Genomic DNA, 110,857 nt, shown 5'->3' with positions numbered 1-110,857 from the left:
CGAAACCTTTCGCAGACGTATCGCTGCGTTTAAACCAAGTCATTCAACGCTCCAGCCAGTAATTACTAGCGCCGCCAGGCAACACGGACACCGAAGAACGGAGGCCGCGCGCGGTCCAAGCGGCGCACATTGCGCCGAAGTATCAACAAGCGAATGTGAAAACTTCGTGAGTTGCCGGAGGTAGCGGACATATGGCGTGTCGGAAGCAGTGCAACGCTGCTTCCGATTCTGGCGAGGAGGTCAGGCGTGAGGAGCCCGCTGGGTGACGGGCAAGGGCTGTTGCCCCTGGATCAGCAAGCGCAGTTGCGCCAGCTCCTGTTTCAACTGGTCGCGCTCGTCTTTCAACTGACGCAATTCATCGCGACGGATAGTGACGTAAAGGGTTTGTGCTGGCAGTGCGGTGTGTACTGTGCCCATTGCTCACCTCGCAAATGGCGTGTCTCAACTGTAGGTTGGCCGCCGAAATCGGTGGCTGATCTACTATCGGCGCCAATTTTGATTTCTTTTGCCCCCGAAGGGAACTTTTTTATTTTTCATGGTCGTTGTGTCTTCGGCACGATTCCCGACGTTATCCATCAGGATCGGGCACAATGCCCGGAAACTTCATGCCAACGCTCTGGACTAACCTCATGAGTCGCGTTGGGCTATACCTTTGACACACTTTTATTTGTAGTAGGGAGCATCAGCACATGCAACTCGGGATTATTGGACTGGGCCGCATGGGCGGCAATATTGCGCGGCGCCTGATGCTCAACGGACATACCACCGTTGTGTACGACCGCAATACCATTTTCGTCGATACCTTGAGCATCGATGGCGCCACAGGCGTCGCCGATCTGCCGGCCCTGGTCGCTGGCCTGGCCAAACCACGAGCGGTGTGGGTCATGCTGCCAGCAGGCGCACCGACCGAAGACACCATCGATACCTTGAGCACCTTGCTCGAAGCCGGCGATACCATCATCGACGGCGGCAACACCTTCTATAAGGACGACATCCGCCGGGCCAAGACCCTCTCGGAAAAAGGCCTGCACTACATCGACGTCGGCACCTCCGGCGGCGTCTGGGGCCTGGAGCGCGGCTATTGCATGATGATCGGCGGCGATACCGAGACCGTAAAGCGTCTTGATCCGCTGTTCAAGACCCTGGCGCCGGGCATGGGTGACATTCCGCGCACCAAGGGCCGCAAGTCCGATGACGATCGTGCCGAGCATGGCTACATCCACGCCGGTCCGGCCGGTGCCGGGCATTTCGTCAAGATGATCCACAACGGTATCGAGTACGGAATGATGCAGGCCTTTGCCGAAGGCTTCGACATCCTGAAAACCAAGTCCAGCGAGATCCTGCCGCCAGACCAGCGCTTCGACCTGAACGTCGCTGACATCGCCGAAGTCTGGCGTCGTGGCAGCGTGGTGTCGTCCTGGCTGCTGGACTTGACGGCCGACGCCCTGGCCAGCGATCCGAAACTCGACGGATACTCTGGTTCGGTGGCGGACAGCGGGGAGGGTCGCTGGACCGTCGAAGCGGCCATGGAACAAGCAGTACCGGCAACCGTGCTGACGACCGCACTGTTCTCTCGCTACCGTTCCCGCGGGCAAGGCACCTTTGGCGACAAGATTCTCTCGGCCCAGCGCTTCGGCTTCGGCGGCCACGTGGAGACTGCGAAAAAATGACCCATGGGATCCGCAGGAAATCCAAGACTGAACCCGCGCCACCCACCACGCTGTTCCTGTTCGGCGCCCACGGTGATCTGGTCAAGCGCCTGCTGATGCCGGCGCTGTACAACCTCAAGCGCGACGGTTTACTCGGGGATGGCCTGCGGATCATCGGCGTTGACCACAACGCCATCAGCGATGAAGGCTTCGCGAAGAAGCTCGAAGACTTCATTCGCAGCGAGGTGGCCGCCAAGGTCGGCAAGGGCGATCAGGCCCTTGATCCGGCTGTGTGGGCCAAGCTCGCCAAAAACATCAGCTACGTCCAGGGCGACTTCCTGGACGACAGCACTTATCAAGCGCTGGCGGCAAAAATTGCCGCCAGCGGCACTGGCAACGCGGTGTTCTACCTGGCCACCGCGCCACGCTTTTTCAGTGAAGTGGTGCGCCGTCTCGGCGCGTCCGGCTTGCTGGAAGAAAACCCCGAGGCGTTCCGCAGGGTGGTGATCGAAAAGCCCTTCGGTTCCGACCTGCAAACCGCCGAAGCCTTGAACGCCTGCTTGCTCAAGGTCATGACGGAAAAGCAGATCTACCGGATCGACCACTATCTGGGCAAGGAGACCGTGCAGAACATCCTGGTCAGCCGGTTCTCCAACAGCCTGTTCGAAGCCTTCTGGAACAACCATTACATCGACCACGTGCAAATCACCGCCGCCGAAACCGTCGGTGTGGAAACCCGTGGCAGTTTTTACGAACACACCGGTGCCCTGCGGGACATGGTGCCCAATCACCTGTTTCAGTTGTTGGCGATGGTGGCCATGGAGCCACCGGCCGCGTTTGGCGCCGATGCGGTTCGCGGTGAGAAAGCCAAGGTGGTCGGGGCGATTCGTCCCTGGTCGGTGGAGGAGGCGCGGGCCAATTCGGTTCGCGGCCAGTACACCGCTGGCGAAGTCGATGGCAAGCCACTGCCCGGTTATCGCCAGGAAGACAAGGTGGCACCCGACAGCAACACCGAAACCTATGTCGCCCTGAAAGTCATGATCGACAACTGGCGCTGGGTCGGCGTGCCGTTCTACCTGCGTACCGGCAAGCGCATGAGCGTGCGCGACACCGAGATCGTCATCTGCTTCAAACCTGCGCCTTATGCGCAGTTCCGCGATACCGAAGTCGATGAGCTGGCGCCGACGTACCTGCGCATCCAGATTCAACCCAACGAAGGGATGTGGTTCGACCTGCTGGCCAAGCGGCCTGGCCAGGCCCTGAAGATGGACAACATTGAACTGGGGTTTGCCTACAAGGATTTCTTTGAAATGCAGCCGTCCACCGGCTATGAAACCTTGATCTACGATTGCCTGACCGGCGATCAAACGCTGTTCCAGCGCGCCGACAACATCGAGAACGGCTGGCGTGCGGTGCAACCTTTCCTGGACGCCTGGCAGCAGGATTCCAGCGTGCAGAGCTATGCCGCGGGTGAGAACGGACCGCAAGCCGCCGAAGAACTGCTGGCTCGCGATGGTCGCGTCTGGCACGGCCTCGGATGAGTGAAGTGTCGCAATGCCGAAGACGGGGCTGCGTTGGCAATCGAGCGGTACATCCACCCTCGCTGACTCACACAGATACCTGTAGGAGCAAAGCTTGCTCGCGATAGCGGACTGACATTCAACCTCTATGTTGACGGGTGTTGCCCAATCGCGAGCAAGCTTTGCTCCTACAGGGGGATTGGGTTTACAGCCAATAACTCACGGCGTACCAACCCAGCACACCCATCACCACTGTATACGGTAACGCCATCCACACCATCCGCCCATACGACAGGCGAATCAGCGGTGCAATCGCCGAGGTCAGCAGGAACAGGAACGCCGCCTGGCCATTGGGCGTCGCCACGCTGGGCAGGTTGGTGCCGGTGTTGATCGCAATCGCCAGCGTCTCGAAATGCTCGCGGCTCATGTGCCCGGAGAGGAAGGCCTGTTTCACTTCGGTGATGTAGATGGTCGCCACGAACACGTTGTCGCTGATGGCCGAGAGCAGACCGTTGGCGACGTACAGCATGCCCGGTTGTTGGTCGGCGGGCAGGGCCAACACCCAATGGATCAATGGCGTGAACAACTGTTGATCGTGGATCACCGCCACCACGGCGAAAAACACCACCAGCAACGCCGTGAAGGGCATGGCGTCCTTGAACGCGTTGCCCAGACGGTGCTCGTCGGTGATGCCGGTGAACGCCGTGATCAGCACGATCACCATCAGCCCGATCAGGCCCACTTCCGCCACGTGAAAGGCCAGCCCGGCAATCAGGATCAGTGCAGCCACACCTTGCACGAGCAACGCTGCACGCTGGCGTGAGGTGCGTTCGGCATTGTCCTGGGCGGCGTAGTTGGCCAGCACGGTGCGTACGTTGTCCGGCAGCAATGTGCCGTAACCAAACCAGCGCAGTTTTTCCAGCAGGACGCAGGTGACCAGGCCCGCGACCAGCACCGGCAAGGAAACCGGCGCGACTTTCAGGAAGAATTCGGCGAATTGCCAGCCCATTTCATGGCCAATCAGCAGGTTCTGCGGTTCGCCCACCAGCGTACACACACCACCCAATGCCGTGCCCACGGCGCCGTGCATCAGCAGGCTGCGCAAAAACGCGCGGAACTGCTCAAGGTCGGCGTGATGCAGGGTGGGCAGGAGCTGATCATCGCAGAATGAACTGTCCTGGCGCGGATCGCTACCCGAGGCGACGCGGTGGTACACCGAGTAAAACCCGACGGCGGCACTGATGATCACCGCAGTCACGGTCAGGGCATCGAGAAACGCCGACAGGAACGCCGACAAAAAGCAGAACATCAGCGCCAGCAGGGCCTTGCTGCGCACCCCGAGCAGCAGGCGCGAGAACAGAAACAACAGCAGGTCTTTCATGAAGTAGATACCCGCGACCATGAACATCAGCAGCAGGATCACCGGGAAGTTGTGCAGCAACTCGTCATAGAGCGCCTGGGGCGTGGTCATTTTCAGCAACAGCGCTTCGACCAACAGCAAGCCGCCGGGCATCAGCGGATAACATTTGAGGGCCATGGCCAGGGTGAAAATGAATTCCAGCACCAGCAACCATCCAGCCACCACCGGGCCTGCGGTCCATAACGTCATGGCGTTGAGAAGCAGAAAGCCAACAATGCAGGCCTTGTACCAGCGCGGTGAGTTGCCGAGAAAATTGTGCGCGAACGCCTGGGCCATCGAGCCGGACATCGGCTACTCCTTGTATGTAAGAAGCGCGCAACTTGCCGTAAGCCGGACAGAAGATCAAGCGTAGGAAAAGTCCATCGAATTAGCCCAGGTAGCGTGCGATGATCGCTCGATAGTTGCCGTCCAGCGAATAGCCACAGACAAGGATGTTACCGTCATCCTGCACCGCGATCGAAGTGGCCGTGTCGAGGCTGCGGCCCAGGCGGGTGCGCACCCATCCGCTGCCGTTGCCAAAATCGCCATCGAGTTGCCCGCCTGGCAGGTATCGACCCAAAACAAAGTCGGCCTCGACGCCGCCAATGGTGGCGCCGGCTGTCAATACGCTACCGTCCGGCTGCATTTGGGCGGCGGTCCACTGGCAACCGCTGTGACCGATTTCCAGCAATTGCGCCTGGCCGCCATTGCAACGATGATCCGGGCGACCATTGGCGTGTACTTTCAGGGCCAGGCATCGCATGGGGTCGCGGCTGCTGCCAAAACATTGCACGTCGCCGTTGTCCTGCTGGACGATTTGGCTGACCTGGGCACCGTGCCCGCTTGCCATGAAACTCATGAAGCCATCCAGGGCAAAACTGGTGTCCAGACTGCCATCGGCGTGATAGCGGGCCACCAGGCCTTCTTCTGGAAAATTGATCGATCCTCCCACCAGGATGCGACCGTCGCGTTGTACCGTCACGTTGCTGAGCCAGGTATTCATCAGCAGGTGCCTGACCACCACAAAGCCGCGGCCATTGAAGCTGTTGTCCAGCGTGCCATCGGCGTTCAGCCGTATCAGCATGGCGGCATGATCGGCCAGTTCGAAGTGATGATTGGCCACCAGCAGTATCCGACCGTCCTCCTGCACGTCGACGCTGCAGGCTTCGGCGCCCGGTACTCCCGGGGGCAGCCAGACATCGCGCATGCCCCGGGACAAGTTGCCTGGCAGCCGCACGACACAGCGGCCATTGTCGCCAAAACGCTGAACCGGTTGACCCTGCGGGTCAAACAACGCCAGGGCGGGGAGCGTGCGCTGTTCGCTTTCGTATTGCAGGCCGGCGATCAATATGTGCCCATCGGGCAGCACCTGCACCTTGCCCGCCATGGCCTCGAAGCCCGGTTCGAATTGCCCGATGACACTGCCTTGCTTGCCAAAGGCCAGGTCCGCCGAACCGTCCTTCAGCAAACGCGCCAGGCCAAAGCGGCTGCCGCCAGGCATTGCGACCTTTGCCGCCACCAGCAGCCGGCCCTGTGAGTCAATTGCGATGTCGTTGGCCAGGCTTGAAGTGCTGCCAAAAAAATACACCTGGGCGGTGCCTTTGGCAGCGAAGGTGGTGTCGAGCTTTCCGGCATGCTGGACTGTTGCGGGGAAAGCCAAAACGGACTGGATTGACATGCACGCATCTCCTTGCGAGTCGTCCTGATCCAGAAGTTGGGTGGTGGCGACTATTAAGAGAATATTCAATCCCTGAATGATTGAATGCACAACTGTCAGAACTAACAGGCGGAGAGTCGTTGTGTGCCACAACAGTGTCTTTTCGAACCAAAGGCAAGCCAGCAAAGCATCCACGGCGCGCCGAAGTTCAAGTAAGAAAGCGTCTTAAGTGCAACTGACGTGAAAAGCCAGCCAACTAAGAACACAGGAAGGGCGCGGATTACCCCGGCGCAATCCGCAATACAATTATTGTGGCATCGACCACGATTGTAGCGTGTAACCTTCTTCGCTCAACTCGGCGCGGGCCTGTTCCAGCAAGCATTCAAGCTGCGCTGGATCGGTATAGGCACTGCTCGGGATCTGCTTGCGTCCTATACTGTTACTGGTACGGTCGATAACGGTCAGGGTCAGTTCGCCATTACCGTCCTGTGGGGACCAGGCCACGCATTTGAAGGGTTTAAATGCACGGTCGGCAATCAGAAGAGCTTCGTTGACACGGAGCGGGGCGTTCATAGGTCGTCTCTCTATAGGCCCAATCAAGTCAATTGCCGTCGGTTGGGCTTACCGTTCGGCTGCTTACTTGTACTGATGCCCGCAACCGGGGTTCAGGTCACACACAATCAAAAGAATTTTCAACTTTCTTTTATATCCTCCGGGAAACAGGCTCGCTTGAAAGCGTTATGAAAGAAAACATTCGTCAGGTCGCTGGAAAAAACCGCTTCTTATAACTCTTTGCGCAGCAGACCTATAGTCAATCGGTACAAGCCCCCGTCAAATTCTTGCTAATGTTACAGCCAGGTCCGCCAAATGACTGTTTTTAATAAAAAATCCTAAAATTTGGCGTCAAGGAAATCTCATGAGCGAAGCGCCAGCCTTACGACGTTTATTAGTGGTGGATCCCTGCGACGACTGCCATCGTCTGTTACCGGGACTACGCTCTGTGGGTTGGGACGTTGACAGCTGTTCGCTGGACAACGCCGCCGATCGTACCTGTGACGTGGGCTTGTTGCGATTACAACCCTTTCACCTTGAGCATCCGGATACCGTCAAAGAGGTGATCAGCCGTAGCGGTACCGAGTGGATCGCCGTGCTCAATCAGGATGTCCTGCGGCTACAGAATGTCGGGGATTTCGTCTGCGAGTGGTTTTTCGATTTTCATACCTTGCCATTCGATGTCTCCAGGGTCCAGGTCACACTGGGTCGGGCCTTTGGCATGGCGCGCCTGCGCGGGCAGGGCACGGTTCATATCGATCAACCCGAGCACGAACTGCTGGGCGACAGCAAGCCTATACGCGAATTGCGCAAGTTACTGAGCAAGCTGGCGCCCACCGAGTCGCCGGTGTTGATTCGCGGTGAAAGCGGCACAGGTAAAGAATTGGTGGCCCGCACGCTGCATCGACAATCTCTGCGCCACAGTAAACCCTTTGTCGCGATCAATTGCGGGGCTATTCCCGAGCACCTGATCCAGTCTGAACTGTTCGGCCACGAGAAGGGCGCCTTTACTGGCGCCCATCAACGCAAGGTAGGGCGGATCGAAGCGGCTAACGGCGGCACGCTGTTTCTCGACGAGATCGGTGATCTGCCCCTGGAGCTGCAGGCGAGCCTGTTGCGATTCCTCCAGGAAAAACACATCGAGCGGGTGGGCGGCAGTCAGCCGATTCCGGTGGATGTGCGGGTGTTGGCTGCAACCCATGTCGATCTTGAGGCGGCGATCGAGAAGAAAAGCTTTCGCGAAGATCTGTATTATCGCCTGAATGTGTTGCAAGTCGCGACCGCGCCCCTGCGGGAGCGCAATGGCGATCTGTCGATGCTGGCCAACCATTTTTCCCATTTCTATAGCCATGAAACCGGCCGCCGTCCGCGTAGCTTCAGTGAAGACGCCTTGATAGCCATGGGCAAACATGACTGGCCGGGCAATGTGCGCGAGCTGGCCAACCGGGTACGTCGCGGCTTGGTACTGGCCGAAGGCCGGCAGATCGAAGCGCGAGACCTGGGGCTGATCAGCCATCAGGCCATTGCCGCGCCGATGGGCACGCTGGAAGACTACAAGCACCGGGCAGAGCGCCAGGCCTTGTGTGATGTCCTTAACCGCCACAGCGATAATCTGAGCATCGCCGCCAAGGTGCTGGGGATATCCAGGCCAACCTTCTACCGTTTGTTGCACAAGCATCAGATCCGGTAAAGCCACAACTGTAGGAGCGAGCATGCTCGCGATGGACTTCAGGACACCATGGGGTGTCAGGCTTCCCGCGTAATCGTTAACGACCATCGCGAGCATGCTCGCTCCTACAGGACACCATGGGGTGTCAGGCTTCCCGCGTAATCGTTAACGACCATCGCGAGCATGCTCGCTCCTTGTATGTTGACCTTGATTCCATGAGAGAGGTTACGCTCAAGGATTCATTCAACAGCAAGTACGTTTCTGGGGGAGGCCGATCGCTCCTGAAGGCAGGATTTGCTCCTGACCTTGTCTGTAGAGAGGCCCCCCCGCCTCATTGCCCACCACGAAGAGTATCGAGAAGCCGACAAGTCGGACTTCGCATTACAAGGTTGCAGTGGCATGAAGTTCGAGGTCGGGGGAACCAGGTGCAATCTTACCTAAAGCCAAGGAAGTGAAAAGCAATGAATGCGCATGTCGGCATAGATATCAGTGCTCGCAGTTCAGCCATGGGATGGCGGCAGAACGGCAAAGCAGCAGGCAATGGAGACATTCTGCACACGCCCAAAGGTCGCAAGGCCGCTGTGGAAAAGCTGCTACGTCTCAAGCCGCTGAGCGTTGTCATGGAGGCTACCGGTATTTACTACCTGGATCTTGCGATGGAATTGCACGCCGCCGGCTTGCCGGTCTCGGTGATCAACCCCAAAAGCTTCCACAACTTTGCCAAGCTGATGTTGCAAAACAGCAAGACTGACCAGATCGATGCCCAACTGCTGGCCGAATACGGCGAGCGTATGGGGCCTAGGCTGTGGGTCCCGCCCACTGCGGAACAGATGATGCTGCGTGCGATTGGTCGCCACATCAACCGACTGATTGGCCATCGGACGCGAGCCAAGAACGAGCTGCATGCGCTACAAGCGACAGAAACGAGCATCGCACTGCTGATCGAGGATGAGAAAGACGCGATAAGCGCGTTGGACGCTCGAATCGATCGATTAAAACAGGCTGCGCGCGACGCCATCGCCAAATGCCCTGATCTGAGCCTGCAATTTCGCTGCATGATGGCGGCGCCCGGCGTTGGAGAGGCCTCGGCCATCGCCGCACTGGCTGAGCTGACGACCCTTCCAGTGACGCTTAAATCGGCACAGGTAAGCCGCTATGCAGGCCTGGATGTCAGACTGACCCAGTCAGGCACCAGCGTGAACCGGCCAGGACGAATGTCCAAGTGCGGTAATGCTTACTTGCGTGCAGCGATGTTCATGCCGGCGATGACGGCAATCCGTTGTGATGAGAATGTGAAGGCCTTCTACGAGGCACTGGTAGCGCGCGGCAAGAAGAAAATGCAGGCCATCGGCGCGGTCATGCGCAAATACCTAACCGGGTTATGGGCATGCATGCGCTCTGGAGAAGAATTTAATACGGCCAAGCTTTTTAGCAAAAAACATCTCGCGAAAGCTTGACCGTGAACAGAGTATCTACAGGACACCACGGGGTGTCAGGCTTCCCGCGTAATCGTTAACGACCATCGCGAGCATGCTCGCTCCTACAGAAAAAGCCCCGTTGCGATTGAAGTCGCAACGGGGCTTTGTTGTGGGTCAGAAGTAGTACGGGAATTTCAGGCTGAAGGAAAAGTCCGGCGAGTCGTCGGTCAGGCCGATGGCCAGGTTGGGAACGATCGTCAGGTTGTCGGTGGCGGCCAGGGTCATGCCGATGTTGAAGTTGGCCGAGTTGTAGTCGCTGTTGGAAATCGATTGCCAATCGCCGCCGTCCGGCTTGATCTTGCTCTTGCGGGCGAACTGATCGGTGAACGAGAACGACATGCTCATCTTCTCGTTCAAGGCGAAGGCAATGCCGGCGCCAATCTGCCAGGAATCGCCCAGCTTCACGTCCCCGGGCACCTTGGTGTTGACCGTAGGGCTGATGTCGCTGAAAGAGTCTTCCATGTTGTAGGTGTAGGACAGGCTGCCGAATAGTACGGCCGGGTCGAAGGTCTTGACCAGCGAGATACCAGGGGTAATCGCCCAGACACCATTGCCGGTAGGCAAGTCTTCGGGTACTGCGAGGTTATCGTTGCCCGGGACCTCGACCAGCTTGATGCCGTAAGGGTCATCCCCGGTCGGCGCCTTGACGCGCAGTGTCACCACCGCGTCGGGCAGGTTGGCCGATTCATCCAGGAACTTGTAGGCAACGCCAACGTTCACATCGCCGATGGCCGGGTCGCGGGTAACGGATGCGTCTGAAATCCCGTTGGCAGCGCCACCGGCGCCACCGGAGGAGTACGTCGATTCGCGATAGACCACGGGGACGTTAATGTCGAACTGCCAGCGTTGGGCCACGTTGTAGCGGGCGGTCAGGTCCAGTGTCCAGTTGTCGGCCTTGATGCGGTCAAGGTTGATGTTGCCGAGGAAAATCGAGTCCAGTGCCAGGAAGCCGTTGAGCGTCAGCGCACGGGTATCGTAGTGCGTGTAGGTCAGGCCGGTTTCGACGCTGAACTTGCCGCCGCCGAAGAACCCGCTGGCTTCGTCGTACAGGTTGGAAACGCTTTGTGCCGGTTCCGAGTCATCCTTGAGCGACTGCCCGTAGGAACTGCCTGTGGTTCCCGGCGCGCCTGCAGCCACCGTCTGGCCACTCCTGGGCGTTTCGGCGGGGGACTTGGTCAGGCGTTTGGGAGCGGGTGTCGCAGGTGCTTCTTCGACTTGGCGAACGCGCTGTTCAAGTACCATCAGCGCGTTCTGTTGTGCTTCGTAACGCTTTTTCAACTCCATGAGTTCTTGTTTTAGTGCTTCTACCTGGGGATCCGGTGCTGCGTATAGCAATGGGGCCGGTGCCAGGCTACTCAAACAGACGATAACTCTGAACGTTAACGATCGGTGCATGGGTTAGCCGTCCCTTCTGACTACAGATGATGAGACTGAGCGTAGATCAGAATCCTTGAGTGCGAAGACCTTTGAGCTGGTCCAGGTTTCCGTTGAGCGATCCGGCTGTCGCCACGTTGTCTCTCAGCACGACATTGAAGGAGGTGAGGTTCCTGACCTGGTTGCTGCTGCCGAGCAAAGTCGTGTTCTGCATCAGTCCACCCTGGGCCAGGCGTTGTACGGTACTGCCCTGGTTGTTGTTGGCCACGATGTTGAGTTGCACGCCCGTACCGCTCGAGGAAACGCTCAACGAGCCCGCGCCATTGGTGCCAACCAACGTCGAGCCTGTGGCCAGTGCCTGGCCTTGCTGTTGCGTTGCTGGCGCCTGGTTTGCCTTGGTGACGTTGATATCAACGTTGTTGTAGGCCGTGTTGTTGTCGCCGGCAGCCCGCACGACTTGAGTGACGCCTTCGGTGCTGTTGAGGCCGCCGCCGCCCGTGACGGTGCCGGTCCCCGTGCTTTGGCTACGCGCTGAGCCATTGCCTTTTTCGTCGATCATCGTCACATAGAACTGTGGCTTGATGGTCGATTGTTGAATCTGCATCTTGGAAGTTGCCCCAATCACTTCACCGTTGGCGTTTTGCCAGGTGCTGGTCATGGCAATGCCGAAACTGATGATCCGGCCCGGCATGACATAGCGGCCTCGCAGGCTTGCCAGTTCCTGGTCGTTCAGTTCAATGGGTTTCAATGTCTCTGCATGGGTCGGCAGGCTGGCGGCCAGGCAGACCACGGCCAGCCAGATTGGAGTCTTCATTGGATACTCCCGGAGCGTCGTGCTCCCTTATTATTAGAAAAAGTGTTATTAGAAGAAATCGCTTTGTATGAAGCCGAAATCCATCAACTCGGCGTCCTGCACCGGGCTGAAGGCGTTGACGCGGTTCTTGGCGGTCAGTGGCAGGGGCGGGTCGAGCAATGCATTGGTTTTGTCGTAGCCCTGGCCAATGACGGCAAAGATGATGCCGTTCCAGCCTTTGACAAACTCGTCGACTTTGTAACGTTTATGACCGAGTACCGGATCTCCGATATATACCCAGCCGTTATGGACTCGTTGCATGACCACAAAGTGTTTGTAGCCACGGACATCCATGAGTACCACCACCGGAATTTTGATCTCGCTCAAGGTTTCCGTTGCTACCCGATAGCCACGGGCCCGCATGCCGATACTTTCCACGTAGCGCTTCATGTCGAGCATGGAGAAGCCCTGGACGCGGACAAGGTCCTGATCGGAGTGTGACAGCATGCCTTCAATGATCTGTTCTTCGTTTACGTCCAGCCAATAGGCCTGGCGCAAGATGGTCGCCAGCGCAGCGGCGCCGCAACTGAAGTCGGTTTTCTGTTGCACCAGGTCGGAAAATTTGCGTTCGCGCACGCTCTGGATCGGCTTGTACACCAACGCGCCGCCCGGCAGGACGGATAGCGGCAGTTGTGCAGCCTCGACCACACTGGCCACGCAAAGCAAAATTGCCAAGGCGATAATACGCATGGTGGGGACGCCTTCTGGTTGGGTTGAAAAAGGCCCCCGAAAGGGGGCCTCCACAGACAGCATTAGAACGATTGGTTGGAGATGGCCAACGAGTTGCTTTGTTGGTTGCCCACACCAGCAGCCACGTTGACGCCCAGGTTGCCGCTGCCGCCATTCACCGAACCGCTCAGGGTTGCAGTGTTGGTCACAGGGTTGGCCCAGCCAGTTGGAGTCAGCACTTGATAAGAGTAGGTGTTGCTCAAATCATATGAGCTGCTTTCACTCCAGCTTTTCGCTTTGGCGTACTCAGATTCGGACGACTTGCTGCCCGATTTATCATACGAGGACGCGTTCGCTTTCTCGAACGAAGTATCGAACGATTTTTCGAACGAGGAATCGCGCGATTTGTCGTACGAGGATTCACGGGATTTGTCGTACGAGGAGTCGCGAGTTACGTCGAACGAGGAATCGCGAGACCTGTCGAACGACGAATCGCGAGACTTGTCGTACGAGGATTCGCGCGATTTGTCGAACGATTTGTCTACCGACACGTCAAGCGTTGCGGTAAGCGAAGCGCTAAGCGATGCATCGGACTCTCTGCTGCGGGTGCGATCGCCAAAACCATTGTTGACGGTAGTGGAGCTGGAAGCCGCCGCAGCAGCGTCCAGGGAAGCGTCCAGGGAAGCATTCAGAGAAGCACTCGAAGAACCACTTGCACTGCTGCTATTGGACCCGCTCGCATTGCTGCTGTTGGACCCGCTTGCATTGCTGCTGTTGGAACCGCTTGCAGCAAAGCTATTGGAACCGCTTGCGCTGCTGCTGTTGGAACCGCTTGCATTACTGCTCTTGGAACCGCTTGCATCCAGGCTGAAGGAACCGCTGGCTTCAGAGCTCCTGGACCCGGCAGCGGCCCAGCTCGACGAGTTGCTTTGACTGCCGCTGGCCTCGAAGGACTTCTCGCGAGAGGCACTACCGCTAGCGGTTTTGGTAACCGTAATGGTATCCACGCGGTAGGTCCGGTCAGCGGTGTTATTCACTATCAGGCCAGGACCGTCTTGATTGGCGGAGGCGGTGGCTCTTGCGCTACCGAGTGGAGCATTGGTATTGGCAATTGCCATGGTGTTTTTCTGTTGGTTCAGATCGCCGGCAGCAATGTTGACACCCACATTACCGCTGCTGCCGTCGGCAGATCCACTCATCACGGCAGAGTTGGTTACGCCGAAGTTGTTGACGACGTTACGGTTGCTGGTTTGCCTGACGTCAGCGGTGGCACTGGCAGTGCCGAACACGAAGCTGTTATCGATCGCGGCGTTGTCGGAGGCTGCGTTGGCGATGGCGGCGGCGTTGTCTTGCTGGTTGCCGTTACCTGCCGCCACGTTGACACCTACGTTGCCGCTCGCGCCTGCGGCCGAACTACTCATCTCGGCCGAGTTTTCTACCCCTTCATTCCAGATGCGGTTGCCGGTATTGCTCTGTCTGTCGTTAGCATTGGCAGTCGCGCTGATGGGGACCATCCTTGCAGGAGGGGTTTGTTGTTGGCCACCGTTGTTATGGTGGTTGCCACGCCTATCGTTTTGCCCAGCTTGTACAGCAACAGCCATGACCGCAGCAATTGCGAAAACCAGAGGCTTTAGTGCCATCGAAGGTTTCATGGTGATTCTCCGTACTTATTTTAGGTTAAGTGTTGTTATTACCTGTTTGGGTCAATCCACGACCCGTACGCTCAGGGTGTTTGCCATTCGGTTTCCCACCCCGGCGCTCTGATTCAACTGAATTACCCCACGGCTACCGGTGAAAGCCTGGTCACTGGTAGTGACCTGGCGATAGCCTGGTGCAGAGTCAGTTGGATCGGAGTTGTTGAGCAGCGTCACGTTCTGTTGCCTGAGGACGCTGTCGTCGATACTTTGCGGCTGCTCACTGATGCTTATCCGCAGCGCATTGGCTTGCTGGTTGCTGGCGCCCGCGCTCTGATTGACGCCCAATGCGCCATTGCCATGGCTGAAGGAGTTGCCTTGAATGCTGGAATGGGCATCCATGTTGGGGTCGACAATGGTGCGCAACCGTTGGCGAATCTCTGTGGTCGCGCTGGCGTCACGGCCAATGGCGAAGGCCCGGGCGTTCGCCTGTTGCTGCAAGTCGCCGGCCGCCTGGTTGACCCCGAGGTTGCCCTGGTACTGAGAGCCCGAACCGTCGATGTTGGCGTTGTTGATGAGGGGAGATTGGGCGAAGGTCGATGCACTGCAAAACATGGCGATTATCAGCAGCGTACGATTCATCTTAACGGTCTCCCGTTATCATTCTCAGAGCACCCAGGCCCTGCTGGACGTTTGAATTGACCATGTTGGCAATGCCGTTGCCGGAATTGCCCGAGCGCCCGGCGGGGAGGTTGGAAAGCTGGGTCTGGTTGCCGATATTGCCGCCAAGGTTATTGGTGTTTTGCGTGACCAGGCGGGAGATGCCTGCACCACTGGCGACGCCGGCAAAGTCACCGTCGCTCAACTCGTTGGTTTGAGCGAGGACCTGTTTGGAGGGGTTGGCGTTGACAGTTGTGGGGTTGGGATCGGGAACGAGCGGCGGAATCGTTGCGTTGCGCACCTGGACATCGCGTTTGATGATGATGATGCCGTTGTCAGCTTGTACAGGCAGGCAGACAGTCGAGCTCAGTGCGCATCCGACCAGCAGGAGGCTATAGATACTGTTATCAAATTTCCCCACGACGGCAATTCCTTCTGTAAGTGGAACGCTGGCCCTTATCAGCGTTGCAGGGGAAGAGAGCAGAAGGTGTGCCGGTTTTTGTTTTGCTTTTAATAACAGTGGCTTGGCTTTAACTGTTGATGTGGTGAAAAACACTTTGTAACGCCACCGAGACAGAGCCGCGCAAAAGCGCCGTCCATGCAGGCGGCATTGCTCGCTAAGGGCGTTTTAGGCAATTTGTATCAATGGCTTAACATTTTCTTGCGAAAGTGCTTGGACCGCTTTAGCTCGCGGGTTTGCGCAGGGGAGGGTGTTTCACGAATGGACATTTTCGGCAGGACGGGACAATCCCGTCAGGCCTTGAGCAAGCGCGTTACAGCGTCGAATGCCGCGTCCTTGCGCTGGTTCCAGTCACCTTGCAATACCTGATAAGGCTGGCCATGCAGGTCAACCCAGTGGCGACTGGCCTGGAAAAACGCCTGGCGTTCTGCCAGTTGCGGTTGGCAACGTTGCCCGTCGTCATGCCAGCCCACGGTTTCAGGGCTCAGCAGTAGATGCAGGTCATAGTGACGTACCAGCAATGCCTGCTCGATCCACGTCGGGCAAGCGCCAAATAAGGTGCGACTCCAAAGGATATTGCTTAACAGGTGCGTATCGAGAATCAACAGGGACGGCTGTTTGGCACGGGCTTGATCTTCCCAAGACAACTGGCCAAGTGCTATGGGCGTAATGTCTTCGTAGCAGGTTAGTCGGGCTTCATTTTCTATGAAATACCGAACGTACTCACTGACCAATATACCGCCGAAATTGGCGTGAATCTCGCTCGAAAGCCAGCTTTTGCCGCTCGATTCCGGTCCTGCCAGCACCAGCACCTTCATGGGCACAGCAGCGGATCGCTGCGCCATGTACGCCAGCCTTGAATGGCCAGCAGGGTGAACAGGCCATACAGGGCAGCCGTCAGGTACATCCCTTTATAGAGGAACAAGCCGACGAAGACACAGTCCAGGACGATCCACAGCGGCCAGCACTGCAGGCGTTTTTGCGCCATCCACAATTGCGCCACCAGGCTGAAGCCCGTGAGGGCGGCGTCGAGCCAGGGTTGCGCGGCGTCGGTCCAGTGCGCCATGGCGGCGCCCAGCGACAGACTGCCTATCGCGCCCAGGGCCAGCCCCGACGCCACCGCTTTTGCGTCCAGCCGGCTGACCTCGCGCCCATGATGCGCGTGGCCTGCGCGGGTCCACTGCCGCCAGCCGTAGAGCTGCAGCGCGGCATAGATCACTTGCAGCAACATGTCCGAATACAGCTTGACCTCGAAAAAGATCCAGCTGTAGATCAGCACCATGACCAGGCCGATCGGCCAACACCAGGGGTTCTGTTTGACCGTCAACCAGACGGCAATGACGCCGAGGGTGGCGGCAAACAGTTCAAGCCCGGACATGCAGGTTCCTTGGGGAAAAATCGAAGAGGGTGCGGATTGTAACCGGATTATGGCGAAGTGGCTTGTTGCAGCGGCGGCCCTCGGTGCCGACGACGCGGCAGCGCAAGGCTGACTTGTCTGCTAGGATTTCGCCCCCGCACGCAAAAACCTGAAAACAAACTGATTTTTCACGAGACTCTCAAGGTTTTTTGCGTAGGCTTGTGCACGCGGGACTCAACGACGCTGATTACATTAAACGGCTTTGAATAAATTAACGGGGCATGCGTCGACGCATAGCTTTTTGGGGGATTGATGGATCTTTGGACGGCCTTTCAGGCTTTGATTCTTGGCGTTGTAGAAGGGCTGACGGAGTTTTTGCCCATTTCCAGTACCGGGCACCAGATTATTGTCGCCGACTTGCTCGACTTCGGTGGCGAGCGCGCCATGGCGTTCAACATCATTATCCAGCTGGGTGCAATCCTGGCGGTGGTGTGGGAGTTTCGCCGCAAGATTTTCGACGTGGTCATCGGCTTGCCGACGCAACCAAGTGCCCGGCGTTTTACCGCCAACCTGCTGATTGCTTTCCTGCCGGCAGTGGTTCTTGGGGTGATTTTCGCCGACTTGATTCACCACTACCTGTTCAACCCGATCACGGTGGCCACGGCATTGGTCGTGGGCGGGATCATCATGTTGTGGGCTGAAAAGCGTCAGCACGAAGTCCATGCTGAAAGTGTCGATGACATGACCTGGAAAGACGCCCTGAAAGTCGGCCTGGCCCAGTGCCTGGCGATGATTCCGGGCACCTCGCGCTCCGGCTCGACGATCATCGGCGGCTTGTTGTTCGGCCTGTCGCGCAAGACCGCTACCGAGTTTTCCTTCTTCCTGGCCATGCCGACCATGGTGGGTGCGGCGGTGTACTCAGGCTACAAGTACCGCGACCTGTTTGTGCCGTCTGACTTCCCGGTGTTTGCGCTCGGCTTCGTCACTGCGTTCATTTTCGCGATGATTGCGGTCAGGGGCTTGCTCAAGTTCATCGCCACCCACAGTTACGCGGCGTTTGCCTGGTACCGCATTGCGTTCGGCTTGCTGATCCTGGCTACCTGGCAGTTTGGCTGGGTCGACTGGACCGCGGCCAAGCCATGAACGATGGCAGCGCACGCAACGGGGGAGACATCCGCAATCTGCGCCTGAAACTGCTGGTGTTCACCATGTTGTGCGCGCTGCCGCTGTTCGGTTCGATGTCGATGTGGCTGCATGGGGTTTCGCTGATTCCCCTGTCGGCCTACGGCATCGTCAGCGTGCTGGCGTTCTTGCTGTACTGGAGCGACAAGCGCAAGGCGCGCGCCGATCAATGGCGCACTCCGGAAAACGTCCTGCATGCGCTGGAGTTCGCTGGCGGCTGGCCGGGCGCCTTGCTCGCGCAGCAAGTGTTTCGGCACAAGACGCGCAAGGTGTCCTTCCAACTGGTGTTCTGGATCATAGTCCTGCTGCACCAGGTATTCTGGATCGACCGGCTGTTCCTGGGTGCGCAGCTGTTCGCCCTGTTCTGATCAACAAAGTGCTAGAGCAGCAGCCCGACCTGCGTACGCTTGGGCAACTTGCTGACCACCAGTTGATGGGAACGCATTAGCAAGCCTTGCAGTTCCTCGGCGCCAAGCGGGTAGGGCGTTGTCATGATGATCCACTGGGCCCGCGCCAGATACGGCGCCGGGTGAATGCCCGGACGGTCGCAATGGCCGAGAAACAGGTCTTTGTCGACCTTGAACGCCAGGGAGTCGCCGCGCAGGTTCTGCAAGGCGAACATCTTGTTACCGGCAATCGAAAACACCCGCACGCCACCCCATTTGTAGTCTTCACGGGTACCCGGCAATGCCAGGCAAAAAGCCGCAACGTCGGCTTCGTTCATGCGTCCTGCCTTCATATCAAACGGTCCCCACAAGCGTTGAATGTTTCGATCAAATGGTCGAGCCAGGCTCGCACGGCCGGCAGCACGCCGCGTCGATGAGGGTAGACCGCCTGCAGCCAGCCCCCGGGCAACGACCACTCGGGCAGTAACTGTACCAGTGAGCCGTTTGCCAGTTCCTGCTCGCAATACATCATCGGCAGCGTGGTAAAACCCTGGCCGGCGAGGGTGCAGGTCTTGCGCACGATGAAGTCGTCGATGCCCAATCGCGCTTCAAGGGCCAGGTCGTGTTTTTTGCCCTGACGATCGACCAGGCCAATGTGCACCAGGCGATCGGGCTCGAGGGCGCCGAGCACCGGCAGGTTTTTCAGGTCGTCGGGGTGATTGATCTCGAGTCCCTTGAGGAATGCGGGGCTGGCGACCACCAGCATCTGCGCCTGGCGCAGTCGGCGGGTCACCAGCAGCGGGTCTTCATCACCCGGCTCGCGTACGCGCAACGCAACGTCCACGCCTTCGGTCACCAGATCGACGCGACGATTGACCAGCATCACCTCCAACTGTACTTGAGGATATTTCTCCAGAAAGTTGCTGATCACCCCCGGCAGCATTTCGTGTGCCAGGCCTACCGGGGAAGATACCCGCAAGCGCCCGCGAGGTTCGCTGGACATACTGGCCACGGCTTCGTCAGCCATTTCCGCTTCCAGTAACATCGCCTGACAGTGGCGCAGATAACGTTCGCCTACGGCGGTGAGTTTCAGCTGCCTTGTGGTGCGTTGCAGCAACCGTGCACCCAGGCGCTCCTCAAGTTCAGCAATGCGCCGCGACAGTCGCGACTTGGGAATCCCCAGCAAACGCCCGGCGGCCGCGAAGCCACCGGCCTCCACGACTTTGGCGAAGTAATAGAGGTCCATCACATTCCTAGAAACCCTCCTTGTCAAAACTGCAACTTAGTATTAAAGATCAGAGGGTTAGGACGCCTAGGCTTTTGACAAGTTATCAAATTTTACCCTTGGTTCAACGCAATTTATCAGCTTTCTTAAGGTATCGATGGACAGTCGTTTTTGAGAGCTGAAGCTTCTCCGCGATTGCGGAGAGTGACATCCCATCATCCCTTAATTTGATGGCCGCCGCTGCTTTCTCGGACGTATCTGCCCTAAAGCCTCGACCCGATGCAGTTCGAGGTGTTTCGAGCATTGTGACAATACTTTCAAAAATTCCCGAGTTCTTCAGCTCATGCATCTGCACGATCAGTCGACTGCTCGTCGAGTCCAGCGCCCCATCAGCCTGCAGCGACGCGGCTAGCGACAACAGAAGTCCCGCATCCACTTTTAGCAGCTCAGCTATTCGCTGAAGGATCTCTACCGTGATGTTGATTTTTCCCCCTTCAATCCTTGTGAGGTAAGAACGATCAACAACGCTTAAATCTTCCTGAGTAAGCCCTCTGCCCAGCCGCACGCCCCGCACTACCGCAGCTAGTGCTTCCTTCAATGACATTGTGGATCCTCAGCCAAATCGAGGATGTAGCCATATTGCGCCGTTCCACAACACGGACTATCATCCACATGGAACGATTTATCGATATTGGTGCGTTTGGATGTCCCGAACCTGCTAGATCTCACTCGTCCCTAAGCTTCAGCCGTAGCTGGAAACGGCGGCATTGGGGTTCGGAAAATTTTGATTAGTGAAAGCGCAATGGAGCACCACTGTGACCGACCTACCATCTGGCAGTGAGCTGTTCGGCGACGCCGGAGAGCCACGTCAAGGCTCCTTGGACACTCATGAAATTCTCATTGGATTAGTACAAGCTCTTTTTCCTCGTAAGCCGTACTGTTTAGTCGAGGACTGGACAATCTTCAACATCGACGCCACCAAAGAAGAACAACAGAAAATCCAGGCGGCCGGGCAGCTACCGCTGATTCTTTTTGCTCACAATGTTCTCTTCGACAGTCAGAGAAGGTTTGATGTGGGCGATTGGGTACGCAGTACTTTTGCTGTTTCGTTTCAGGAAGGCTTTCTTTTTGAGACGCGAAATACCATTTACGTCCTCACAGGAAGCGGGCATGAAAAGTCGACAAGTCTCAAGACGGCTTTTTCTTTTTTCTAGCGTGTAAACGGCTCACCTATGGATGCGGGTGATTCAGATATTCGTTACACATCTAATTAATAGAGCAGGAGACGTTGGAATGTTTAGTGATGGGCATGGGCATTGGTTTAATATCACTCGACTGATGCTGACGCACTGGTATCACGTAGATGTAAAAGTCCGTGATGAAGGCCGGATGACCTCTATCGTTATGATGGCAGGCGATGAAACCGCATTTGAGCAGATTCTCAAGAAACGTGGGCCTGATCTCGAGTTGATAGACGTGCAGGCAGTGATCCCCAAGTGGATGAACAAATCCGACGCTTGGAGCATGGAGAAGTTAACCGGATTATCCGTAGGTCAGACTAAGCTCGGTATCCCTGTGTGCCTTTTGGAGCTAGCAAGCGGAGTGGTGTATGCAGACACTCATGACCCTTCATTTGAAATTGATTCGTTGACTGAAGTCCGTAAAATTTTTTGAGTCGAGGTCAATGTCATGTCGACCGAAATTTTGCTCGAACTCCACTCCAGGCGCCTGTCCGATTTCCAAATCCGTAGAATAATTCGAGCGGGCGATTGCACATACGAACTACCTATAACCGCTTATTTGAGCGACGTGTTTATAGCGGGCAACACTGCAGTTGGAGTCGTGCACGGTCACACAAATATCGGGAAGTTCGGGCAATTTTCTGATGGGCATTTCATGCGTACGTCTTCTATTCGTTTTGTGAAAAAGGAAGGTCAATTCTGGGTGCTTACGACAATGAACTCTAGGTATGTGGTTGCGTCTTTTCAGCGTCTAAGTGGCAGGCCAAGCTTCAGAGCTTTTATGCAATCAGCGGCTCCAGTTCATCTTGTGCCGCCCGTTTAGTGAGCGCAATGCAGGAAAATGACGATACGGTGTACTGCGAAGTTCAAATGTCGCTAGCACGCGGTAAAGAATTGCTCGAGCTCATAACCGCTCTGCGCGAGTCTGGAGTTCATCCAAATCTGGATACCGTTTTCGCTCATATGCAGTTCGAACTCAGGATGACGATTGATATTGTCGAGAATCCGCCAAGTTGGGGGGCTGGCGAGTCCACTGAGTATTGAGAAATCCAGCTGATTTTTCGCTACCCACTGGTTCCATTTGAAAAGCTAGGCGCTTGCGCGGAGGGGCGATTTTTTTAGCAGCGTGAATTCGTGATCACTACAGGCTCAAATTTATCGTGGTCGACCTGGCGATGAGGATTTATGAAGCTCCACATACTCTCAGATCTACACCTTGAATTTACTTCATTCACTCCGCCTCGAACTGACGCTGATGTGGTGATTTTAGCAGGCGACATACACACCCAATGTCGCGGGGTGGGCTGGGCGAATCAGACATTCGATCGCGAGGTTATTTATGTCTCTGGGAACCACGAATTCTACTCGGGGCATATCGATCACACGCTGCGGAAAATGCGGGACGCAGCAGCTCCCCATGTCCATGTCCTAGAAAACCAAGTGCGGATTCGCAAAGAAATACGATTTTTGTGCGCAACAGGCTGGACTGACTTCACTTCAACGGGCGACAAATTTGCAGCGACGATGATATGCGATCATTTAATGAATGACTTCAAGATGATCCGGGCTGACTATCGCCGTCTGCGCCCAGCAGATGTTGTTGATCTAAATCGTGCCACTTTCGAATTCCTTGAGCATGAGCTTTCTCAGCCGTTTGAAGGGAAGACTGTCGTGGTTACACATCATTGCCCCGTGGCAACTTGCTGGCGAAGAGAATGATGGAGATTTAAGTGCCGCTTTTTTCAATCGATGGCACGCGCTTCTGCCGCTAGTGAATGTGTGGGTTTTTGGCCACACGCACCATGCAGTTGATATCGTTTTAGATGGGTGCCGTCTCATTTCGAATCCACGCGGCTATCCGCGCGATGAAACCGGGTTCATTCCAGATTTCACAATTGAGATCTGAGTCTTGGGGAGGGGGTAATCAAATGCACTGGATCAAAACTTACGGAGCTGAGATGGCGGATTTCAGGCTTTTCAGATTGCCGAAGGTCATACAGCAAGCTCGTGCTGGCAGTGGGTGATCCTAGTGTTGTTGGCTACTTGTTATGCGCGTTAGAGCTTTCTCCGAAGATGACGGGGCTTCTGTTTTGTGACCACGCCACAGACTTTCCAGAAGGTTTGCCAATTCACACGAAGCCCATTGTTAGTCGTTACAAGCAGGCTGGGTATGAGGTCGTCATCGCAGTCGATGGGGGCGTATACGTCGTAGCACACTGGCTTTACGACATCGGCGCGCTCGATCGCTTTGATCGTGTTCATTAAAACCAGTATCGAGACTGCCGAAAGCGAAAAGGTGAAAAATTGGGGTTCCCGAAAAGCGTGTTAGATGCAAAGAGAATTGACTTTGGTCTGCCCATCACCGGGTATCTTTGCTGTGCTGAATTTCAGCCTCCGTGTATGACTGGAATCGTTTTTTCAGAAGCACGAGGTCGCTTTGAGGATGGCAGACGCATCCGGACATCGAGAGTCAAAAGGGTGTTTGATCTCGAGGGTTACCAGCTTTGCGAGACCAGCAACAAAAGTCGATACGTGATTTGCCACTGGTTGCACGAGAGCGGTGCTAAGCCTCTGATGAGTATCATTCACTGATCTAGGGCGTTCTTGCTATCGATGAAGTGAGTGCGATCAGCTGGATTCCCGACCAGACTAAAGTGAGCAACATCATGACCGAAGCCGAAAGCTGGACAGCGATATGCCGAGATCCTGGAGATGGTAGTGGCGACCTTGTCGTCGACTTACCTCCCGATTTAATCGCTAGTTTAAGCCTGGAAGTCGGTGACGTGCTGACGATGGAAGTGATCCTCGGCGCGATAGTGTTGACACGGATGTCAAAGGACTCAGATCCAGGCTGATGCAATCATGCACGGTTAGATTTACTGCTAGGTAGTGGTCGGCGCACTGGGGCCCGCATGAATGTCGCAGGTGGTACGAAAGCCAGTGCTTCATGACGGATTGATCAGCTATGCATCAGAAGCTCCGAACGGAGTCGCTGAAAACGCCGTGGGCTTCCACGTATTCGTTGTAGGCATTAACGGCCTCGCTGTTCTCTGCCAGCCATTGCTCGCACTGCTTCCTCTTCAGCGCCTCGGCCAGAGCTAGCTTCAATTGAATATCCTCCTCACTCTGCATGGCGTTGTCTCCCGTTCAGTCGCGATTATAAGAGTAGACAAAGGCATCCAGAAAAACACCTAGCCGCTTACGCGAAGAAGCGACTTGCAGCAATGTCGACGGCACAGCAAAAAGTGGTCAGGGTTCAGCCATCATGACTGCTGACCTACCTTCAGATCTTGCTCCCGTGAATCCTTCGGTCGTAATTTTCAACGCCCGAGATTGACCCCAAGCCGTCCTAGACGTTAACTGTATGCATATACAGTTTTGGTTAAGGCATGCCTCATGAGCGTCAACATCCTCGGCCCGTTGGCAGAAGGGGGGTTCAGCTTCCTTTCTACTCGTTCAAAGTCCCTGCGGGATTTCCATCACCAGCGGCAGATCACCTCGAACAGCACATATCCATCGACGAGTTGCTGGACATCCGAGCACCGCATATCTACCTGGTGCGCATCGAAGGCCACAGCATGGAAGGCGCCGGGATCTTCGATGGTGATATGGCAGTGGTGGATCGCTCGATCACGGCCGAGCACGGGCACATTGTGATTGCGGCAGTGAACAGCGAACCGGTGTGCAAACGCCTGTGCAAGCGAGGCTCCGACATCATCCTAATGTCCGAGAACGTAGGTTATCCGCCGCGCTATATCCTGGAAGGCGATGAGCTGATCATCTGGGGCGTTGTGACGTTTAGTGTGCGCGCTCATGATCCGAAAGCCTGATCCTGTCTTCGCCCTGATCGATTGCAACTCGTTTTATGCGAGCTGCGAGCGAGTGTTCCGACCTGACCTTGCGAAAACTCCCATCGTGGTTTTGTCGAACAACGATGGCTGTGTGATCGCCCGAAGCGCGGACAGCAAGCCGTTCGTGAAAATGGGCGAGCCATACTTCCAGATCAAGCACAAACTCAAGCAACACGGCATCGTGGCTTTCTCATCGAACTATGCGTTGTATGGCGACATGAGCGAGCGCGTGATGAGCGTGATCGAGTCGCTTGTACCTGCTGTTGAGGTCTACAGCATCGATGAGGCCTTCGCGGATCTAGCCGGCGTTCCAGGTGATCTCGAAGCTTTAGGGCGACGGATCCGGGCGAAGGTGTATCGAAGCACTGGTATCCCTGTCGGAGTCGGCATTGCAGGCACGAAAACGTTGAGTAAGCTCGCCAATCACGCGGCCAAAAAATGGCAAGCGCAGAGTGGAGGCGTGGTCGATCTTCGTGACCAGATCAAACGCGAATGGGTGCTGAAAAAATGCTCGGTCTCGGATGTCTGGGGAGTAGGGCGGAAGATGACGTTGCACTTGGTGCGGATTCCACGGGCATCCGGCCATCTATTCCATGAACATCCGGCCACTGATTCCACGATGATCCGGCCACCCATTCCACGGCCATCCGGCCACTCATAAGGCAGGCAGCAACGCAGGATTAATTCACTACCATCGACCTCTTTTATCGAAGCAGAGAGGTCGTCGTGGAGCGGTTATCCATGCGTAAAATTAAGGAAGTGCTACGTCTCAAATTCGAGGTCGGCCTGTCTGCTCGCCAGATCGCTGTCAGCTTGGAAGTGGGTCGCGCGACCATCGGTGAGTACCTCAATCGCTTTGCTGCCAGCGGGCTGATTTGGCCGTGTGCTTTGAGCGACGTTGAGTTGCAACGGCGCCTTTTTCCGCCTCCGCCCGATGTTCCCAGCGACCAACGCCCGATGCCGGACTGGGCTCATGTCCATGCCGAGTTACGTCGCCCCGGCGTCACCCTGGCCCTGCTTTGGCAAGAGTATCGGCTCACCCACCCGCAAGGCTTCCAGTACAGCTGGTTCTGCGAGCACTACCGCCTCTGGGCCGCGAAGATCGATGTGGTCATGCGCCAGGAACATCGCGCCGGCGAAAAGCTGTTTGTCGACTACGCCGGCCAGACCGTGCCAGTCATTGATCGGCGAACCGGCGAGATCCGCCAAACGCAGATCTTCGTCGCCGTCCTCGGCGCGTCCAGCTACACCTTCGCCGAGGCCACCTGGTCGCAGAAACTGCCCGACTGGCTGGGCTCGCACGTGCGCTGCTTCGCCTTTCTCGGCGGTACATCGCAGATCCTGGTACCGGACAATCTGCGCAGCGGCGTCACCAAGGCGCATCGCTATGAGCCGGATATCAACCCCAGTTACCGCGATCTCGCCGAGCATTACGGCGTAGCTGTGCTGCCCGCGCGCTCGCGTAAACCCAAGGACAAAGCCAAGGTTGAAGTCGGCGTACAGGTAGTCGAGCGCTGGATCCTGGCGGTGCTGCGCAACCGCCAGTTCTTCTCCTTGGGCGAACTCAACACAGCCATCGCGCTGCTGCTCGATCGCCTCAATCAGAAGCCCTTCAAGAAGCTGCCCGGCTCACGGCGCTCAGCCTTCGAGACCATCGACCAACCCGCACTGCAACCGCTACCAGAACATCCGTATGTCTACGCCGAATGGAAAAAGGTGCGGGTGCACATCGACTACCACGTCGAGGTCGATGGTCATTACTACTCGGTGCCATACCAGCTGGTGAAGCACCAACTCGAAGTGCGGCTAACCGCTAGGACTGTCGAGTGCTTCCACGCCAACCAGCGGGTAGCCAGCCATCTGCGCTCACCGCACAAAGGCCGCCACACCACCCAAACCGAGCACATGCCCAAAAGTCACCGCGAACATGCCGAATGGACGCCGCAGCGACTGATCCACTGGGCTGAGCAGACCGGGCCGAACACCGCTGGTGTCATCGCCTACATCCTCGAACGCCGGATCCATCCGCAGCACGGCTTCCGCGCCTGCCTGGGGATCCTGCGCCTGAGCAAACAGCACGGCGAAGAGCGGCTGGAAGCCGCTTGCCAGCGAGCACTGGCACTGGGCGCGTGCAGCTACAAAAGCCTGGAATCGATCCTGCGCCAAGGGCTGGAACGGCTGCCGCTGGCCCAGCAAAACCTGCCGTTACTGCCTGAAGAACACATCAACCTGCGCGGCCCTGGCTACTACCACTGACCTGAAAAAGGAGCACCAAAATGCTGCCCAACCCGACACTCGACAAGCTGCAAACCCTGCGCCTGCACGGCATGATCAAGGCCCTTGGCGAACAACACGCAACGCCTGACATCAACGATCTCAGCTTCGACGAACGCCTCGGTCTGATGGTCGATCGCGAGCTGACCGAGCGCGAAGACGCCCGCCTGACTACTCGCCTCAAGGCGGCCCGACTGCGCCATAACGCCTGCCTGGAAGACATTGACTATCGCAGTCCGCGTGGCTTGGACAAGGCCTTGATCCTGCAACTGGGCAGCGGCCAGTGGCTGCGCGATGGTCTGAACCTGATCATCGGCGGCCCAACTGGCGTAGGCAAAACCTGGCTCGCCTGCGCGCTGGCTCATAAGGCCTGCCGCGACGGTTACAGCGTGCGTTATCTGCGCTTGCCGCGCTTGATGGAAGAACTAGGCCTGGCCCACGGCGACGGCCGCTTCGCGAAACTGATGGCGGGTTATGCCAAGACTGACTTGCTGATCCTGGACGACTGGGGCCTGGCGCCGTTTACCGCTGCGCAACGGCGCGACATGCTTGAACTGCTGGACGACCGCTACGGTAACCGCTCGACGCTAGTGACCAGCCAGATGCCAGTGGACAAATGGCACGCGCTGATCGGCGATCCGACCTTGGGCGATGCGATCCTCGACCGGCTGGTGCACAACGCTTATCGGATCGAACTGAAGGGCGAATCGATGCGCAGACGCGCAACGAAATTGACGGCGACAGAGACTTCAGACTAACAATGCAAACCTGCGTCGCTGCGCTCCGACTGCCCGGCCGGATGATCGTGGAACAGGTGGCCGGATGTTGGTGGGCTGGGTGGCCGGATGGCGTGGAATCCGCAACTTGGAGGGGATGGGCATCAAGACAGCTTGGGATCTCTCAAAAACCGACCCCTGGATGCTGCGCAAAAAATTCAGTGTGGTGATCGAGAAGACGGCCCGTGAGCTTGCCGGCACGCCATGTCTTGAGCTCGATGAACCTGATCCACCGAAGCAAGAGATTTGCTGTTCCCGAATGTTTGGAAAGCGTCTCACCGATATTGCTCCGATCAAAGAAGCTGTGGCCACCTACATGCAGCGTGCGACTGAAAAGCTCCGAGCCCAGCAGTCACTGTGCAAGAAGATTCGAGTCAGCATACGTACCGGCATGTTCAATCCGGAGGAAGCCAAATACGCCAACGGCGTGTTGGTGGAGCTGCCCTATCCAACGGACGACGTTCGCTTAATGACTAAGGCTGCCGTGGACGCGGTGGATCGAGTCTTCCGACCAGGCTTCAAATACAGCAAGGCCGAAGTCCTTTTGGTAAATCTCTGCCAGAAAGGCGAGTACACGGAAGATCTCTTTGCGATCTCTCAGCCGGAAGCGACAGCGAAGGTGATGGGCGTTCTGGATGCTATCAATGGTCGGTGGGGCAGGGGGACGATGCGATTGGCCAGCGTGCCAACAAACCCTGACTGGGGTATGCGACGGGAGATGATGAGTCAGAGTTTCACTACGCGCGTTGATCAGTTATGGACGGTGTATTGCAGGTAATCATTCTGCCGCGCCAAGTCTTCCAACAACGCGCTGTCCTAGCGTGTTTATTGGGTATTGAAGGCAACACTGCCAGAGGAAGCTAGGGCGTAGAGCCCTAGCAGTAGGAGATTTCACTTTTTTTTTTCGCTGTCTTTTCTGCCTTGTCTGATTTCTTGGCCTTGTCTGGCTTGCTATCAGCTTTTTTGGCAGATTTCTTTGGTTCGGCGTCTATTTTCTTGTCTTTCTTTTGGGAAGATTTCGAAAGAGCCGAGGCCGCAGCTGATTTCTTTGCCGGCGATGACTTTTTGTCTTTCAAATCCTTGCTGACTTTCGAAGCGTCGCCTTTGGTTTTCTTCTCGTCTTTAGCCACGTTGACCACCTCTCGGAGCATGCCGGTATTGGCACATCGCCTGCGTGATTATCCACAAGCTAATCATTAGGCGAGCGCGTTCAAAAGCGGTTCAAATTTTTTATGCGTCGAGGAACTTGAGGCCCGATTGTGCTCGCCTAAATGGCTACCGTATCGAGAGATGAAATCCTCAATATTCGGTTCGCACGTTGATCCGGCTCTTGCCACAGGGTGAGAGATAAAACTCCCGATATTCGTCTGAGCCCAAATGAGCTGGGCCGCAGCAGCCAGAAATCTCAGGGCTAGCCGCTTACGCGAAGAGGCGACTTCCCTCCTCAGATGCCATTCAAACAAAAACGGCCATGAACGTCGACGGCCGGTAAAACGATAAATCGAACGGTCGAAATTTGAAGCATCTCTAAGCTGCATGCTCCCAATATTGAGAGCACTGAGAGGTGTGTATGAACAACGATCCCAAGCAGCAAGGCGGGATGGGGCAAGACGATCCAATGCCTACATCGCCCGATCCCTTGAGCCCCGGGCGCACTGACGTTGACCCCGTGAGGGAAGAGGGAATCGAAGAGCTTCCTGACAACGAAGGTGAGCGTCCTCTTGACGATGACGATACCGGACTGGATCCTGACCGGGTACGTGAAGAAACAGACAACTCGGTAATGGATAGACCGCAACATCCTCGCTAAAACCTCGTGGCGTTGCAGCCCTGTATCTAGCAGGGCTCTCCACAGAACTGATAGTTCACCAATGCGCTTCGCTTCAGATCACCTTCAAATCAAATTCAGGACTGCAGCAGCGCCAGTGCCTTTGCGCTTACAGAAAGAACAAACGCAGCGAGGCGGTGTGAAATTATCATTGGCTACGTAGGCTCCCAGAGCGACCTCACCCAGCGGTAATTGCCATGAGGATGGATCTGGATAGAGATCTTCCGCTTTGCTAGAGCAGGAACGTCACCTTTGCCTGTGTCCGGTATGGGTTGGAACGTCCCGTTGATTCGTCATCCTGGAAGGTCGCCAGCTGTCGCAATTGCGCGACGCAGAAAACCAGATAAAACTTTAGCTGAAAGGTGAAAGTCATCCATAGGTAACCGTTGCTCAACAGAGCAAGGGCCCATCAAGCCTTGGAGAATTCACATGAGCTTATTGAGCACGATATTGGAAAAACTCGGGATAGGTAGACACGCTGCGTCGCCAGTTGAAGCTGCTCCTTCCACCCCAGTCGCTGGTGCTTCCCCCGTTACACCACAGACGTCGACCTCCACCCCGACGGCTGCCATCAGCGAAGTCGACGTTGCTTCTAAACTGGAAGCTTTGGCCAGCCAACAAGGAGAGCAGCTCAACTGGCGTACATCGATTGTAGATTTGCTCAAGCTGTTGAACATCGACAGTAGCTTGGCTGCCCGCAAAGAGCTCGCTGCAGAGTTGCACTACACAGGATCCACTGACGATTCAGCGGCAATGAACATCTGGCTCCATTCGGCTGTCATGAAAAAGCTGGCGGAAAATGGTGGGAGGGTTCCTGCAGAGTTGCTGAATTAGCTTGCCTTGCTTAGCTACAAAACTTGCACTGGGTGCGTATCGTATTCTGCGGGCCGATACACCCAAGGACGACGGTACGTGTCTACCAACTCTTTATGGAAAGGTACCAATCAGCATAGGGTGTATTGATGACTTGACGTCTATTAAAGTCAGGGCTCCCGTCGTCCCACCAGACTGGCCCGCGCTCCCCGAGTGCTACCTTCGCCTTCTGCACCTTCGCCCTTGCCGCCGACAACAGGCCATCATCACCAGAAGCCTTTGCTGCCTTTACCTCACGACGTGCAGCCATCAAGTCGTTGACCAGTCGCTGTCGCACATCCTCATTCAGCGATGGATTGGCGCAACGCCACAATTGCCCTTTGACTACGAAGTAGCGACCGTCAGGAGTCGTCGGATACATCTCTGAAGCCCCGTGAGTTTCGTACATTATGTATGTTCATCATCTCTCACAGCTGTCAAAGCAGATGGGTACCTCAGGCGGGCGATGTGCGAAGCGACAATCCTTGAGGCAGTGCCAAGTGCCTCTCGGAAAAAACTGGGGCCGTCCTGTCATGATCACTCGGTTGGTGCCGACGTACGATTCGCAGCACTCCCCATAACAACGCGATGACTATCGCCATCCAGGCGGAGATTATGCCGAAGATGGTCATTGCTAGGCTCATTAACTCCTCCACTGCTTTGGTCTCTTCTTCCTGCCCCCTAGTAGGTGACCTTATCCAACTTTGGTGATTCAAATATTCAGTAAGGGATAACGTTTGAACTCTAGGTTGATTCAAACCTCTGATTTTGGTGTAACGTTAGGATAACAATCACGGAGAGTTACCTCATGTCCAAACTCGCAGAATTTCGGCAGCTTGAAAAGCACTTGGCCGAGCAGCTCCAAGTGCTTGAAGCATTGAAAGGTGACGCCGGTCTGAAGCAAGAAATCGAGTTCGAAACAAAGCTCCGTGCCTTGTTGGCGAAGTACGGTTTTAGCTTAAAGGACATCGTCAACCTGCTTGATCCAAAGGCTAGTCGTCGCGCACCCGCTGCTGAGTCGAAGAGCAGCACTCGCAAGCCTCGTCAAGTGAAGGTCTACAAAAATCCGGAATCCGGCGAAGTCGTGGAGACCAAAGGCGGCAACCACAAAACGCTTAAGGAATGGAAAGCGAAATACGGTTCTGACACCGTGGAGTCGTGGCTCACCAAGTGATTTCGGTTTGAGTACAAAGGGCCCTTGACGGGCCTTTTTCAATTGAACAGTTTTGGGCTCCTTCCCGACTACCTAGTTTCCAGCGACAGCCCACTTCCCAGTGCATCCAGCCCGTTTCTTCCTTGAACTGATGGGTTCCGATTAGAAGCAGCAAGGCGCACAGGGCCCCCAAAAGCCTTACAGTCACTCATTTACGCCAACAGGTAATCGTCTACAGATTTAACGCTGGCGTAGCCGAACTCAAATGCTGCCATTATCGCCGCATGCGCTTGAGCGGCAGGCACGTTTACGCCGCGAAATGTGAGATCCAGAGTGGCGCAGGCATCATGCAGCACTGTAACCGGATACCCCATGTCCACTGCTGCACGTACCACAGCGTCGATGCACATGTGGCTCATCGCTCCTATGACCACGATTTCTTGGACATCAGCGGCATCCAGCTGCTGCTTGAGGTCAGTTTCCCTGAAGGCGTTGATGTGCTTTTTGACGATCACGGGTTCGCGACCTTCAGGAGCTACAGCTGGTTGAATTTCCGCGCCGGTAGATCCCTTAATGAAAATTGTAGCTCCCTCATTATCGGACTCATGCCGTATGTGAAAAACTGGAATACCTGTATCGCGCGCGTGGCTGATCACCCGGATAGCATTCGCGACAGCCCCTTCGATGCCGGTCAAAGGCAATTTGCCAGTGGGCAGGTATTCGTTTTGCAGATCAACTACTACAAGACCTCGTTTCATTAACGATCTCCAGTCAATTTATCAACGTGACGTTGTCGTGAGGGCCGAGCTGTTTGCGGGACAGTAAGCCAGCGTCACCTACGGCCCGATTAATCAGAACTCCAGTGAAGCGCCGTCTTCGGGAATATCTACGCGACTCTCAATACCTTGCTTCTTGACGTAGGTGCGCAGCTCTTCACGGGTCAGGGACATGTGATTGATTGCGTCCATGTGCACGGCGACGATTTTCGCGTTTTTCGCAGCCTTCGAGGCGTGGAGAACATCTTCCTCGCCCATGATGATCGAACCCTCATACCCGGTCATCTTTGCTTTCCCGGCATTGAGTACGATGACTTCGGGGTGATATTTCTCGATGGCCTGGTCGACCTCTTTACGCCAGATAGTGTCACCGGCGAGGTAGAGGGTCTTATAGCCTGGCGCTTGAAAAACGACGCCCATTGCTTCGCCCAGAGGTTTAGCTAAAGCTGGTACGGCATACATTTCGTCAGTGCCATGCTGACCACCGGTCTTGGTGATTTTGACGCCGCCGAATTCAGCTTCGTCAGTCAGTACGCGTACATTCTTGAAACCTTGGGAGCGAATCAGCTGTGCGTCTTCTTCATGCTGCGTGAACAGGGGAATGTCTTTCGGCAGTGCTTTTTGTGCGGCATCGTCCCAGTGGTCAAGATGGGTATGCGTGACGATGACGGCGTCAACACCAGAGATCACTTTTTCGGGCGACTCGGTCAGATCGACTAGGGGGTTGCGCAGGTTGCTCCGATAGGTATTTTCAAATCCAGGATAGGCTCCCTTCTTGGCCAGCATCGGGTCGATCAGGAAGGTGGTGCCGCCGTAGGAGATTTTCACGGTGGCGTTACGAACTTGCTGCAAATCCACTTTATGAGATGCGTCAGGCGATTTGGGCGCACTTGTGTCCGCGAATGCCGGTATGGCCGCTGCAGCGCAAGCAATGCTGAGGATAAGGGGAAAAGTTTTGAAATTCATGAGATTAATCCTGTTGATTACATTGATGACACCATTCTTGCCGAATGTTTTGAGGCCTAACAGTGGCCTGAATGACATATTTAGATATAATCGGGCCAAGTGGTCATCTTTTTTTAGTGATGTGGACGGGCGGGCTGTGTATCCCTTTCCTCCGTGAAAATTCGTAGGCATGAGCGGTCGTCCATAATTCCTGTGGGGGACACATATGAGCCAATACACGGCCAATCCGAGGCTGCCTGATGCAATCCATACGTGTTGCTGTTCTAGCTTTCAACGGCGTAAGCCTGTTCCATCTTTCTGTGCCAGGCGTGGTGTTGGGGACGGCGCAATCGGCACCTGGTGAACCTCAATACGAGGTGAGTTACTGCGCAGAGACGCCAGGAATGGTGAGTAGCGACCAAGGTATTGGCTTAGAGGTCACTCATGGCCTGGAACTGATGGAGTCCTCTCACGTAATTGTCATTCCAGCGTGGGGCGATCAATCGGTCGCTGCATCCGCACAGCTCGTGAAAGCCTTACAGCTCGCTAATGTCCAAGGAAAGCTCATAGTCGGGTTATGTTTGGGAGCATTCGTGCTCGGAGATGCCGGGCTGCTTGATGGCAAAGAAGCAACCACTCACTGGGCAGTCAGAGACGAGTTTGCGCGACGCTTCCCTGAAGTTCGTTTCAGGCCCGAGGTGCTCTATGTCAGTGATGGCAACATCATGACCTCTGCGGGAACCGTGGCGGCAATCGATTGTTGCCTGCATCTGATACGCCAGCGGCTCGGTGCTGATGTGGCGAATCGCACCGCGAAGATGCTGGTGACGCCGCCGCATAGGCAAGGAGGCCAAGCTCAATACGTAGAACATCCTGTGCCGCAGCTATCCAGCGAGACTCATTTGTCTGATGTACTGGCGTGGGCCCGAATGAACCTAGCCAGTGATCTATCGCTCGACGTCCTGGCAGACATGGCGAAAATGAGTAGGCGCACGTTTACTCGTCGCTTTAGGGAGGCCACTGGCAGTACCGTCTCTAAATGGTTGAATGCTGAGCGAGTCGCCAGAGCACAACAGCTGCTCGAAACGACCGACCTACCTATCGAGTGTGTCGCCGGTGAGGCGGGTTTCGGAACGCCTTTGTCGTTGAGACAACAGTTCGGCGTTCACCTCGGCACATCGCCTTCTGAGTATCGGCGAATGTTTTTCCGTGAAATGAGGCCAGGCCCGAAGGCGGGCGGCAGTGAGCACATTGCCGAGCCATCCACCCCTTCCCAGCTAAAGTTTTAATTATGCCTCTTAGCTCAGGCAGCAATATTCCTAACGACAGCGAGCAGCGCCTGAAGCGGATGTAACCAGCGCGCGACTTCAGGTTGCCTGAACCATATCAGCCAGGCAGCCAGCCATAAGAATCGAACAGCGGCAGTATGACGAAGGCAACACGCCATTCGTAACTGTTGACGACAATGCTCGGGCCCAACGCAGCAATCCCCGGGCCTATCAGGCTACCGGCATGGAACAGTGAGGTCGCCATTCCGCGCTCGCCGGCAGGCACCCATTCGCGCAGAGCGCGTCCCCCGGCGGGGTACGAAGTCGACCCTCCGACACCCATCAGCAAACGAGTGATCAGCATGGAGAAGAAACCCCCTGATGCTGCAGAGAGGAGGGGGGCGACAGACCAGACGCCGATGCCCCAGGCGTTGACCAGCCGAGTATCGTATCGATCCTCCAGCATTCCCATGGGTATGAGTGCGAAGAGGTAAAGCCATAAAAAGGAGGACAGCAGAAGGCCCAGCACGAAGGGGCTAATGTCGAATTCTTGAGTGTGGTGAGAGGCAATCGCCAAGGCTAACCGACAGACCCGGCTCAGGCTCGTAGCCGTAGTTAGCGCCCAAGATGAGGACAAAGACGTCGCACTGATCAACCTCTGTCAGGCAGGCATGCACGGAAGAATAGGTGCGGGCTCCAAAATGCTCGCTCATGATCGGCTTCATATCCAGAGCTTCTACGGCGTCCTTGGCAGCCGCTCTGAATTGCTCAAATCCCCTTACCACCGAGCTTATGAATACCTTCATCTGTTCCCCTCAAAATGCTGGCGCCTGTGGATTTGACTGATGCCTGGTGGGATTGTTTCCAGCAACCATCACCTACAGCGTTGGGTGCTCAGCGCCTTTGACCAGATGTCATGATCGCACCGCGAGCAGCGTGCTTCGTGTTCTTCAAGAATAGATTGTGCAAAGCCACAACTCACGCAGCAATAAAGTCCCGAAGCGGGCACTTTTATAAACTCCGCACGATGTTCTAAAGGTAGGACTGACAAGCCAGGGCGCAGGTCTTCTTGATCGTAAAAATAAAGACTGATGTCGCCATCTGTTTCCATAAGCGCCAATCTTACTTGGCCTAAGTGCTCAACGCCCCGTTGTCGAAGCTCCATCAATATTTCGCTCGATGAAATATTCAGCTTCTCTAAGGATTTAAGTTCATATAAGCCATTGCGAATGACGGTTACAGGTAGACCATCAATCCATGCTTCAAATTTCTTGCTTTTGGTCATGACCCAAACCGTCATGCGATAGAGCAGCAACAGCGTGAGGAAAACGACTGCAACGGGCAACAGTGGTACATCATGGTAGAAGGACACGTCTCCGGCAGCGGAGCCCAACGTCAAAATCACGACCAACTCAAAAAGTGAGAGCTGTCTTATCCCGCGTCGGCCACTTGATTTTAAGAACAAGAAAACGGCAAGAAAGGCAAAAGCTGCCCGAAACCCTACCTCTAGCAAAAATGTTAGTGGAAACTCATCTATCAACATCCGTTGAATATCAAAGGGAGACATCATCACCTCTTTTTTGGTTTTTTAGATAATCATTGAATTGTGTGAGTCCTGCCCATCTAAAGCGTTACATCCTCTGAGTAGCTCCACGGGGGCGATGAAAACGGGCTAGTCGTGGAATTTGAATCTCCAATACATGAACCTTAGCCTCGATTCGCCAAAGAATGGTGAGCCAGTTTGCACCATCCGTTACTCACCGGAAGGCTTACTCGCGCAAGCGCGGAATCTGCCCTGTTGGTGCTTGTCGGTTCCCTGGCACGGATTTTACAATCCGGTAGGTGGGTAAGGGCGTGACCTGCGGGCAGCGGGATCATTGCCACCACCCCACTGATTGCAGCGGTTTGTGTGCGTGCCTGACATGGCTTATACAAACGTGAGACCATACATCGTTCTGCTGCCATCCAGGCCATCAATCGAGTGCGACCTTGGTGCAACGGTTTGAAAGCGGGCATTCCATCGGATAACCCACTTAAAGCAGTGACCTTGAGCCGTTCGGGAGTAAAAATGACTGCGAACACCACGCCTCATTCCGTTAGCTCCAGTGAAACAGCTCCAGATGAATCCCTTCGGATGAACGTCGTTCGTAGGTACGCCATTCTTGATTCCCCTCCGGACGGCGCATTTGATCGTGTGACCGCAATAGCAGCGCGCCTTCTCGGTACTCCGATAGCAATCGTGAGCATCGTCGATACAGATCGAATCTGGTTCAAATCCCATCATGGGCTCGACGCAAATCAAATTTCCCGCAATCCAGGACTCTGTGCCTCCGCGATCTTACAGAATGGGCCTTGGTTAGTAACAGACGCTAGGCATGATCCTCGAACGCTTTCTAATCCCCTTGTCGCAGGCGAATTTGGTCTTCAATTTTATTTGGGTGTGCCGCTGCATACTCACGACGGCTTCAATCTCGGTACGTTATGTGTGCTGGACACGCAGCCGCGCACGGTTACCCAAGATCAGATAGACACGTTGGCGGATCTTGCTAGCGTTGTAATGGATCAGCTTGAACTGCGCCTTTCCGCCATGCGATCCATAGCTGAGAAGGAAGCAGCGCTGAATCATTCCCACTTGATGGCCGAGGAAATTGACCATCGAGTCATGAATAGCCTCCATTTGATTGTGTCAATGCTGAGCATTCAGAGTGCTCAGCTGGGCAACTCTGAAGCGGCTAAGGAGATTTCAAGAGCGGCTGCCAAAATATTTGCAGTAGCAAATGTGCATCAGCATATTAACGTCGGTAAGGCTGCCACGACGCTCGATAGTGCTGACTATCTGGTTCAACTGTGTGCTGGCTTATCAGCAATGTTAGGTTGTAGGGATCAGGTAGCTATCTCGGTCGAAGCCGTCCCACTCGCCTTGGCGAGCGAACAACTCAGTCGACTCGGCCTTATCGTTAATGAATTGGTGACAAATGCTTTAAAATATGGGGCCACCAAGGTCGATGTACAATTGGCACCATATGAACATCAGTATTGCCTGACCGTAAGTGACAATGGCAAGGGACTTCCAGCCGACTTTGGTGTGGATAAAATGTCGGGGTTGGGAATGAAAGTAATTACTTCGCTTGTTAAAAATCTGGGTGGCTCGCTAAGTCACCAGCCCAACGCAAACATCGGCGGCACCGCGTTTCAGATAATTTTTTTTCCGATGTTGAGATTGCGTCCTCGAATTTGAAACGAAGCTTCTCGCTTTACTTACCAAGTACGGCAACAGCTTGAAGGACATCTTCAACCTGCTTGATCTACAGGCTGGTCGTCGCGCTCCGGCTGCCCTGCCGCAATCGGGCACCCGCAAGCCTCGCGAGGTAGGTTTACAAGAATCCGGAATCGGGTGAGGTCGTGGAACCAAGGGCGACTATCACAAAATTTGAAATAGCGGAAAGCGAAATACGGCTCAGACAAGATCGAGTCCTGGCTGACCAAGTGATTTTGGTTTGAGTACAAAAGGGCCCTTCGAGGGCCTTTTTTGTTAAACACGATGTACTATCGTAATGGCTTTTTGCCGTGATCGGTATGTTCTGGGACATGCTGGCAGCGTAAAGTATCTTTCTGAAATTTAATCGGTTGATTCAGTCATTACCGGTGATTGGATCTCCGTTCATCAACATGAATCTCACGGTGCTCATGACGCCAGAGACCTGACCTAATGCAATTTTTCACACGGAGAATTCCAGAATGGCAGCGCATCATAAAGAGAAACACCCAATAGACAACATTGGTTGGCTGCGCGCTGCCGTATTGGGGGCCAATGACGGAATCGTTTCAACTTCAAGTCTGATTCTGGGCGTAGCCGCCTCTCACGCAACTCACAACAGCATCCTTATAGCGGGTGTCTCTGCTCTCGTCGCCGGCGCTATGTCGATGGCTACCGGAGAGTACGTTTCCGTGCAGTCCCAAGCCGACACGGAAGCGGCTGCCCTAGAGGCGGAGCGAATTGAGATTCAGGAAAATCCGAAGGGCGAGAATCGTGAACTGACAGGAATTTATGTTGAGCGAGGACTTGAGGTGCCGCTTGCAAAAGAAGTCGCGACTAAACTAATGGATCACGACGCCTTGGGGGCGCATGCCCGAGATGAGTTGGGAATCACCGATGCGATGAGTGCAAAGCCATTACAGGCTGCTCTTGCATCTGCGCTAAGCTTTGCCGTAGGTGCGGCACTACCATTACTCGTGGTCGTAGTAGTTCCACAAGAACATCTCATCCCAGTCATCGTCGTCGCGTCGTTGGTCTTCCTAGCTATCCTTGGCGGCTTGGCGGCCAAGGTCGGCGGGGCGAATATTAAAAATGGGGTTTTACGTGTGACTTTTTGGAGTGCGCTTTCGATGGCGGTGGCAGCAGGAGTCGGTACCCTGTTGGGAACCACAGTATAAAACCCGGAGCGGGTTCCAGAATTAAATTCTTGATGGTGAGAGTGGGCCTTTATACAAGGATGGAACAGGGTTTATATATTTGAAGGCAAGAGAAACGCAGCGCTGCCCCCACACACCTTTATCCGATAGGATGCCGCCGGTTTTTTCTTCTGTTTTCTTTAGCTTTTTAATCCCACAGGATTGAAAGCTGGAACAGAAGCTGAAACTGAAACGCAGGCCTTGGGGGCCCAAGGGGAATCGCATTACTTACAGCCGTGGGCTGCTGTGGTTATCTAATGCACCTGATCGAGATTTTTTTGCCGCTCAACACGAACGATGGCACGCCTCAGCCCGTCGAGCTTTTTCGCCGTGTACGGGAGCAGTTGGCCGAACAGTTCGGAGGAGTGACGGCTTTCACTCGCAATCCGGCGAAAGGTATTTCACTGCAGAAAGATAACGAGAGAGCAGAGGACGACATCATCGTCTATGAGGTCATGGTTGAAGCTATTGATCGGCTTTGGTGGCAAAGCTTTAAGCGCGATCTTGCAGGGCGTTTTCAACAGGAAGAAATTCTGATCCGAGCCACCGCCATTAGTCTTATTCGCTAGCCAAAATCGTTAGAGTCACGTGATGAGCCTAGATGTCGCATCAAAAAAAGCCCGCGTGACGCGCGAGCTTTTGGACTTCAAACGAATAGCTTTCGGGTACGATGCGGCTGGGCTAGCCTTGGATTCGACGGCGGTCAGCAGAATCCACCCTAAACCCTTGTTGTTAGCGCTTTTTCACCGCAATGCGCGCCTTAGGGTTTGGCCACCAACGACCAATCTTAACATGTCGTTGTTTGCTCGGCGCGCATCACTCTTCATTTTGGTTATGGACAGTTAGCTTTTGTCGATACTTTGTATCTAGACAGTATCGTAATCGAACGGTTTAGTTCCATAGAAAGAATGGATTTCAGTTGCCCAAGATTCGTCGGCCATATTAGGCCAATTGTCCTTGTCAAAACCTGGTGCATTTTCCAAGCGTTCTTTCTCTACGTTTAGTACGAAGCGCTTATTTACTGTATCGAGTGTGAATGCATTCCAGGGTACCGCAAACAGTTTTTCTCCCATGCTAAGAAAGCCACCAAAAGAGAGAACAGCATAACTCACTCTACCGCTGCGAACATCCAGCATGATTTCCTTGATATCTCCCAAGTCTTCTTCATTATGGTTATAAACATCATTTCCAATGAGTGTGTCTGCCCCCATCAGGTCGGGGCCAGGCCCCTGTTCCTCAGAGCTGGTATCTCGTAGGAGGTTGGTTTTGTACATGCCATAGGTATCGCGATCTTCGTAGTTCATTACTATCTCCTATCAGCAATCGCCAATCAATCAGAAAATGCACCCACCACCTTGATGGCTGTATTAGTGAGAGTCACCCGCTTTCGAAAAAGTTAAATTTTTTTTCTGCATGACGACGAATGGCAAATTGGAAGTAAAAAAGTTAATCAGCTTTTAATTAGTGTGCTATCCATGTGTGATGCTTTGTTTTTATTATGGGTATTAACTAGAGCGATATCGTAGACACCTAGATTAAACGATTTCCCATTATGGCAACTACTGTTGGCGCTGATGTGATTTTGACCCAGGCTGCTGACGTTGACTGACCTATATGCGGCCTCTGAATTCCCGCGCAAAGACATCGTTTATTGAGCATTCGGGCGGGTCAATGAATTCCGGCAGCGTGGGTCAAAATCGCATCAGCGCCAACAATCCTGGGGAGCACACCGGCTTTGTCCCTGATCTGATTATCGAGCTTTGAAAGCTGGAGCTAGCCGCTTACGCGAAAAAACGACTTGCAGCAATGCCGGCTCGTAGCGAAAAGCGGTCAGGACTCAACCCTCATGCCCTCATGCCCTCCTGGCCAACCTGCAGATTTTGCTCCCGGTGAATCCTTCGGTCGTAATTTTCCTCGCTTGAGATTGACCGCAAGCTTGCTTCGACGTTAACTGTATTTATATACAGTTTAGGTTAAGGCACCCTTCATGAGCGTCACCATCCTCGGCCCAATGGCAGAAGGGGGAGTCCAGCTTCCCTTTTACTCGTTCAAAGTTCCTGCAGGCTTTCCATCGCCTGCGGCTGATCACCTTGAGCAACACATCTCCATTGACTCGCTCCTGGACATCCGAGCCCCGCATATCTACCTGGTGCGAATCGAAGGCAGCAGCATGGAAGGCGCTGGGATCTTCGATGGCGATATGGCTGTGGTTGATCGCTCGATCACCTCTGAACACGGCCACATCGTGATTGCGGCAGTGAATTGTGAGCCGGTCTGCAAGCGCCTGTGCAAGCGAGGCTCCGACATCTTCCTAATGTCCGAAAATGCAGGTTACCCGCCGCGATACATCCTCGAAGGTGATGAACTGATCATCTGGGGTGTGGTGAAATTCAGCGTGCGTGCCCATGATCCAAAAGCCTGAACCCGTTTTCGCGCTGATCGACTGCAACAGTTTCTACGCGAGCTGTGAGCGGGTGTTCCGGCCTGACTTGACGAAGACGCCCATTGTGGTGTTGTCGAACAACGATGGCTGTGTGATCGCCCGCAGCGCGGACAGCAAGCCGTTCATAAAAATGGGCGAGCCGTACTTTCAGATCAAACACAAACTCAAGCAGCACGGCATCGTCGCCTTCTCCTCCAACTACGCGTTGTATGGCGACATGAGTGAACGCGTGATGAGTGTGATCGAGTCCTTGGTGCCCGCCGTTGAGGTCTACAGCATCGATGAAGCTTTCGCTGATTTGGCTGGTGTGCCAGGTGATCTTGAGGCGCTTGGACGGCGGATACGTGCGCAGGTCTATCGCAGCACTGGTATCCCAGTAGGTGTTGGAATCGCCGGTACGAAAACCCTCAGCAAGCTCGCCAATCACGCAGCCAAAAAATGGCAGGCGCAGAGCGGTGGTGTTGTCGATCTCCGCGATCAAACCAAGCGTGACTGGGTGCTTAAGAAATGCTCGGTCTCGGATGTCTGGGGCGTCGGGCGGAAGATGACTCTTCACCTCGAAGGCATGGGCATCAAGACAGCTTGGGATCTCTCCAAAACCGACCCTTGGACACTTCGCAAAAAATTCAGTGTGGTAATCGAGAAGACAGCTCGTGAATTAGCCGGCACACCATGCCTTGAGCTCGATGAACCTGATCCGCCCAAACAGGAGATATGTTGTAGCCGGATGTTCGGCAAGCTCCTCACCGAAATTGCATCCATCAAAGAGGCGGTCGCTACTTACATGATGCGAGCAACAGAAAAGCTTCGGGCCCAGCAGTCGCTGTGCAAGAAAATTCGAGTCAGCATTCGCACCGGCATGTTTAATCCCGAGGAAGCGAAGTACGCCAATGGCATTCTCGTCGAATTGCCATATCCCACTGACGATGTGCGCTTGATGACCAAGGCAGCAGTTGAAGCTGTGGAGAGGGTGTATCGGCCAGGATTCAAGTACAGCAAGGCCGAGGTACTCTTGGTCAACCTCTGTCAGAAAGGCGAGTACACGGACGACCTTTTCTCCATCTCTCAGCCAGCGGTCACCGAAAAAGTCATGGGCGTGTTGGACGCCATCAACGGAAGATGGGGTCGGGGCACCATGCGCTTGGCGAGTGTGCCGACCGATCCGGATTGGGGGATGCGACGAGAGATGATGAGTCAGAGCTTCACGACTCGGGTTGATCAGCTCTGGACTGTTTACTGCAGGTGAGGCGGGTTTCTACATGGATAGACCATGGAGTTCACTGCTGAGGACGTAAGGGTGATCGATGGGCAACTTGAAACCGATATCGACGCCTACTACGAACGAAGGTAGTGGACGGGACTATTCAGGAAGAAAGGACATTCCCTCGTACCGCAGACCCTCGGAAATCCACGGGTTAGCGGAGTACAGGAGTGTGGATGCGTTATGGAGTTTTCACGCTGTCTGCTCATGACGACCGCTTCGACCTCATCCACCACTTACTTTCCAGTGTTTGACATCATCGGCGAATACCATCTGTTGCATCTCATGAGCAATGCCGTAGGCCAGGGATTCGTGTGCAGCGATGACCTTCTCTTCCGCTGAAAGGCAATGGAAAATATCGAGTTTGGTCGTTGCGTCAGCGGTTTCGAGTGTGAAAATTTGCACGTAGCGCGCGAGGTCGTTGTCGAGGCTCAACAGGTACTCGCGCAAGCGTTGATGGTCGACCGATTTTTGACTGAAGTACCAGTTCATCGGGTGAATCAGGAAGCGCGCGTGAGGCGACGTGATGCGACGACCTGCCGCCAAAAACATGATGATGCCCATCGACTCGATGTTGCCGGCATTAATCGCGCAAAGTGGCACCGGCAATGACTTCAGGAAGGTGTAGAGCGTGAAGCCGAAATTGGTGCTGCCACCGCAGGTGGACAGATTTAGTAACAGCGACGTAGCACCTTGGTCGATGGCCTCGAGACAACAATCCCTGAAGCGCTCGGTGGTTCCCTGATCGATCTGGCAGTGAAAATGGACGATGTGTTCGGTCATCGGCTGACCTCCCTTGCACGACACTCGGAGGACTTAACAGGATTTATATCCTAGTAAAAAATTGGACTCCTTTTGAGAGTAATCCAAGTGCAGGGTGATCGGCGACTACTTCCGCCGCCAGTCGATCAGGCCAAATTTGCGGGGAACTATCTTCCTCATTCCGCCCATCCGGAGATGGGCATTTCAGTTTAACTTTCGATTTTTCCTGACCTATAATTAGAGATCAGCACATGAGTTCCTCCCTGAGAAAGGAAGAGGTGAACAAAAATGGCTAATATCGGAAACAAAACCCCCGGAAACTTTGGCAATGACCGGGATAAGGCCTCTGAAGCCGGCAAGAAAGGCGGAGAGGCATCAGGCGGCAATTTTGTTAATGATCCACAACGAGCTTCTGAGGCGGGCCAAAAAGGTGGTCAGGCTTCAGGCGGACAGCAGTCAAAAGATGCTGACCGCATGTCTGGCGGTGGACTGGGAGCGGGTCGCGGAGGCAGCTTTGCCGAAGACACCGACAAAGCCTCTAAGGCGGGCCAGAAAGGCGGCCAGGCTTCGGGCGGACGGCAGTCTAGCGATGTAGATCGGTCGACCAGCGGTGGCCAGGGAAGTGGTCGCGGCGATAACCTTGCAGACAGGGAAAAAGTCTCTGAGGCGGGCCGAAAAGGAGGTGAACACAGCCCCGGTGGCGGACGTAAATCCTAGTGCCGTGTGATACATCAAGCCCCGTATTTTTCTCGGGGCTTGATCTTTATCGCTGGGTGTACGCCGGAGACGAGTTGCCAGGTTAATGGGAATGATCGGCGTCAAAAAGAGTCAACTGACAAACATCTCAGCGGAACAGTCATAGTTCTATCCCCCCAATGCCATTGACCAAATCAAATTCGCGATCATCGAGCGAAATGCAAGATCTCGGTGATAACTCGAGAGCCTTAACTCTCTTCAGCGTACAAAATCTAAGACCGAGCGACGTCCATGTACCTCGTCGAAATGTGCCCAGCAGCTGAGGCTATACAAGACCGACAAACGAAAGAATAACTAGGACGATCACAACTGCCCCGACGATGTAGATAATATTGTTCATGAAAACCTCCTCTCTATCTCAACAGGATTACGACACTATGGTGTCTAATACAAATGACACCTTCGCTTCCAGTTCCGTTCCGCGAGCCAGTCTCAGAGGTGGCGCCATCGCACTAATTTTCCCTATTCGCGATTATTCAAACATTCTCTTGTCGCCACTTCATGCACATCGCTGTTTTGGTGTACTGTTAGGAGACTAATTACATAGAGACTGCCCATGTCTAAGCTCGCAGAATTCCGTCAACTCGAAAAACACCTCGCTGAACAGCTTCAGGCGCTCGAAGCCCTAAAGGGTGATGCTGGCCTGAAGAAAGAAATTGAATTTGAAACAAAGCTGCGCGCTTTGCTCGCCGAGTACGGTTACAGCCTGCTGAATGTGATCAACTTGCTTGACCCTAAGGCTGGTCGTCGCGCACCAGCTGCCGAGGCAAAATCCGGTACGAGAAAGCCACGCCAGGTGAAGGTCTACAAAAACCCACACACCGGCGAAGTCGTGGAAACCAAAGGCGGCAATCACAAAACTTTGAAAGAATGGAAAGCGGAATACGGCTCCGCGACTGTCGAGTCATGGCTGACCAAGTGATTTTGGTTTGAGTACAAACAAGGGCCCGTCGAGGGTAATGCCGATCAGTTAAGCCCTATCGCTTGACCTTTGGCCGCAAGAAATCAAAATCCGATGCCTGAACTGGCATCGGATTTTTTATGCGTCTCGCTCGGGCTGGAACTGACCCACAACATCGTCTTTACCCCTAACTCAATCGAGGGCTTTCAGGGATCAGGTCATGGCTGCACAAGGACGCGGTGCAGAGCGTACATGTCCGGATCAGTATGGAATCAGTGTCCGGATGTTCGTGGTATGGTGTCCGAGTGGGCGTGGAATCCGCAGCCATTGCGAAATTGCCCCCCACTTGTCCAGTCGTTTGCATTCGACTTGACCACCCATTTGCATTCGATGTGACCAGCGCACGCAGCCGTTCACATCGGCAGATAACGGCCATTTCCGGTCAGTCGTGACAGATACAAACTCGCCAGCGCGCCTTGCTGCGGCTCCAGATCTTCGCCCTGAGTGGGTAGGCGCGTCTTGTGTGGGGATTGCGGATCGTCGCGGTTAAGAACTCGACAAAGCGCACGCCGGCTCGCTCACCCGCATCACTGACTAGCGCAGGGAGTGATGCGGTCATCGTTGCACTGAGAACGAGTGATCTCATTGCCCCTTATCCGTGTTGGCCAATTGCGCCTTCAGCTCCAGGGCTTTCTGCAGGATCCGCGTGAGGTCTGCGGGGGAAGAGGCCGCCAACTCGACCGCCCCCACCGTCAGCCGCAATTGGCGCCCGACGCCCCCGGCCATCCAGGCCTCCACCCCCTCCACCGCGCTGATCAGCGGCCCACCGAGTTGCGCCAGCGGGATCAGAAATTCGCCCACCAGGCCACCGCCGCCGTGGGGCATGAATGGGCGGGCGCTGATCTCCAGACCGCTGGCCTGCAGCTGTTGCAACAGCTGCATCAGCTCGGCCTGATAGGCCGGACTAAACGTCTCAGGATCGGTCGGCGCGCGAATGAGGGTCAGGTGCAGCAGGTCGAAGTCCGCCATGGGGAGTTCCTCTGTGTGATAAAGGACATTATCACCTATAGGTAACCCCAATAGAGGTGCTGGCAGCGAGAGCTTCACATCCGACTAAAGTATTTTTCTCGATTTTGGTTTGCTGACAAGGTACTTGTCGATGTCCTCGAGCGCTCCTTCCATGATCACATTTAGCTGCTCTCTAAGCGCCTCGCCATAGTGGCCGGCCTTCATGCGTCGAGAGCGCCGAATTTGCTCAATACTGAGCAAATCCATGCGGCTTTCTTTAAGGTCAACGGCAACCAGCAGCCGCAAACGCCTAAGTTGACTGCTACTTAATCGACTCAGCTCAGCCTCCCAATGGTTACCGTAGAAGGCCCGCATAGAGATGCTGCGGTAGTTGCCGTCGGAATTAGCCAGCACGTCGTGCAAGTGCGGCGCGATGTTCTTGATCTCAGTTGACCGATCCCAGTACGAGCCGACTTCGGGCTGTTTGGGATTGACGCTCCGATCATTCGTAAGCGCTCCATAAACCCCACCTGCACATGAAGCGCCGATTCAAGGATGCTGAGCTCCCATTTCTCGCTCGGATCGACCGATCCGCCGGACGGTCTGTTAGTCGTTACGTGTCTGTTCAAGCCGCTTATCAAGCTCGCTTGGCGGCAAGTTCGGCGTCGAGTGAAGCGTCAGCCAGACGGCCCGCAGAATGTTGATCGCGGCCATGTTCAGGTGTTGTTCGGCGGCGTGCAGGGCCAGTTCGGCTGCCAGGCGCTTGTCGGCAGCACTGAGGTGCGCCGTTTTGTGGGTCATGTCCGCATCGACGTTGGCCAACAGCCCCTGGAGTTCCTGCACCGCCTGATCCGATGCCTGACGCATGTCCGCCAGTAGGCGGCTGGCTTCGGCAGGCGTCATGGCCAAGCCGCGGACGCTGCGAAAAGTCAGGCGGGCGGGCAAGGTGGCCAAACTGAAACCCGTCGAAATTAACTTGCCAATCATGCGAACAACTCCTGTAAACGAGTGTTTCAGCAGCGTATCAGAGTAAATCGCAAAAAAATGTCTGCTCATCGCTTGCCAGAATCAACTCTCCGCCTCTTTTTGCCAACAAGGAGACGTCAGCATCAACAATGATCTTGCCGCGATGGCAATCGTGTTGCGAGTTATCGGTGTGAGTTTCACCAACAATGTCATGACGGAGGGACTGGCACTGACGACGGCCATTGCCATTCAAGACATCCCCGAAGCCTTGCCATTGCGCTGCCTCTGCGGGTGACAGAAGTTACGGGCGGCCCTGGTGGCCGTCGACTCCGGTCTGGTGGAGTGGGGATTCCATGCGCACTTGGACACCCATTCCACGAACACTTGGACAGCGATTCCACGCTGACTTGGACACTCATTCCACGACCACTTGGACACTGATTCCACGAGTACTTGGACAGTAATCTCTCACTGATCCGACCCAAGCTCAGGCAGGCAGCAACGCAGGATTATTCACTACCATCGACCTCTTTTCTCGAAGCGAAGAGGTCGTCGTGGAGCGTATATCCATGCGTAAAATCCGAGAGGTACTACGCCTAAAGTTCGACGCCGGCCTGTCCGTGCGCAAAATTGCCACCAGCCTTCGCATCAGCAGCGGCAGTGCCGGCAATTATCTGCACCGCTTCAACGCTTGCGGGCTGACTTGGCCCACGCAGTTGTCGGACGCCGAACTGGAGCGATGTCTATTCCCGCCAGCGCCGACGGTTCCCAGCGATCAACGTCCGATGCCGGACTGGGCTCATGTCCATGCCGAGTTACGTCGCCCGGGTGTAACTCTGGCCCTGCTTTGGCAGGAGTATCGACTCGCTCACCCGCAAGGTTTCCAGTACAGCTGGTTCTGCGAGCACTACCGCCTCTGGGCCGCGAAGATCGATGTGGTCATGCGCCAGGAACACCGTGCCGGCGAGAAGCTGTTCGTTGATTACGCCGGCCAGACCGTGCCAGTTATTGATCGGCGAACCGGGGAGATACGCCAGACGCAGATCTTCGTCGCCGTCCTCGGCGCGTCCAGCTACACCTTCGCCGAGGCCACCTGGTCGCAGAAACTGCCCGACTGGCTGGGCTCGCACGTGCGCTGCTTCGCCTTTCTCGGCGGCACATCGCAGATCCTGGTACCGGACAATCTGCGCAGCGGCGTTACCAAAGCGCATCGTTACGAGCCCGATATCAACCCCAGTTACCGCGACCTCGCCGAGCATTACGGCGTAGCCGTGTTGCCTGCCAGATCTCGCAAACCTCGGGACAAAGCCAAGGTCGAAGTCGGTGTGCAAGTGGTCGAGCGCTGGATCCTCGCAGCGCTGCGCAACCGCCAGTTCTTCTCCTTGGGCGAACTCAACACGGCCATCGGCGTGCTACTTGAACGCCTAAACCATCGGCCCTTCAAGAAGCTGCCCGGCTCACGCCGCTCAGCCTTCGAGACCATCGACCAACCCGCGCTGCAACCGCTGCCGGAACACCCGTATGTCTACGCCGAATGGAAAAAGGTACGAGTGCACATCGACTACCACGTCGAGGTCGACGGCCATTACTACTCGGTGCCGTACCAGCTGGTGAAGCACCAACTCGAAGTGCGGCTAACCGCTAAGACCGTCGAGTGCTTCCACGCCAACCAGCGGGTGGCCAGCCATCTGCGCTCGCCGCACAAAGGCCGCCACACCACCCAAACCGAGCACATGCCCAAAAGTCACCGCGAACATGCCGAATGGACGCCGCAGCGACTGATCCACTGGGCAGAGCAGACAGGCCCGAACACTGCCGGTGTCATCGCCTACATCCTCGAACGCCGAATCCATCCGCAGCACGGCTTCCGCGCCTGCCTGGGCATCCTGCGTCTGAGCAAACAGCACGGCGAAGAGCGGCTGGAAGCCGCCTGCCAGCGTGCGCTGGCACTGGGCGCGTGCAGCTACAAAAGCCTGGAATCGATCCTGCGCCAAGGCTTGGAGCGGCTACCGCTGGCCCAGCAAAACCTGCCGTTACTGCCCGAAGAACACATCAACCTGCGCGGCCCTAGCTACTACCACTGACCTGAAAAAGGAATACCAAAATGCTACCCAACCCGACACTCGACAAGCTACAAACCCTGCGCCTGCACGGCATGATCAAGGCGCTTGGCGAACAACACGCAACGCCCGACATCAACGATCTCAGCTTCGATGAACGCCTCGGTCTGATGGTCGACCGCGAGCTGACCGAGCGCGAAGATGCACGCCTGACGACTCGCCTGAAAGCCGCCCGACTACGCCACAACGCGTGCCTGGAAGACATCGACTACAGAAGCCCGCGCGGCCTGGACAAGTCCCTGATCCTGCAACTGGGCAGCGGGCAATGGCTGCGTGACGGCCTGAACCTGATCATCGGCGGCCCCACAGGGGTGGGTAAAACCTGGCTGGCCTGCGCGCTGGCCCACAAGGCCTGCCGGGATGGCTACAGCGTGCGCTACCTGCGCTTGCCGCGCTTGATGGAAGAACTGGGCCTGGCCCACGGCGACGGGCGCTTCGCGAAACTGATGGCCGGATATGCAAAGACCGACTTGCTGATCCTCGATGACTGGGGCCTGGCCCCGTTTACTGCGTCGCAACGACGCGACATGCTTGAACTGCTGGACGACCGCTACGGCAACCGCTCGACGCTGGTGACCAGCCAGATGCCAGTGGACAAATGGCACGCACTAATCGGCGATCCGACCTTAGGCGATGCGATCCTCGACCGGCTGGTGCACAACGCTTATCGGATCGAACTGAAGGGCGAATCGATGCGCAGACGCGCTACGAAATTGACGGCGACAGAGACTTCAGACTAACAATGCAAACCTGCGTCGCTGCGCTCCGACTGCCTGTCCAAGTGGACGTGGATCAGGTGTCCAAGTGAGCATGGAACGAGTGTCCAAATGATCGTGGGCTGAGTGTCCAAGTGTCGTGGAATCCGCAGAGTAAGTGTCGATGTCAGTTGTAGCAAGAAGGCAGCGGCCATCCTTGAACTTTGCGTAGAAGGTTATTTCCCTTTCTGTATCACATAGCAACCAGCCTGCAATTAGCCCAATCGGCCCTAAAAGCAATGCTCCAGCCAAGCTCCATCGAATAATGCTTCCTTGATTTTTTACGACTTCTTCGGTTGCTGTTTCCAATTCCTTTATTTTTGATATGGGTATCGTTAGTTCAAGAGACGGTTTTAACACAGTCTTTAGGGTGAACAGTCCTGATTGAAACTCGGCGTCGCCTGCCAGAAAGTCACCGGATATCACGTTTATTCTCGACATGGTTTTCTTCTGTTGACCTGGTTTAGCCCGCCAAATACTGGGCTCCAAAGACCCCCGTCAGTCAATCGACTTAAGACAAAAGGTGAGACCGGCAGTCACTCCATCGATACCAGATCAAGGGTATTCACAACCGCCATGCCGAGCTCGCGGGCGAAAGCAGGCGCTCGTTTTTAGTGGCCAAGTGATACACAACTGGAACTGCTCAACCAGTTTCCAGTGCAGACGGATCACCTCGGGATTGCGGAAACCTGCGAGCGTGGGCAGCAACATCTGCAAACCACTGGCGAGTCCTCCCAAACTGTTCACCAAGGCCCCAGCGACGTGGAATCGGCAGACCGTTTAACGCAACATCGTTGGGACTGGTTGCCGTGCAACGTACATATGTATGAAGCTTCATCCGATGACGTGCATGACCAAGCAACGATTTAAATAGTCATCAAACGGACACCTTCGTGGCGCACCATGGTTGAAGAGTTACTTCGTTCCTGATTTGCCATCGTATAAGCAGACGGAGGGCGCCACTCATGGGTGCAACGGAAGCCACTGCAAAGCAAAAAGATCTGAAAAAGCGCGCCACGGTGATCTATCGCCGTGACGAGGAAATTCTTTTTGTCCGCAAACGCAACGCCAAATGGAATTTACCTGGTGGCCGCGTCGAGCAAGGTGAAACGCCCCTACAAGCCGCTCTGCGTGAGATGGCAGAAGAGACTGGGTTGACCTTTGACCAACTCTCCTATGTCTCCGAATACGAAGACAGCAGAGTCATCCACTTCCTCTTCGAAGCGCCGCTGGCAGGGCAGCGCAAACCTCGCCCTTGTAACGAGATCGATGACTGCCGCTGGTTTTCAACAAAGGACTTGGACAAGCGTAATGTCCGAGGCTCGATCCGTACATTGCTCAAGCATTGTGCTTCCGAGCGCATTTTTTGGATGATTCAAAATGTATAAATGGCTCTACATCAAGCCTTTCAAGGCTATTTGATGTCAGTCTTTAGACTTCGCTAGGTCTTTCTCTAGGTGATCAAGCAGCGACGCCAATTTCAGCTCGGCATCAACCAGCGCCTTTTCTGACGCGACTTTCCAGTAGGGTGCGATTTCGAGCAAGTCAGGTTCAGCCTCGGCCCGCAGGCACCACTGATGATGATCGTGCCATGAGCCAAGCGACGCTTGTACCGACTTCAATTGAGCTCTGGATTTTGCCTTTAGCGGTGACAGTGTTGGAAACGCATCGGAGAGATATCTCGCGTTTTTCACGATGATCCTCAGCTCGTGCCGATCAAAATGTTTGTCCCGAAGTCCGGCGATCAGTTGAGTGATTCTTTTCTTCAGGGCTTTCTCAATCTGTCTTTTGACATCAACCAGCTCGCCGGCTCTCTCGGCTGACCTGAACATCTCTGGCCATCGATCCAGTTCGGCAAACAGATTGTCGAGCACCGGGCTGGTGGAGATCTTCCGATACTGTTTTGTCAGGGCTGCGCCTCGGCTCGTTGCCTGGCGCGGATAGCCCATCTTCTGCAGCTCACCAATGATGACCTCCAGATCCCTCGTGGGGGTAGTCGCTCTACCGACTTCGGCTGCAGATTGATTCAACGCTGCGACCTCAGGCATGTTGCGCAGCGGACGCAAAAGGCTGCGTATTTTCCGCACCGCGATCCTCAGATCATGCAGGGCTTCGCTGTCGCTGTTGGCTTGCAGCCGAGCGCGCGAATGATAAAGGGAGACTTCCAAGGAAATGATCTGGGCCACGAAATCGTCAACAAAAGACATCATTGTCCTCGCACGGAGAAATGTGAGGACAGAGTAGCAGATGGCAATTTTGTTACGCTGATTGTACGGGTAACTTTGCAACGCGCAGCTTTCTCAGCATGTCGCGCTTCTTGTCATGGTGGCTTTGCATACGTTTAAGCAGGTCGTCCAAGGTGCTTATGGCCTTGAGGATAAACGGCCCTTTGTTCAGCATCACGCACTCGGCGCGAATGCCCATGGCTGCGTCAGTGATCTCTGCTCGGGTAGGGGCGCCAGTCTTGGCCAAGGACTCAAGGACTTGTGTAGCCCAGATGACGGGGACGTGGGCGGCCTCGCATAGGCAAAGCATCTCTTCTTGCAGCTCAGCGGTTCGTTCGAAACCTGTCTCCACTGCCAAGTCGCCCCGGGCGATCATGACCCCTAACCTTGGACTCCTCATTCCGGTGAGCAGCAGATCCGGGAGATTTTCGAAGCCTTGGCGGGTTTCGATTTTCAAAACAATGCCCAAATGTTCAGCATTCAGGCGTTCCAGATGCTGAAAGAGTGATCGAACATCTTCTGCTTGATTGACGAAGGAGAGTTCAATGATGTCGGCGTGCTGAACGGCAAACTCAAGCGCTGCGATATCGTCTTCGGCCAAAGCCTTGAGACCGAGATTTGTGTCGGGAAGATTGATTCCTTTGTCAGCCTTGAGCTTCACACCACCCGGTGCGTGATGAATCTCAATGTGCAACGCATTGGTCGTTTTGGATAACACCTCACCACCGATCTTCCCATCGTCAAACCATATCGGGTCGCCGGATTTCGCTGCAAGGAAGATTGCGTCAGACGTGCAGCTGATGTGTGCCGAGGTAATCACATTGCCTGCTTCGTCCACTATCGCCGGGCCTCCTTCATCAGGATATCTTGTGAGCGTTAGCAGATCACCCTCATGCAATTTAATGGTTTGAGACTTAGGAGGCACAGCGATAACTCGCCCGGTGGATTTGCGTTCAGCGGGAGTCTGGAGTTTCAGCTCCATTTCCGGCACGAGGTAGGTGGTTTGATCAAGCTCCACCCAAATGCCTTGAGTATGCGTTTCGACCACGCGCATTGTGCGTTTGGAAAAGCGTGCATCACGGCATTTTAGGATGTCACCCACCTCGATCTGTTCCAGCCACTCAGCGGGTAACTGGATGGAGTCAGCTGCCGGAAAAGCGTCTGATGTTAGATAAAGTCTCCCTGGTTTCAGCACTTTGCCCGTGTCATCGCGTAGCGGGCGGATCTTGAGCACCGGCATACCTTCGGCCAGGGCACCGGTGCGAAGTTTTGGCCCAGGAAGATCCATTGCGACCTGACAGGGTTTTCCCAACTTGAGGCTCGCCCGGCGAACATGTTCAATCATCGCCAGCCATTGTTCCGGCCCATCATGTGCACAGTTGATCCGTTGGCAGTTCATGCCCGCTGCCACCAGGCGTTCAACGAACTCATAATCACCGGCGGCTTCTGTAGGCATGGTGACCATGATACGAACGGCTCTGTCACGGTCGTGGCAGCCGAAGAGAGCCTTGCCGTGTTCAACCAACGATATTGCATCTTTTTTTGGAGGCCTTTTCTCGCCTTCATTACCGCAGGACACCGCTCTTGAGGTCATTCGCTCAAGCACAGATATCACTCGGTCTACTGAGCCACGGACATCGCGTTCGCTTCTTCCAAGTGACGATAGGCCCAATGAAGTCAACTGAGTCTGCAGTGGCCGGATGTCGTGGCGCCTGAGGACAAGGTAATCGAGGAGGTTTGCGGCACTGTCGCGATAGCTCGGATGAATGCGCGATACATCAAGGTGAGACTGCGATGCGCTGCTCATCTTTTTTCGCAGAGCCACTAGGGATTTCAGTGCAGCGTGCGCCTCATCGTCTGCGTTTTCCGCCGGGCCTGAAGGGAGAGGTGTTGTCATGACGAGCACTCGGAAGAGAGGCGAGTCGCCTATTTCCATAGTGGTTCGCCTAGATGACGTTTATCTTACGGCGATGAGCCAGACGTCCGGCGTGTGTCAGCGATGTGTTGCAGCGATTTACACGATGGATGATTACGACCGCGACTGTGTCGCCTGAGACTGTATCCCTTCTACGTATTGCGCTTTGAGCTCTTCCGCCATTGGCCCCAGTATCGGGTTGGATTTGAACTCCATCAGATGGGTATCGATTACCTCGATGACTTGCTTGATGCAGGCTTCAACACTCCCAGGCTCCCGGAGATCGACCCTTATCCTTTCCAGTTCCAAATCCAGTGCTTTCAAGACGGGTTCTGCATTTCGCATCTGCGCCCGTAGTGCGTCTAGTGTCAGCAACGCCTGCTCTCCGTGTCTGTGATGCCTGATTCTCTCATAGGGCAAGTGTGAGGGAAATGAACTCAGCGGTCGCGCACCCGCTAGGCGTATATCACCCCAGCTCACTGACACATAAAATTCATCAACTTAGCGCTGTAGATCAACAACAAATCGATAGACTGGAGTCTTTTGCCGCGGGGGAGGGCATTGATGCGTCGTGTCATTTTCAATCAAAAAGGTGGAGTAGGTAAGTCGAGCATTGTGTGCAACCTCGCCGCCGCAAGCGCAGCTGAAGGCTACCGCACGCTTGTTGTCGATCTGGATGCCCAAGCCAATTCCACTTACTACCTGACAGGGATGACCGGAGATGACATCCCAGTGGGCATTGCCGATTTTTTCAAGCAAACGCTGTCTTCAGGGCCGGCGGCGAAGAAAAGTCGCGTGCAGATCTTCGAGACCGCCCATGACAATCTTCACGTCATCACAGCCAGCGGCGAGCTCGCTGATCTCCAGCCCAAGCTGGAAGCGAAATTCAAGATCAACAAATTGCGCCGGCTATTGGACGAGGTTTCCCAAGACTACGACCGCGTTTACATCGATACGCCACCAGCCATGAATTTCTATGCGTTCAGTGCGCTCATCGCAGCGGATTCGGTGTTGATTCCATTTGATTGCGATACCTTCGCTCGCCAGGCGTTGTATCAAGTGCTGGAACAGGTGGCAGAACTACAGGCTGACCATAATGAGTCACTGGTCGTTGAAGGGATTGTCATCAATCACTATCTGAGCACCACTGGCTTCCACCGCAATCTGGTCGACGAACTCATCAAGGAAGGGTTGCCAATTCTCCCGGTGTATCTTGGCAGCTCGGTCAAGATGCGTGAATCTCATGAGCGATGCCTACCCCTGATTTATCTGGACAGGCATCACAAACTGACAGGCCAGTTCGTTGATCTCTTGAATCTATTGGAGGAGGAGGACTGAAATAGCTTTGCTCAATTTGATCTGCCTGCCGCTACGGCAGTGTCCACGGATGGTGCCGGCGCTGAAAGATTTGGAAATAGTACATCCCATCGACTCGAAGTCGGGCGATCAAAAACGCTGCTTAACTGAACAATGACGGTTTCTCTGATCACTGTTCGAGCGGGGAGGAGAGGAATGGCTGACAAATTACGGGTTCTGTTTGTCTGCGCCAAAAATGATGTCCGTTCCGTGTTGGCCGAAGCGCTGCTTCGCCACACCGACTCATCAGACTTCGAAGCTTTCAGTGCAGGCGTTGAGCCTGGTCAGGTTGATCTTCGAACCCTGGAGTCTCTCGAACACATAGGCATAGAGACCAACGGCCTGCGTAGCAAATCGATCGATGAGTTTGAAGGGCAGGAGTTTCACTACGTCATCACGCTGTGTGACAAGTCTTCTGAGGAAGCATCGCGAATGCCGACGTACGGCGAGATGATCGTGTGGAATTTTGAAGACCCAACGACCAGTGAGCGGCATGAGCCTTTTCGTCACGCGCTCCAGGAAATTCATGACCGCATCAAGATGTTTGTCATGGTGAAGACCAGGAAGGGAGGCTCAAAGCTCTCAATGAACGAGCCCCATGAAAGACAGGACACCGTTTCCCCCTTACGATAAGGGATAGGCAAACGGTTATGTTTATGACTAACAGCAACGATAAGAGTGGGGAGCTTTTGGGCCAGGAACGGCGGCGCCGCTGGAGCCCAGAGCAAAAACTGGCCATGGTTCGCGAGAGCCTTGAGCCAGGGCAAAGCGTTTCGGTGGTGGCTCGGCGCAACGGCATCAATGCCAACCAGCTGTTCCAGTGGCGCAAGCTTTACCAGGACGGCAGCCTGTCGGCGGTCAGTGCTGGCGAAGCCGTGGTGCCTGCCTCCGAGCTGAGCGATGCGCTCAAGCAGATCCGTGAACTGCAACGGATGCTGGGCAAGAAAACGATGGAAGCAGAAATCCTCAAAGAGGCCGTGGAGATCGCCCGGTCGCGAAAATGGATTGCGCACTCACCCTTGTTGCCGGGGGACGACCAGTGAAGCTGGTCAGCGAATGTCTCGGTGTGGCGCGCTCGCAATTAACGGTTCGAATCAAACAATCGGTATCGCCCAAGGCACGGCGAAGCAGACCTGTGGACGACGCTGAGTTGGTGGTTGAAATCCAACAGCAGGTCAGCGAGTTGCCCAGCTATGGCTACCGTCGTGTCTGGGGATTACTGCGCCGGGAGCGTGAAACCCAGTCGCTGCCGGCGATCAACGTGAAGCGGGTGTACCGAGTCATGCGTGATCACAATCTGTTGCTTGAGCGCCGACTCAAACAGCCCGGCGTGCCACGTCGGCACGAAGGCCGTATTGCGGTGAAAACCAGTGATACGCGGTGGTGCTCGGATGGTTTTGAGTTCCGCTGCGAGGACGGCGCCAAGCTAAGCGTGACCTTCGCCTTGGACTGCTGTGATCGCGAGGCCATCGGCTGGGTCGCGAGCCCGACCGGGTACAGCGGCGATGACATCCGCGATTTGATGCTGGAAAGCGTGGAGAAGCGCTTCGGTGATCAACTGCCCGCCACGCCGGTGCAATGGCTAAGCGACAACGGCTCGGCCTACACCGCCGAACAGACGCGCCTGTTTGCACGGCAGATCGGCTTGCAACCGGTGACCACGCCAGTGCGCAGCCCGCAGAGCAACGGTATGGCCGAGAGCTTCGTGAAGACGATCAAGCGTGACTACGTGGCGCACATGCCCAAGCCGGATCGAGAAACGGCGCTGCGTAACCTGGCCATTGCCTTCGAACACTACAACGAGCAGCATCCGCACAGCGCCTTGAACTATCGCTCACCGAGGGAGTTCAGGCGATTGGCGGCAGCATCAATTTAACAGGGAGTTGGTGTCCGGTTTTGTAGGGGCAAGTCCACTCAACACATTCCTCTGCAGAACGTGATGAGCCGATTTGACTTCCACTTTACGTATTCAGCGTAATGTCTCGCGACTATGAGCCTTAAATGTAAGCTTCCGCCCAACACACCTTGCGTGATTAAACGGGCGCCCACTTGTGCGGCAACAGATCCTAATCTCACTCGCGCGCTGCGTCGGCAGGCGAGTGAGAATATCCTTCAAGTAAGCTTACGGATTACGCCCGTAGAGCCGTGCCGACTGGATCACACTCATGATTCAACGGGGTGAAAATTATGGCGAACCCGGCGGACGAGCCGACTTGCAGAATTAGTTTCGCCGGCAGCAGCGATGATGCCGAAAGCCGCTGCTCCGCTGGGCAGCAGCACCCCATAGGAAGTTGAAGAAAACCCGCCACGTGTAATCACCGTGGCCACCGCGTTGGCGGTGTCGTGGAAACCGTCCACGAACTCGAAGCCCGATGCAATCAGCCGCGCCACGCCCAGCAGCAGACACGGTGTCCAGGTAATGACCACGGTGCCAATTTCGTGCATGTCCTGCATCAGGCTATAGGCGTAAATTGCAGTCCGATGCCCAACACTGCGAAAAAGACCACCAGGGTAATCATGCTCGGCTTCCGATCGAGTTGCGGTCTTGAGCCGTGGGAGGTCGAACTCGATCAATCCTCGGCCTAGGTCTGGGCCGTCATGATGAAATCCGGTTCATTGACGATGAGAATGTGGGGCGCTCGGTCTAGGGCACCCCCTGTTCGCCTGTCTTAATAGACCTGAGGCACGATGAGTTCCGGTGGCGTCGGACTGCGGGAGTAGTCTTCCTGTCGAACGCGTTGCGGCAGTTCGATCACCGGAAGCTCAACTTCTTCATAGGGCATCTGCCCGAGAAGGTGATGGATGCAGTTGAGTCGGGCTTTCTTCTTGTCATCGGCTTGCACTACCCACCATGGAGCTTCGGCGATGTGGGTGCGCTCAAGCATAATTTCCTTGGCCTTGGTATAGGCTTCCCAGCGCCGACGGGATTCCAGATCCATGGGGCTGAGTTTCCACTGCTTGAGCGGGTCGTGAATGCGACTGAGAAAGCGCAGATGCTGTTCCTGATCGGAAATGGAGAACCAATATTTGATCAACTGAATACCGGAACGGGCAAGCATCCGTTCGAACTCCGGCACGGTACGGAAGAATTCTTCGTACTGATCGGCGTTGCAAAAGCCCATGACTTGTTCGACCCCTGCGCGGTTGTACCAACTACGGTCGAACAGCACGATTTCACCCGCTGCCGGCAGGTGCGAGACGTAGCGCTGGAAGTACCATTGAGTACGTTCGCGGTCATTGGGTGCAGGCAGGGCGGCGACACGACAGACCCGAGGATTAAGTCGTTGGGTAATGCGCTTGATAACGCCGCCTTTGCCGGCAGCATCACGTCCTTCGAACAGGATCACTACTTTGTGGCCAGTCTTGACCACCCAGCTTTGTAGCTTTACCAGTTCGCCTTGCAGGCGGAATAGTTCGCTGAAATAAAGTCGTCGAGCTTCCTTCTCACTACCTTCCTTAACGTGCTCATCGAACAGAGCATTTAGGTCATGCCCATCTTCGGATAATTCCAGTTCCAGCTCTTCGTCACTGTGATCCAGCAGCTCGCGATGGATGCGCTGTATCAACGTGTCTTCGGTTGAGGACATGAGAGAAACTCGCGTGGATGGCTTGGCTAAATAATAGTCGAAATTTGTTACGAGGTAATTACATCAGTTTGTGTTTCACGATCGTTACATATAGCTGAAACACTTAATCCAGCCAAATATGGGTGGATTTTCTTGTATCGATTTTATCGTGATGAGGTAGATTTCCGCGATAGAAGCAGACAATTTCTATCCTGATATCCAAGCGTGAAGTCGCTATCTAGCCCCCTTTCGCATGATGATTGGCCAATCGGTCAAACGAAATCAGCGATTCGTGATTAGGAAGTGAAAAGTCTGCGTGAACCAGTTCGTTTGACGAAGGGAGTTCAGGGAAGGGGGCGCTCTTGACAAAATGGCGTTGGATTGGGGGGGAGGGGGGGCAAGCGCTCGCGCGATTTGGCCAAAAGTTGCGTGGATTTGAGGTCGGTCGGGTAAGGCTGTGGCGTAAGGGGCCGGGGAACACACCTTCCGAGCCCGAGCAATAAGGGCGATTGTGTCCGCGTATTTTTAAGCGGACGCAATTACCCTTAATGCCAGGATCGTCATGCGCCAACGTAAGTCATACCCGAAATCCTTCAAGACCCAAGTCGTCCAAGAGTGCGAGCAGCCCGGTGTTTCCGTGGCAGCTATTGCGATGAGTCACGGGATTAATGCCAATGTCGTGCGCCGGTGGATACCGCTTTACCGTGATCAGCAGGCAGTCGCGCTGCCAGCTTTCATTCCTTTGAAAGTCGCGCCGGTTGAACCAAAACAAAAGACCGAAGCATCGGCGATCATTGAGCTGGCGCTTGGCGAGCAATCGCTCATCGTGAAATGGCCAACTTCCGACCCTGACGGATGCGCCCGCTTTGTCCGAGGGCTTGTCCTATGATCCGCATCGATTCCATCTGGCTCGCCACCGAGCCGATGGACATGCGCGCCGGTACCGAGACGGCATTGGCCAGGGTGATCGCGGTGTTTGGTGCGGCGAAGCCGCACTGTGCTTATCTATTTGCCAACCGCCGCGCCACGCGCATGAAAGTTCTGGTGCATGACGGCTTCGGGATCTGGCTGGCGGCTCGGCGTTTGAACCAAGGCAAGTTCCATTGGCCAGGCATTCGCCAAGGCTCTGAAATGGAGTTGGATACCGAACAACTCCAGGCTCTGGTGTTGGGTCTGCCATGGCAACGCGCGGGCTCCGGCGGTGCGATCACACTGCTTTAACGGCTGCCATTAGCCTATCCGTCTATCGCCGCGAACTGTTTGCTCTGGCAAAATCGGCGCCATGACTTCGCTCCCCAATCTCGACCACCTTACCCCTGAACAACTGCGTGCTTTGGCGGCGCAGTTGTTACAGCGTGTCGAGACGCTCGACCATCAAGTCGACACACTGGGTAAGACGGTCGAGACGATGGGCAGGAAGATCAACCGCGATCAAACGGTTATCGAGAAGCTCACCCACGAGATCGCACAACTCAAGCGTTTGAAGTTTGCCAAGCGCAGTGAGCAGATGAATCCTGAGCAGGCCTGCTTGCTCGATGACCTGATCGATACCGATATCGCGGCGATTGAAGCAGAGCTTCAAGCCTTGCAAACAGTGCTGGCTCCGACCGAGAAAAAGCAAAAGCCCAAACGCACTGCTTTGCCGGCAGAGTTTCCACGCACGCTAATCCATCACGAACCGGACAACACTCACTGCCCATGTGGCTGCGCACTCAAGCGTATCGGTGAGGACGTCAGCGAAAAGCTGGACTACACGCCCGGCGTGTTTACCGTTGAGCGCCATGTCCGTGGCAAGTGGGTCTGTGATGACTGCGAAACGCTGATCCAGGCGCCGGTTCCGGCGCAGGTCATCGACAAGGGAATCCCCACTGCCGGGTTACTTGCCCACGTCATGATCGCGAAGTTTGCTGACCACCTGCCTCTTTACCGTCAGGAATCGATCTTCGGCCGTGCCGGCTTGGCGATTCCACGTTCAACTTTGGCTCAATGGGTGGGTGTGACTGGGGTGCAGTTGCAACCTCTGGTCGATGCACTGCGCGACGTAGTGCTTGGACAGCAGGTTATTCATGCCGATGAAACACCCGTGCAGATGCTCGTGCCGGGCTCAAAGAAAACCCACCGCTCTTATGTGTGGGCCTACGCCACAAGCCAGTTTTGCGAAATAGCAGCTGTTGTTTATGACTTCAGCCCCAGCCGTGCTGGTGAACATGCTCGCAACTTCCTGCAAGACTGGAAGGGCAAGCTGGTGTGTGATGATTTTGGCGGCTACAAGGCCAGCTTCGCACTCGGCGTGACCGAGATCGGATGCATGGCCCATGCGCGACGCAAGTTCTTCGAACTGCACGCGACCAACAAGAGCATGCTCGCTGAACAGGCCCTGCGTTACATCCAGTTGCTTTACGAAATCGAGAGTGAAGTGCGTGACCTGGAACCGGATTTACGGCGCCGAATACGGCAAGAAAAAGCCGTACCGGTGATGGATATGCTGCATGCCTGGATGATGGCCCAGCGCGATCTCGTGCCTGAAGGCTCAGCCATCAGCAGAGCACTGGATTACAGCCTGAAACGCTGGGCAGCGTTGTCGCGCTACCTCGATGACGGGGCTGTACCCATTGACAATAATTGGGCGGAGAACCAGATCCGGCCTTGGGCGTTGGGGCGCAAAAACTGGCTCTTCGCAGGTTCGCTGCGCAGCGGCAAACGGGCGGCCGCGATTATGAGTTTGATCCAGTCTGCGCGGCTCAACGGGCATGATCCGTATGCGTATCTGAAGGACGTGCTCACGCGCCTGCCGACGCAGCGCGCGAGTGATATCGACCAGTTGCTGCCGCATAGGTGGCAGCCGGTCTAATCACGCAAGGCGTGATGCCCGGACGCATACGCTGTGGCCGCCAGTGACGTGCGTGAAGCGGCCAACGCTCAACTATTTTTGGCCAGTGCAGAGCGACACTTGGGTTTTCGTATTGACGTTATCTCTGGGCATAAAGAGGCTACCTGGTGTAGGCCGGTGTTGCTCGCGATTCCCAGTGTAGAGAGCATGCGGTTGGTGGTGGGTATCGGCGGCGGTTCAACCGAATGTAAGCGTTCTGGGAACACACCTTCCGAACTCCAGCATTAAGGGTGATGGTGTCCGCTATTTTTTAAGCGGACGCAGTAGCCCTTAACGTCAGGATTTCCATGCGCCAACGAAGCTCTTACCCTAAACCGTTCAACGCCCAGGTTGTTCTCTACCTTCACCGTATGACCGGACGATAGGCGTTTAGCAAGCGGCAGGATTACTAGCGAAACTGCCAGGCCATAGTTAGTTAGCTAACCAGACGAGCCGGGTCGGCGAGATATTTTGCTAATTCGAACTTCATAAAATCTTAACAAAATTGCTGCATAGTTTGGGAGCCCGTTATCAGGAGTTTCTTCGATGAAAAGTTTGATGAAGTCTGCTGCGCTCGCCGTTACGGTCTCTCTTTGTGCCACCTCAGTGTCTTTTGCTGAAGAAAGCGTCCGCCTCACAGGTTCCGGCGCCAGCTTTCCGGCACCGATTTACCTCACCTGGTTCAAGGATTTCAGCAAAAAAACCGCTGGCGTCACCGTGGATTACCAGTCCAAGGGTAGCGGGGCGGGCATACAGGACTTCCTCAACAACACCGTTGATTTCGCGGCCAGTGACTCGGCAATGAAAGACGAAGACATTGCCAAGGTTGCCGAGGGCGTGCAATTGCTGCCGATGACTGCGGGTGAAATCGTGTTGGCCTATAACCTCCCGGGCAGTCCTAAAGGGCTTAAACTGCCACGCGACGTTTACTCCAACATTTTCCTGGGCAAGATCACCCAGTGGAACGATCCGCAGATCGTCGCGGCCAATCCGGAACTGAAACTGCCTGATATGCCGATCACGGTTGTCGTACGTGCAGACTCCAGCGGTACTACCGCTGTATTCACCAAGCACATGGCGGCAATCAATCCAGAGTTCAATAAGGCGTTAGGTGAAGGCAACACGGTCAACTGGCCGGCCAGCGACAAATTCATCAAGTCGCCTAAGAACGATGGTGTGACAGCCACCGTACGCCAGACTCCGGGAGCCATTGGCTACATTGAATACGGCTTTGCCAAGCTGGCCAAGGTCGACTTTGCCCAGTTGCAGAACAAGGCCGGTACGTACGTTGTGCCGAACGCGGAAAGCGGTGCCGAGGCTCTGGCTGCGGTGAAGATGCCGGAAAGCCTGGTGGCCTGGCTGCCTGATCCAGATGGTGCCAAGTCCTACCCGATCACTTCCTACACCTGGATGATCTTCCGCAAGCACAATGAGAACCCGGCCAAAGCCAAAGCGATGCGTGAAATGGTCGAATACAGCCTGACTGAGGGTCAGAAAATTGCCGATTCGATGGGTTACATTCCCCTGCCGCAAGCGATTATCGATCAGGTTCGCAAAGCTTCTGCCAACATCCAGTAATGCTCGCGAGGCTTCATCCGGCGTGCGCTGAGTGCCTCGCCGGGCAGGGCTCCCCCCACACTCCGGAGTTAGCCAATGAACAAACCTTTTGTCGTACCGGTTAACCCGGACTCTGCCTGCCAGCCACCCTCTGCGAAGGATTTTATGGTTGATCGCACCTTCCGTGCGCTTGCACGTATAGGTGTAGTTCTCGTTCTGGCGTTGGTATTTGCCTTGATATTCGAGGTGGGGCGCAAGGCCATTCCAGGCATGGAAAAGCACGGTCTGGACGTCCTTTTCGGTACCGTCTGGGATGTTAATCAGGGCAAGTACGGCATTCTGCCGGCCATTTGGGGCACGCTCTACAGTGCCTTGATCGCGTTGATGATCGCAGGCTTTTTCGGCGTCAGCATGGCGATTTTCTTGACCCAGGATTTCCTGCCCGCCCAGCTTGCAGCCGTCTTTCGCACCATCGTCGAATTACTCGCGGCCATCCCCAGCGTCGTTTACGGCCTGTGGGGGATCTACGTGGTGATCCCGGCGATTCGGCCCCTGACGGCGTGGTTGCACAGCGAACTGGGCTGGATACCCTTTTTCGGCACGTCCTTGAGCGGGCCGGGATTGCTACCTGCCTCGTTGGTACTTGCCATCATGATCCTGCCGACCATTGCTGCTGTTTCGCAGGATGCCCTCACTGGTGTACCGATGAAAACCAAGCAGGCGGCCTATGGCATGGGTACCACCCATTGGGAAGCGATTCTCAAGGTGATGGTGCCATCCGCTGCCACCGGCATTTTCGGCTCATTGGTACTGGGCCTGGGCCGGGCGCTGGGTGAAACGATGGCCCTGGCCATGCTGGTAGGCAACGCGAACAATATTTCCCTTTCTCTGTTTGCACCAGCCAATACGCTGGCGGCCTTGTTAGCGCTGAATTTCCCCGAAGCAGGGCCAAACGAGATCGAGGTTTTAATGTATGCCGCACTGATCCTGATGTTGATCACGCTCATAGTGAATGTCATCGGATCCATGATAATGGTCTATGCCCAGCGGGGTACCAAATGATGAGTGACCTCACTTCTCGTACAGACGCGTTGCCTAGCCTGCAGCGCAAGTTTGAAGGCCGCGCCCTGCGCAGCCTGGTGTTGAGCACGCTGGTCTGGGGTGGTGCTCTATTGGCCAGTGTGCCCCTCATTTCCGTGCTTTACATGCTGATCACGCGTGGAGGCGCTCGTCTCAGCCTGGAAGTATTCACCGAACTACCGCCGACCGGTTTCGAGACTGGCGGCGGCTTTGGCAATGCGATGGCAGGCACTTTTGTCATGGTCGGTATCGCGGCAGCAATTGCGGTGCCGGTCGGCATCATGGCTGCCATTTTTCTGGCTGAACTGGGGCCGGACAGTAAGCTGGCCAATGCCGCGCGCTTCGCCGCCAAGATGCTCACGGGGCTGCCTTCGATTTTAGCCGGGGTTTTTGCCTACGCCCTGGTGGTGATGACCACCGGTACCTACTCGGCACCGGCGGGTGGCGTGGCACTGGCAGTGCTGATGCTGCCTATCGTCGTGCTTACGGCTGAAGAGTCGATGAAAATGGTGCCGAAGATCATGAAGGATGCCGCCTACGGCATGGGCTGCACCCGCTCGCAGGTGATCTGGAAAATCGTACTGCCTACCGGCATGCCAGCAATCCTAACCGGCGTCATGCTGGCCGTGGCGCGCGCAGCGGGCGAGACTGCGCCGTTGTTGTTTACTGCGCTGTTCAGCAACTACTGGATCTACCACGAAGGCACCCTGTCAGTAATGAATCCGACGGCATCGCTTGCCGTTCTGATTTATAACTTCTCCGGCATGCCCTTCGACAACCAGCTTGAGCTCGCATGGGCGGCTTCGCTGGTGCTGGTGATGATCGTATTAGTCGTGAATGTCGTCAGCCGCATTTTCGGTAAGCCTAAGTTTTGAGAGTGGGAGCATCTGAATCATGAATACAATATCTATGCAAAAAGCCTCCCCCGTTGACGCCCAGGCTCCAGTGGTTATGGACTGCAAGCTGGACAAGATTTTCTATGGCAACTTCATGGCGGTACGTGATAGCCATGTGCCGATCGAAAAAAACAAGATCACCGGATTCATCGGCCCTTCCGGCTGCGGCAAAAGCACTGTGCTGCGCAGCCTCAATCGGATGAACGATCTGGTGAGAGGCTTCCGTTTCGAGGGCCATGTGCATTTCCTCGGGCAAGACGTCTATGGCAAGGGTGTTGATCCAGTGGTGGTGCGCCGCTATATCGGCATGGTGTTTCAACAGCCGAACCCGTTCTCGATGAGCATTTTCGATAACGTCGCTTTTGGCCTGCGCCTCAATCGCTACAAAGGCGATCTGGGTGACCGCGTAAAACACGCCCTGCAGGGCGCCGCGCTGTGGGATGAAGTAAAGGACAAGCTCAAGGTCAGCGGTCTGTCTCTCTCCGGCGGGCAGCAACAACGCCTGTGTATCGCCCGCGCCATCGCCACCGAACCGGAAGTCCTGTTGCTGGATGAGCCGTGCTCGGCACTCGACCCGATTGCCACCCGCCGTGTCGAGGAACTGATGGTCGAGTTGAAAAAGGATTACACCATCGCTCTGGTCACCCACAATATGCAGCAGGCAATACGTGTCGCTGACACGACGGCATTCTTCTCGGTTGATATTTCGCAGGGCACGCGCACCGGCTATCTGGTTGAGATGGGCCCGACTACCCAGATTTTCGACAGTCCGCGCGAACAAATGACAGGGGACTACATCAGCGGCAAGTTCAGCTAGCCAACCGTCCGGTAAAGGCCGCATGCTGCCAAGGGCCAAACTGCATTGGCGTGCATCCGGTCGTTTTACTTTCGCACACATCTTTGCTTCGGTATTGCCAATGTCTGCAAAGCTTCGCCTTGATTTGCCAGCGATTGAACGTGCACTGCGTGAGGTGCAGGGCCGCTTTGCTGAGCTCAGCAGGCACTTTACCGAGCCGCGTGATCCCTTGACTGACGAAGTGCTGCAGAACGTGCTTGATGGTTATGCCTTGATTGACGACTACGTCGCACGTGATGTCGACCTGTTTGATCTTCAGCACCTGAACCTGATGCTGGAGATCAATGCCACGGTTCTCTGCGGCCGAGACCCGGCGCGCCGACTGGAATTCGCTCAACACCTTGCCGCTACCGAGGAACACTTCTTCAACAACATTGAGGGTGGAATTAAGGATTTGTTCAATTGGTACCACGCGTATCGCAGTGAGTCAGTCTGGAAGCGTGCGGCCGGTGTTTATGTTCGAATTCTCAGCAAGCCGCAATTGTTCATTGAAGGCAATAACCGCAGTGGGTCGCTCATTGTCAGCTATTTGCTCATGCGCGCAGGGCGACCTCCGTTCGTGCTGACGGTAGACAACGCCGAGGGCTACTTCAACCCATCATCGGTTATACGCAATTCCGCCAAGCATGGTGTCAAGGCGTTGTACGAATTGCCCAAGATCAAGAAAAAATATGCAGCCTTCCTAGAAGAACAGGCCCCTGATTCAATGAAGTTTTTTCTGAGCGACAAACGATTGTCCCTCTATCAGGGGGCACGTTGATGAAAGGCTATCCAACTCTCAACAAATGCCGGATTTTCAGAAGTCAGGTGTGGCAAGCATTCAAGTGTCTTATCCCGATGCACTTGCTCAGGCGTCGGCACATACGTATTTCGTTTGATATAGATGACACGTTGGCCTGTCAGCTTTACCACTGCGCAGCCGAGCAAAGCAAGCTGCCGGTGTTTGTTCATCGTTGGTTCGGCGAACCGTTGCGTATTGGAACACGCACTCTGACCCGAGAGTTACGTCGCCGGGGATGCAGCATCTGGGTCTACACCTCTTCAGGTCGGACACCGTCCTACATCAGGCGTTGGCTATTACTGTACGGTGTCCGCATCGACGGGGTGGTCAACAGCGTTCGGCATAACCATGCCCTAACGGTACACGGGCTCTCGAACTCACCCTCGAAATTTCCGCCAGCGTTCGGTATCGACTTGCATGTCGATGATTCCGAGGGCGTGCAGATTGAAGGCTATGATCACGGTTTTCGCGTCGTTGTAGTACGTCCTGATGATGAGAATTGGGCGCAGAGAGTCTTAGATGCAGTAGCTGAAGTCCAGGCACAGCTAGCCTGTCAGCATCCGCTCAGACACAAGGAACAAGCGCAACAACGCTCAGAAATTTTTTCTTCCTAAGTTTCGATACGTCTGAAATTTTTTGATCATTCGCAGCAGTATCTGGCGCCACAGAGTGACCCGCCAGCCATGCGAGCAGTCCTGGAATCGCTACGTTCCTGCGCAGATAAATGCAGAGTGCGGCCGAAAGCGGCTGGAAAATCAACGGATCAGGTACAGACTGTTAACAAACAATGAAACTCGATAGCGACCACAGGCCGGACAATCTCTCTCCTCCCACGGGCCATGACACTGGATGCGTTCAGCGACACCAGCACAAATAAGACAGCTCATGGGATCACCAGATGCACTCGTATTGACGCTAATGGAGAGCGGGCAGATTTTCGATGTGAGCAAAACAAGGATTTGGATTGCCAGCAAGCGCAAGGAAGTAGCTATTCCTTCCATTGAGATCCATGAGGCGATACTGGTGCCGTGAATTGGTTTTTGTCTGAGCGAGATGGATGTCCCCGGCGCGCATTCGCTTTTAATGTTCGCAACGCATCAAAGCGCATATGGCTGAAGCCTACCAAGGCGCCAATTCAGTTACTCGACAGGCTTTGTCTACGTAGGGGATGGAATCACTCCGGTGTCATCAACACCGCGAGCGTCATCTTGATGAACTCCTCGTTTTTACTGATTGTGTCCAGAGCTCCTCGAACGTTGCCAGCGACCTCGGCGGATCCCCGTTGCTCGACCCAAAGCGTGAGTTCCATGATAGCGGCCTCAAGGGCGAGCTGGTTTTGATTGATCTTGAAAAGCAGGGAAGGGAGTAGGTCTGCGTTCGACATTGTGGTTCCTCCATGGAAAGAGGACAGCGTAGCAGGCTGGTGCTATCCCGATTCAAGCGGCCTAACGTGTGAGGTCATGGCTTCCATAATGAAAACCCGCACTCCAAGCAGCTCCGCACAGGGGCGAGTGAGATGCCGTATAGGCTCAGTAGCGGGGCGCACGCATTTCTAACTGTCTTGGATGTTCAGCATTCAATGTCGAGCAAATAGCGTCTGCCTCGGCCCTGGCCTTGAACACGCCATGCTTACTGGCTGAACCTCCTTCGACAAGATCAACAACCCTGTATCGCTTGCTGCCATCGTCCAGTGTGGTGGTTTCAATCACTCTGAATCTTGCGTGCATGGGTGCTTTCCGTGCATGACATTGGTGACGTAGAAGTACCGGCAAAGCGAGACGATTTCAAGAACGAAGCGGGCTTAAGCTGAGACAATTTATGACGGTGCACCATTCACATCACATGAAGCACGGTTTGGCAGTAGGTGCCGTGTTGAGTCATTTTTCCTATAGTCGATGCTTCGGGCCAGCAGGGCCCGGCTAAGCTTTAGGTTTTTCTCTTGGGGGTACAGATGCTGTCATCGATCAAAGAGTACCTACCAGGCCCACCAACGCCTGGAAACATTTGGTCAACCTTAGGACTGCCCTCGCGCGGCACAACCCTTCATGACTTCATACACCGAGGCCTTCCTTACGAGTATTTCAATCTGATAGCGAGCAATCTGAAGGTCGAGCGAAAGGTCATTTCTCAGGCTATCGGCATATCTCCTGCATCACTAGCACGTAGGGCAAAAACGGGACGCTTCAGCACCGTTGAAAGCGACCGCTTGGTCGCATTGATAGCGGTCTTTGAGCAAGCCCTTTACCTGTTCGAAAGCGATGTCGCCGCTGCAACGGAATGGATGAGCACGCCGGTTCGTGGACTTGGTTCGAAGCGTCCTCTGGATATGATGAGGACGAGGGTGGAGACGAACGCTGTGCTCGATCTTATCGGCCGACTGCAGAGGGGAGTTCTTGTGTGAGATTCGGTAGGCGACTTGTTAGGCTGTGGAGCTAAAGCTACTACGGCTATCGCTCCTTCGTAAGCGTCCGCCGAAGTCACCTTGCATGACTCAGGCAGATACCCACTGATGCGGCAGCAGTTGGTCGATCTCACTCGCTCGCTGCATCGGCAACCGCGTCAGCACATCTTTGAGATAGGCATACGGATCATGCCCATTCATACGCGCTGACTGGATCAAGCTCATGATCGCCGCCGCTCGTTTGCCGCTGCGAAGCGACCCGGCAAACAACCAGTTTGAACGCCCGAGCGCCCACGGCCGGATCTGATTCTCGACTGGGTTGTTGTCGATGGGCACGGCCCCATCTTCCAGGTAGCGCGTCAGCGCGACCCAGCGTTTAAGGCTGTAATCCAAGGCTTTGGCCGTCGCTGATCCGTTGGGTACAAGATCGCGCTGGGCCAACATCCAGTCGTGCAGCGCTTTCGCTAACGGCGCAGCTTTTTCTTGCCGTATCCGCCAGCGATCCTCATCACTCATGTCGCACGCTTGGCGTTCAACTTCGTACAAGCCGCCAATCGAGTGCAGTGCCTGTGCTGCCAACTGACTTTTATTCGCCACGTGCAGATCGAAAAACTTGCGGCGTGCGTGGGCCATGCAACCAATTTCGATCATGCCCTTCTCGAAACCGGCTTTGTAGCCAGCAAAATCGTCGCACACCAGCTTGCCGTTCCACGAGCCGAGGAAGTTACGTGCATGCTCACCGGCGCGGCTCGGGCTGAAGTCATAAACCACTGCCTTAAACGCCGAAAACGGCGTGGTGCAGTAAGCCCAGACATAAGCGCGGTGAGTTTTCTTCTCTCCGGGCGCAAGCATCTGCACCGGAGTTTCGTCAGCATGGACAACTCGTTGGGCCAGAACAGCTTCTCGCAAGGCATCAACCAATGGCTGAAGCTGTACACCGGTCTGCCCAACCCATTGCGCGAGAGTTGAACGCGCGATGGCTAAGCCGGCGCGGCCAAAGATTTTCTCCTGCCGGTACAGCGGCAAGTGGTCGGCGAATTTCGCCACCATTACGTGAGCGAGCAGACCTGCTGTAGGTATTCCCTTGTCGATTACCTGGGCCGGCACCGGTGCCTGGATCAGTGTTTCGCACTGACGGCAGGCCCATTTTCCACGCACATGCTGTTCGACGGTGAACACGCCCGGCGTGTAATCCAGCTTCTCGCTGACGTCCTCGCCGATGCGCTGAAGTTGGCAGCCGCAGGCGCACTGGATGTTTTCCGGTTCGTGATGAATTACGGTGCGTGGAAACTGCGGTGGCAGCGGCGCGCGCTTGGGTTGCTGGCGCTTCTCTTCTGGGCCGGGAGCTGGTCGGAGGGCCTTCAACTCGGCGTCGATAGCCTCAAGATCAGTGTTGAGCAGATCGTCGAGCAAGTTGTCTTGCTCAGGGCTGATCTGCTCGCTGCGCTTGGCAAACCTGTGCCGCTTGAGGATGGCGATCTCGTGGGTCAGCTGTTCGATGATGGTTTGTTCGCGGTGGATCTTTCTGCCCATGGTGTCGACCTTCGACATCAACTGCGCAGCGAATGCACGCAGTTGGTCGGGGGTCATCTGATCGATATTGGGCGAAGAAGTCATGCCTTGGATTTTACCAAAGCAGATCGCTTGCGGCAGTAGGCCAAGAATCTAATTACAGTTTTTACAGCAGTGTGATTGTGCCGGCAGCACCAACACGCTGCCAAGGCAAACCTAATACCAAGGCCTGAAGTTGCTCGGTATCCAGCTCTATCTCACAGCCCTAGCTCTTGAGTTCATACGTGAAGCACCCTCTGCACATCACGCAATTGAGGGCGCCATAGAAGACGTGCGCCGAGCCGTACCTAACGCACGCTTGATCGAGGCACCTCTCGCTCCATCACTGACTGCAGGCGGCCTTCCGTGAGTGCGTCAAGGGCGCGCCATTGCGGCTGTCTCATTTATCCTTGGCGCGTTACCAAGCTGTCCGCTATCCCAGGCTTCAGTGAGCTCTTCTATTCGATCCGCAATCTGAGGCGTTTTTGAGTAAGCGTCCGGCGAAGTCACCTACCCGATCCCAGCGATAAGGGCGATGTTGTCCACTTAAAAATACGTGGACACTATCGCCCCTATCATCAGGATTGCCATGCGCCAAAGAACCTCTTATCCCAAACCCTTTAAAGCCCAGATCGTCCAAGAATGCCTGCAACCTGGCGTGTCGATGGCCAGCGTGGCCCTGCGTCACGGCATTAACGCCAACCTGGTTCGAAAGTGGATACCTGCTTATCGTGATCATCAGGCGCCGGCTTTGCCTGCTTTTGTTCCGATGACGCTTGCGCCCGCAACCCAGCCCGATCAGCAGATGTCGGTCAACATCGAGGTTCCTTTCGGGCCGCAAAAACTCACTGTGAAGTGGCCATCCTCAGATCCTGACGGGTGTGCTCGTTTTGTCCGTGAGCTTGCCAAGTGATCCGCATCGATGCCATCTGGCTCGCCACCGAGCCCATGGATATGCGTGCAGGTACCGAGACCGCGTTGGCCAGAGTGATTGCAGTATTCGGTGCGGCGAAGCCGCACTGTGCTTATCTCTTTGCCAATCGACGTGCTAACCGAATGAAAGTCCTGGTTCATGACGGGATTGGTGTTTGGCTGGCTGCACGGCGGTTGAACCAAGGCAAATTCCACTGGCCAGGCATTCGGCAAGGCTGTGAGATAGAGCTGGATACCGAGCAACTTCAGGCCTTGGTATTAGGTTTGCCTTGGCAGCGTGTTGGAGCTGCCGGCACAATCACACTGCTGTAAAAACTGTAATTAGATTTTTGGCCTACTGCCGCAAGCGATCTGCTTTGGTAAAATCCAAGGCATGACTTCTTCGCCCAATATCGATCAGATGACCCCCGACCAACTGCGTGCATTCGCTGCGCAGTTGATGTCGAAGGTCGACACCATGGGCAGAAAGATCCACCGCGATCAAACCATCATCGAACAGCTGACCCACGAGATCGCCATCCTCAAGCGGCACAGGTTTGCCAAGCGCAGCGAGCAGATCAGCCCTGAGCAAGGCAACTTGCTCGACGATCTGCTCAACACTGATCTTGAGGCTATCGACGCCGAGTTGAAGGCCCTCCGACCAGCTCCCGGCCCAGAAGAGAAGCGCCAGCAACCCAAGCGCGCGCCGCTGCCACCGCAGTTTCCACGCACCGTAATTCATCACGAACCGGAAAACATCCAGTGCGCCTGCGGCTGCCAACTTCAGCGCATCGGCGAGGACGTCAGCGAGAAGCTGGATTACACGCCGGGCGTGTTCACCGTCGAACAGCATGTGCGTGGAAAATGGGCCTGCCGTCAGTGCGAAACACTGATCCAGGCACCGGTGCCGGCCCAGGTAATCGACAAGGGAATACCTACAGCAGGTCTGCTCGCTCACGTAATGGTGGCGAAATTCGCCGACCACTTGCCGCTGTACCGGCAGGAGAAAATCTTTGGCCGCGCCGGCTTAGCCATCGCGCGTTCAACTCTCGCGCAATGGGTTGGGCAGACCGGTGTACAGCTTCAGCCATTGGTTGATGCCTTGCGAGAAGCTGTTCTGGCCCAACGAGTTGTCCATGCTGACGAAACTCCGGTGCAGATGCTTGCGCCCGGAGAGAAGAAAACTCACCGCGCGTATGTCTGGGCTTACTGCACCACGCCGTTTTCGGCGTTTAAGGCAGTGGTTTATGACTTCAGCCCGAGCCGCGCCGGTGAGCATGCACGTAACTTCCTCGGCTCGTGGAACGGCAAGCTGGTGTGCGACGATTTTGCTGGCTACAAAGCCGGTTTCGAGAAGGGCATGATCGAAATTGGTTGCATGGCCCACGCACGCCGCAAGTTTTTCGATCTGCACGTGGCGAATAAAAGTCAGTTGGCAGCACAGGCACTGCACTCGATTGGCGGCTTGTACGAAGTTGAACGCCAAGCGTGCGACATGAGTGATGAGGATCGCTGGCGGATACGGCAAGAAAAAGCTGCGCCGTTAGCGAAAGCGCTGCACGACTGGATGTTGGCCCAGCGCGATCTTGTACCCAACGGATCAGCGACGGCCAAAGCCTTGGATTACAGCCTTAAACGCTGGGTCGCGCTGACGCGCTACCTGGAAGATGGGGCCGTGCCCATCGACAACAACCCAGTCGAGAATCAGATCCGGCCGTGGGCGCTCGGGCGTTCAAACTGGTTGTTTGCCGGGTCGCTTCGCAGCGGCAAACGAGCGGCGGCGATCATGAGCTTGATCCAGTCAGCGCGTATGAATGGGCATGATCCGTATGCCTATCTCAAAGATGTGCTGACGCGGTTGCCGATGCAGCGAGCGAGTGAGATCGACCAACTGCTGCCGCATCAGTGGGTATCTGCCTGAGTCATGCAAGGTGACTTCGGCGGACGCTTACGTTTTTGATAGGACAAGGCAGCGCGCATTGCCCACAAACTCCTCAATCAGATACACCGCGTCGCCAACATCGAGTTCCAGCTCCTGCAACGCTTTGTCGGGAATTCGAATCGCACCGTCGCCATCCCATTCTTCGATGATGATTTTCATCGGTCGCTTTCTCTCATGTGAGTCTCCGTGACTTTTGAATCGGCAATGGTAACGTGCTTTACGTGCATGCTCAGAGCGCGGCGAGCAAACGTTCTAGCTGTTCACGCTCCCAGGCACTCAATAGGTCGACAGGATCAGCTCCGTCGCGTTACCACGGCCCACGGGAAAACGATCCAACCCTATGCCCGCCAGGCTTGCGCGGTTGCTTAGGTTTGTGATTGCACATGGGATAGCTTGAGCACGAGCGAAACTCACCATACGGCCCTTGTCGATTGACCAGCACGCCGCGTTTACAGACCGGGCAACGATCCTCCTGTATGGGCTCGCCTCGAATGCTGGTGACTTTAACGGCGCCTTCTTTCACCATCTCATCGAGAAACGGTGAGTTTTTTCCCATCACCGTGAACATCGCTACTGAACGACGAGCGCGGGTGAGAGCCACGTAGAATAATCGTCGTTCCTCACTGTGTTGATAGGTATCGCCCGCCGGCATGACCAGTTCCAGCACCGAATCATCACTTTTCACGTTAGGGAATCCCCGAGAAACCATTCCGGGAAGGATTACGTACTCGGCTTCATCCCCTTTGGAGGTATGGATTGTCTTAAACTTAACTTCAATACGATCACCGAAATGGTACTGCCAGCCGTCAGGGATGTATTGCCGATCATTCTTATACCGCCCCAAAACGAATACCGTCACTTTCCCGTTCTTCCCTGCAGGCGCTGCGCCGTCGACCAGGCGATGATAAAGCTCTGATAGGTAATGGTTTATCGCCCCTTGAATCTCGTTTCTTTCTGGGACTTGGAATGCTTGGATAGGTGGATCTATAGCGGGAGTTACTGACGACACTCGTTTTTTTAGCTGGGCAGGATTTTTGGAGACAAAGCGGCTGGATACGTCGCAGATCTCTTGAGGGCATCGGAATGTAGTCTCAAGGCGATAAACCTGTCCGTGACCAAACCAGTCCCGGAAGCCGGTCATGACTGAGATGTCTGCACCTGCAAAGCGGTTGATAGATTGCCAGTCGTCTCCGACAGCAAATAAATGTCGACCGGGCTCAGCCACTAATGCCCTGCAGAGGCGTGCGCGGGCCCTTGAAGCATCCTGGTACTCATCAGCCATTACCAGACTATAAGGGGAGGGATGACCTCGCTCTAGGCTTTCAGCAGCCATATTGATCATGTCCTCAAAATCAATTCCTTTTTCTAAGGACAGAGCCATGTTCCAGCCGTTGATGACCGGGACAGCTAGCTCCAAGAAAGCTTCAAAACGGTACTTGAACGCTCCAGACGGTAAATCTTGCAGGCGCTTAAATAGCAATTCAAATGTGAGGCTGTTGCTTTTGAAGTGCGTGATGAACGTACGGAGTAGCTTGATCAGATCCACATGCTCCATGGGCACCAACCCTTTTGCAGGAATTGGACGGTCTGGATTTGGGTCAAGAATTAGCCCATGAGACGTAAGCTCTTTACTCAAGTGCTTAAAGATTTCGCCGGTCTGCAACTGATGCGAAGTCGTCTCCATGAGGGCTGTACCTAGCTTATGATGCGTTTCTCGTTTCCAAGTAACGCCCTCTAGGTAGTCCTTGAAATGCTCTGGTGCCTGGCCGAGAGCGTCAAGAGCAAAATGTTCGTGGTAAAGGTTGATGCTGGGATAGAAAAAGTCCGGGAAGTATTGGCGGTGCGTAACGGTGGCCGTGTCATGCTCGTAAGACCGCTCGTACTGATATTCGATGCCGTTGTAAAAAAGCCAGTTGGCGATAATCCGCTCCTCTTGGCTTGCAACATGATCACCGTTTAACGACACCAAGCGGCCTTGTCCTTCCTTGTCCCAAGCTTCGAACGATTGATCTTTTCCTGCTGCCGGGACATCCCGTCCAAGTACCAGCCTGAATAGATCCCATTGAGTCCTGAAAGCCTCGGATTGATCCTTAAGATCGTCGACGATGTTCAAGAGCTTCTGGAGGCCGAGTAGGTTTTCAACGGCCCAATCCGGCACATGAGGTTTACGGCCGGTTGCTTCCGCGATGATGGAAAGCCCAAGAGAGTGAAAGGTCTTCGCTTCCACTTGCACGTCTTCTATAGCTATACGCGCGAGTGATTCGGCAACCCGTGCTTGTAGTTCGCCCGCAGCGTCCTTGTTGAACGCCAACATGACAATTGAGCTGGGAGACACCAATTTACGGTGCAGGGCATAGACTGCCTTGGCAACCATGGTCGAAGTCTTGCCAGAGCCTGCTGAAGCGATGACTTGGACGCGATTATCAAAGCAGATTACTGCCCGGGATTGCTCATCTGTAAGCGGCTGGCTTTCGACCTTAGCGAGGAGATCCTTGCATGCATCGAGCTCGTGCAGCATATGCTCGTCGTTTCGTTGAACCCATGCTTCTGGCCAATTACACATCCAGTCGTCAAGATCCTGCTGGACGGCCGCAGCGCGCTCTTGGAGAGAGGACTGAACTTCAGGGGTCTGAAATAATTTAGTTAATGCTTGGTCGTTGATGCTCAGCATCGGCTTGACTGCGAGAAGCGCCTGCTGCATCTCGTGCGTCAGCCAGTGGTGTTCAGAGTCGGCCTCTTTTACTGTCTGCTCAACCGTGCCCAACCACCTTCGGATGGATGAGTAGCATTCGTCAAAGCGGCGTCGACGGGTAATCTGGAGGAGCCGACTTAATTCCTGCGTAAGGCTCGGCTCTTTGGAGTTGGGCAACCCATCCACACGAAATTGGCGGCCCTCGAACAGCGTAATGTCTGTCCAGAGCACGCCTCGATTCACCTCGACCTTGGGGAGGTTGTCAGGCTGTACCTCAACCACCTTGTCGCCAAGCTTCAAAAAAAGCCGATCATCTTCAGCGTTTAAGCGCCATTGATCAGTCTTTGTCAGCAACCGCCCCCAAGCAGATGCTCGCCACTCCATTGTCATCCTGATTCCAGAATCCCAAAAAATTCTAGTCTACATCCTCAACGACGTATGCGCTCGATTACGGCCTTCGCTGGCTGGCAGCCAGCCAGATCTGCTTTGGACGGATAGACCTGCGATGACTCCCCGATGCGATAAAATCCCCTTATGGTTAACCCCGCCCCTCCAGGGCGAGCCAGAATCAGCTCAGTGAGTGACCTTTAACTGGCTCGGGATCCAAACTCGGTGATCCAGTTGTGTAGGGTAGTCACATCGCTTTCGAACACATCGAGCTCAAGGGCAATGCTTGGCATCTCCTCAGACTGGGCGTGCTCGAAAACTGAGTATCGGGTCATCAGGTCGTCAATGAAGACGCAGTCCTCATTGGTGATCTTGGCAACCTTGTGCAGTTTGTTTTGGGTGTTGATCGCACGTCGAAAACGACCCACGACATCAGCGAGATTCAAGGATGCTGAGCTCCCATTTCTCGCTCGGATCGACCGATCCGCCGGACGGTCTGTTAGTCGTTACGTGTCTGTTCAAGCCGCTTATCAAGCTCGCTTGGCGGCAAGTTCGGCGTCGAGTGAAGCGTCAGCCAGACGGCCCGCAGAATGTTGATCGCGGCCATGTTCAGGTGTTGTTCGGCGGCGTGCAGGGCCAGTTCGGCTGCCAGGCGCTTGTCGGCAGCACTGAGGTGCGCCGTTTTGTGGGTCATGTCCGCATCGACGTTGGCCAACAGCCCCTGGAGTTCCTGCACCGCCTGATCCGATGCCTGACGCATGTCCGCCAGCAGGCGGCTGGCTTCGGCAGGCGTCATGGCCAAGGCGCGGACGCTGCGAAAAGTCAGGCGGGCGGGCAAGGTGGCCAAACTGAACCCCGTCGAAATTAACTTGCCAATCATGCGAACAACTCCTGTAAACGAGTGTTTCAGCAGCGTATCAGAGTAAATCGCAAAAAAATGTCTGCTCATCGCTTGCCAGAATCAACTCTCCGCCTCTTTTTGGCATCAAGCGTCTGATCGTCGTCAGAACCCTCGAACGATGCGCCCATAGGCACTTTGGAGTCGGATTCAGGCAGCCTTGGCAAAGGTGTTGCACCTATGGTGACGGACGTTTATCCGTAGGTCACGCCAAGATTGTGCTGACAACTTATGAGACGCTTCGTGACCTTGAATTCTCATTTGCCTCGCAGAAATGGTCACTCATGGCGTGCGACGAGGCCCAGCGCATTAAAAATCCTGCAGCGATGGTCACTCGAGCAGCGAAGAAACAGCAGGTTGGATTCAAGATCGCTTGCACGGGAACGCCGGTGGAAAACACGCTGGCGGACATATGGTGCTTGTTCGATTATGTCCAGCCAGGTCTGCTCGGTGCGTTGAATGACTTTGGTCAGCGGTATCGTAAGCCTATCGAAGCGAAGACCGACGAAGAAAATGCGCGTGTCGATGAACTGCGGGCCCGTATTGCTCCGCAAATCCTGCGTCGACTAAAAGTTGACGTGGCCAAGGATTTGCCTAGGAAGATCATCGTCGAAGAATGTCGCAGGCTTCGGCTTTCGGACACGCAACGTACGTGGCGCTGCGAGATTTTGAATTCAATGATGCAATCGAAGAGTTCAAAAGAAAGACACCCGTCCCTGATGAGGAATACCTTCTGTTGCTCAATTTTCACGAGTATCTCGTGGCACAGCGGTATCTCGAAAAGACGCCATGTCGCTTCATTCATCTCGGGGAATTCGGTAGGTTTGATCTGAGAGAGGAATTCGACACAGATGCTTGAATGCACGGTGCGATCGCACTCACCGGCACTCGAACGATCTACGAGCATAAAGGTCTCCGCTAAGCCAGTACAACTCAACCTGCGATAAGTGAGTTGACAACAAGACTCATATTTTTTCCGCTGGCCTTGGCGGCATAGAGTGCTTTATCCGCAGTTTCTATCAAAACTTCGGGAGAATCCGCGCGGGTAGGTATGCACGTACTAACGCCAATGCTTACGGTAATGATACCTTCAGGGCTGTCACAATGCTGAATTTCAGCTTGTAGTACAGCCCGCCGTATTTTTTCAGCTACAAGAAAAGCGCCTTCAGAGTCGGTGCCTGGAAGCACCACGGCAAACTCTTCACCACCATAGCGAGCGGCTAGGTCGTTAGATCGCACAATGTTTTTTTGGATTATTGCGCTGAGTGTTTTTAGGCATTCGTCGCCTCGGGGGTGACCGTAATGATCATTGTAGTTCTTAAAGTAATCCACATCGATCATGAGCAAAGAAAAAGTATTTTTATGGCGTCTTGCCCGGGCCGCTTCTGCCTTTATAAATTTGTCGAACTCGCGCCGATTAGCAAGGCCTGTGAGCGCATCCTCTAGTGCCATCAGCTCCAGGGCTCGGTTTGCCGTCATAAGCCGGTTTTGAGTAATATACAACTCACCTTGCACATGCATCTGGTGTTTCATCAGATTAACAAGCCGAAAGCCGATCGTGCCTAAAATCAATAATAGCAATGAGACCAACGCTGCACTGAGTAGCGACTCATTACGCCAGCTGGAAAGAACTTCGTCCTTTTCGAATGCGGCAAAAATAACCAGTGGGTATCCATCAACCCGACGATAGCCCACAATGCGCTCTACGCCGTCAACATGCGATCGCACGGCAGCTGTGCCAAAAGGAGCATTAGGTAACAGTTGAGTAAATAACGGAGCGTCGATGAGGCTACTGCCGATATCAGCTTCCCTGAAAGGGCGGCGCACCAAGATCTTGGCGTCTGCCGATATCAAGGTGATAACTCCGTTACGGCCTACTTCGATACTATTGTATAGCTTTAGAAAATGTTTGAGATAGAGGGTGGCTGTTACCACTCCGGCGAAACTTCCATCAGGGTGATTGAACCGGCGCGAGACAGTGATGACCCAATCCCCCGTAGAACGGCTGCGTATCGAAGCCCCTATATGAGGGCCACGCTCAGGATGGTCACGGTGGAAGATGAAATACTCACGATCGGAGTTATTGGCGTTAGGTGGTAATACCCCACGCGAATTTACAATCCAGCGACCCTTGTCGTCGTAGATAAAAATCCCGTGTAGCTGAGGCAGTTCGTTATTCTGAACTTTAAGTAGTCGCTCCATTCTCTCCAGCTGGGAGCGATTCATGCCATCCGTTTCGAGCCGTTCTACCAATCCCAAAAGAGCGGTGTCAGCCTGCTTAATCGTAGCCTCAGCTTGGGAGGATAACGTTTGAGCAAGGTTCGACATCGCTATTTCTTTATCATGCAATTGATGTTGTCTTGAATTCCAACTGCCAAAAATGGCAACCGCTACCAACGACAGGCATACGGCAACGACAAAATAAATCGCATGGCGAACCTTGATCTTTCTATCATTCCGCTCAGTCATTGTAGGCATCAAGTCATCATCTACAGCCAAAAAAATGGAGAAGTATATAGATCTTCGTGCCCATCAACCGAAGGTTTTATATCCGAGCTTAATGGTTGGGCTTTTATCTGCGTATGGCTTCACTAATCACTGACTACTTTTGGCCGGACTCAGCCAGTTATTTTCGGAGGCTCCGGTGGTGAAAATTGGCAATGCGGTTCTGATCGGGAGGAAGCTGGTAGTAACGTAAGGACGCTTCTACAGTGCTGGCAACCAACCTGCTCGATGACCTGCTTGGTACCAACATCGTTGCCATCGGAACCGAATTCGAGGCCCTGCAACCGGCCCTGGTATCATCCGAGATTCGGCAAAAAACCAAGCGCACCGCCTTACACCACCGGCCAAGGCCGCGCCGGCGAGCGCGCGCAATGGCAAGTTGGTCTGCGACGATTTCGGCGACTGGGCGTGACCGAGATCGGTTGCATGGCCCACACTCGTCGCAAGTTCTTCAATTTGCATACGACCAACAAGAGCCAGATCGTAGAGCAGGCTCTGGGGTGATGCCACCCACATCCATGAAGTTGAAATGCTACTTTTTTCGCTGGCAGATGCTGACATTTATGCAAATGTGTATAACCGTCTTTCCAGCTCATTGAAGAAACCATAAGGTAAAAACAATCAACGTCAATTACAGGCTCTGCTTGCGAAGCGATACACAGACCTCGTAAAGACAAGAGTGCTTTAACCCGAGCTCGGCATTGGCCCGTCCAGCTCACGAAAGGATTCCTATGGTGTTGATCAGTATACCGGGCGAGTCCTAAACAGTAAGGCTTCCAATTGTTCTACGGGTTGCGGGCGGGCATAGAGGAACCCCTGTAGTAAGTCGACATCTAACTGACGCAATATTTGCGCTTGCTCCGCCGTTTCTACTCCTTCGGCGACAACCGTTAGATCCATGCTATGACCCAAGTCTGTGACCGCGCGGACGATCGCTTGATCTACTCGGTCGTTGTCGATGTTCATCACAAAGGAGCGATCAACCTTGAGCGTATCAACTGGAAACCGCTTGAGATACGCCAACGACGAATAACCGGTACCGAAGTCATCAATCGATATGCGGGCACCGAGATCGCGCAGCGCCTGCAACGTCTCGGCGGCGGCGGCAGGATCGCTCATCACGGCTGTTTCCGTGACTTCGAAGCCAAACTCGATTCGTGTCGGATCGAAGGCAGTGAGACTAAAAATACGCGTGACTTTCTCGATCAAATCGGACTGAATCAGCTGCCTGGCCGAAAGGTTGACCGAGACGCCAAGTGGCAAACAGGTATCGCGCAGAATCCCCCACGTTTGAGCCAGTCGACAAGTTTCCTCGATGACCCAGGTGCCTATGGGGATAATCAAGCCCGTTTCTTCGGCAATTGGGATAAATTCTGCGGGTGACAGCAACCCTCTTTCCGGGTGTTGCCAGCGCAACAACGCTTCGACTGAAACCACTGCGCCACTGGTGGCGGCAATAACGGGTTGGAAATATAGGCGGAACTCGCCATTGGCGATGGCACGGTGCAGATCGCGCTCGATACGCAGTCGGGTCGCGACCTGCATCTGCATCTGCCCATCAAACAATTGGTAGCGGGCGCGCCCACTTGTTTTGGCTTCATACATGGCAATATCAGCCGAGCCAATCAATTTTTCAGCATCATTACCCGGCTCCGCCATCGCAATCCCGATACTGGCCGCGACGAAAACCTCATCGTCTTTTAAGTGAATAACCGGTGCCAGACCCTTCAGCAGACGCTCGGCGATGACTGCCGCATCGCGATAGGTGGTTACGTCAGGGCAAACCACCACGAATTCATCGCCGGCCAGACGTGCGACTGTGTCGGAAGGTCGCATGGTTCTCTGCAACCGTTGAGCCACAGTGATGAGTACTTGATCGCCTGCATCATGGCCAAAGCTATCGTTAATTCGTTTGAAATGATCCAGATCGATAAACAACACAGCAAGGCCAGTATTGGGCGCATCTCTTCGGGATAAGCATTGGCGCAGCCGATCCAGCACCAACGTCCGATTAGGAAGACCAGTTAACGAATCATGCAGAGCCCGGTACTCAAGGTCTTCTTCAACCTCGATTCGTGCAGTGATATCGTGAGCGAAGGCAAAGAGGCTCCATTCATGATTCTCTTTGAGCGACCAGAGAGTAATTTCTATAGGAAATTCCCGCCCACCCCGGTGCATGGCTGGCAGCTCAAGTCGCTGCCCCTTGGTCAAGGCCTTGCCATGGCTAACTAAGCGTGCCAATCCTCGTCGATGCGCTTTGCGGTGGTGGATAGGGGCTATGATGTCAGAGACCATCTGCCCTACTACTTCTGCCGAAGACCAGCCAAAGATTTTTTCTGACGCCTTGTTCCAGGCGGTAATTACTCCTACGGCGTTGATGGCGATAAAGGCGTACCCGGCACTGTCGATGATCTGACGACTGCGCTGCTCACTGGCTTGCAGCGTGCATTGTGCTGCTTCGCGCTCGAATACTCGCCCCACTTGGACGCCGACCTGCGTCATGATCTCCAGCAGTTCAGGTGTTAGCTGCTGCGGGGTCGGGGTATAAAACTCCAGCACTGCAGTAATGCGGTAACCGGAATGCACCGGAAAAGCAAATCCAGCGGCGAGGCCTGCTTGCATAGCAGAGAAACGACGGAGAAAGGTGACGTCTGTCCTCGCATCACTCATTCCCAGAGGACGACCTTCAGCCAAGACCCGCCCCGGCAGCCCTATCCCAGAGGCAAAGCATTGCTCTTCAGTAGCTTGACGGAAAGCTCCAAGGGCACCGTCCGAAAAGCGTTCATCCACATGCCAAATGCCAGTCGAATGGAGGCTATCCTCCCGAAGCTTGAGTGCGTGCCCCACGGGCCAACCGGTGATCCGGCAAATGCTCTGCAAGACCAAGAGCAGCGCAGCATCAACACTAATGGCTTCATTGGCTGCGGTGGCGACCTCTTTTAGCAGTTGAATGTACGTTGTGGCGGGATTGTCAGAGCTACGCTGCATTACGACACCTATCTGTAATGTTCTTTTCTCAATTGCCCGGCACGCATTCAACGCGATTTTCGGCTCATATCAGCGGCAACTCAACGTTCGCTAGTTTTCGTGAGCTGAACCTCGCGGGAGTATCATCAGGAGCGGTTCTACATTCACGAGCAATTTTTATTGGTACAACGCTGATGATCCTCCCAGATTCCTGGGCACAAATCAGTGATTCCACTATGCCATCATTCGCAGCTATTCCGCCACGCAAGATGCACCGTAAACCTAGGTTGTTGAGGCCGATGCCGAATTGACCCACGTGCCGACGCAAGACTGCCCACCTCCAAATCGGCACAAACCCAGCGCAGGCAATGGTTCGCGAGGAATCAGACTGGGTCAGTGACATCTCGGCAACCGGGTCAATTCGGCGTCGGCGACAACAGTGAATGACGTTATCAAGTATGAAAATAGCAAAAACAGGACGCATGTCTCAGTTTAATGTTGGGTGCCGGCCTCGGTTTCGCAAGGCCGGGTTTCAACGAGAAACAACTATTTGCAGTTCCCCGCCTTTCGATATCCCGCCGCCTGAGCCTCAGATTCTGACGTGAAGGAGATCTGATTTTTCTCGGACACCTGACCATAACCAGGGCACCCCACTGAGAGGTGATACACCTGGCTCTTCCGGTTACCGATGATCACACCTATCCCAGTCGCGCTCGCGAGGGTTGGCTGGGCTGCTACTCGCGGAGGATTGACTGGAACGGCGCTAACAACCCCATCACCAACCGCCTTGTATCCTTGCGACCATTGACGCTCGCCAGTTACGAATGGATTGGAGTGCCCCATGATTGCTGCGATGCGTCGATCTCGCTCTTTCTCCCAAGACGAAACCGGGTACTGCTTGTCCCAAGCCATCAGTAGCTGTTGCTGCTGACGAGACATGTTCAGTTTGTATCTGTCGAACATGTAAAAGGTTGTCCTCGCGACCAGCCCTTTGACCTCGTCACGCGGTTCCGCAGCACGTTGCTCAAAATCAACCCGTGTCTTGCACTGTCCGTACTGCGGCGCAATCCCGGAGGCCATGCCGTAGTTGAAATTACTACGGTCGCCATTCACCTCCCCAACAGATGGGTAGAGGTTGAACAGATCAGCTTCCATCGCTCGGAATACGGGATCATCATCCACACAATGCTCTCGACCACCGTTCTGCCAGCATTGGCGCTGGTTACCGAATGTCCAGGCAGGAACGATGTGTTCCCATTCAGTCCGTTCCGCTCGGCTCTGTTGTTTCCTGGTTTGATAGCCGCAAGATTCAGCATCAATCCGACCACCCGACTTACCTACCCATGTCCATTTGCAGCCGCAATACAGCTCGCCCATGGCACTGTTCGCCTGGTCGAGGTAGATCTTTTGCTTGGCGATGACCTTGGCTTCGGAAAAGGTCGATGGAGGGTTTGAGAAGGCGGGGGTGATTACTGAGAGGGTCAGCGCTAATACGGCAAGCAGTTTTTTCATCGGAAAGCTTAAGCAATTTAGAAGAGGCGCAGTATACGCACGACTCCATGGCTGTTGATGGAGAGGGCTATGTCAAAGTCGCTGATTCGGGCCTGTTTTCGATCAAGGAATACCAGCCGGGGCTTCAGACGCTGCAGAGCAAGAGGATGGCCGTCGGCCTGCGATGACGCCTCCGAGCATAGAGTACATCTCGCCATGGTGGCTGAATGCCTTCGTAGGCAGTGATGGGCAAACAGAGCCATTCCCGAGCCCGCAGAAAAAATATTTCTGGGCCTCCCCTTGAAAGTCAAAAAACAAAACGGAGTTCTTATATTTGAAAACAAAAAACAAGCAAAACTCTCTAGACCCTCATGGATTTTTTTGGATTGTCATGGGCTTTTAGGCAATCGATTCGGTAGCTCAGCTAGTGCCCTTTTTTCTGTTTGATTTTTGCTTCGGTATTATTGGCGCCTACGAGGCTGAAATCTGGGGTTAAAGCGGCAATGCTTTGGTGCATCAGCCCATCGCATCTTCGCGACACAGTCGCGGCTACTTTGATTTCAAAAAAAAACCGTTTTCTCACAAAAAAATGGCCAGATGTCATTGTGCTAATACCTAAGCTGCAGTTCACAATTCGACGTAAAACTCACCCATCATTTGCGACCAGGGCTAGCGAAATTAGCTTCGCTGCCGCTGAAAGCTGATTGAAATCGAAATCTAAAAAAGCCTCATGCCAGGGATCCTAATCAAATGACCTGCAGTCGGTTGGACATTTCACAAGAGGCGCTCGTTTGGAGGACAGCCTTCAGTCACTTCGGGTCTGCGGGTTTTCATCAGGCCTTATTAGAAATATGGAATGGGGCAGGGCTACCTACGCGCGCGACGGTCGAGTACTTGGACAAACACTCAGTAGGTGATGCAGTGCTGAGTATAGTGAGAGCCGTCCAAATCGCAGTTGGAGCACTGGTTCCGTACCGAGATCCTTCTCCAGACAGGCTAGTTGGGGATTCCATGCGCACTTGGACACCCATTCCACGAACACTTGGACAGCGATTCCACGCTGACTTGGACACTCATTCCACGACCACTTGGACACTGATTCCACGAGTACTTGGACAGTAATCTCTCACTGATCCGACCCAAGCTCAGGCAGGCAGCAACGCAGGATTATTCACTACCATCGACCTCTTTTCTCGAAGCGAAGAGGTCGTCGTGGAGCGTATATCCATGCGTAAAATCCGAGAGGTACTACGCCTAAAGTTCGACGCCGGCCTGTCCGTGCGCAAAATTGCCACCAGCCTTCGCATCAGCAGCGGCAGTGCCGGCAATTATCTGCACCGCTTCAACGCTTGCGGGCTGACTTGGCCCACGCAGTTGTCGGACGCCGAACTGGAGCGATGTCTATTCCCGCCAGCGCCGACGGTTCCCAGCGATCAACGTCCGATGCCGGACTGGGCTCATGTCCATGCCGAGTTACGTCGCCCGGGTGTAACTCTGGCCCTGCTTTGGCAGGAGTATCGACTCGCTCACCCGCAAGGTTTCCAGTACAGCTGGTTCTGCGAGCACTACCGCCTCTGGGCCGCGAAGATCGATGTGGTCATGCGCCAGGAACACCGTGCCGGCGAGAAGCTGTTCGTTGATTACGCCGGCCAGACCGTGCCAGTTATTGATCGGCGAACCGGGGAGATACGCCAGACGCAGATCTTCGTCGCCGTCCTCGGCGCGTCCAGCTACACCTTCGCCGAGGCCACCTGGTCGCAGAAACTGCCCGACTGGCTGGGCTCGCACGTGCGCTGCTTCGCCTTTCTCGGCGGCACATCGCAGATCCTGGTACCGGACAATCTGCGCAGCGGCGTTACCAAAGCGCATCGTTACGAGCCCGATATCAACCCCAGTTACCGCGACCTCGCCGAGCATTACGGCGTAGCCGTGTTGCCTGCCAGATCTCGCAAACCTCGGGACAAAGCCAAGGTCGAAGTCGGTGTGCAAGTGGTCGAGCGCTGGATCCTCGCAGCGCTGCGCAACCGCCAGTTCTTCTCCTTGGGCGAACTCAACACGGCCATCGGCGTGCTACTTGAACGCCTAAACCATCGGCCCTTCAAGAAGCTGCCCGGCTCACGCCGCTCAGCCTTCGAGACCATCGACCAACCCGCGCTGCAACCGCTGCCGGAACACCCGTATGTCTACGCCGAATGGAAAAAGGTACGAGTGCACATCGACTACCACGTCGAGGTCGACGGCCATTACTACTCGGTGCCGTACCAGCTGGTGAAGCACCAACTCGAAGTGCGGCTAACCGCTAAGACCGTCGAGTGCTTCCACGCCAACCAGCGGGTGGCCAGCCATCTGCGCTCGCCGCACAAAGGCCGCCACACCACCCAAACCGAGCACATGCCCAAAAGTCACCGCGAACATGCCGAATGGACGCCGCAGCGACTGATCCACTGGGCAGAGCAGACAGGCCCGAACACTGCCGGTGTCATCGCCTACATCCTCGAACGCCGAATCCATCCGCAGCACGGCTTCCGCGCCTGCCTGGGCATCCTGCGTCTGAGCAAACAGCACGGCGAAGAGCGGCTGGAAGCCGCCTGCCAGCGTGCGCTGGCACTGGGCGCGTGCAGCTACAAAAGCCTGGAATCGATCCTGCGCCAAGGCTTGGAGCGGCTACCGCTGGCCCAGCAAAACCTGCCGTTACTGCCCGAAGAACACATCAACCTGCGCGGCCCTAGCTACTACCACTGACCTGAAAAAGGAATACCAAAATGCTACCCAACCCGACACTCGACAAGCTACAAACCCTGCGCCTGCACGGCATGATCAAGGCGCTTGGCGAACAACACGCAACGCCCGACATCAACGATCTCAGCTTCGATGAACGCCTCGGTCTGATGGTCGACCGCGAGCTGACCGAGCGCGAAGATGCACGCCTGACGACTCGCCTGAAAGCCGCCCGACTACGCCACAACGCGTGCCTGGAAGACATCGACTACAGAAGCCCGCGCGGCCTGGACAAGTCCCTGATCCTGCAACTGGGCAGCGGGCAATGGCTGCGTGACGGCCTGAACCTGATCATCGGCGGCCCCACAGGGGTGGGTAAAACCTGGCTGGCCTGCGCGCTGGCCCACAAGGCCTGCCGGGATGGCTACAGCGTGCGCTACCTGCGCTTGCCGCGCTTGATGGAAGAACTGGGCCTGGCCCACGGCGACGGGCGCTTCGCGAAACTGATGGCCGGATATGCAAAGACCGACTTGCTGATCCTCGATGACTGGGGCCTGGCCCCGTTTACTGCGTCGCAACGACGCGACATGCTTGAACTGCTGGACGACCGCTACGGCAACCGCTCGACGCTGGTGACCAGCCAGATGCCAGTGGACAAATGGCACGCACTAATCGGCGATCCGACCTTAGGCGATGCGATCCTCGACCGGCTGGTGCACAACGCTTATCGGATCGAACTGAAGGGCGAATCGATGCGCAGACGCGCTACGAAATTGACGGCGACAGAGACTTCAGACTAACAATGCAAACCTGCGTCGCTGCGCTCCGACTGCCTGTCCAAGTGGACGTGGATCAGGTGTCCAAGTGAGCATGGAACGAGTGTCCAAATGATCGTGGGCTGAGTGTCCAAGTGTCGTGGAATCCGCAGGCTAGTCCTGTACAGTCGACATGCTCAGGTCTTGGCAGACGGCCTCTTACTGAAGGTGCCAGTCAAGGTGCTGCCACAGGCCCTGAAAGGGATTCGCCTGGAAATGCAGCTTGGGTTATAGCCCCAGCGGGATCTGGCCCACAGAGCATGCCCGCATTTCGGAATGGAGCTGCCTATGCCGCATGGGCAATCAGGAAACGAGGATCGCGGGGTGGATCATCGAGTCTTATTTTGGAGATTGCCACGAGCGGCGTATCAAATCGAAACCTGCTCACTCAAGCGAGCAGCGCATAAGTGGAGGCGAATCAGAAGGCGGATAGACTTCTGGGAGTGCCCACTCCGTCGATAGGCGGGGGGCGCAAGTCATGGGTGGGAGGAGCGGGGCGTTAAATTCTGTCGTATCCACAGAAAATGGCCGATCCTTCCTGCTGCTCAACGAGGCGTCGCTGGGGCATGACTTGCATCACCTGAATGAAGGGTATGTGAGGAGGGCGTTGACTGCAGCGCGTCCGAGGGCCCGCGAACCTAAGGCGATAGGGCGCTATCATTCTTCGTCTCAGAAGTTAAGGAATCTGTCGTCGAACAGGACGAACAAATATCCACGTTAGCCTACTACGAGGTACGCCAGTCATGATAACGACATTTGCTTGTAGCCAGGCTCGCCGGAGATTGCGGCGACTGTTAGCTCTCGTCTCGCTCGGTCACAGCTTCGTCATCACTAAGAATGGGCGAGAAGTGTGCCGACTAATGGCAGAGGCGGAGTAGTCGGCTGTCTTTAGACCGGGCTTGGTTCTACGACAGCCAGCAATTGCTGCACTCCGCTTTGCAGTCGAGCGATGCGCGTGGCCATCCTCATTGGTTGGTCATCGCTAGGCTCAAGTGCCGCGGCGTGTCTCTAGCAAGCGGAGCGTGCAGGCATGCAGGATGAAAGTCCGCCAGGGTCGAGACCGCATCGCGAGGCTCGGTTCACGGCAGCCATCTACCGAAGGCGGCATGCCAACAAAGAAACCCTTCACCCTGTCACTCGGCGCTGTCACTCGGCGGTAAATCCAGTCTGCTAACGGCAGAAGCATGTTATCAGTGGGTACGCCTATTTTCGCTAACTGAGCATCTCGTGGAATTCAGTATCAGCACGCCCTAAGGATTTCATCGAGATGTTGCCGGCTTCGTTTTCACCAACGTGCCAAAGCACAAATTTCGGAAGGTTGAGCCAGGCAGGTGGTGTCGCGGCGACTGGAAAAGCCGAACGGGTTTGATAGGTAGCTGCTCCCTCGATGATCGAAACCAGCGCGATGCCATGTGCTTTAGCGTACTTTATCGCCCCTGATTGAAACCCTGATGTGGTGAACAGCATTCCCTTATGAGCGCCCAGCGATCTGACCTTGTCGTGCAGCACCTGAACCAACTCTCTTTCGACTGCGCTACGGTGTTTTTTGCACTCAATCAGGACTGTAAACTCAGCACCTGCAAAGGCTTGGAATTTTGCGAGCACGTCGATCTGGTAGGTTGAGTCGTACGTCTCAACCTTCGCGTCGTGTGTCACCTCCAGCGAGGTTAGCTCACCACCTTGCTTTAGGATCCAGTCCCTGACCAATAGCTCAAATTCAGTGGCTGTGATTTCCAGATTAGAGTTCGCCATCGGTGGAAACATTTGTCATCCTTAAACTGAGAGATTGCCCGTCCAGCCTGCGGATAGTGGGTAGTGTTCCTGCAACAACTGCTGCGGTGAAATAATTGCAAGCCGAACCAAGACCGCGTCTCCGCAGCAGACCAATTCACGACAACCAGTAGATCCAGGGCCGCACCGGTTTGATAAGACGGCATCCACACCGATTGTGTTAACACCATTCAGGATTGGATAAAAGATAGGCAGTGTTGTCTCTCATTCACTATGAGGATTTGTCATTTACCAGCGTTTGGTTTCGATCTTGTAGAAATTGGATTCGACTTGTATGCGGCGTCTGTCGGATAAGGGGGCACTTTGGATCTGGCTGGTCAAACGAACAAAGAAGCGACATTCGTTCTTTACGCTCAAAGCTTTGATGGCTTGGGTTGCGCGTAAAAAGTCATCATATTGACGAGTGGTAGTGGCCATTAAATCTGCAAATCCAGGCAAAGCTTGAGCGTCTGCTAAACGCGACGACGGCCAAGCTGGTTCAAAGCTCAACTGGTCATCCCTAGTAAACACGGTGAGAAACATTTCCGGCTTACCGGCTGCATCAACCCAGCATGGAGGGTAATCTCCGCCCTTGCCCCGGTTGAGCTTATTGTTGAGATACTGAACCTGGCCCTTAAGATCGCTGTTAGTTTTTTGCAGGGCTACCGGATTTAAGCCCTCTCGCTCAGCTGCCGCATAGGCCTCTGCATCTTTGACCATTTTTTCGACTTGAACGGCAGTGGGTTCTTCGTTTGAATTGAGCGACGCTTTGACGATCTGCTCAGTTTCCTTCATCTGAGCTACACGCTTGATTACGTCCGTCGTCTGCACTTCCTTTGCTGGATCAGCGACCAACTTTTTAAGCTGATCGTAAGACATCAGAGTTTCTAGAACCAGACGCTTGGCGTCTTTTCCTTTGTCCTTGCTGCCAGAATCTTCAAGCGCTTTATCAATCGCGGCGAGGGTAGCAAGTTGGTCATCCTTCTGCGTCAGTAGCACCTTCAATCTGTCGGATTCGTCGCGTGCCTTAGATGCATCGACCAGCTTGCTGATGACTTCGTCAGGATTTTTAAGCCCCATCTGCGCAAGCTGGGCCTTGAGGTCATCCGTCGTGCGGCTGAGCGCCTTCTCACGATCGTAGAAGTCGTGATAGTTCGAGACCTGCTGCTCGAGCTCTTTTTTATCGGCCGTCAACTTCCAGACCTGCCATCCTGTCATCAACAGCAGAATGAAGGCCAACACCATCCAGATTTCGGTAATCGACAGGTTGAATACCTGATCGTTCTTCTGGCTCATCAAGCAGGCCTCAGTTCAGAGGACGGCTGATCGGATTGAGGGGGGCAGGGCGCCACTGCTTCAACATTAATGGGGGAATCATTTACCGCAGGCGGGAGCACCTCCATCTGGTTGATGTGGTCAATCTTGCGCACAATCTCGTCAAGGTGAGTGTGAGTTTGCTCTAGTGCCGTTTGGCTATGCACTACTTGGGAAGCCAATCCCTTGTGGGTCTCGTTGCTATCAACTATTGCTTGAATCAGCGGCAGCAGCGTGGACTTAATCGATTCGGACAATGCCTCATTGGCCCGAATGGTGGCGTGCCCCATAGCTTGGAACGCTTCGTCGAACTCCTGACTAAGGACAGCTGCTGTGTTATCCCCTTCGATTTTGTCATTTAGGAATTGAAGGCGATCAATAACCTTTTCACTCACCTGACGATTCAGCTTCAGCTCGGCCATGAGGTCTGTATGGTACCCGGCCAGCGTATCCAGGTGATTCTGCTGGACGCGCTCGACCCCTCTCACCAGGCTATCCCCTTGGCTGTTCATGGCATCCATCAAGCGCTGCTGACTTTCGACGATACCGCCCACGGCGCTGAGGGCCTCCTCCAGCACCACGGTTTTCGTATTCAGGCTGCGAATTGCAGTGCCTACCGAACGCGCTGCAGACTTCACATCTTCTGCGAGGGTAGAGATGCTCGAATTGACGCCCTCGGTCGTTTCGGCCAGCGTGTCGATGGACGGCTTGAGCTTGTTGGCGAAGAGGTCATCCGGGAACAGGGTTTGCTCTAGGCGCCTTTGGGCCAAATTGCCGAAGTCCAGCGCATGTGCTTCCATCCGCTCGAGGGTATGCTGACTTTGATCTCTTAGGCCATGGATGGTGACCAGCAATTCACTGCTGGCGTCCTTGGCGTCCTTGAGCATAGCGTCAAATGCCTCATTGCTACGTTGGGTCGCATTAGCAAAATAAGCGTCCGTTGCGGCGAGGCTGTGCTTGGAAAGCTCTTGAAGCTGATCCTTGACCACCCCCATAGTTTCCTTGCTAGTACCTAGAACCTCATCATGGAAGTGCTTCAAGCGCGAGTGGGTTTCTTCGAACATGTGCACCAACCGAGCTGCTGCGCTGACGGCCTGTTCTTCAACGCTTTTGGTCGCATCATCAGGGTCGGGCTTGAAGCCGACAAGCAAGGTTCGGACTGCCATGCCGATCGCGGTGCTGATCATCGCCGCAGCGAATCGCGCAGCCATACCACTTAAGTTATCGCCAATACTCTGGATATCGGCTAGGCATACGATGATGCTCGCTACCGTGTACAAAAAGCCCAAGTAGTACACAGAGTCAGCGAATTTTGCGGTCGTGAGATAAACGTCATAACGATCGCGCACCCGGCTGCCCACAAACCCGTACCCTATCATCAACGCGATTGGCAGAAGAAACCCTGTCCATAAGGGGTCTTTGAGCCAATAGCTGATCGTCGCGAACATCACCTTAAGGACAAGTGCAATGAAAAACCATGTCCTAACCTGATAAATGGCTGCCACCTGACTTTTCATTTACAGCCCCTCCATGGGGTTCACATGATCTAGCGATGCCTTGTTAGCGGAGAAATATTGGGCCCAGAATTCCGATCGCTTGGCATACGGTGTGACCGAAGGCTCCGTGGCCATCATGTTGATGGTCACCGATGCATCTTCCAGCGCTGGGGCCGTCACTCGCTGCACGTATGGGTTTTTTGCGAAATCTTTGTAGTTCAGCTGCGGATTCTTGTACATCGTGAACTCGGCTGTGTTCGCAGCCATGTCCGAGTAGATGATGAGCGTCTTGTCGCCTTTAGCTTTGTCGTGTCCAAACCCGCGAATACTGACTAGCTGTAGCATCTCGAAGATCGGGGAGGCCTTGCCGCGTACATCGAGGGGAATACGGTTCACCACCGCCTCCAATGGTTTGGCAAATTTCTCGTTGAAATCCTTATCCACGAACTTTCTGGTCTTGGTCATTCCTTCGCCATCAACCCACTGGCCGGGGCTGCACTTCTCGAACACCGGCTCTTCATTGTGTTTAAAGTCCTCGCCTAACACGAACACCGTAAGCATCGCGCCCGTCGGGATTTTGTTTGAAACCATGTCTCGCAACCGCTGCTTGAGAGCAGCCTTCTGGGTAAACGGGAAGGGCGACGTGTTGTCGATCAGTACCACGTATTGCCCATTGGCACCGCTCGAGGGGCACAGCGTGACCTTGTCAAAGGTCTCGGCATGAAAGTGAGCGTAGACCGCAAAACTCGCCCCCAGGACAAGCACAACGGTAACCAGTACGCCAATCACTAAAACGATTGGGGAGGTAGAGTTTCGCTTCCGGTAGGCAGACATGGCTATTCCTGAATCTGGGCTTCAAGTGGCATTAACTGATTGAATTTTGCAACAAACGAAGATTGCACTTTGGCGCGCGTGGGCTGGTGTATCACGAGCATTTCGTCCAGCATCTGCTCCTGGGCTTTTAGACGATCTTCATCACGCTCCAGGCCAAAGTCCGGGAAGTCCTGAGCGTCCAGCTCAACCGGATGGTTAAAGTAATCGGGATGGGGCTTGTCGGCCGGCCGCATCATCTGGTTTGTATACCTGTAGGACTGCGTCAGCGACTGGAGGGTCTTGTCCGCGAGTATCAGGCGCTCAATCACCTTCTTTTTGGCCACCTCCTTCTCGCCCATGTTGTACCTGAAGACCTTGATGGCTTCGGTGGCCTTCTGAACGTTGGCATCTATTTGAGAAAGAGTGCTTTCTTTTTGCTCCTCAAGCTCCTCGCGAATACGACCTATGATCTCGATAGCACGCTGCTGCGCTTCAATGTAAGCGCCGTAGACCTTGGTATAGCCGGGATACCGATCCGACCAGGTGTACCCGTGGCGCAGCGCAACCAGCCCAAAAAAGACGGTGATTGCACAAAGCATGATGCCTTCGACATCGGAGAACGGAGACACAAGCAACTGCATACTATTGACGACGAGATGTATCTGGTTGGCCCCCTCATCATCAATTTGTGGCATCACGAAGCGAAAATAGGCCACGACAATGCCAACGAACAGCGTCCAGGTCACTCCGATTACGCCAACGAACCAGCCGAGGAAGCAACGCACTCCGTTGACATGATTCTTGTTGGTGCAATACCTGCCGGCGAAGAACGTCACGACAAGATTTAATGCGGCAATGGTCAGCGCCATGACCAGGCCTCCGAGGAAACCGCCAGCCATTCCGCTCGCGAAAAAGTTCGCATTAAGCGCGGATTCCACGATGCAGAAAATGACGAGAAGGCAGAACTTCAGAGTGTGATCCATCCATCCAGGCAGCACGGCTGGCGTATCAGGTAGTCGGTTATCCGCTCTGAACTGTTCGAGTATCGCTTTCCTCGACTTGGAAAACCGGATTTCTTCCTGCAATTCGCCATCGACGCGCGAAAGAATGGAGTCGGCCTTGCGAACGAATTCGTCCCCGAGCTGTAGAGTGTGATTGGACTGCAGCGTGAGGTCGATTCCGTCCAGTCGGGCCTGGATTTGCTGGAGCCAACGCTCGCCGATTCTGAACGTGGCCGCACGCAGGTTGCCGACTTTGCCTTGGATATCGAGTTCAGTTCCAGTGGGCTGAGAATTCTTGGCATCTGGAATCCCGCGCGCGCCCTCCTCGCGAGCGTTCTCCAGAACCTGGAGCTGCGCCTTGAGCTTGTCCGAATTGATTTCAGGGAAGGCGCCCTCGACCTCCACCTGAGTGCCGTCTCCAAATAGGAAGGCCTTTATGCTGACAAAGATTTTTTTTAGAAACGACATCATTCATTATCCGTAATTCGTTGTTTTATAAACGAACGCTTACCTTTTTTCCGCAGCGATCTGGGCCTCTTGATGAGGCCAGATGAGTTTTTACTCATTAGTCATCGCGAAAAACTGTGGTTGGCAAATGGCCACCTTATGTAACTGGATGATGACAACGTTTCCAGATCTTTGGCAAGCGACGGAAGACGACTGATCCCTGAAAGGCAGATGTGAAGGGATCATAGGAACGCACGAGCTCACGGCTGCCGATGAAGAACTGGGCCTGATGAAGGTCACGGAGGCGGCGCCACGAGCAGGGAAGGGCTGCAGCAGCGACGGAGCCAATTTGCAAACAAATCGGCACCCGGGCGCGATCGAAAAAAATAATTTCTCAGTGCCCTTGAATTCAAAAACAGAAAGCGGAGTTCTTATTTGATAACAAAACAGAAGCGGAGATCTTGATCTTCGCCTAATCCTAGTGGCCATAAATTTAAGGTCAGTCTCTCGATTGATTTCTACTGCTTTTGCCTAGGATCCGGCTCCTTTGTACTGAAATGTGAAGACGTGAGTGAATGGTTACATGGACTTGGCGATGGGAAGGACAGATCGTTTGTTCGCGACGTGAGTCGCGGCTAGCTTTTTCAGCCACTCGAAAAGTCGAAACCAGGTCGGATGCCCGAGAACCTCCGCGGTTTGTTTTTCGTGGTTACCAATATCAGTGACGCCGCATGGCCGAGAGGGCAGACGACTTACAGGAAGAAGAGAATGGCCAATATGACAGTCAGAGGTAGGTTTCATTGGCGCTTGGATCTGGCGCAAGAAGGTAGGCTTTGGGAAGTAGCCAGGTCACATCTTGGCGCTGCTGCACTTCAACAAGCTGTGGTAGACCTTCTTCTTAGCCATGGGCCGCTGAAGGTGCGAAGTAAAGTGGAGTACCTCAGCCGAGAATGGCTGGGTGACGAAAATCTTCAGTTGTTGAAGAACGCCTTGGTCGAGGCCGACTTGGCGCTCCCCAATTTCGATCAACATCCCGAAAAGGTCGCGCTCTTGTCGTGCTATAGCCAACACATCGCACAGGGTCTTCTGCGTCTAGTGCCTTTGCGTAAGCTTTCTCGAGATCTACGAGGTTTTCGGCTTGAGTACGAATTGGGCATCTGAAAATGTGAGTGCTCGCCTGGTGCGTATATCAGCGCGTACGATCGATGCATGTCCTTTTGGACACATCCAGACCGGCGGTGCCTACGGGAGTGTCAGTCGACCAGACGCCTAGATAAGGCATTTCGCAGCTTCGTCTCTCAGTTTTTTGCCTGGTCATCGGGCGGTCGAGTGCATCTGGCCAAGCTTTGGCTGAACTGAAAATTTGCTAGTTCGGCCGAACCGTCTACGCTTGATCGGGCAAATAGCGTAGCGGTGGCCTATTTCGCAAGCGGCACAACATTTTCGCCGCGTTCCACCTATGGGGTACCAATCCCATGGAAGAAAATCTTCTGCAGAGAGCAGAGCGTTTCACAGCGCTTCGCACCCATCATCCCGCGTGGTTATTGTTGGCGTCGCGATATGCGCCCTTGGTTCTTAGCAGCCTACGAACGCTATTCGAGCCGGGCCAAGAAGGCATCGACCTAGACGACGCCCTGCACTCATTGGCCGAGGCCCTGACCAATAGCGCAGATCAAGAACTCTACCAAACAGAACCTGGTTCTGAGCTTCAACAAGCAAACCGAGAGCTTGGAGAGTGGATCAAGCGAAAGCTGGTCGTCGAGCGCAACGGACGGTTATATGCGACAGATGCTTTGGAGTCAGCGTTTCGCTTCGCAGAGACGCTCGATAATCGAGTAATGACTTCGACTGCATCCAGACTGTCAGTGGTTCAGCGTGAGATTGAGAATCTCGAGACGAACCTCAATTCTGACCCCAAGAGCCGTGCGTTAAGCCTGAAACGACGTATTCGAGAACTGCAGAGTGAACTCGATCAGGCTAAGGCCGGCCGCATCCCTGTATTTGATGAAGCGAAGGCGATTGAAGGGATCCGGGAGATCTACGCGCTCGCGACTAGCTTGTGGGCAGACTTTCGGCGAGTAGAAGACTCCTGGCGCGACGCAGACCGAATGCTTCGGCAATCGATCATCAGTGAGCAATGCCACAGAGGAGAGATCGTCGACAACCTTCTGGACGGTCAGGATGCTCTACTCAACACGCCAGAGGGCAAGGTTTTTGAAAGCTTCCAGCAACAGCTCTGGGCGCCGGTAGAACTTGATCGGATGAGGACTCGTCTGCGCAACATCATGCGCCATCCCGCCGTTGCCCTAGCGCTGCACAGATATCAGCAAAACGAGCTATTACGTTTGGTTCCCCGCTTACTCCAAGAGTCAGAGGCCGTGCTACGAGCGCGAGCTCGAAGCGAGCGTGATGTCAAAAGCTTCGTGAAAACTGGACTTGTCGCTGAACATCACCGTGTCGGTCACCTGCTGAACGAATTTTTGAGCTTGGCATTAATGCTTAATTGGCAACGCCAGGCAGTCAGGCATTTGCCGGTACCAATTCCACCGGTTGGTATGGCGCTAGCTAGGGTGCCGGCGATAGAGCGCCTCCGGTTCAAAGGTATCGCTGAAGACAGTGCGCCAGATTTGGATCTGAACTCGCATCCAGCAGCCCTTGATGAGATTGAAGAAGAGTTCTGGCAGTCATTCGATGGATTGGATCGAGACGCTTTCGTACGTGAAACGCTGAGGATTTTGGCAGAGCAGGGACGACCTCTATCCCTTGGCGAATTGGCGTCTTTGCTTCCACCAACACATGACCTGGAGTGCTTCACGCTGTGGATTACGATGGCCAGGGAGGCGGGCATAGATATAGACGCCAAGGAAGTCCAAGAGCTTGACTTAGCGGACACCGAAGAACGCTGGTGGCGGTTCTACCTCCCCTTTACCCAACTTGAGTCCGAGAAGCTTCGTGACATCAAATGGGAGCTTTGATCATGCCAAGTATTTTTGATGAATTGACAAGTAAACCTGCAAATCAGGAAGGCTTCGACGAAGGCATGGAGGCGGAGCCGGATACCGAGGAGCCAGCTGACGAGCTTATTGGGAATATTGATGATGAGCTGCGAACCAGCAAGGTCATCCGAGAGGTTGTTCAGAAGCTCTACAAAAATGGGGACATTGAAGAGATCGAGGATCCAGGCCTCTACAGGGCCACGGTTGCGAATGCGGATTTGATTGAGCAAATCTTTGAGCCGTTTGATCTCAGCATCCAATTAGACGAGCTAAGAGGCTTAGCCTTCATCACCGTGCGGCAGGAGCCAAATGACACTGCAGATGGGTGGACACACCCTCTAGTTCGCAGACATACCTTCACGCTCGAACAGACCCTTCTGATCGCGTTGCTGCGACAGCACCTGATCGCGTTTGAGATGGAAAGCGGAGTAGGCGCCGGCCTTGCGCAAATGACTGTAGACGACGTGGTGACTCAACTCCACGCCTACTTGGGTGAGCCAGGCAGCGACCTCAAGGATCGAGGCCGTGCTATCAGTCTCTTGGAACAACTGAAAAACCATCACCTTGTGACCACCATCGACAGCAGCGACCGCTTTACGATTCGCCCGCTTATTGCACACGTTGCGAACCCGGAAAATCTCTCTACGTTGATCCGATGGTTGGAGACTTATGGTGCGAGTCTCGATCGTTCTACCCCCGTAGATGAGGAAGGGGAGGAAAGGCCATGAGTAGTTCGAACGGAAGTTACGTCTTGACCGCTATGGAGTTGTTCAACTGGGGGAGCTACAACGGTCTCCACCAAGCGCCCATTGATCCTGCGGGGACGTCGCTGATCGGCACTACTGGTAGCGGAAAGACAACGTTCATCGATGCCTTCATGACCCTGATTTGTGCGAACCCACGCTATAACCTCGCCTCAACAGGTGGCGTGGAGAGCGACAGGGATTTGGTGTCGTACGTGCGAGGGGTGTCAGGGCCTGGAGAAAGCCAGAATGCCAAGCAGCAGAGCGCTCGTCCAGGACGAACCATATCTGGAATTTGTGCAACATTCCGCCGCGCAGACGATCTTGTTCGCTTGGCTGCGCTGTTCTCGTTCGAGGGCACTAGCTCAGCCGCGGCCGAGCTCGAAAAGTGTTGGATTCTCACGCAGAACCCGGAGCAGACCCTAGAGTCCTGGCTACTTGCTTATCACAGTGACGGTAAACGTGGGTTGAGTGGAATTGAAAAAAACGTTCAAAATTTCTGGGTGCATTGGACTCGAAAAGAATATTTAGCACGGGTGCGCGCTCTGTTTCAGGTGGGCGACAACGCGTTCTCCCTGTTGAATCGTGCCGCCGGCATCAAGCAACTGACTGACATTGATTCGATCTTTCGAGAGTTGGTGCTGGACGACCGTTCTGCCTTCAATCGGGCTGCAGAGGTGGTTAAGAGTTTCGAGGATCTCAGTGAGATACACCAAGAGCTGGAAACTGCCCGTGCGCAACAGAAATCGCTCAAGCCAATCGCAGACTGCTGGGAGACTTACAAGTACCACGCCGATAGCCTGCAAGAGTTGAAGACTGTCGAAGCGGTGGCTCCAGTGTGGTTTGCGGAGCAATCCCATCAGCTTTGGTTGGCAGAAATGGCCAGGCTGGATATTTCAACGAAGGAATCAGCATCACGACTACAGCAGCTGGTTGACCAGCGATATGAGCTGAAGCAGCAGTGCGATTTGCATCTGCAGGCCTACCTGCAAAAAGGTGGCGCCAGCATTGATCAGCTGCGTAAGCGTGTGGAAGAGTGGGAGGCTGTTCGTGAAATCAGAGTTAACCACTCCGCGCAGTATCAGTACCTTGTGCGGAAGCTGAGTCTACCGGACGAGCTATCTGCCAACTCCCTTGCCGCGAACAAAACGGAGGCCATCAAGCAGTCTGCTGCGTTAGTTGAAGATATCAAGGCGCAACGTAGTCAGACATTCCAGCGAGGGATTGTCGAGTCGGACATGCGTGCTCGACTTCTGGCAGTGCTCGAAGAATTAAACGAGATCAAACAACGACCAGGGTCAAACCTACCCGGCCAGTTTCATCAATTCCGCAGCCAATTGGCGGCGCACCTCCAGGTCGATGAGGGAGACCTGCCTTTTGTGGCAGAGCTTGTTCAGGTCAAACCTGAGGATAATGCATGGCGGGGAGCTATCGAGCGAGCAATCGGCGGGCATCGACTCCGTGTTTTAGTCCCCACTGCTATGGCGAAAGCAGCGTTGCAGTGGATTAATTCGCGACACAATCATTTGCATGTAAGGATTCTCGAAGTCGTTGCTGAGGTTGGTGATTCACGTGCATTTTTCCAAGATGGGTATGCCCGGAAACTGGTTTTTAAGGCTCATCCGTTTCGCAAGGCGGTAGAGGCTCTGATTGCCGCGAATGATCGCCATTGCGTCACCGACACGGATGATTTGCTCGTTACACCTCATGCCATGACCAAAGAGGGTCTGATGTCCGGCAGAGAGCACTACTTCGAGAAGAAAGATCAGCGTCTAATCAGTTCTGACTGGTTCACCGGTTTTGACAACCGAGATCGAATGGCTTTTCTGGGACAAGAGGCTGCAAGCGCTGAACTACAGCTTGCTGCTGCCATTGATGCGGTGCGTGCGGCTCAGGATCGACTAGGCAGTCTTGAGGAAGCCAATGCTGCCTACCTGGGGATCAAAAGCGTTGAGTTCAACCTGATTGACCTCCCAGGCGCAGACAATCAAATTATCGATCTCCAGGGGCAGCTGGATTATCTGACCCGCCCGGACACCGATGTCGCGCTGGCAAAATCGCTTCTCGATGACGACACGGCTCGATGGAATGAGGTTGATGAAGCTCATGAGGCCGCGAACGTTGAATATGCCTTGTTGCTAAAAGAGCTTGAGACGGCGAAGGCAAACGTCATCAAAACGTCAAGCCGAGCGGAGGCAGGAATGACGCAGGAGGCCCGATCTGCGGCCGGCAAACACCTTCCAACTATCAACACCGATCAACTACAGGATCTCTTCGATATAGAGCGGAAGGGCTATGAAAGACTAAACGAACGTATCAGTAACGCGACTGATCATTTGGTCGAGCTGCATAATGAGCTGGTCAAAAAAATGTCCGATGCCAAGAGCCGAGATACAGGAGCATTAGCAGAGGTAGGCCGTGACCTGATTGACGTGCATGCTTATATCGAACGCTTGCGAGTTCTAACTGAAGAAGCATTGCCCGAGAAGGTAGAACGCTTCCTTAGCTACCTCAATCGCTCCTCAGACGACGGTGTCACTCAGCTATTGAGCTACATCGACCAGGAAGTGATACAAATCCAAGAGCGGATAGATGAGCTGAATGGCACGTTACGTCGAGTTGAATTCCAGTCAGGTAAATACCTGCGCCTTGTCACCAGTAGAGTCGTGCATGACAGCCTTCGCGCTCTACAGGCCTCGCAGCGCAAACTCACCTCCGCGCGGTTTGTTGACGATATTGGAGAGACTCACTATCGGGCCTTGAAAAATCTAGTAGAGGATCTGAAGGATGCCTGTACGAAAAGTCGGAATATTTCATCGAAGGCAATGTTAGATCCTAGGTTCCGGTTGGCATTTTCAGTATCCGTAGTGGATGCGGTGACTGGAGTTGCAACAGAAGGGCGCAAAGGCTCTCAAGGCGACAGCGGTGGTGAGAAAGAAATTGTCGCGTCTTACGTCCTTACAGCATCGCTGGGCTACGCCCTGTGTCCTATCGGAGAGAGCAGGCCGTTGTTCGGCACCATTATATTGGACGAAGCATTCTCTAAGAGCTCACCAAGTGTCGCTGCGCGGATCATCGCTGCCCTGAAGGAGTTTGGTCTGCATGCGATCTTCATCACCCCAAACAAAGAGCTGCGTCTCCTGCGAATGCATACGCGTTCTGCAATTGTCGTTCACAAAAAAGACGGTCGATCGTCGCTGGTCTCGATGAGCTGGGAGGCCCTCGAGAAATATCATCGTGCTAAGAAGCAGGAAGGTGATGCGCCTGACGATAGCAATTCCGAGGAGCCTCGATGAGCAGCTATGAAATCACCAGACGAGCTTCGTCACCAACTGATCAAGTATTGGGATCTGCCGAGCGTACGACTTAGGAATCTTCTGAGTCCGTCTGCATGGCCAATGGTGCTAAGTATCGGCAAGCCCTCAGCACGAAGTTTTAATGTTCAGGTAGCAACCGCACAGAGGCATGTCGAAGCCTGGCGAAAGGTGACGGTCGGAAAAATTGAATGGATACGTGTCGCCTATCGCAGCGGCGCTGAATCAATCTGCATCCCCACCAAATGGTATCTGCGCAACCCTTCCGAGTGGGTTGCAGGGGCATCTGATCCAAGGGTAACTGCCGAGTATGCTGTACTGGGACACCTGGTGCAGCTTGCCCCAGAACACTTCCATGAGTTGCTGATCACGCGAAGGAGCTTGTGGCAAAACAAATCGAGTGAGGAGGTCATCCAGGCCGCGAAGCTAGCCTTGCGACTATCTCCGGGGTGCGCAAAAGGGCTGCCACTGCGCTTGCTCTCTGGGTTTGGCGTAGATACCAAGTTCTTCGAGCGTAACGAATTGCTTTTGAGGAAGATGCTTGACGTCATTTACGAAGGTGAGGCGTCAGCACAGGGGCTCTGTGGCTTTCTTGATGCATACGACGACACCAGTCACTGGGTGCTCGTCACACCATTAGATCAAGGTCTTTTGCCATTCAAGCGTCAAATGGTAACGACCTCGGAGCTCGCAGAGGCCAGGTTGCCTGGCTCGCGACTCTTGGTTGTAGAGAATCAAAAATGCCTTCATCTGCTGCGCGCGCTACCACAGACCATTGCGATTTTGGGATGTGGCTCGGATCTCGCGTGGCTGGGGTCTGCTCAGCTGGAGGACAGATCCGTAGGCTATTGGGGAGACCTCGATACTTGGGGCTTGCGTATGCTCGCTCGAGCTCGGTTGAGGCATAAGGGTGTGGTACCCCTGATGATGACTGAGGCGGTGTATGACGCGCATCAGTCCAAGTCAGCTGTGCGTGAACCAGTCAGAGCGCAAGACACACCGCCAGTTGGTCTCACTTCAGCTGAGGCCGCGTTGTTTTCTCGACTTGTGACTAGCGACAAGGGCCGCCTCGAGCAAGAGTTCATTCCGCGGCACGAGGTTTACACCGCACTCAGAGAATGGGTGTCGAGGAGTGGCGAGGTTTCGATTAGCGCAGCACAGGTGGCAAACGATCACCATTGTGTTGATGTAGATCCTTCTTCTTTTAGGCCCGGATAGTCATCGAGCGCTTAGCGAGATTTACCATCGGTTGCCTGATCCTCCATGGGTCTTTTGATCACTTCGACTTCAGCATCTGCACGCATCTGGTCGAGCTCGTTGTGCAACGCTTTGTCTTGAGCCTTTGGCTTGCTCAGCGGTGTCATGACGTCATCCAAAAAATAATTTCTCAGTGCCCTCTTGAATTCAAAAAAAGAAAACGGAGTTCTTGTTTGATATCAAAACAAAAGCAGAGATCTTGGAATCTTCGCTCAATCCTGTCATCCGTAGATTTCAGGTCAGTCGACTCGATTGACTTCTGCTGCTTCTGCCTGGGCTTTGGTTTTTTTTGGATACTAAAAAGTGAAGGCTGCAGTGAAAGGCTAATGGGGGTCGTCGATAGGGAAGGGCAGATCGCTTGTTCGCGACGTAAGTCGCGGCTAGCTTTTTAAGCCACTCGAATCTCAAAAAATTGATTGGGTTGTCTGGATGTAATTGGCGACAAGGTGGGGCCATAGTCGATCCTGCAGGTACCAGGGTGCCGTCAGAGCAGTGATCAGTGACCGCGTTTTTAGATATGGCTCTAAAGGAGGTAGAGGATCGGGGAAGGAAAAATAATCACGAAAACGGGCAATTCTTTTCTGGCTCAAAAACAGCACGCAGCCGGCATATCCCGAGCACTGCATTTAGAGCTCGGAGACACACACCAAGCCACCAAAACGCTGATGCGCTGGACGATATCCGACCTCGCGCTTTCTACGTGACATTCAGCGGCGGCTTAGCTGGTACTACGCGATTTATGCACCAGCTGCGTCGGATGTTCAGCATTTAATGTCGAGCAAATAGTCTCTGCCTCTGTCCTGACCTTGAAGACACCATGCTTGCTGGCTGAGCCGCCCTCTACAAGATCAACGACCCTGTAGCGTTTGCTGCCATCGTCCAGTGTGGTGGTTTCAATCACTCTGAATCGCGCTTGCATGGTCACTTTCCGTGCATGACATGGGGGACTTAGAAGTACCGGCAAAATGAGATGATTTCAAGAACGGGGCGTGCTTAAGCTGAGACAATTTATGACGGTGCACCATGCTTTGTCATCGCATGAGACGCGGTTTGGCAGTAGGTGCCGTATTGACCCATTTCTCCTATAGTCGACGCTTCGGGCCAGCAGGGCCCGGCTATCGCATCTTCAGGTAGGGCCTTGCTGAGGCGGAGTGTTAGAGATGGTCTTTACCTTCACCCTTAATTACGAACTGGCGTCTGACGAGAGCAACATGGACGCGCTAGTGGAGCGCTTAGCGGAAGAAGGCTGCGATGATGCATTGGTCGGGATAGGACAGCCAGGGCGCCTAGCTCTTGAATTCATCCGTGAAGCACCCTCTGCAGATGACGCAATTGCGGGCGCCATACAAGACGTGCGCCGAGCAGTACCTAGTGCTCGCTTGGTGTTGTCGAGCGCAGATAAGGAAGGAAGCGACCTCAACATAATCGCTTCGATACCACCAGGCATGGAAGGAAAATGAATGACAGTTTTGAGCTTCTGGCGCTGAGTTTGTTGGCTCGTAACGCACTTTTTTATGCGTAACGTTGCGAATGTTACGATGCACAAAATTACGTTACACCGACGCTTCCGGGCTAGCTGGCGAGGCAGCGAAGCTTGGCTGAAACGGTGTCACAGAGAGCGCTTGGTTGTGCAGAACTCGTCGATAAATTTTGCATGGCCACTCGGGGCGATTTGGAATTCGACAGTCCATCTGCCGTCGTTGAACACGAGCTGATAACTCCAGCAATTTCTAAGCGGCGCCCTCACATCGAGCGCCCGAAACTCACGCATCAGGTCGTATGAATGAGCGCGGCTTCCATGCTTGATCAGCCAAGCGGCAGCTCTGATGAATTGCCCATGGCTAAAGACCAGGATGTTCTGAGCGTCGTGATCCGCAAGCTTGGCCAGCATCGCATCTGCGAGCTCGAGCAGATGATCGAACGACTCAGCGCCAGGCCCATCAGCAGACTCGGAGTTACCGTTCTCCCAGTATTTTTCCGCATATGGCTTTCGGTCAGCTTGGGTACTGCCAGTGAAGTTGTTTGGACTCAGGTACGTAAACTCTTCAACGGGCCATACTTCGAATGGAGTGTGAGGGAAGCGCTCTGCTGTTGGTTGCGCGGTTGCTGCGGCGCGTTCGAAGGGTGAGGAGATGATCAGTTCGGGAGTGCACGTTATGGATTCAGCAAGCTCAGAAGCTTGATGCAGGCCGTTTTCAGTCAGTGGTGTTGAATCTGGTGCTGCAGTGGCGAGACCAGCGTTAGCAGCGCTCTCTGCGTGGCGGATCAACCTTACGAGTTTCATCGAGGGCTCTCGGTTTGATGTGGAGGAACTACCTCACTTGTCCAAGGCCGTGCCCCGCTGTTTGTTATTCCAGGCATCAGTGAGCTCGTCTATCCGATCCGCAATTTGAGGCGTCTTTGATAGGACTAGGTAACGCGCGTTGCCGACAAATTCTTCTATCAGATACACAGTGTCGCCCACATCCAGTTCGAGCTCCTGTAGCGCTTCGTCCGGAATTCGAATCGCACCGTCGCCATCCCATTCTTCGATGATGATTTTCATAGGTGACTTTCTCACGTGTGGTCTCCGTTGCTTTCAGCCGGCAAGCCGTTCCCGCCGGTAGATTCTCAGCAGCACTTTTTACAGGCCCGGGTAATCATCAAGTCTAAGGCTAGGAGCGTCTCCGTCCTCAGACTCGCGCTTAGGCGTATGTATCACTCCAGCTTCAGCATCGGCACGCATCTGTTCGAGCTCTTTGTGAAAGGCCTTGTCTTGAACCGTGGGTTTGCTGGTGTACGGTTTGCGCTCTGGTACAGGCTTGGCTGCATAAGTCGTTACAGCGTCTGGGTCGTGCTGTAGTTTTTGTTGGACTTGCGATTCCAGCATCGCGCGGAGGGCGTCTTTATCGGGACGGGTAAGCAATTTTTACTCCTAATTGGCAGTCAGCGATTGGCTCATTGGGTGGTGAAGATGGGGCGTCCAGGCCTTATCTGCAAGCCTGCGGTGAATGACGTTATCAAGTATGAAAATAGCAAAAACAGGACGCATGCCTCAGTCTAATGTTGGGGGCCGGCCTCGGTTTCGCAAGGCCGACTTTCAACAAGCAGCAACTATTTGCATGTCGGCGCCGACACCGAATTGATCCAGTCACCGAGATGCCACTGACCCAGTCCGATACCTAGCGAACCATTTCCTGAGCTGGATTTCTGCCGATTGGAGTTGGGTCAGTCTTGCGTCGGCACGTAGGTCAATTCGGCGTTGGCGCCAACATTGCTGGGAGTTGAAGTCTGGCCAAGGATATCGAAAACCCCTGTATTTCCGTTTGCCAACTGAATAGCGAACTATGCCTGAGCGGCCGCACCAAGGAAGACATCAAAAAATGGAAGCGCATGAGGCGCCCGGAAAAGATGGCCGCCATGCAGCGTGCGAGCTCTCTTAATGACGCGTGTGCCGAGCGAAACGCAATGTGGTGCTAAATGTGGCTGTTCGTAAACAGCCTTGGAACTTTATGTCGTCAATACAGGAGTCAAGGCGAAGGGACTTACAACGAAGAACAGTCGATATACGGACACGCCGGTGAGTCAATGAAGTTGGGGGGGGTACTTGGTACCCACATAATAACTTTGTTAGGTCGCGGACTAAGTAGTAGCTAAATTTTGAATGTGTACGGTGAGCTCCAATTAATGCCATTGACGCTTTATTTCCTGCCACTGCTCGTCTGACAGCCACTTATCTGCCACCGGAAAGAAAATATTTTCCTCCGAGTCCATATGATCGAAATATTTTTTGATGAAGTCATCGATAGTGTCAGCAATTACTCTCGTTTCCTGAGTTGTGTCCTCCAACATCTTCAACTGTCCAGCAATGCGCCCAAATGCTTGATGATCTCGCTCGATATCCTTGACCCGTTGGTGGATCGGTGCGTCAGTCGCTAGCAAAGCCAGCCGTATAAGCTCTTCATTTTCATGGTGGTGTTGTTCTGCATCACTATGCATGGCTTCCAGCATCTTGAACAACAGCTTGCGGTCATCAGCGCCATCGGATTCATGCCTCATCTTCCTCAGCAACTCTTTGATCTGAGTAATTTTTATAGCCACCTCATGATGATAGGCCTGAAGCTCTTTCAATAAGACGTTCATATCAAAACCTCGTCACGACACCAAACCATCACAGAGAGATATTGTTTAACCAACACCCTACAAGGCACCCATGTCTTTAAATTTCCATATTTATCAATGCCTTGCCAAGCGAGCTCGCCAGCATGATTTAACATTTTTAGTATAGGCGAGCGCAGAGCTCACCCCAGAAAATTTGCCGCCCTTTGAAAAAATATCAGATGAATATTCATATGCACCATTTTGATCTTCCAGATGTCCGCCAGCGAATACGGAGGGAGAAAGCAGCGCCTATCATCGGCGTACTTCATAGCTGGATGGTGGCCTCAAAGCGGCTTGTGCCAGATGGATCGGCCATCGCCAAGGCCTTGGATTACAGCCTCAAACGCGGGTGATGTCCTGGCTAATTTTGTTTTTTGGGAGCCGGCGTAGGTGAGACATGGGCAGCAGAAGCTCTAGATATCAGTCAAAACGAGCTCAGTATTTTACCTGATCGGGGGTAGCTTGAGGTCTTCAGCCCTAGGCAAATCAGTTTGGCTAAGCACTGCTTTGCATGGTGCAGATTCTGCACCTTCTTCTACTTCGCCAGCAGAGGCTTAGGGGCAGTGTAGTGGTCTAATGAAACCGGACACCCATTTAGGCGAGAATGCTCGCCAGATCGAGGTGTCAGATGACCAAACAACGCCGTTCCTTTTCTGCAGAATTCAAACGCAAGCCAGCCAAAATCAGTCCGTCTTGTATCCAGCCGTTACCTCTTTCTTATGCGCTGCGAAGGCGGCGAGGACTTCTCCCTTTTCACGCGCAGGCACTTTGGCGAAGTCAAGACTGCGCCCCAGTTCGGCCGCCACCTCGTCGAATTCTGCTGGAGAGATCTTTAGGTCGCGATGCGCCTCCTCAAGGCCTAAATGACTTTTACCCGGCTTTGTTGGCGAGAATTTGAACGGCCCGCCCGTGACCTCGCAGACCCACAGGGTTCGCATGAACTTGAGGCCCGGCAACCTGTCCAGGTTCTTCGTGTGCCATTCCTTGAGGGCTGGGTTCTGCGAAGTCTTTCCCACGATTGGGTTCTGTACAATCGAGTCGCTAAAGTGGTCAACGACCGCGGCGATGGCGAAGACACCGCCGAGCCGGTCATACAGGCTCTTCTCGGTTTTCGGAGCGGCTTGCAGCGGCAGTGCCAGTGTCACTATTAATATAGATAGTATTGCGAATAAGAATTTTTTCATTATGAACATCCTTAATGTGGATCATCGCGCTGCAAGTGCAACGTGCGAAGAAATTTGCATGCGAGGCAAGGGTAGCTCTGTGTGCCTACGCACATAGGTGAGTGTAGTGGTCTAACGAGAGAACCCCTGGATCAGTTGAATCTTTTCGAGGCAATGGTCTGTCGGTTCTCTACTTGCCTTGGGTAAGCATTGAAAACAACGCACGACCTGCACTCGGATGCGGAGTGAGCGATTAACGTTGTTCTGCGCGTCGGTATCGCTGGTACTTGCCTAGGCCGCCTAGCCGAAAGGCGGCTTTTGGCCGATATCTGTATTTCCTAATCAGAAGTCGGGTACCCTTTCCTAGAGCCCCAGAGTTGCACCCGTATAGAGGGGGACTGTTCGATGAGGGAACATGTATCCACAAAAGACTAACCACAGAATATGGCAGTTCAAACCGATCCTGCTATTGCTCGCACTCTCTCTGCTGGCTCCGAACACCGTCACGGCTCAGGAAACGCACGAGACGATGATAATCATGGTCGAGAATGCGGCCGCTCCATGGTCGGATCGTGATGGCACAGGTTACGCCAACGACATAGTGGTCGCCGCCTTCAAGGAAATGGCGGTTGAAGTGGAGCTCAAAGTCGTGCCCTACGCCCGTTGCAAGAACATGGTGCTCAATGGCACGAGCGTGGCCTGCTTCAACATGAGTTGGCTACCCGAATTCGAGGGCAAGATCAAACTGGCCTCGCAACCGATCTACACCTCCAATCATGACATCTTCGAACCGATCAAAAGCCCTTTGCCGAAACCTCCGGAAGGTAAATGCACGTTGCCGCCCGGTACTGTAGTGGGCACCGTCAGAAGCTACGAATATACACCTCAGGCTACAGCGCTACAGTCCGCCGGGGTGGTGTTCGAGAGCACCGAATCAGACGTGCAGAATCTTAAGAAACTCGCCGCCCGGCGCTTATCTGCCGCCCTGATAGTGACCAATGACCTGGAAGCAAAACAACAGAAAGCCAACCAGTCGGGCACAGAAGATGCCGTTCAATTTGCCTTCAATTGCGGGGTGCAAACCTCGACCTTAGGCTTTAGTCTCACTCACCCGGACGGAGTGCGGGCACTGGAAATGTATGACGAAGGCTTTCGACGCATACAGGCCAACGGCGTGCTTACGCAAATTCATACGCACTGGTTTCCCTCGCAGCCTGTAGATCACCTGTGAACTCTTAGGCGAAATCGATAGGCTGATTTTGGCCGTTCTCTGTCGGTCGTCACTGCGGAGTCTGTTGGTCAAGTCGAATGCAAACGGTTGGTCAGCACGGATGCAGTGACTGGTTAGTGACAATGCAAAGGGATGGTTACGTGGAATGCCATTTCTCACTCTCCAAAGAATTCCATTTTTCCCGCATATTATCGGGACTCGCTCATGAAGGAGGGGCAGCGGTGCGTTAGATGATGCCTATAACTGCCGTAGTCGCATGATGGCGTCTGTGATGTCTTGAGCATTCGTGTCCAGCGTTTCCAGAGCCGCAATTGCGTTTGCGGCGACACTCCCCACGCCATTCTCAGAGAGCCACTTTGTCACCTCTTCAATGGCCGCAGCTAGGGCGTGCTGGTTGTGCAGGAGAAGTGTGAGAGCGTCCGCTGTGGCTATGTAGGCTACAGAGTTATCTGGCATGGGTATCGTCCTTGAGCAACTAATGCGGGAAGACTAGCTGAACTCGCCGCTGGCTGGAGCCACTTCTCCAGATCCGCTGACACCAAGGTAATTGCACTGAATTGACCACCCATTTGCAATCGACCTAACCAGCCATTGGCACCGGATTTGACCCGCACCCTTAGCAAACATGAGCCCATCTTGGGCACCGGACGGAGTGAGGCGGGTGTCGTACAGCATTATCC

Annotated in this window: 111 protein-coding genes and 13 pseudogenes (1 of these 124 only partly in view); 63 read left to right on the top strand and 61 right to left on the bottom strand. The window is 54.6% G+C overall.

All coding sequences use genetic code 11. The features are described 5' to 3' along the window. Window positions 1–43 carry the 5' end (the start) of a phosphoethanolamine transferase CptA gene (locus tag ACA058_RS17175; protein ID WP_497635074.1) on the bottom strand. The gene continues 1,688 nt to the left of window position 1, outside the view, so only the first 43 of its 1,731 coding nucleotides appear in the window; its start codon is at window positions 41–43; its stop codon lies beyond the left edge, outside the window. Window positions 44–240: 197 nt separating this feature from the next. Continuing rightward, a complete protein-coding gene (locus ACA058_RS17170) occupies window positions 241–417 on the bottom strand; it encodes a DUF6026 family protein (protein WP_175645467.1) in 177 nt (58 codons plus the stop codon). A gap of 272 nt (window positions 418–689) precedes the next feature. Here ACA058_RS17170 and gnd point away from each other — a divergent pair, with 272 nt between their 5' ends. Continuing rightward, entirely contained in the window at window positions 690–1,670 is a 981-nt protein-coding gene (gnd, locus tag ACA058_RS17165) for a phosphogluconate dehydrogenase (NAD(+)-dependent, decarboxylating) (protein ID WP_497635073.1), read from the top strand. Further along, window positions 1,667–3,190 carry a glucose-6-phosphate dehydrogenase gene (zwf, locus tag ACA058_RS17160; protein WP_497635072.1) on the top strand — a complete coding sequence of 508 codons (1,524 nt, stop codon included), beginning with the start codon at window positions 1,667–1,669 and terminating at the stop codon, window positions 3,188–3,190. Before gnd ends, zwf begins: the two co-directional genes overlap by 4 nt. A gap of 184 nt (window positions 3,191–3,374) precedes the next feature. On the opposite strand, the gene nhaB is transcribed toward zwf, so the two are convergent. The 3 genes from nhaB to ACA058_RS17145 form a co-directional block, all read right to left on the bottom strand. Continuing rightward, a complete protein-coding gene (nhaB, locus tag ACA058_RS17155; protein ID WP_497635071.1) occupies window positions 3,375–4,877 on the bottom strand; it encodes a sodium/proton antiporter NhaB in 1,503 nt (500 codons plus the stop codon). A gap of 79 nt (window positions 4,878–4,956) precedes the next feature. After that, on the bottom strand, window positions 4,957–6,246 hold the full coding sequence (locus ACA058_RS17150) for a hypothetical protein (RefSeq protein ID WP_497635070.1): 1,290 nt from the start codon (window positions 6,244–6,246) through the stop codon (window positions 4,957–4,959). A gap of 285 nt (window positions 6,247–6,531) precedes the next feature. Further along, window positions 6,532–6,798, bottom strand: coding sequence for a hypothetical protein (locus tag ACA058_RS17145; RefSeq protein ID WP_497635069.1), 267 nt, complete (start codon window positions 6,796–6,798; stop codon window positions 6,532–6,534). 343 nt (window positions 6,799–7,141) lie between these two features. Here ACA058_RS17145 and ACA058_RS17140 point away from each other — a divergent pair, with 343 nt between their 5' ends. After that, on the top strand, window positions 7,142–8,467 hold the full coding sequence (locus tag ACA058_RS17140) for a sigma-54 dependent transcriptional regulator (protein ID WP_497635068.1): 1,326 nt from the start codon (window positions 7,142–7,144) through the stop codon (window positions 8,465–8,467). Window positions 8,468–8,907: 440 nt separating this feature from the next. Further along, on the top strand, window positions 8,908–9,903 hold the full coding sequence (locus ACA058_RS17135) for an IS110 family RNA-guided transposase (protein ID WP_497634894.1): 996 nt from the start codon (window positions 8,908–8,910) through the stop codon (window positions 9,901–9,903). Window positions 9,904–10,038: 135 nt separating this feature from the next. Here the strand turns inward: ACA058_RS17135 and fapF are convergent, their stop codons facing one another. The 8 genes from fapF to pnuC all read right to left on the bottom strand — a co-directional run bounded on the left by fapF (window position 10,039) and on the right by pnuC (window position 16,952). Next, entirely contained in the window at window positions 10,039–11,319 is a 1,281-nt protein-coding gene (gene fapF / locus ACA058_RS17130; protein ID WP_497635067.1) for a fibril amyloid transporter FapF, read from the bottom strand. 46 nt (window positions 11,320–11,365) lie between these two features. Further along, window positions 11,366–12,112, bottom strand: coding sequence for a fibril amyloid subunit FapE (fapE, locus tag ACA058_RS17125; RefSeq protein WP_497635066.1), 747 nt, complete (start codon window positions 12,110–12,112; stop codon window positions 11,366–11,368). Between the two features lie 48 nt (window positions 12,113–12,160). Then, window positions 12,161–12,841 carry a fibril amyloid maturation endopeptidase FapD gene (gene fapD / locus ACA058_RS17120; RefSeq protein ID WP_497635065.1) on the bottom strand — a complete coding sequence of 227 codons (681 nt, stop codon included), beginning with the start codon at window positions 12,839–12,841 and terminating at the stop codon, window positions 12,161–12,163. Window positions 12,842–12,903: 62 nt separating this feature from the next. Next, the gene (gene fapC / locus ACA058_RS17115; protein ID WP_497635064.1) at window positions 12,904–14,472 is read right to left on the bottom strand and encodes an amyloid-like fimbrin subunit FapC; all 1,569 of its coding nucleotides are present in this window, start codon (window positions 14,470–14,472) and stop codon (window positions 12,904–12,906) included. Window positions 14,473–14,523: 51 nt separating this feature from the next. Further along, window positions 14,524–15,096 (bottom strand): fibril amyloid subunit FapB, encoded by a 573-nt coding sequence (fapB, locus tag ACA058_RS17110; RefSeq protein ID WP_497635063.1) that lies wholly within the window; start codon window positions 15,094–15,096, stop codon window positions 14,524–14,526. A gap of 1 nt (window position 15,097) precedes the next feature. Beyond that, window positions 15,098–15,535 (bottom strand): functional amyloid chaperone FapA, encoded by a 438-nt coding sequence (fapA, locus tag ACA058_RS17105; protein ID WP_497639956.1) that lies wholly within the window; start codon window positions 15,533–15,535, stop codon window positions 15,098–15,100. A gap of 332 nt (window positions 15,536–15,867) precedes the next feature. Then, window positions 15,868–16,392 carry an AAA family ATPase gene (locus ACA058_RS17100; protein WP_497639954.1) on the bottom strand — a complete coding sequence of 175 codons (525 nt, stop codon included), beginning with the start codon at window positions 16,390–16,392 and terminating at the stop codon, window positions 15,868–15,870. Then, window positions 16,389–16,952 carry a nicotinamide riboside transporter PnuC gene (pnuC, locus tag ACA058_RS17095; RefSeq protein WP_497635062.1) on the bottom strand — a complete coding sequence of 188 codons (564 nt, stop codon included), beginning with the start codon at window positions 16,950–16,952 and terminating at the stop codon, window positions 16,389–16,391. The genes ACA058_RS17100 and pnuC overlap by 4 nt, the downstream gene beginning before the upstream one ends. Before the next feature lie 291 nt (window positions 16,953–17,243). Here pnuC and ACA058_RS17090 point away from each other — a divergent pair, with 291 nt between their 5' ends. Beyond that, the gene (locus tag ACA058_RS17090) at window positions 17,244–18,074 is read left to right on the top strand and encodes an undecaprenyl-diphosphate phosphatase (RefSeq protein ID WP_497635061.1); all 831 of its coding nucleotides are present in this window, start codon (window positions 17,244–17,246) and stop codon (window positions 18,072–18,074) included. Further along, window positions 18,071–18,481 (top strand): DUF1294 domain-containing protein, encoded by a 411-nt coding sequence (locus ACA058_RS17085; RefSeq protein WP_497635060.1) that lies wholly within the window; start codon window positions 18,071–18,073, stop codon window positions 18,479–18,481. The genes ACA058_RS17090 and ACA058_RS17085 overlap by 4 nt, the downstream gene beginning before the upstream one ends. 11 nt (window positions 18,482–18,492) lie before the next feature. On the opposite strand, the gene ACA058_RS17080 is transcribed toward ACA058_RS17085, so the two are convergent. From ACA058_RS17080 to ACA058_RS17070, 3 genes are all read right to left on the bottom strand, one after another. Continuing rightward, window positions 18,493–18,852 carry an MmcQ/YjbR family DNA-binding protein gene (locus ACA058_RS17080; protein WP_497635059.1) on the bottom strand — a complete coding sequence of 120 codons (360 nt, stop codon included), beginning with the start codon at window positions 18,850–18,852 and terminating at the stop codon, window positions 18,493–18,495. Next, window positions 18,849–19,745, bottom strand: coding sequence for a LysR substrate-binding domain-containing protein (locus ACA058_RS17075; RefSeq protein ID WP_497635058.1), 897 nt, complete (start codon window positions 19,743–19,745; stop codon window positions 18,849–18,851). The genes ACA058_RS17080 and ACA058_RS17075 overlap by 4 nt, the downstream gene beginning before the upstream one ends. A gap of 103 nt (window positions 19,746–19,848) precedes the next feature. Next, window positions 19,849–20,328 (bottom strand): helix-turn-helix domain-containing protein, encoded by a 480-nt coding sequence (locus ACA058_RS17070; protein ID WP_497635057.1) that lies wholly within the window; start codon window positions 20,326–20,328, stop codon window positions 19,849–19,851. 211 nt (window positions 20,329–20,539) lie between these two features. Between ACA058_RS17070 and ACA058_RS17065 the strand changes: the two genes are divergently transcribed. The 4 genes and pseudogenes from ACA058_RS17065 (at window position 20,540) to ACA058_RS17050 (ending at window position 23,820) form a co-directional block, all read left to right on the top strand. After that, window positions 20,540–20,938 carry a DUF6957 family protein gene (locus tag ACA058_RS17065; RefSeq protein ID WP_497635056.1) on the top strand — a complete coding sequence of 133 codons (399 nt, stop codon included), beginning with the start codon at window positions 20,540–20,542 and terminating at the stop codon, window positions 20,936–20,938. A 79-nt stretch (window positions 20,939–21,017) separates the two neighbouring features. Continuing rightward, the gene (locus tag ACA058_RS17060) at window positions 21,018–21,398 is read left to right on the top strand and encodes a hypothetical protein (RefSeq protein WP_497635055.1); all 381 of its coding nucleotides are present in this window, start codon (window positions 21,018–21,020) and stop codon (window positions 21,396–21,398) included. A gap of 752 nt (window positions 21,399–22,150) precedes the next feature. Beyond that, a pseudogene (locus ACA058_RS17055) lies at window positions 22,151–22,871 on the top strand (metallophosphoesterase). Window positions 22,872–23,631: 760 nt separating this feature from the next. Further along, window positions 23,632–23,820 carry an AbrB/MazE/SpoVT family DNA-binding domain-containing protein gene (locus tag ACA058_RS17050; RefSeq protein WP_497635054.1) on the top strand — a complete coding sequence of 63 codons (189 nt, stop codon included), beginning with the start codon at window positions 23,632–23,634 and terminating at the stop codon, window positions 23,818–23,820. Window positions 23,821–23,935: 115 nt separating this feature from the next. Here the strand turns inward: ACA058_RS17050 and ACA058_RS17045 are convergent, their stop codons facing one another. Continuing rightward, a complete protein-coding gene (locus ACA058_RS17045; RefSeq protein ID WP_497635053.1) occupies window positions 23,936–24,097 on the bottom strand; it encodes a type II toxin-antitoxin system CcdA family antitoxin in 162 nt (53 codons plus the stop codon). A gap of 264 nt (window positions 24,098–24,361) precedes the next feature. Here ACA058_RS17045 and ACA058_RS17040 point away from each other — a divergent pair. From ACA058_RS17040 to ACA058_RS17020, 5 genes and pseudogenes are all read left to right on the top strand, one after another. Further along, window positions 24,362–24,795: pseudogene (locus ACA058_RS17040) on the top strand (LexA family protein). After that, window positions 24,779–25,375: pseudogene (locus tag ACA058_RS17035) on the top strand (Y-family DNA polymerase); the annotation flags it as partial. The pseudogenes ACA058_RS17040 and ACA058_RS17035, both read left to right, overlap by 17 nt. A 182-nt stretch (window positions 25,376–25,557) precedes the next feature. After that, a complete protein-coding gene (gene istA, locus ACA058_RS17030; protein WP_497635052.1) occupies window positions 25,558–27,072 on the top strand; it encodes an IS21 family transposase in 1,515 nt (504 codons plus the stop codon). A 20-nt stretch (window positions 27,073–27,092) separates the two neighbouring features. Then, a complete protein-coding gene (gene istB, locus ACA058_RS17025; protein ID WP_024264899.1) occupies window positions 27,093–27,848 on the top strand; it encodes an IS21-like element ISPsy14 family helper ATPase IstB in 756 nt (251 codons plus the stop codon). 106 nt (window positions 27,849–27,954) lie between these two features. After that, window positions 27,955–28,644 (top strand): annotated as a pseudogene (locus ACA058_RS17020) (DUF4113 domain-containing protein); the annotation flags it as partial. A 97-nt stretch (window positions 28,645–28,741) separates the two neighbouring features. On the opposite strand, the gene ACA058_RS17015 reads toward ACA058_RS17020, so the two are convergent. Then, the gene (locus ACA058_RS17015; RefSeq protein WP_497639952.1) at window positions 28,742–29,005 is read right to left on the bottom strand and encodes a hypothetical protein; all 264 of its coding nucleotides are present in this window, start codon (window positions 29,003–29,005) and stop codon (window positions 28,742–28,744) included. Window positions 29,006–29,436: 431 nt separating this feature from the next. On the opposite strand from ACA058_RS17015, the gene ACA058_RS17010 reads away from it, so the two are divergent. Together ACA058_RS17010 and ACA058_RS17005 are read left to right on the top strand one after the other, a co-directional pair. Further along, complete coding sequence (locus ACA058_RS17010; protein ID WP_497635051.1) at window positions 29,437–29,676, top strand: hypothetical protein; 240 nt, start codon at window positions 29,437–29,439, stop codon at window positions 29,674–29,676. 447 nt (window positions 29,677–30,123) lie between these two features. Then, window positions 30,124–30,528: a DUF3597 domain-containing protein gene (locus tag ACA058_RS17005; RefSeq protein ID WP_497635050.1), complete on the top strand. Its 405-nt coding sequence runs from the start codon at window positions 30,124–30,126 to the stop codon at window positions 30,526–30,528. An 82-nt stretch (window positions 30,529–30,610) separates the two neighbouring features. On the opposite strand, the gene ACA058_RS17000 is transcribed toward ACA058_RS17005, so the two are convergent. Next, window positions 30,611–30,928 (bottom strand): hypothetical protein, encoded by a 318-nt coding sequence (locus ACA058_RS17000; RefSeq protein ID WP_497639951.1) that lies wholly within the window; start codon window positions 30,926–30,928, stop codon window positions 30,611–30,613. Window positions 30,929–31,001: 73 nt separating this feature from the next. After that, window positions 31,002–31,190 carry a hypothetical protein gene (locus tag ACA058_RS16995; protein ID WP_497635049.1) on the bottom strand — a complete coding sequence of 63 codons (189 nt, stop codon included), beginning with the start codon at window positions 31,188–31,190 and terminating at the stop codon, window positions 31,002–31,004. Between the two features lie 164 nt (window positions 31,191–31,354). On the opposite strand from ACA058_RS16995, the gene ACA058_RS16990 reads away from it, so the two are divergent. Then, window positions 31,355–31,720 (top strand): histone-like nucleoid-structuring protein, MvaT/MvaU family, encoded by a 366-nt coding sequence (locus ACA058_RS16990; protein WP_497635048.1) that lies wholly within the window; start codon window positions 31,355–31,357, stop codon window positions 31,718–31,720. Window positions 31,721–31,911: 191 nt separating this feature from the next. Here ACA058_RS16990 and ACA058_RS16985 read toward each other — a convergent pair whose 3' ends face one another. Continuing rightward, the gene (locus tag ACA058_RS16985; protein WP_497635047.1) at window positions 31,912–32,457 is read right to left on the bottom strand and encodes a cysteine hydrolase family protein; all 546 of its coding nucleotides are present in this window, start codon (window positions 32,455–32,457) and stop codon (window positions 31,912–31,914) included. 93 nt (window positions 32,458–32,550) lie between these two features. Further along, complete coding sequence (locus ACA058_RS16980; RefSeq protein WP_497635046.1) at window positions 32,551–33,441, bottom strand: MBL fold metallo-hydrolase; 891 nt, start codon at window positions 33,439–33,441, stop codon at window positions 32,551–32,553. 239 nt (window positions 33,442–33,680) lie between these two features. Between ACA058_RS16980 and ACA058_RS16975 the strand changes: the two genes are divergently transcribed. Next, the gene (locus ACA058_RS16975; protein ID WP_497635045.1) at window positions 33,681–34,709 is read left to right on the top strand and encodes a GlxA family transcriptional regulator; all 1,029 of its coding nucleotides are present in this window, start codon (window positions 33,681–33,683) and stop codon (window positions 34,707–34,709) included. Between the two features lie 97 nt (window positions 34,710–34,806). Here ACA058_RS16975 and ACA058_RS16970 read toward each other — a convergent pair whose 3' ends face one another. The 3 genes from ACA058_RS16970 to ACA058_RS16960 all read right to left on the bottom strand — a co-directional run bounded on the left by ACA058_RS16970 (window position 34,807) and on the right by ACA058_RS16960 (window position 36,255). Further along, complete coding sequence (locus ACA058_RS16970; protein WP_497273557.1) at window positions 34,807–35,217, bottom strand: MFS transporter; 411 nt, start codon at window positions 35,215–35,217, stop codon at window positions 34,807–34,809. A gap of 7 nt (window positions 35,218–35,224) precedes the next feature. Next, the gene (locus ACA058_RS16965; protein ID WP_497266495.1) at window positions 35,225–35,494 is read right to left on the bottom strand and encodes a DUF4062 domain-containing protein; all 270 of its coding nucleotides are present in this window, start codon (window positions 35,492–35,494) and stop codon (window positions 35,225–35,227) included. A 68-nt stretch (window positions 35,495–35,562) separates the two neighbouring features. Continuing rightward, the gene (locus ACA058_RS16960) at window positions 35,563–36,255 is read right to left on the bottom strand and encodes a DUF421 domain-containing protein (protein ID WP_497266493.1); all 693 of its coding nucleotides are present in this window, start codon (window positions 36,253–36,255) and stop codon (window positions 35,563–35,565) included. Between the two features lie 501 nt (window positions 36,256–36,756). Here ACA058_RS16960 and ACA058_RS16955 point away from each other — a divergent pair. The 3 genes from ACA058_RS16955 to ACA058_RS16945 all read left to right on the top strand — a co-directional run bounded on the left by ACA058_RS16955 (window position 36,757) and on the right by ACA058_RS16945 (window position 39,709). Continuing rightward, entirely contained in the window at window positions 36,757–37,926 is a 1,170-nt protein-coding gene (locus ACA058_RS16955; protein WP_497635044.1) for a sensor histidine kinase, read from the top strand. Window positions 37,927–38,426: 500 nt separating this feature from the next. Then, a complete protein-coding gene (locus ACA058_RS16950; RefSeq protein ID WP_109631392.1) occupies window positions 38,427–39,122 on the top strand; it encodes a VIT1/CCC1 transporter family protein in 696 nt (231 codons plus the stop codon). Window positions 39,123–39,397: 275 nt separating this feature from the next. Next, a complete protein-coding gene (locus ACA058_RS16945; RefSeq protein WP_497396778.1) occupies window positions 39,398–39,709 on the top strand; it encodes a hypothetical protein in 312 nt (103 codons plus the stop codon). A gap of 297 nt (window positions 39,710–40,006) precedes the next feature. Here ACA058_RS16945 and ACA058_RS16940 read toward each other — a convergent pair whose 3' ends face one another. Further along, window positions 40,007–40,444 (bottom strand): PRC-barrel domain-containing protein, encoded by a 438-nt coding sequence (locus ACA058_RS16940; RefSeq protein ID WP_497635043.1) that lies wholly within the window; start codon window positions 40,442–40,444, stop codon window positions 40,007–40,009. 683 nt (window positions 40,445–41,127) lie between these two features. Between ACA058_RS16940 and ACA058_RS16935 the strand changes: the two genes are divergently transcribed. Together ACA058_RS16935 and umuC are read left to right on the top strand one after the other, a co-directional pair. Then, complete coding sequence (locus ACA058_RS16935) at window positions 41,128–41,562, top strand: LexA family protein (protein WP_497635042.1); 435 nt, start codon at window positions 41,128–41,130, stop codon at window positions 41,560–41,562. Next, window positions 41,549–42,829 (top strand): translesion error-prone DNA polymerase V subunit UmuC, encoded by a 1,281-nt coding sequence (gene umuC, locus ACA058_RS16930; protein ID WP_497639950.1) that lies wholly within the window; start codon window positions 41,549–41,551, stop codon window positions 42,827–42,829. Before ACA058_RS16935 ends, umuC begins: the two co-directional genes overlap by 14 nt. 240 nt (window positions 42,830–43,069) lie before the next feature. On the opposite strand, the gene ACA058_RS16925 is transcribed toward umuC, so the two are convergent. Beyond that, window positions 43,070–43,627, bottom strand: a complete 558-nt coding sequence (locus tag ACA058_RS16925; RefSeq protein WP_497635041.1) for an ATP-dependent Clp protease proteolytic subunit — start codon at window positions 43,625–43,627, stop codon at window positions 43,070–43,072. 267 nt (window positions 43,628–43,894) lie between these two features. Between ACA058_RS16925 and ACA058_RS16920 the strand changes: the two are divergent. From ACA058_RS16920 to ACA058_RS16910, 3 genes and pseudogenes are all read left to right on the top strand, one after another. Then, window positions 43,895–44,056, top strand: a pseudogene (locus tag ACA058_RS16920) (con-10 family general stress protein); the annotation flags it as partial. Between the two features lie 24 nt (window positions 44,057–44,080). Continuing rightward, window positions 44,081–44,323 carry a con-10 family general stress protein gene (locus ACA058_RS16915; RefSeq protein WP_497639949.1) on the top strand — a complete coding sequence of 81 codons (243 nt, stop codon included), beginning with the start codon at window positions 44,081–44,083 and terminating at the stop codon, window positions 44,321–44,323. Between the two features lie 595 nt (window positions 44,324–44,918). Continuing rightward, window positions 44,919–45,284 (top strand): histone-like nucleoid-structuring protein, MvaT/MvaU family, encoded by a 366-nt coding sequence (locus ACA058_RS16910; RefSeq protein WP_497635040.1) that lies wholly within the window; start codon window positions 44,919–44,921, stop codon window positions 45,282–45,284. Window positions 45,285–45,905: 621 nt separating this feature from the next. On the opposite strand, the gene ACA058_RS16905 is transcribed toward ACA058_RS16910, so the two are convergent. The 3 genes from ACA058_RS16905 to ACA058_RS16895 all read right to left on the bottom strand — a co-directional run bounded on the left by ACA058_RS16905 (window position 45,906) and on the right by ACA058_RS16895 (window position 47,258). Further along, on the bottom strand, window positions 45,906–46,292 hold the full coding sequence (locus ACA058_RS16905; protein ID WP_497635039.1) for a hypothetical protein: 387 nt from the start codon (window positions 46,290–46,292) through the stop codon (window positions 45,906–45,908). 84 nt (window positions 46,293–46,376) lie between these two features. Next, complete coding sequence (locus ACA058_RS16900) at window positions 46,377–46,694, bottom strand: hypothetical protein (RefSeq protein ID WP_497635038.1); 318 nt, start codon at window positions 46,692–46,694, stop codon at window positions 46,377–46,379. 183 nt (window positions 46,695–46,877) lie between these two features. Beyond that, the gene (locus ACA058_RS16895) at window positions 46,878–47,258 is read right to left on the bottom strand and encodes a hypothetical protein (protein ID WP_497635037.1); all 381 of its coding nucleotides are present in this window, start codon (window positions 47,256–47,258) and stop codon (window positions 46,878–46,880) included. 163 nt (window positions 47,259–47,421) lie between these two features. On the opposite strand from ACA058_RS16895, the pseudogene ACA058_RS16890 reads away from it, so the two are divergent. The 3 genes and pseudogenes from ACA058_RS16890 to istB (ACA058_RS16880) all read left to right on the top strand — a co-directional run. Continuing rightward, window positions 47,422–47,580: pseudogene (locus tag ACA058_RS16890) on the top strand (ZIP family metal transporter); the annotation flags it as partial. A gap of 226 nt (window positions 47,581–47,806) precedes the next feature. Further along, complete coding sequence (gene istA, locus ACA058_RS16885; RefSeq protein ID WP_497634970.1) at window positions 47,807–49,321, top strand: IS21 family transposase; 1,515 nt, start codon at window positions 47,807–47,809, stop codon at window positions 49,319–49,321. 20 nt (window positions 49,322–49,341) lie between these two features. Beyond that, window positions 49,342–50,097 (top strand): IS21-like element ISPsy14 family helper ATPase IstB, encoded by a 756-nt coding sequence (istB, locus tag ACA058_RS16880; protein ID WP_138962891.1) that lies wholly within the window; start codon window positions 49,342–49,344, stop codon window positions 50,095–50,097. Here the strand turns inward: istB (ACA058_RS16880) and ACA058_RS16875 are convergent. Then, complete coding sequence (locus ACA058_RS16875; protein ID WP_497635036.1) at window positions 50,089–50,553, bottom strand: hypothetical protein; 465 nt, start codon at window positions 50,551–50,553, stop codon at window positions 50,089–50,091. The two genes, istB (ACA058_RS16880) and ACA058_RS16875, sit on opposite strands and share 9 nt — an antisense overlap. A gap of 524 nt (window positions 50,554–51,077) precedes the next feature. Here ACA058_RS16875 and ACA058_RS16870 point away from each other — a divergent pair. Further along, window positions 51,078–51,500, top strand: coding sequence for an NUDIX hydrolase (locus ACA058_RS16870; protein WP_497635035.1), 423 nt, complete (start codon window positions 51,078–51,080; stop codon window positions 51,498–51,500). Window positions 51,501–51,536: 36 nt separating this feature from the next. On the opposite strand, the gene ACA058_RS16865 is transcribed toward ACA058_RS16870, so the two are convergent. The 3 genes from ACA058_RS16865 to ACA058_RS16855 all read right to left on the bottom strand — a co-directional run bounded on the left by ACA058_RS16865 (window position 51,537) and on the right by ACA058_RS16855 (window position 54,627). Next, window positions 51,537–52,319 carry a CHAD domain-containing protein gene (locus ACA058_RS16865; RefSeq protein ID WP_497635034.1) on the bottom strand — a complete coding sequence of 261 codons (783 nt, stop codon included), beginning with the start codon at window positions 52,317–52,319 and terminating at the stop codon, window positions 51,537–51,539. Between the two features lie 52 nt (window positions 52,320–52,371). Further along, window positions 52,372–54,234: a pyruvate kinase gene (locus tag ACA058_RS16860; protein WP_497635033.1), complete on the bottom strand. Its 1,863-nt coding sequence runs from the start codon at window positions 54,232–54,234 to the stop codon at window positions 52,372–52,374. Window positions 54,235–54,366: 132 nt separating this feature from the next. Then, window positions 54,367–54,627: a YuaX family protein gene (locus ACA058_RS16855; RefSeq protein ID WP_497635032.1), complete on the bottom strand. Its 261-nt coding sequence runs from the start codon at window positions 54,625–54,627 to the stop codon at window positions 54,367–54,369. 189 nt (window positions 54,628–54,816) lie between these two features. On the opposite strand from ACA058_RS16855, the gene ACA058_RS16850 reads away from it, so the two are divergent. The 3 genes from ACA058_RS16850 to ACA058_RS16840 all read left to right on the top strand — a co-directional run bounded on the left by ACA058_RS16850 (window position 54,817) and on the right by ACA058_RS16840 (window position 57,484). Further along, the gene (locus ACA058_RS16850) at window positions 54,817–55,590 is read left to right on the top strand and encodes a ParA family protein (RefSeq protein ID WP_497635031.1); all 774 of its coding nucleotides are present in this window, start codon (window positions 54,817–54,819) and stop codon (window positions 55,588–55,590) included. A gap of 174 nt (window positions 55,591–55,764) precedes the next feature. After that, the gene (locus tag ACA058_RS16845) at window positions 55,765–56,241 is read left to right on the top strand and encodes an arsenate reductase ArsC (protein WP_497635030.1); all 477 of its coding nucleotides are present in this window, start codon (window positions 55,765–55,767) and stop codon (window positions 56,239–56,241) included. A 23-nt stretch (window positions 56,242–56,264) separates the two neighbouring features. Beyond that, window positions 56,265–57,484, top strand: a protein-coding gene (locus ACA058_RS16840) for an IS3 family transposase (RefSeq protein WP_497634978.1) whose coding sequence is annotated in 2 segments (ribosomal slippage) — window positions 56,265–56,610 and window positions 56,610–57,484 — 1,221 coding nt in all. Because the reading frame shifts where the segments join, the coding sequence is not laid out codon by codon here. 157 nt (window positions 57,485–57,641) lie between these two features. Here ACA058_RS16840 and ACA058_RS16835 read toward each other — a convergent pair. From ACA058_RS16835 to ppk2, 3 genes and pseudogenes are all read right to left on the bottom strand, one after another. Continuing rightward, a pseudogene (locus ACA058_RS16835) lies at window positions 57,642–57,778 on the bottom strand (transposase domain-containing protein); the annotation flags it as partial. Between the two features lies 1 nt (window position 57,779). Then, window positions 57,780–58,160, bottom strand: a pseudogene (locus ACA058_RS16830) (inorganic phosphate transporter); the annotation flags it as partial. A gap of 117 nt (window positions 58,161–58,277) precedes the next feature. Continuing rightward, window positions 58,278–59,195 carry a polyphosphate kinase 2 gene (ppk2, locus tag ACA058_RS16825; RefSeq protein WP_497635029.1) on the bottom strand — a complete coding sequence of 306 codons (918 nt, stop codon included), beginning with the start codon at window positions 59,193–59,195 and terminating at the stop codon, window positions 58,278–58,280. 232 nt (window positions 59,196–59,427) lie between these two features. Here ppk2 and ACA058_RS16820 point away from each other — a divergent pair. The 11 genes and pseudogenes from ACA058_RS16820 to ACA058_RS16770 form a co-directional block, all read left to right on the top strand. Further along, a pseudogene (locus ACA058_RS16820) lies at window positions 59,428–59,629 on the top strand (Ppx/GppA family phosphatase); the annotation flags it as partial. Between the two features lie 107 nt (window positions 59,630–59,736). Further along, window positions 59,737–60,063 (top strand): IS66-like element accessory protein TnpA, encoded by a 327-nt coding sequence (gene tnpA / locus ACA058_RS16815; RefSeq protein ID WP_497635028.1) that lies wholly within the window; start codon window positions 59,737–59,739, stop codon window positions 60,061–60,063. Then, window positions 60,060–60,395 (top strand): IS66 family insertion sequence element accessory protein TnpB, encoded by a 336-nt coding sequence (tnpB, locus tag ACA058_RS16810; protein WP_028622703.1) that lies wholly within the window; start codon window positions 60,060–60,062, stop codon window positions 60,393–60,395. Before tnpA (ACA058_RS16815) ends, tnpB (ACA058_RS16810) begins: the two co-directional genes overlap by 4 nt. Before the next feature lie 61 nt (window positions 60,396–60,456). After that, on the top strand, window positions 60,457–62,025 hold the full coding sequence (tnpC, locus tag ACA058_RS16805; RefSeq protein ID WP_497635027.1) for an IS66 family transposase: 1,569 nt from the start codon (window positions 60,457–60,459) through the stop codon (window positions 62,023–62,025). Window positions 62,026–62,055: 30 nt separating this feature from the next. After that, window positions 62,056–62,250, top strand: a pseudogene (locus ACA058_RS16800) (Ppx/GppA phosphatase family protein); the annotation flags it as partial. Between the two features lie 339 nt (window positions 62,251–62,589). Then, window positions 62,590–63,621, top strand: coding sequence for a phosphate ABC transporter substrate-binding protein PstS (gene pstS, locus ACA058_RS16795; protein WP_497635026.1), 1,032 nt, complete (start codon window positions 62,590–62,592; stop codon window positions 63,619–63,621). A 75-nt stretch (window positions 63,622–63,696) separates the two neighbouring features. After that, window positions 63,697–64,662 (top strand): phosphate ABC transporter permease subunit PstC, encoded by a 966-nt coding sequence (gene pstC / locus ACA058_RS16790; protein ID WP_497635025.1) that lies wholly within the window; start codon window positions 63,697–63,699, stop codon window positions 64,660–64,662. Continuing rightward, complete coding sequence (gene pstA / locus ACA058_RS16785; protein ID WP_497635024.1) at window positions 64,662–65,555, top strand: phosphate ABC transporter permease PstA; 894 nt, start codon at window positions 64,662–64,664, stop codon at window positions 65,553–65,555. The genes pstC and pstA overlap by 1 nt, the downstream gene beginning before the upstream one ends. 76 nt (window positions 65,556–65,631) lie before the next feature. Further along, complete coding sequence (gene pstB / locus ACA058_RS16780) at window positions 65,632–66,393, top strand: phosphate ABC transporter ATP-binding protein PstB (RefSeq protein WP_497639948.1); 762 nt, start codon at window positions 65,632–65,634, stop codon at window positions 66,391–66,393. Window positions 66,394–66,493: 100 nt separating this feature from the next. Then, window positions 66,494–67,192: a hypothetical protein gene (locus ACA058_RS16775; RefSeq protein WP_497639947.1), complete on the top strand. Its 699-nt coding sequence runs from the start codon at window positions 66,494–66,496 to the stop codon at window positions 67,190–67,192. Next, window positions 67,192–67,827 carry a hypothetical protein gene (locus ACA058_RS16770; protein ID WP_497635023.1) on the top strand — a complete coding sequence of 212 codons (636 nt, stop codon included), beginning with the start codon at window positions 67,192–67,194 and terminating at the stop codon, window positions 67,825–67,827. The genes ACA058_RS16775 and ACA058_RS16770 overlap by 1 nt, the downstream gene beginning before the upstream one ends. 560 nt (window positions 67,828–68,387) lie before the next feature. Here the strand turns inward: ACA058_RS16770 and ACA058_RS16765 are convergent. Both ACA058_RS16765 and ACA058_RS16760 read right to left on the bottom strand, forming a co-directional pair. Further along, complete coding sequence (locus ACA058_RS16765) at window positions 68,388–68,597, bottom strand: hypothetical protein (RefSeq protein ID WP_497635022.1); 210 nt, start codon at window positions 68,595–68,597, stop codon at window positions 68,388–68,390. Between the two features lie 145 nt (window positions 68,598–68,742). Continuing rightward, a complete protein-coding gene (locus ACA058_RS16760) occupies window positions 68,743–68,922 on the bottom strand; it encodes a hypothetical protein (protein WP_497635021.1) in 180 nt (59 codons plus the stop codon). Window positions 68,923–69,164: 242 nt separating this feature from the next. Here ACA058_RS16760 and ACA058_RS16755 point away from each other — a divergent pair, with 242 nt between their 5' ends. Beyond that, complete coding sequence (locus ACA058_RS16755) at window positions 69,165–69,614, top strand: Xre family toxin-antitoxin system antitoxin (RefSeq protein ID WP_497635020.1); 450 nt, start codon at window positions 69,165–69,167, stop codon at window positions 69,612–69,614. 90 nt (window positions 69,615–69,704) lie between these two features. On the opposite strand, the gene tnpC (ACA058_RS16750) is transcribed toward ACA058_RS16755, so the two are convergent. Further along, window positions 69,705–71,231, bottom strand: coding sequence for an IS66 family transposase (gene tnpC / locus ACA058_RS16750; protein WP_497635019.1), 1,527 nt, complete (start codon window positions 71,229–71,231; stop codon window positions 69,705–69,707). Between the two features lie 523 nt (window positions 71,232–71,754). On the opposite strand from tnpC (ACA058_RS16750), the gene tnpA (ACA058_RS16745) reads away from it, so the two are divergent. The 3 genes from tnpA (ACA058_RS16745) (at window position 71,755) to tnpC (ACA058_RS16735) (ending at window position 73,998) form a co-directional block, all read left to right on the top strand. Beyond that, on the top strand, window positions 71,755–72,078 hold the full coding sequence (tnpA, locus tag ACA058_RS16745; RefSeq protein WP_497635018.1) for an IS66-like element accessory protein TnpA: 324 nt from the start codon (window positions 71,755–71,757) through the stop codon (window positions 72,076–72,078). Then, on the top strand, window positions 72,075–72,410 hold the full coding sequence (tnpB, locus tag ACA058_RS16740; protein ID WP_461978842.1) for an IS66 family insertion sequence element accessory protein TnpB: 336 nt from the start codon (window positions 72,075–72,077) through the stop codon (window positions 72,408–72,410). The genes tnpA (ACA058_RS16745) and tnpB (ACA058_RS16740) overlap by 4 nt, the downstream gene beginning before the upstream one ends. A gap of 61 nt (window positions 72,411–72,471) precedes the next feature. After that, window positions 72,472–73,998, top strand: a complete 1,527-nt coding sequence (tnpC, locus tag ACA058_RS16735) for an IS66 family transposase (protein WP_497635017.1) — start codon at window positions 72,472–72,474, stop codon at window positions 73,996–73,998. A gap of 27 nt (window positions 73,999–74,025) precedes the next feature. Here tnpC (ACA058_RS16735) and ACA058_RS16730 read toward each other — a convergent pair whose 3' ends face one another. The 5 genes and pseudogenes from ACA058_RS16730 to ACA058_RS16710 form a co-directional block, all read right to left on the bottom strand. Beyond that, window positions 74,026–74,178, bottom strand: a complete 153-nt coding sequence (locus ACA058_RS16730) for a hypothetical protein (protein ID WP_497635016.1) — start codon at window positions 74,176–74,178, stop codon at window positions 74,026–74,028. A 70-nt stretch (window positions 74,179–74,248) separates the two neighbouring features. Then, window positions 74,249–74,320 (bottom strand): annotated as a pseudogene (locus ACA058_RS16725) (DUF7693 family protein); the annotation flags it as partial. A 6-nt stretch (window positions 74,321–74,326) separates the two neighbouring features. Further along, window positions 74,327–77,101, bottom strand: coding sequence for a UvrD-helicase domain-containing protein (locus ACA058_RS16720; RefSeq protein ID WP_497635015.1), 2,775 nt, complete (start codon window positions 77,099–77,101; stop codon window positions 74,327–74,329). 197 nt (window positions 77,102–77,298) lie between these two features. Then, window positions 77,299–77,544: a hypothetical protein gene (locus ACA058_RS16715; RefSeq protein WP_497635014.1), complete on the bottom strand. Its 246-nt coding sequence runs from the start codon at window positions 77,542–77,544 to the stop codon at window positions 77,299–77,301. Between the two features lie 53 nt (window positions 77,545–77,597). Further along, a complete protein-coding gene (locus tag ACA058_RS16710; RefSeq protein ID WP_009043509.1) occupies window positions 77,598–77,978 on the bottom strand; it encodes a hypothetical protein in 381 nt (126 codons plus the stop codon). Between the two features lie 236 nt (window positions 77,979–78,214). On the opposite strand from ACA058_RS16710, the gene ACA058_RS16705 reads away from it, so the two are divergent. After that, window positions 78,215–78,829, top strand: coding sequence for an SNF2-related protein (locus ACA058_RS16705; RefSeq protein WP_497635013.1), 615 nt, complete (start codon window positions 78,215–78,217; stop codon window positions 78,827–78,829). Window positions 78,830–78,929: 100 nt separating this feature from the next. Here the strand turns inward: ACA058_RS16705 and ACA058_RS16700 are convergent, their stop codons facing one another. Next, window positions 78,930–80,474: a sensor domain-containing diguanylate cyclase gene (locus ACA058_RS16700; protein WP_497635012.1), complete on the bottom strand. Its 1,545-nt coding sequence runs from the start codon at window positions 80,472–80,474 to the stop codon at window positions 78,930–78,932. A 397-nt stretch (window positions 80,475–80,871) separates the two neighbouring features. Here ACA058_RS16700 and ACA058_RS16695 point away from each other — a divergent pair. Then, window positions 80,872–80,999 (top strand): annotated as a pseudogene (locus tag ACA058_RS16695) (IS66 family transposase); the annotation flags it as partial. A 243-nt stretch (window positions 81,000–81,242) separates the two neighbouring features. Here ACA058_RS16695 and ACA058_RS16690 read toward each other — a convergent pair. Further along, complete coding sequence (locus tag ACA058_RS16690) at window positions 81,243–83,489, bottom strand: putative bifunctional diguanylate cyclase/phosphodiesterase (RefSeq protein ID WP_497635011.1); 2,247 nt, start codon at window positions 83,487–83,489, stop codon at window positions 81,243–81,245. 525 nt (window positions 83,490–84,014) lie between these two features. After that, entirely contained in the window at window positions 84,015–84,980 is a 966-nt protein-coding gene (locus ACA058_RS16685; RefSeq protein WP_497635010.1) for an endonuclease, read from the bottom strand. 1,206 nt (window positions 84,981–86,186) lie between these two features. On the opposite strand from ACA058_RS16685, the gene istA (ACA058_RS16680) reads away from it, so the two are divergent. The 3 genes from istA (ACA058_RS16680) to ACA058_RS16670 all read left to right on the top strand — a co-directional run bounded on the left by istA (ACA058_RS16680) (window position 86,187) and on the right by ACA058_RS16670 (window position 89,370). Beyond that, window positions 86,187–87,701 (top strand): IS21 family transposase, encoded by a 1,515-nt coding sequence (istA, locus tag ACA058_RS16680; protein ID WP_497634970.1) that lies wholly within the window; start codon window positions 86,187–86,189, stop codon window positions 87,699–87,701. A gap of 20 nt (window positions 87,702–87,721) precedes the next feature. Next, window positions 87,722–88,477: an IS21-like element ISPsy14 family helper ATPase IstB gene (gene istB / locus ACA058_RS16675; protein WP_138962891.1), complete on the top strand. Its 756-nt coding sequence runs from the start codon at window positions 87,722–87,724 to the stop codon at window positions 88,475–88,477. Window positions 88,478–89,235: 758 nt separating this feature from the next. Continuing rightward, window positions 89,236–89,370 carry a type II toxin-antitoxin system prevent-host-death family antitoxin gene (locus tag ACA058_RS16670; protein WP_154994478.1) on the top strand — a complete coding sequence of 45 codons (135 nt, stop codon included), beginning with the start codon at window positions 89,236–89,238 and terminating at the stop codon, window positions 89,368–89,370. Window positions 89,371–89,704: 334 nt separating this feature from the next. Here the strand turns inward: ACA058_RS16670 and ACA058_RS16665 are convergent, their stop codons facing one another. The 5 genes from ACA058_RS16665 to ACA058_RS16645 form a co-directional block, all read right to left on the bottom strand. Then, window positions 89,705–90,256, bottom strand: a complete 552-nt coding sequence (locus ACA058_RS16665; RefSeq protein ID WP_497635009.1) for a restriction endonuclease — start codon at window positions 90,254–90,256, stop codon at window positions 89,705–89,707. Between the two features lie 255 nt (window positions 90,257–90,511). Further along, complete coding sequence (locus ACA058_RS16660) at window positions 90,512–91,558, bottom strand: hypothetical protein (RefSeq protein ID WP_497635008.1); 1,047 nt, start codon at window positions 91,556–91,558, stop codon at window positions 90,512–90,514. Next, window positions 91,558–93,093: a hypothetical protein gene (locus tag ACA058_RS16655; protein WP_497635007.1), complete on the bottom strand. Its 1,536-nt coding sequence runs from the start codon at window positions 93,091–93,093 to the stop codon at window positions 91,558–91,560. The genes ACA058_RS16660 and ACA058_RS16655 overlap by 1 nt, the downstream gene beginning before the upstream one ends. Next, window positions 93,094–93,906: a hypothetical protein gene (locus tag ACA058_RS16650; RefSeq protein WP_497635006.1), complete on the bottom strand. Its 813-nt coding sequence runs from the start codon at window positions 93,904–93,906 to the stop codon at window positions 93,094–93,096. It lies immediately after the preceding gene. A 2-nt stretch (window positions 93,907–93,908) separates the two neighbouring features. Beyond that, window positions 93,909–95,357, bottom strand: coding sequence for a hypothetical protein (locus ACA058_RS16645; protein WP_497635005.1), 1,449 nt, complete (start codon window positions 95,355–95,357; stop codon window positions 93,909–93,911). Window positions 95,358–96,101: 744 nt separating this feature from the next. On the opposite strand from ACA058_RS16645, the gene ACA058_RS16640 reads away from it, so the two are divergent. From ACA058_RS16640 to ACA058_RS16620, 5 genes are all read left to right on the top strand, one after another. Further along, window positions 96,102–96,494 carry a hypothetical protein gene (locus ACA058_RS16640; RefSeq protein ID WP_497635004.1) on the top strand — a complete coding sequence of 131 codons (393 nt, stop codon included), beginning with the start codon at window positions 96,102–96,104 and terminating at the stop codon, window positions 96,492–96,494. 314 nt (window positions 96,495–96,808) lie between these two features. After that, a complete protein-coding gene (locus tag ACA058_RS16635) occupies window positions 96,809–98,308 on the top strand; it encodes a DUF3375 domain-containing protein (RefSeq protein ID WP_497635003.1) in 1,500 nt (499 codons plus the stop codon). Window positions 98,309–98,310: 2 nt separating this feature from the next. Continuing rightward, window positions 98,311–99,057: a DUF4194 domain-containing protein gene (locus ACA058_RS16630; RefSeq protein WP_497635002.1), complete on the top strand. Its 747-nt coding sequence runs from the start codon at window positions 98,311–98,313 to the stop codon at window positions 99,055–99,057. Continuing rightward, window positions 99,054–102,368 (top strand): ATP-binding protein, encoded by a 3,315-nt coding sequence (locus tag ACA058_RS16625; RefSeq protein WP_497635001.1) that lies wholly within the window; start codon window positions 99,054–99,056, stop codon window positions 102,366–102,368. Before ACA058_RS16630 ends, ACA058_RS16625 begins: the two co-directional genes overlap by 4 nt. 6 nt (window positions 102,369–102,374) lie before the next feature. Beyond that, on the top strand, window positions 102,375–103,604 hold the full coding sequence (locus ACA058_RS16620) for a Wadjet anti-phage system protein JetD domain-containing protein (RefSeq protein WP_497635000.1): 1,230 nt from the start codon (window positions 102,375–102,377) through the stop codon (window positions 103,602–103,604). Between the two features lie 11 nt (window positions 103,605–103,615). Here ACA058_RS16620 and ACA058_RS16615 read toward each other — a convergent pair whose 3' ends face one another. Together ACA058_RS16615 and ACA058_RS16610 are read right to left on the bottom strand one after the other, a co-directional pair. Further along, a complete protein-coding gene (locus tag ACA058_RS16615) occupies window positions 103,616–103,750 on the bottom strand; it encodes a hypothetical protein (RefSeq protein WP_497634999.1) in 135 nt (44 codons plus the stop codon). A 611-nt stretch (window positions 103,751–104,361) separates the two neighbouring features. After that, window positions 104,362–104,562 (bottom strand): hypothetical protein, encoded by a 201-nt coding sequence (locus tag ACA058_RS16610; protein ID WP_497634998.1) that lies wholly within the window; start codon window positions 104,560–104,562, stop codon window positions 104,362–104,364. Between the two features lie 241 nt (window positions 104,563–104,803). Between ACA058_RS16610 and ACA058_RS16605 the strand changes: the two genes are divergently transcribed. Next, window positions 104,804–105,103 carry a hypothetical protein gene (locus ACA058_RS16605; protein WP_497634997.1) on the top strand — a complete coding sequence of 100 codons (300 nt, stop codon included), beginning with the start codon at window positions 104,804–104,806 and terminating at the stop codon, window positions 105,101–105,103. 149 nt (window positions 105,104–105,252) lie between these two features. Here ACA058_RS16605 and ACA058_RS16600 read toward each other — a convergent pair whose 3' ends face one another. The 3 genes from ACA058_RS16600 to ACA058_RS16590 form a co-directional block, all read right to left on the bottom strand. Beyond that, window positions 105,253–105,927: a histidine phosphatase family protein gene (locus tag ACA058_RS16600; RefSeq protein WP_497634996.1), complete on the bottom strand. Its 675-nt coding sequence runs from the start codon at window positions 105,925–105,927 to the stop codon at window positions 105,253–105,255. 33 nt (window positions 105,928–105,960) lie between these two features. Beyond that, window positions 105,961–106,188: an AbrB/MazE/SpoVT family DNA-binding domain-containing protein gene (locus ACA058_RS16595; protein WP_497634995.1), complete on the bottom strand. Its 228-nt coding sequence runs from the start codon at window positions 106,186–106,188 to the stop codon at window positions 105,961–105,963. A gap of 78 nt (window positions 106,189–106,266) precedes the next feature. Then, window positions 106,267–106,548, bottom strand: a complete 282-nt coding sequence (locus ACA058_RS16590) for a hypothetical protein (protein ID WP_497634994.1) — start codon at window positions 106,546–106,548, stop codon at window positions 106,267–106,269. A gap of 365 nt (window positions 106,549–106,913) precedes the next feature. Between ACA058_RS16590 and ACA058_RS16585 the strand changes: the two genes are divergently transcribed. Further along, window positions 106,914–107,102 (top strand): DUF1289 domain-containing protein, encoded by a 189-nt coding sequence (locus ACA058_RS16585; protein WP_497639938.1) that lies wholly within the window; start codon window positions 106,914–106,916, stop codon window positions 107,100–107,102. 204 nt (window positions 107,103–107,306) lie between these two features. Here ACA058_RS16585 and ACA058_RS16580 read toward each other — a convergent pair whose 3' ends face one another. After that, window positions 107,307–107,765: a hemerythrin domain-containing protein gene (locus ACA058_RS16580; protein WP_497634993.1), complete on the bottom strand. Its 459-nt coding sequence runs from the start codon at window positions 107,763–107,765 to the stop codon at window positions 107,307–107,309. 179 nt (window positions 107,766–107,944) lie between these two features. On the opposite strand from ACA058_RS16580, the pseudogene ACA058_RS16575 reads away from it, so the two are divergent. After that, window positions 107,945–108,130, top strand: a pseudogene (locus ACA058_RS16575) (IS66 family transposase); the annotation flags it as partial. A gap of 336 nt (window positions 108,131–108,466) precedes the next feature. Here the strand turns inward: ACA058_RS16575 and ACA058_RS16570 are convergent. Then, on the bottom strand, window positions 108,467–108,967 hold the full coding sequence (locus ACA058_RS16570) for a group I truncated hemoglobin (RefSeq protein ID WP_497634992.1): 501 nt from the start codon (window positions 108,965–108,967) through the stop codon (window positions 108,467–108,469). A 394-nt stretch (window positions 108,968–109,361) separates the two neighbouring features. Between ACA058_RS16570 and ACA058_RS16565 the strand changes: the two genes are divergently transcribed. Then, window positions 109,362–110,177 carry a substrate-binding periplasmic protein gene (locus tag ACA058_RS16565; RefSeq protein WP_497634991.1) on the top strand — a complete coding sequence of 272 codons (816 nt, stop codon included), beginning with the start codon at window positions 109,362–109,364 and terminating at the stop codon, window positions 110,175–110,177. Window positions 110,178–110,414: 237 nt separating this feature from the next. Here the strand turns inward: ACA058_RS16565 and ACA058_RS16560 are convergent, their stop codons facing one another. Further along, window positions 110,415–110,633, bottom strand: a complete 219-nt coding sequence (locus tag ACA058_RS16560) for a hypothetical protein (RefSeq protein ID WP_497634990.1) — start codon at window positions 110,631–110,633, stop codon at window positions 110,415–110,417. Window positions 110,634–110,857: the final 224 nt, after the last annotated feature.

This window comes from Pseudomonas sp. LBUM1649 (assembly GCF_059716155.1).
The sequence above is the reverse complement of the archived record's forward strand: the minus strand, read 5'-3'. Positions and strand labels throughout refer to the sequence as shown.

What these genes read in the sequence shown, in the direction of transcription:
- ACA058_RS17170 (WP_175645467.1), bottom strand. Translation starts at nt 417, where the DNA reads ATGGGCACAGTACACACCGCACTGCCAGCACAAACCCTTTACGTCACT.
- gnd (WP_497635073.1), top strand. Translation starts at nt 690, where the DNA reads ATGCAACTCGGGATTATTGGACTGGGCCGCATGGGCGGCAATATTGCG.
- zwf (WP_497635072.1), top strand. Translation starts at nt 1,667, where the DNA reads ATGACCCATGGGATCCGCAGGAAATCCAAGACTGAACCCGCGCCACCC.
- nhaB (WP_497635071.1), bottom strand. Translation starts at nt 4,877, where the DNA reads ATGTCCGGCTCGATGGCCCAGGCGTTCGCGCACAATTTTCTCGGCAAC.
- ACA058_RS17150 (WP_497635070.1), bottom strand. Translation starts at nt 6,246, where the DNA reads ATGTCAATCCAGTCCGTTTTGGCTTTCCCCGCAACAGTCCAGCATGCC.
- ACA058_RS17145 (WP_497635069.1), bottom strand. Translation starts at nt 6,798, where the DNA reads ATGAACGCCCCGCTCCGTGTCAACGAAGCTCTTCTGATTGCCGACCGT.
- ACA058_RS17140 (WP_497635068.1), top strand. Translation starts at nt 7,142, where the DNA reads ATGAGCGAAGCGCCAGCCTTACGACGTTTATTAGTGGTGGATCCCTGC.
- ACA058_RS17135 (WP_497634894.1), top strand. Translation starts at nt 8,908, where the DNA reads ATGAATGCGCATGTCGGCATAGATATCAGTGCTCGCAGTTCAGCCATG.
- fapF (WP_497635067.1), bottom strand. Translation starts at nt 11,319, where the DNA reads ATGCACCGATCGTTAACGTTCAGAGTTATCGTCTGTTTGAGTAGCCTG.
- fapE (WP_497635066.1), bottom strand. Translation starts at nt 12,112, where the DNA reads ATGAAGACTCCAATCTGGCTGGCCGTGGTCTGCCTGGCCGCCAGCCTG.
- fapD (WP_497635065.1), bottom strand. Translation starts at nt 12,841, where the DNA reads ATGCGTATTATCGCCTTGGCAATTTTGCTTTGCGTGGCCAGTGTGGTC.
- fapC (WP_497635064.1), bottom strand. Translation starts at nt 14,472, where the DNA reads ATGAAACCTTCGATGGCACTAAAGCCTCTGGTTTTCGCAATTGCTGCG.
- fapB (WP_497635063.1), bottom strand. Translation starts at nt 15,096, where the DNA reads ATGAATCGTACGCTGCTGATAATCGCCATGTTTTGCAGTGCATCGACC.
- ACA058_RS17100 (WP_497639954.1), bottom strand. Translation starts at nt 16,392, where the DNA reads ATGAAGGTGCTGGTGCTGGCAGGACCGGAATCGAGCGGCAAAAGCTGG.
- pnuC (WP_497635062.1), bottom strand. Translation starts at nt 16,952, where the DNA reads ATGTCCGGGCTTGAACTGTTTGCCGCCACCCTCGGCGTCATTGCCGTC.
- ACA058_RS17090 (WP_497635061.1), top strand. Translation starts at nt 17,244, where the DNA reads ATGGATCTTTGGACGGCCTTTCAGGCTTTGATTCTTGGCGTTGTAGAA.
- ACA058_RS17085 (WP_497635060.1), top strand. Translation starts at nt 18,071, where the DNA reads ATGAACGATGGCAGCGCACGCAACGGGGGAGACATCCGCAATCTGCGC.
- ACA058_RS17080 (WP_497635059.1), bottom strand. Translation starts at nt 18,852, where the DNA reads ATGAAGGCAGGACGCATGAACGAAGCCGACGTTGCGGCTTTTTGCCTG.
- ACA058_RS17075 (WP_497635058.1), bottom strand. Translation starts at nt 19,745, where the DNA reads ATGGACCTCTATTACTTCGCCAAAGTCGTGGAGGCCGGTGGCTTCGCG.
- ACA058_RS17070 (WP_497635057.1), bottom strand. Translation starts at nt 20,328, where the DNA reads ATGTCATTGAAGGAAGCACTAGCTGCGGTAGTGCGGGGCGTGCGGCTG.
- ACA058_RS17060 (WP_497635055.1), top strand. Translation starts at nt 21,018, where the DNA reads ATGTTTAGTGATGGGCATGGGCATTGGTTTAATATCACTCGACTGATG.
- ACA058_RS17050 (WP_497635054.1), top strand. Translation starts at nt 23,632, where the DNA reads ATGACCGAAGCCGAAAGCTGGACAGCGATATGCCGAGATCCTGGAGAT.
- ACA058_RS17045 (WP_497635053.1), bottom strand. Translation starts at nt 24,097, where the DNA reads ATGCAGAGTGAGGAGGATATTCAATTGAAGCTAGCTCTGGCCGAGGCG.
- istA (WP_497635052.1), top strand. Translation starts at nt 25,558, where the DNA reads ATGCGTAAAATTAAGGAAGTGCTACGTCTCAAATTCGAGGTCGGCCTG.
- istB (WP_024264899.1), top strand. Translation starts at nt 27,093, where the DNA reads ATGCTGCCCAACCCGACACTCGACAAGCTGCAAACCCTGCGCCTGCAC.
- ACA058_RS17010 (WP_497635051.1), top strand. Translation starts at nt 29,437, where the DNA reads ATGAACAACGATCCCAAGCAGCAAGGCGGGATGGGGCAAGACGATCCA.
- ACA058_RS17005 (WP_497635050.1), top strand. Translation starts at nt 30,124, where the DNA reads ATGAGCTTATTGAGCACGATATTGGAAAAACTCGGGATAGGTAGACAC.
- ACA058_RS17000 (WP_497639951.1), bottom strand. Translation starts at nt 30,928, where the DNA reads ATGTATCCGACGACTCCTGACGGTCGCTACTTCGTAGTCAAAGGGCAA.
- ACA058_RS16995 (WP_497635049.1), bottom strand. Translation starts at nt 31,190, where the DNA reads ATGAGCCTAGCAATGACCATCTTCGGCATAATCTCCGCCTGGATGGCG.
- ACA058_RS16990 (WP_497635048.1), top strand. Translation starts at nt 31,355, where the DNA reads ATGTCCAAACTCGCAGAATTTCGGCAGCTTGAAAAGCACTTGGCCGAG.
- ACA058_RS16985 (WP_497635047.1), bottom strand. Translation starts at nt 32,457, where the DNA reads ATGAAACGAGGTCTTGTAGTAGTTGATCTGCAAAACGAATACCTGCCC.
- ACA058_RS16980 (WP_497635046.1), bottom strand. Translation starts at nt 33,441, where the DNA reads ATGAATTTCAAAACTTTTCCCCTTATCCTCAGCATTGCTTGCGCTGCA.
- ACA058_RS16975 (WP_497635045.1), top strand. Translation starts at nt 33,681, where the DNA reads ATGCAATCCATACGTGTTGCTGTTCTAGCTTTCAACGGCGTAAGCCTG.
- ACA058_RS16965 (WP_497266495.1), bottom strand. Translation starts at nt 35,494, where the DNA reads ATGAAGGTATTCATAAGCTCGGTGGTAAGGGGATTTGAGCAATTCAGA.
- ACA058_RS16960 (WP_497266493.1), bottom strand. Translation starts at nt 36,255, where the DNA reads ATGTCTCCCTTTGATATTCAACGGATGTTGATAGATGAGTTTCCACTA.
- ACA058_RS16955 (WP_497635044.1), top strand. Translation starts at nt 36,757, where the DNA reads ATGACTGCGAACACCACGCCTCATTCCGTTAGCTCCAGTGAAACAGCT.
- ACA058_RS16950 (WP_109631392.1), top strand. Translation starts at nt 38,427, where the DNA reads ATGGCAGCGCATCATAAAGAGAAACACCCAATAGACAACATTGGTTGG.
- ACA058_RS16945 (WP_497396778.1), top strand. Translation starts at nt 39,398, where the DNA reads ATGCACCTGATCGAGATTTTTTTGCCGCTCAACACGAACGATGGCACG.
- ACA058_RS16940 (WP_497635043.1), bottom strand. Translation starts at nt 40,444, where the DNA reads ATGAACTACGAAGATCGCGATACCTATGGCATGTACAAAACCAACCTC.
- ACA058_RS16935 (WP_497635042.1), top strand. Translation starts at nt 41,128, where the DNA reads ATGAGCGTCACCATCCTCGGCCCAATGGCAGAAGGGGGAGTCCAGCTT.
- ACA058_RS16925 (WP_497635041.1), bottom strand. Translation starts at nt 43,627, where the DNA reads ATGACCGAACACATCGTCCATTTTCACTGCCAGATCGATCAGGGAACC.
- ACA058_RS16915 (WP_497639949.1), top strand. Translation starts at nt 44,081, where the DNA reads ATGTCTGGCGGTGGACTGGGAGCGGGTCGCGGAGGCAGCTTTGCCGAA.
- ACA058_RS16910 (WP_497635040.1), top strand. Translation starts at nt 44,919, where the DNA reads ATGTCTAAGCTCGCAGAATTCCGTCAACTCGAAAAACACCTCGCTGAA.
- ACA058_RS16905 (WP_497635039.1), bottom strand. Translation starts at nt 46,292, where the DNA reads ATGGCGGACTTCGACCTGCTGCACCTGACCCTCATTCGCGCGCCGACC.
- ACA058_RS16895 (WP_497635037.1), bottom strand. Translation starts at nt 47,258, where the DNA reads ATGATTGGCAAGTTAATTTCGACGGGTTTCAGTTTGGCCACCTTGCCC.
- istA (WP_497634970.1), top strand. Translation starts at nt 47,807, where the DNA reads ATGCGTAAAATCCGAGAGGTACTACGCCTAAAGTTCGACGCCGGCCTG.
- istB (WP_138962891.1), top strand. Translation starts at nt 49,342, where the DNA reads ATGCTACCCAACCCGACACTCGACAAGCTACAAACCCTGCGCCTGCAC.
- ACA058_RS16875 (WP_497635036.1), bottom strand. Translation starts at nt 50,553, where the DNA reads ATGTCGAGAATAAACGTGATATCCGGTGACTTTCTGGCAGGCGACGCC.
- ACA058_RS16870 (WP_497635035.1), top strand. Translation starts at nt 51,078, where the DNA reads ATGGGTGCAACGGAAGCCACTGCAAAGCAAAAAGATCTGAAAAAGCGC.
- ACA058_RS16865 (WP_497635034.1), bottom strand. Translation starts at nt 52,319, where the DNA reads ATGTCTTTTGTTGACGATTTCGTGGCCCAGATCATTTCCTTGGAAGTC.
- ACA058_RS16860 (WP_497635033.1), bottom strand. Translation starts at nt 54,234, where the DNA reads ATGACAACACCTCTCCCTTCAGGCCCGGCGGAAAACGCAGACGATGAG.
- ACA058_RS16850 (WP_497635031.1), top strand. Translation starts at nt 54,817, where the DNA reads ATGCGTCGTGTCATTTTCAATCAAAAAGGTGGAGTAGGTAAGTCGAGC.
- ACA058_RS16845 (WP_497635030.1), top strand. Translation starts at nt 55,765, where the DNA reads ATGGCTGACAAATTACGGGTTCTGTTTGTCTGCGCCAAAAATGATGTC.
- ppk2 (WP_497635029.1), bottom strand. Translation starts at nt 59,195, where the DNA reads ATGTCCTCAACCGAAGACACGTTGATACAGCGCATCCATCGCGAGCTG.
- tnpA (WP_497635028.1), top strand. Translation starts at nt 59,737, where the DNA reads ATGCGCCAACGTAAGTCATACCCGAAATCCTTCAAGACCCAAGTCGTC.
- tnpB (WP_028622703.1), top strand. Translation starts at nt 60,060, where the DNA reads ATGATCCGCATCGATTCCATCTGGCTCGCCACCGAGCCGATGGACATG.
- tnpC (WP_497635027.1), top strand. Translation starts at nt 60,457, where the DNA reads ATGACTTCGCTCCCCAATCTCGACCACCTTACCCCTGAACAACTGCGT.
- pstS (WP_497635026.1), top strand. Translation starts at nt 62,590, where the DNA reads ATGAAAAGTTTGATGAAGTCTGCTGCGCTCGCCGTTACGGTCTCTCTT.
- pstC (WP_497635025.1), top strand. Translation starts at nt 63,697, where the DNA reads ATGAACAAACCTTTTGTCGTACCGGTTAACCCGGACTCTGCCTGCCAG.
- pstA (WP_497635024.1), top strand. Translation starts at nt 64,662, where the DNA reads ATGAGTGACCTCACTTCTCGTACAGACGCGTTGCCTAGCCTGCAGCGC.
- pstB (WP_497639948.1), top strand. Translation starts at nt 65,632, where the DNA reads ATGGACTGCAAGCTGGACAAGATTTTCTATGGCAACTTCATGGCGGTA.
- ACA058_RS16775 (WP_497639947.1), top strand. Translation starts at nt 66,494, where the DNA reads ATGTCTGCAAAGCTTCGCCTTGATTTGCCAGCGATTGAACGTGCACTG.
- ACA058_RS16770 (WP_497635023.1), top strand. Translation starts at nt 67,192, where the DNA reads ATGAAAGGCTATCCAACTCTCAACAAATGCCGGATTTTCAGAAGTCAG.
- ACA058_RS16765 (WP_497635022.1), bottom strand. Translation starts at nt 68,597, where the DNA reads ATGTCGAACGCAGACCTACTCCCTTCCCTGCTTTTCAAGATCAATCAA.
- ACA058_RS16755 (WP_497635020.1), top strand. Translation starts at nt 69,165, where the DNA reads ATGCTGTCATCGATCAAAGAGTACCTACCAGGCCCACCAACGCCTGGA.
- tnpC (WP_497635019.1), bottom strand. Translation starts at nt 71,231, where the DNA reads ATGACTTCTTCGCCCAATATCGATCAGATGACCCCCGACCAACTGCGT.
- tnpA (WP_497635018.1), top strand. Translation starts at nt 71,755, where the DNA reads ATGCGCCAAAGAACCTCTTATCCCAAACCCTTTAAAGCCCAGATCGTC.
- tnpC (WP_497635017.1), top strand. Translation starts at nt 72,472, where the DNA reads ATGACTTCTTCGCCCAATATCGATCAGATGACCCCCGACCAACTGCGT.
- ACA058_RS16730 (WP_497635016.1), bottom strand. Translation starts at nt 74,178, where the DNA reads ATGAAAATCATCATCGAAGAATGGGATGGCGACGGTGCGATTCGAATT.
- ACA058_RS16720 (WP_497635015.1), bottom strand. Translation starts at nt 77,101, where the DNA reads ATGACAATGGAGTGGCGAGCATCTGCTTGGGGGCGGTTGCTGACAAAG.
- ACA058_RS16710 (WP_009043509.1), bottom strand. Translation starts at nt 77,978, where the DNA reads ATGATTGGCAAGTTAATTTCGACGGGGTTCAGTTTGGCCACCTTGCCC.
- ACA058_RS16700 (WP_497635012.1), bottom strand. Translation starts at nt 80,474, where the DNA reads ATGCCTACAATGACTGAGCGGAATGATAGAAAGATCAAGGTTCGCCAT.
- ACA058_RS16690 (WP_497635011.1), bottom strand. Translation starts at nt 83,489, where the DNA reads ATGCAGCGTAGCTCTGACAATCCCGCCACAACGTACATTCAACTGCTA.
- ACA058_RS16685 (WP_497635010.1), bottom strand. Translation starts at nt 84,980, where the DNA reads ATGAAAAAACTGCTTGCCGTATTAGCGCTGACCCTCTCAGTAATCACC.
- istA (WP_497634970.1), top strand. Translation starts at nt 86,187, where the DNA reads ATGCGTAAAATCCGAGAGGTACTACGCCTAAAGTTCGACGCCGGCCTG.
- istB (WP_138962891.1), top strand. Translation starts at nt 87,722, where the DNA reads ATGCTACCCAACCCGACACTCGACAAGCTACAAACCCTGCGCCTGCAC.
- ACA058_RS16670 (WP_154994478.1), top strand. Translation starts at nt 89,236, where the DNA reads ATGATAACGACATTTGCTTGTAGCCAGGCTCGCCGGAGATTGCGGCGA.
- ACA058_RS16665 (WP_497635009.1), bottom strand. Translation starts at nt 90,256, where the DNA reads ATGTTTCCACCGATGGCGAACTCTAATCTGGAAATCACAGCCACTGAA.
- ACA058_RS16660 (WP_497635008.1), bottom strand. Translation starts at nt 91,558, where the DNA reads ATGAGCCAGAAGAACGATCAGGTATTCAACCTGTCGATTACCGAAATC.
- ACA058_RS16655 (WP_497635007.1), bottom strand. Translation starts at nt 93,093, where the DNA reads ATGAAAAGTCAGGTGGCAGCCATTTATCAGGTTAGGACATGGTTTTTC.
- ACA058_RS16650 (WP_497635006.1), bottom strand. Translation starts at nt 93,906, where the DNA reads ATGTCTGCCTACCGGAAGCGAAACTCTACCTCCCCAATCGTTTTAGTG.
- ACA058_RS16645 (WP_497635005.1), bottom strand. Translation starts at nt 95,357, where the DNA reads ATGATGTCGTTTCTAAAAAAAATCTTTGTCAGCATAAAGGCCTTCCTA.
- ACA058_RS16640 (WP_497635004.1), top strand. Translation starts at nt 96,102, where the DNA reads ATGGCCAATATGACAGTCAGAGGTAGGTTTCATTGGCGCTTGGATCTG.
- ACA058_RS16635 (WP_497635003.1), top strand. Translation starts at nt 96,809, where the DNA reads ATGGAAGAAAATCTTCTGCAGAGAGCAGAGCGTTTCACAGCGCTTCGC.
- ACA058_RS16630 (WP_497635002.1), top strand. Translation starts at nt 98,311, where the DNA reads ATGCCAAGTATTTTTGATGAATTGACAAGTAAACCTGCAAATCAGGAA.
- ACA058_RS16625 (WP_497635001.1), top strand. Translation starts at nt 99,054, where the DNA reads ATGAGTAGTTCGAACGGAAGTTACGTCTTGACCGCTATGGAGTTGTTC.
- ACA058_RS16620 (WP_497635000.1), top strand. Translation starts at nt 102,375, where the DNA reads ATGAAATCACCAGACGAGCTTCGTCACCAACTGATCAAGTATTGGGAT.
- ACA058_RS16615 (WP_497634999.1), bottom strand. Translation starts at nt 103,750, where the DNA reads ATGACACCGCTGAGCAAGCCAAAGGCTCAAGACAAAGCGTTGCACAAC.
- ACA058_RS16610 (WP_497634998.1), bottom strand. Translation starts at nt 104,562, where the DNA reads ATGCAAGCGCGATTCAGAGTGATTGAAACCACCACACTGGACGATGGC.
- ACA058_RS16605 (WP_497634997.1), top strand. Translation starts at nt 104,804, where the DNA reads ATGGTCTTTACCTTCACCCTTAATTACGAACTGGCGTCTGACGAGAGC.
- ACA058_RS16600 (WP_497634996.1), bottom strand. Translation starts at nt 105,927, where the DNA reads ATGAAACTCGTAAGGTTGATCCGCCACGCAGAGAGCGCTGCTAACGCT.
- ACA058_RS16595 (WP_497634995.1), bottom strand. Translation starts at nt 106,188, where the DNA reads ATGAAAATCATCATCGAAGAATGGGATGGCGACGGTGCGATTCGAATT.
- ACA058_RS16580 (WP_497634993.1), bottom strand. Translation starts at nt 107,765, where the DNA reads ATGAACGTCTTATTGAAAGAGCTTCAGGCCTATCATCATGAGGTGGCT.
- ACA058_RS16570 (WP_497634992.1), bottom strand. Translation starts at nt 108,967, where the DNA reads ATGAAAAAATTCTTATTCGCAATACTATCTATATTAATAGTGACACTG.
- ACA058_RS16565 (WP_497634991.1), top strand. Translation starts at nt 109,362, where the DNA reads ATGTATCCACAAAAGACTAACCACAGAATATGGCAGTTCAAACCGATC.
- ACA058_RS16560 (WP_497634990.1), bottom strand. Translation starts at nt 110,633, where the DNA reads ATGCCAGATAACTCTGTAGCCTACATAGCCACAGCGGACGCTCTCACA.